Genomic DNA, 114666 nt, shown 5'->3' with positions numbered 1-114666 from the left:
CCGCTGTATGAAGAAAATGGCTATCTGCCGGATTTTGAAAAGATTGATCCAGCCGTGCTGGAAAAAGCGAAGCTTATGTTTTTAAACTACCCGAACAACCCCACTGGAGCTGTGGCTGATGCGGCTTTTTATGCAAGAGCTGCTGCTTTTGCGAAAGAGCATAACATCCATTTGATTCATGATTTTGCATACGGAGCGTTTGAATTCGATCAAAAACCGGCCAGTTTTCTTGAGGCAGAGGATGCCAAAATTGTCGGAGCAGAGCTTTATTCATTTTCAAAAACATTTAACATGGCCGGCTGGAGAATGGCGTTTGCGGTTGGGAACGAAAAGATCATTCAGGCCGTCAATGAATTTCAGGATCATGTATTTGTCGGCATGTTCGGCGGGCTGCAGCAGGCAGCGAGTGCGGCGCTTTCTGGAGATCCGGAGCATACGGAATCGTTGAAACGAATTTATAAGGAACGAATTGACTTTTTTACGGCGCTTTGCGAAAAGGAATTGGGCTGGAAGATGGAAAAGCCAAAAGGAACCTTTTACGTATGGGCTGAAATTCCGAATACGTTTGAGACATCTCACCAATTTTCCGATTACTTGCTGGAGCATGCCCATGTCGTAGTCACACCGGGCGAAATTTTTGGAAGCAACGGAAAAAGGCATGTCAGAATCTCAATGGTGTCGAAGCAGGAGGATCTGAGGGAATTTGTCATGCGGATTCAAAAGCTGAACCTGCCGTTCGGGTCATTACAAGAAACATCCCGCTAAAAAGCGGGATGTTTTTATATGCTTTGCATGCTGCCGCCATCAGCGGAAATTTGCTGTCCCGTGATGTAGGAGGCTTCCTCAGAGGCAAGAAACGCGGCGAGCGCTGCGGTTTCTTCGGCTGATCCGACCCGTTTCATCGGAATCCCGGAAGCAATCTGTTCCTCTGCTTTCTGTTTGGATATGCTGTTCTTTTTCATCACATTTTCCACAAATTGATGATAACGGTCTGTAGCGATAAAACCAGGATTCAGACAGTTGACAGTAATGTTGTGAGGAGCAAGCTGGATGGAAATATTTTTACTGGCGTTAATTAAAGCGGCATTCATCATACTGTTTGTGAACATGTTGGCGCCGGGTTCTTTCCACAGATTTCCGACAATGTTGATGATTCTGCCAAACTCGTTTTGTTTCATCAGTGAGGAAGCACGCTTGATAGCGTCAATATAGGCAACGGTCTTTTGAGTGAACGTGGCCGTCATATCGTCTATATTGCAGTTATCAAATGTATCAGGCGCGCCACCCGGGATATTATTAATCAGAACATCAAGCCGTCCGCATTGAGATTCGATTTCCTGAAAAATGCCCGCTCTCGTATGCCGGTCAGACATATCCCCCGCAAGGACAATGACGCTCGCCTCAGGATGCTTGGCCAAAATGTCTTCTTTGACAGATTCAATATTATCCCAATTTCGTGAATTAATGACGAGGGAAAAATGCTGGTCTGCTAATTTCAGAGCGATTGCTTTCCCGATCCCTTGACTGGCTCCCATAACAAATGCGGTTCGTTTTGACAAATCACTGCACCCCTTTGAAAAAATTGGATTATTATCTACATCGTAAGAAAAAACGAAGAAAATAGCAAATTTTATTTAAATTCTGATAAAGGAGGATTGAAAAACTCCCGCCGGATAGGGCGGGAGGGGGATATTATACATATAGGAATTGAGGAAGTGTATCAAGCGAAAGGTGATTGCCGACAAAGAATGAACCAAATTCGCCATAGCGAGCGCTGACTTCGTCAAAACGCATTTCATACACTAACTTCTTGAATTGAAGGACATCATCGCTGAATAATGTAACGCCCCACTCGTAATCGTCAAAGCCGACAGAGCCGGTGATGATCTGTTTGACTTTGCCCGCATAGCTGCGGCCGATTAAACCGTGGCTTCTCATCAAGTTTCTGCGTTCTTCCATTGAAAGCATATACCAGTTGTCGTTGCCGGATCTTCTTTTATCCATTGGATAGAAGCATACATATTTTGATTCCGGCAGTTCAGGGTAAAGGCGAGCGCGCACATGCGGATTTTCATAAGGATCGCCGTCACCGCTTGCCAAGTAGTTGCTCAGCTCTACCACTGATACGTAGGAGTATGCCGGAATGGTGAACTCAGCAAGTCTTGATTTGTTGAATTCAAGCTCAATTTGATTTAATTCTTCCATTGTAGGACGAAGGATCATCAGCATAAAATCAGCTTTTTGGCCGACGATGCTGTAAAGAGTTTGCGATCCTTTTCCTTCTTTTTGGGCTACGCCCCATTTTTCAAGCAACCCAGTGAATTCATGTATGATAGATTGGCGCTCATCACTGGACAGAAGCTTCCAGGAAGCCCAATCCATTGTGCGGAAATCATGAAGCGCATACCAGCCGTCAAGCGTTTTTGCAGCTTCATTCGTCATTTGCTGTTCACTCATTTATCTTCACTCCCATTATCTTTTCATGATTGCCTTCACTATACCATAGTTTATCCGATTCTACTGTGGAGAAACCTTGAACATCCCTTCCGTATAACTCCATCAAAATAGAAGAACCTATAAGGGAAGATTGAGTCACTTAAATTAGTTAGAAAAATAAGATTTTTTTATGAAAGCGCTATAATGGAAGTTGGCTGTTTGAATTTGATTGGAAGAAGAGTATGCTAGTAAAAGAAAGCGTTTTTGTAACTTTTTGAGGAGGTTTTATTGTGGCAGATTTATTTTCAACAGTGCAAGAAAAAGTAGCTGGAAAAGACGTTAAAATTGTATTTCCTGAAGGCTTAGACGAGCGTATTTTAGAAGCGGTCAGCAAGCTTGCAGGAAACAAAGTGCTGAATCCGATTGTGATCGGCAATGAAAATGAGATCCAAGCAAAAGCAAAAGAATTGAACCTTACGCTGGACGGCGTTAAGATTTATGATCCTCATACATATGAAGGCATGGAAGACCTTGTACAAGCATTCGTAGAACGCCGCAAAGGCAAAGCGACAGAAGAACAGGCTCGCAAAGCGTTATTAGACGAGAACTACTTCGGTACAATGCTGGTGTATAAAGGCCTTGCAGACGGACTCGTAAGCGGAGCTGCTCACTCGACAGCTGACACTGTCCGCCCGGCTCTTCAAATCATCAAAACAAAAGAAGGCGTGAAAAAGACTTCAGGCGTGTTCATCATGGCTCGCGGAGAAGAGCAATACGTATTCGCAGATTGCGCGATCAACATTGCGCCTGACAGCCAAGACCTTGCCGAGATTGCGATCGAAAGTGCCAATACGGCAAAAATGTTCGACATTGAGCCTCGCGTGGCAATGCTCAGCTTTTCTACAAAAGGCTCAGCAAAATCTGATGAAACAGAAAAAGTAGCGGATGCAGTGAAAATCGCGAAAGAAAAAGCGCCTGAACTGACACTTGACGGCGAATTCCAATTTGATGCTGCATTTGTTCCATCTGTAGCTGAGAAAAAAGCGCCGGATTCCGAGATCAAAGGGGACGCTAACGTATTCGTATTCCCAAGCCTTGAAGCAGGGAACATCGGCTATAAAATCGCTCAGCGTTTGGGCAACTTTGAAGCGGTAGGACCAATCCTGCAAGGTTTAAATATGCCTGTAAACGACCTTTCAAGAGGATGTAACGCTGAAGATGTTTACAATCTCGCATTAATTACAGCGGCGCAAGCACTGTAATAAAAATGAAGACGATGGCAGCTCTCGACCGAGGGCTGCCTTTTTTGCGCTTCCGTATAGCCTTCTTTACCAAGACGGATGATATGAGTACAATAAAGAAAACTAATCATAACCATATATTTCATTAATGACAGGGGTGGGGTTTTTGTATTACGACGTGCTGAAAACGTTTATAGCGGTGGTAGAAGAAAAAAACTTCACAAAAGCGGCAGAAAAGCTGATGATCTCCCAGCCCAGCGTCAGTCTGCATATCAAAAATCTTGAGAAAGAATTTCAAACCGCTCTTCTGAACAGGTCGCCAAAACACTTTACGACAACGCCGACAGGAGACATTTTATATCAAAGAGCAAAGCAAATGGTGTTTCTCTACGAACAAGCCAAGGCTGAAATCTATGCGCATCATCACTATGTGAAGGGTGAATTGAAAATAGCTGCAAGCTTTACAATCGGTGAGTATATTCTTCCGCCGCTATTGGCCCAGCTGCAAAAGCTGTATCCAGAGCTGAATCTAGATGTCATGATTGGCAATACAGAGGAGGTCAGCGAGCGTGTGCGGATGCTTCAGGCTGATATCGGGCTGATTGAAGGACATACAAACGAGAATGAGCTGGAAATTGAACCGTTCATGGAAGATGAAATGTGCATTGCCGCTCCAAATCAGCATCCGCTCGCCGGGCGGAAAGAGATTTCGATCAGCGATTTGCAGAACGAAGCGTGGGTGACAAGAGAGAAAGGCTCCGGGACGAGAGAATATCTTGATCATGTACTCAGTTCAAATGGACTTCGGCCGAAATCAATGTTTACCATCAGCAGCAATCAAGGTGTAAAGGAAGCGGTGATTAACGGCATGGGACTTTCGGTTCTATCCAGAAGCGTGCTGCATAAGGATTTGATCCACCGCGAAATTTCAATTCTGCATATTAATAATTTCTCGTTAAAGCGCAAGCTGTCTTACATTCATTCTCCTCTCATGGAGAATACAAAAAATAAAGAAATTTTTATTACGATGCTGAAAAGCAATTATCAATCACAGCTGCTGAAATGATATAATAGTTTTCGTTCAATAAGCCTAACATGAAAGGGTTTTACATAGATGGCAAACCAACCGATTGATTTACTGATGCAGCCGAAATGGAGAGTCATTGACCAATCCAGTCTCGGCCCTTTATTTGATGCGAAGCAATCCTTCGCAATGGATGATACGCTGTGCATGTCCGTCGGAAAAGGCGTGTCGCCGGCGACAGCGCGCTCATGGGTGCACCACGATACAATTGTCCTTGGAATACAGGATACACGCCTCCCGTTTTTGCAGGATGGCATCTCCTTGCTGGAGAGCGAAGGATACCGTGTGATCGTACGCAATTCCGGCGGTCTTGCCGTCGTATTGGATGACGGTGTTTTAAATATCTCTCTCATATTCGAGGACGAAAAGAAAGGCATCGATATAGACAAAGGATATGAAGCGATGGTCGAGCTGATGAGACGAATGCTGAGACCGTATAACGCAAAGATCGAAGCCTATGAAATTGAAGGGTCTTATTGTCCCGGCAGCTATGACCTCAGTATAAATGGCAAAAAGTTCGCCGGCATCTCTCAGAGACGCGTTCGCGGCGGAGTCGCTGTTCAAATTTATCTCTGTGCAGATAAAAGCGGCAGTGAAAGGGCCGACTTGATCAGACGATTCTATCAAGCGGCGCTGAAAGACAAACAAAACGATAAAAAAGGCGTCTATCCGGAAATACGTCCGGAAACGATGGCGTCCTTAAGTGAGCTTCTGCAAAAAGACATCTCCGTACAAGACTTAATGTTCGCTTTATTGACGGAATTAAAAGCGTTAAGCACTCATCTTTACTCTGCCGGACTGTCCATTGATGAGGAAATGGAATTTGAGAAAAACCTCGTCCGGATGGCTGAGCGGAATGCAAAGGTATTTGGGTGAACGTTCTTCGCATGCCGGCTGTATATGCCGGCATGCATTTTTTATCACAAGCGGCATTTTACCCCAATAATCTTATTTTCTGATAAATCCTTCTTACATACAGATAACCACAGCAAAAAGAAAAACGATAAAATGACATCAGCATCCATATTAAAGGGGAGAGGCAGATGAAAGGGAATATTTACAGCCTTTTTGTATTGATTGCGGCTTTTTTCTGGGGGACCACGGGAACCGTTCAGGCATTGGCTCCAGAAAGCGCCACACCGCTGGTATTTGGGACGTTCAGGTTATTAATAGGAGGGAGCGCCATGCTGCTTGCGGTTTGGATCAGCCGAGAGCTTCACGTGAAAAATTGGTCATGGCCGCTCGTATTTTTAGCCGCTGTTTGTATGGCGTGTTACCAGCCGCTGTTTTTCACAGCGGTTAAAGAAACGGGAATTGCAGTGGGAACTGTGATTGCCATCGGCAGTGCGCCTATCATTGCCGGGACCCTCGAATGGGCTGTATTGAAGAAACGCCCGCGAAACTCCTGGTGGATTGCGACTGTGCTGGCTTTAGCGGGTTGCTGGCTTCTGTTTTCCGACAGTTCCAATGTTCGGATTGATGTGGCTGGTGTTCTTATGGCGCTTGGAGCGGGTGCTTCTTTTGCAGGCTATACGCTCATCAGTAAAGCGATGATGAAAACCCAGCCTCCGCGAGCGACCTCCGCCGTTGTATTTATGATCAGCGCCATCTTGCTGACGCCGCTATTATGGCAGTCAGATATCTCGTGGATATTGACCCCTAGAGGACTGGGAACAAGCCTTTACATCGGGTTAATTGCAACATGTGCCGCATACTTTTTGTTTGCGAAAGGGCTTACCGGGGTTCCGGCCTCGGCGGCGGTCACGCTGTCTTTAGCGGAACCGCTGACGGCTTCATTGCTTGGCGTGTTTTTCATAGGGGAAATGCTTTCGCCTTCCTCGTGGCTGGGCATTGCGCTTATGATGCTGGGGCTTTTGGTCATTTCTGCTGCGCCTCGGAAACAAAAAACGGCCGAGGCAGCTCACATGTCTTAATAGATTCACATAAGCTTGGCCTCATTTTACAAGAATAGCTGATCCGGCTGCAAAATGAGGAAATTCTCTTTTCTCAATAGAAAAGGGGATTTTGCACATGGCGAAAATCCCAAAACAGCTGCCCGTTTTGGGATTTTTCTATGTCATTCCGCTAATTTTTCTAAATTGCCGTTCCGGTCCATTTTGAAGGACGGAGAGGCATGTTCATCTTCTTCAAATAAAACTAGCTTTCTGGCTCTGTTCATAATTTTCACCAAGGTTTCATAATCTTCTTGGATCGTTTTTTGGTCTTTTTCAAGCTTTTGAACTTCTGCCTCTAGCTGCTCTGTTTTGTTTTGCAATTCCTGATTTTCTTTCTTTAAACGCTCATTTTCCATTTTTAATGCTGATGATTGCTCGTTATTGCCTTCGTAATTCTGCAGGAAGCGGATCACATCATTCATCGTCATCTCAGGTGCAGCTGCAGGCGTTTGAGGAGACAATAAGTGTGATAGACTAGCTAACTCTTCCTTAAAGCTTTCATCAACAAAAGGCATGTGTTCGCCAGACATTAAAGGTTGCTCATTTTCGACAGATGGTGTTTCCGTTTTAACCGGCTCTTCTGCAGCGGTTTCTTGAATGATTTCAGGATCAACGGCAGGAGGCTGATATAATAATCTTTTTTTCGCGGGCTGCCCGTTTCCGAGCGCTCTCATCCGCTGTTTTCGTTGTTTCTTCGCAAGCTGAAGCGCTTTTTCATATTGATGGCGGACCACTGCGTTCCATCTGAATCCGCAGGCTGCGGATGTCCGGTTTAATTTATCGCCGACTTCTTCAAAGGCGTTCAGCTGAGTGCTGCCCTCCCTCACATGCCGAAGCACTGTTTCGGCTAAAAGCAGATCGTTTTCCTCTGACCAAGCGTCTTGTCGCTGTTTTGTCATTTATCTCAACTCCCATTTTTCTTTTCATGGTATTAGAATGTCCAGGTTGGAAAATATTTATACAAATTGGCTGAAAGAATAGGAGATACGAAGGATGGAGCGGCTTGCAGGAACAGTCGAATCCTTGTAAAATGAAGAGTGATGTGATTTTTTTTGAAACGTGATTTTAGGTTATTCACATAGATGAACATAGAAATGAAGGGAAGCGTACGTCATGGCTAATGAATTTCGAGTGTGTGATGATTGCCAAGCCACTAATATCAAAACATTGCTGCCGCGTTTGAAAGAAGTGGACCCGGACGCAAAGGTTGAGGTAGGATGCCAATCTTATTGCGGGCCCGGACGGAAAAAATCATTTGCTTTTGTGAACAATCGCCCGCTGTCAGCTCCGACAGAGGATGAGCTGATTGACAAAGTAAAAAAGAAAATAAAAAAGTAAAAACATATTTTTTCTTAGCCTCGGCCCTTAGGTCAGGCTTTTTTGCTTCACAAGATGTGTTTTTCATGAAGATGGAACAAATCGCCGGGCAAATTCAAGGATGTTTTCAAAGAATAGAGTCGATATAATAGAAACACGGCTAAAAAAAAGAGGGAATGACGATGGCGTATCCAAATGGAAAATTATCAGAAGAAAAAGTGTTTAAAGATCCGGTGCACCGCTATGTTCATGTTCGGGACAAGCTGATATGGGATTTAATCGGAACCCGTGAATTTCAGCGTCTCCGCAGAATTAAGCAGCTCGGCACGACCTATTTGACGTTCCATGGGGCTGAGCACAGCCGGTTCAACCATTCTCTCGGTGTCTATGAAATTGTCAGAAGAATGGTTGATGACGTCTTTAAAGGCCGCCCTGAATGGGATGACAGTGAGCGCGAACTCTGTTTGGCCGCGGCGCTGCTTCATGACCTCGGGCACGGGCCGTTCTCGCATTCATTTGAAAAGGTCTTTCACCTTGACCACGAGGATTTTACAAGAGGTATCATTTTGGGAGACACGGAGGTTAATCAGGTGCTCAGAAAGGTGAGCCCGGGTTTCCCTCAGGATGTTGCTGAAGTCATTGCCAAAACATATAAAAACAAGCAAGTGGTCAGCCTGATTTCGAGTCAGATTGACGCAGACCGCATGGATTACCTCCAGCGCGACGCATATTATACGGGCGTCAGCTACGGCCATTTTGATATGGAGCGGATTCTTCGGGTGATGCGGCCGCGCGAGGATCAGATCGTCATTAAAGAAAGCGGAATGCACGCTGTCGAAGACTATATCATGAGCCGTTACCAAATGTACTGGCAGGTCTACTTCCATCCTGTGACCAGAAGTGCAGAGGTCATTTTAACGAAGATTCTTCACAGGGCGAAGCAGCTGCACGATGAAGGCTATGTCTTCACTCACGCTCCGGTTCATTTCTATTCTATTTTTGAAGGGAAATTGACACTGGAGGATTATGTAAAGCTGGATGAATCTATTATTTTGTATTACTTCCAGGCCTGGGAGGATGAAGAAGACGCGATTTTATCCGACTTGTGCCGCAGATTCATTAACCGCCAGCTTTTCCAATACGTTGAATTCAATCCGAATGAAGAAATGTCGGCTTATTTTGAGCTGACTTCATTGTTCAAAGAGGCGGGGATCGATCCGAGCTATTATTTGGTCGTTGATTCTTCATCAGATCTGCCATACGATTTTTACCGACCAGGAGAGGAAGAGGAGCGTCTGCCGATCCATCTCTTGACGCAAAACGGCCAAATTAAAGAGCTGTCCAGGCAGTCGGCTATTGTGGAATCCATCTCAGGTAAACGGCGGACGGACCACAAGCTGTACTATCCAAAGGACTTGATTTGTGACGGCTCTAAACATCCGGAAGCGAAAATGAAAATCCGGCAGCTGCTGGGACTGACATAGAAATTGGAAAGAAGGAAAAAGGAGATGTCGGGAATTTGTTGAAAGAACATGCAAAACTGATGAAGGTGTTCTCGGATTCTGGAGAAATCATCGGGCGAAAGAAGCTGCAGAAAATGATTTATATCGCCAAGAAAATGCAGTTTCCTTTCTATGAGAAATATGATTTTCACTTTTACGGACCATATTCAGAGGAACTGACGCTCCAGATTGAAGAGCTGTGCAACCTTGGATTTCTGCATGAGGTGAAGGAAAAAAAGGGCGGCTACTTTCAATACCGGTATTCGCTGACTGAGACAGGCTCCGCATTTTTAGACCATGCTGATCTGGACATGCCGGATATGAAAGGCTATATCGACAGTGTAAACAGCCGTTCATCACGGTTTTTAGAGCTGGTTTCCACGATCCTTTACTTTGACGGGCTTGAGGATGAGGAAAAGAAAGAAAAAGTCTTTACCATCAAAAGCAAGCAAAAATATACAAATGAAGAATATGACGAAGCGCTTCAATACATAGAGGAACTGAAGCAGATTTGTTAACCATACCAAGCAAAAGAAATGAATCGTTTCTTTTGCTTTTTTTATTGACAAAAGCTGCTAAGAGATTCATTATGGATAATAGTTATCCATAATTAATCAGGAGTGAATAGGATGAAAATGAAATCAGGAATGGAGCAGGCGGTTTCTGTGCTGCTGTTACTGTCACGGCTGCCTGTACAGGCTTCTTTGACGTCAGAGGCTATAAGCCAGCGATTGCGCGTGTCTCCGTCTTACTTGAAGAAGCTGATGAGAACATTAGTTCAAGCCGGTTTGGCAGAATCCTTACCAGGGACGAAGGGCGGTTTTACCCTGACGAAGCCTTTGGCGGACATTACGCTTTATGATGTTTATCAAGCGGTCGAAGGCAGAGGTTCGATGTATCAGGGGAAAGGCCTGCTGCAATCTGTATTTGAGGGTGAAAGTCACTGTGTGCTGGAGACAGTCATGGGGGAAATCGAGGATAAATGGTCCAATCTCATGAAAGAAGAATCCTTGCAGCATGTCATGGACAGGGTCGGGGAATTGTATGATCTTGAAAAAATAGATGATTGGGTAATCAAGCAAGTGAAAGGGCAATTGTAATGAAAAATAGCGGGTCTATACAAGAATCAACATCATCAACAGGCATATCCGTGCTGATCGTGCTCGCACTTGGTTTCCTCATGGCAACTCTTGATGTGACCGTTGTGAATGTGGCGATGGCTGATATGAAAAACACTCTTTCAATGTCACTTTCAGGTGTAACGTGGGTTGTGGACGGGTACATTCTTACTTTTGCGTCGCTTCTGCTGGCGGGCGGAGCCTTGGCCGACCGTTTCGGCTCGAAGACGATCTATATCCTGGGTTTAGCTGTTTTTGTTCTCGCCTCTTGTCTATGCGCTGCATCCTTTAATGGGCAGATGCTGATTGTCGGACGCCTTATACAGGGAATTGGCGCAGCTTTGTTTATGCCAAGCTCACTCAGCCTTTTGGCTGCCTCTTACCCTGATGAGCGGGCGCGGGCGAGAATGTTTGGACTGTGGGCCGCGCTTGTTTCCGCCGCTTCAGCCCTTGGGCCTTTTATCGGGGGCGTGCTGGTACAGTTGGCGGGCTGGCAGAGTATTTTTCTGATCAATGTGCCAATAGGGGCTGCTGCGCTCATTTCAGCTTACCGAATCCTCAGCCGCGTACCGGGAAAATCCGGCCGCGTGAACATCACCGGGCATCTGCTTGGCATGATGGCTCTCGGGTTTCTTTCCTATGCTTTGATACAGGGGCCTTCAGCGGGCTGGCGCTCGCCAGTGATTCTTGTAGCATTTACTGCAGCGATTTTGGCATTTGTGCTGTTTTTGCTGCGGGAAATTTCTGCAAAAGCACCCATCCTGCCGGCGTCCTTATACAAAAACGGCCGCTTCTCAGCTGCCCAATTTATCGGGTTTTTGCTGAATTTCGCCCTTTTTGGCGGCATGTTTATGCTCAGCCTTTTTTTGCAGGAAGCAGGAGGGGCAAGTTCCTTTATGGCTGGAGTGGAGCTGCTCCCGATGATGGCGGTCTTCGTGATCGGCAATCTGCTGTTTGCCCGTCTGGCGAATCGGTTTGAAGCCGGTCAGCTTATGTTTGTATCAATGGCGGTCAGCTGTATCATTGCATTGCTGTTGTTTGTGCTGATTTCTCCGGATTTTCCTTATTGGCAGCTGGCGGTGTTGATGTCTGTTATGAACCTCTGTACCGGTATTACAGTTCCTGCCATGACAACTGTGATCATGCAGGCTGCCGGGCAAAGACATGCGAATATCGCCGGTGCGGCGTTAAATGCAAACCGGCAAATCGGAGCCTTGGTCGGCGTAGCGATAACCGGGGTGATCATTCATCTGTCCGCCACTTGGTATGCTGGTGCCGGGTTTACGTTTTTGATGATGGGAGCGTCATACAGCCTCGCTGCATTGCTTGTATGGCTGTTTCTGGCTGCCCATAACGGGACTGCCGCGTCAGAAAAAATGTAAATCACTGATTGCACTTTGTGGGAATATATAGTAAGATATAAAAAATTATTGAAACAACAGGCACTGATAAGGACACGAGATGCTTTTTACGGTTTCCAGAGAGGGAAGGACAGCTGAGATCTTCCTAACGCAGGGAAAGCAGCTTACCGCCTTTGAGCCGTATCGGGGAAAACAAGTATCTGATACCGTCATGCTGCGTTACAGCATCTTTAAGCCGATCACCATGTGTAATTGATCGGGAATTTGGGTGGAACCACGGATGATCAACACATTCGTCCCTTTTAGAGGGATGGGTGTGTTTTTTTATATGAACTACATAAATGCGTTGAAAAGGACACGAATGATAGTTACGGTTTTCAGAGAGGGAAGGAAAGGTGAGAGCTTCCCAGCTTAGGAATATCATTTACCGCCTTGGAGCAGCATTGGGGAACTGAAGTATCCAATGCCGTCTATGCTGCGTTACAGCACCGAGCCGACAACATAGTATTTGTCGGGAACTTGGGTGGAACCACGGGTTAATCACACACTCGTCCCTATCTGTGGGACGGGTGTGTTTTTTTATGAATTGAATACATGCGATGAAAAGGACATGAATGATAGTTACGGTTTTCAGAGAGGGAAGGAAAGGTGAGAGCTTCCCAGCTTAGGAATATCATTTACCGCCTTGGAGCAGCATTGGGGAACTGAAGTAACCAATGCCGTCTATGCTGCGTTATAGCACCGAGCCGACAACATAGTATTTGTCGGGAACTTGGGTGGAACCACGGGTTAATCACACACTCGTCCCTATCTGCGGGACGGGTGTGTTTTTTTATATACAACAATGAATAAGGAGTGTTTTAAAATGAGTAAACATGTACACATTCAGCTTCCGGACGGACAGATCAAGGAATATCCGAAAGGCATCACAATCAAAGAAGCGGCTGGTTCTATCAGTTCCAGTCTGCAAAAGAAGGCGGCTGCAGGTCAGGTCAATGGCAAGCTTGTTGATCTCAGTTTCAAGCTGGAGGAGGATGCTGAGCTTTCGATTGTTACACTCGATTCACAAGAAGGCTTGCAGGTGCTTCGCCACACATCAGCGCATGTGCTGGCCCAAGCAGTAAAACGGCTGTACGGCGAAGTGTCATTGGGGGTAGGGCCTGTGATTGAAGACGGCTTCTACTATGACATGAAGCTGGGGAAAAGCTTGGCATCAGGAGACTTAGAGGCCATCGAAAAAGAAATGAAAAACATAATAAATGAGAACCTTGAAATCAAACGTATAGAGGTTTCTTACGAAGAAGCTGAAGAGCTGTTTGCACAAAAAGACGAGCGGCTCAAGCTTGAGATTTTAAAGGATATTCCGCGCGGGGAGGATATCACACTGTACCAGCAAGGGGAATTCGTTGACCTGTGCCGCGGGCCGCATCTTCCTTCTACAGGGATGATCAAGGCGTTCAAACTGACAAGAGTATCAGGCGCTTATTGGCGTGGAGACAGCAAAAATGAAGTCCTGCAGCGGGTGTACGGGGTTGCGTTTCAAAAGAAAAAAGATTTGGATGCGCACCTGCATATGCTGGAAGAAGCGGCAAAACGAGACCATCGCAAGCTCGGCAAACAGTTAGGGCTGTTTATGTTTTCTGAAGAAGCGCCGGGGATGCCGTTTTATTTGCCGAAAGGGCAGATTGTCCGCAATGAGCTGGAACGCTTCTCGCGTGAACTGCAAACAAATGCCGGCTACGATGAGGTGCGTACGCCGTTTATGATGAATCAGCGGTTATGGGAGCAGTCAGGCCATTGGGACCATTATCGCGACAATATGTACTTTTCAGAAGTGGATGATACAAGATTCGCAATGAAGCCGATGAATTGCCCCGGCCACATGCTCATCTTTAAAAACAGCCTGTATTCTTATCGGGATCTGCCGATTCGCATGGCGGAATTCGGACAGGTGCACCGCCATGAATACAGCGGCGCTTTAAACGGAATGCTTCGCGTTCGGACGTTCTGTCAGGATGACGCCCATATTTTCGTTCGGGAGGATCAGATTGAGAGTGAGATCAAAGAAGCGATTCGGCTGATTGATGAGGTATATCGGACATTTGGTTTCGAGTATTCAGTTGAGCTTTCGACTCGCCCGGAGGATTCATTAGGCAATGACAGCCTTTGGGAAGCGTCGGAACGTGCCTTAGCACGCGTCCTTGAGGAGCTTGGCCTCTCTTATGAGATCAATGAAGGCGATGGGGCGTTTTACGGGCCGAAAATTGATTTCCACATAAAAGATGCCCTGAAACGGAGCCACCAATGCGCGACTATTCAGCTTGATTTTCAAATGCCGGAAAAATTTGATTTAACATATATCAACGAACACAATGAAAAGGTTCGTCCCGTTGTCATCCACAGAGCGGTTTTCGGCTCAATCGACCGTTTCTTCGGCATTTTGATCGAGCATTACGGCGGGGCTTTTCCAGTCTGGCTCGCACCGCTCCAGGTTCAAATCATACCGGTTTCTCACGTTCACTTAGACTATTGCAGAAAGGTACAGGCGGAGCTGAAGCAGGCGGGGATAAGAGCCGGCATTGATGAGCGCAATGAGAAGCTGGGCTATAAAATCAGAGAATCGCAGGTGCAGAAAATCCCGTACGTGCTGGTGCTTGGAGATCATGAGGAGCAGGAGAATGCGGTAAACGTCCGCCGATTCGGACATCAGCAGAGTGAACACGTTCCTTTCCAAACTTTTAAAGATAAACTTGTCAAACAGGTGGAAAATCGAGGCATGTAGGATAAAAGCTGTGAATTCACATTTTGCTTTTTTGACTTTCCCTATTCGGAATCAGTAAAATAATAAGTAAATCATATCGTTCGTATGTTATGAATGCATCTCGAAATGGGGAAATTTACATGGACCATGACAAACTGGAAGCAAATTTGCTGGATCACGCACTTACAAAATATTTGAAAAGCACGAAGCAATTAGATGAAGCCACCGTTCCGAAACACGTGAATAATGTAAGAGGATTTATTCTGCGGATCATATACAGACATGGGAGCTGCACCATAAAGGATATTTTGAAGGAGGTCACACTGTCTCCCTCTGCCACGACCACAGCTCTGAATCATTTAGAGCAGGAAGGGTTTATTGAGAGATCCAGAAATAACAATGACCGCCGCACTGTATGGATTACGCTTTCTGAATCGGGCCGGGGAGCGGCTGAACAAATGATCGAAAACCGCCAGCAGCTGATTGATGGCATGTTTGAACGTTTAACAGCCGAAGAGAAAAAGACGTTCTTGGCGATTATTGCGAAGCTGGCTCAATAGGGATAATAAAAGCCGGTGCGCGAAGCGCCGGCTTTATAGAGATTATTCCATATCGCTCAGGCGTTTGCCTGCGACGGCATAATGGTCTTTTCTCATTTCTTCTATAAAGACAACAATTTTTTCTTCAGAAGCGCCAGTTGTTTCCTTTACGGCTTCTGTTACTTTCTCGACAAGATTGCGTTTTTGCTCGTCTGTACGGCCTTCGAGCATTTTGACAGTTACGTATGGCATGGGTGCTGAATCCTCCTTTATCTCGTTTCCTCTCTTTAGAAAAAGAGGCTTCTTATAGTATACTGAATAAAGTAAATTCTTGCATTTTGAGAAAGAGGGATATCTCACTTGGACCGCTTTTTATATTATCCGTTATCTTTAATGCCATACCTCGTCATCACGCTAATTGTGTCGTTTACGATGCACGAGCTTGCCCACGCTTATGTCGCATACAAATTCGGTGACGATACGGCGAAAAAACAAGGAAGACTGACGCTGAATCCCATTAAACACCTTGATCCGTTCGGAACCATTTTGATTCTGGTGGCCGGATTCGGGTGGGCGCGCCCCATTCCCGTGAATCGCCGCTTCTTTAAGAAACCCCGGCTTGCCGGTGTGCTCGTATCTATAGCCGGGCCCGTCAGTAACCTGATTCTTGCGTTTATTGGTTTCTTTTTGTTAGTGTTGATGCATGCGTACGGAATGGAAATGCTTGCGGCGTTCAGCACGGGGCTGGATCAGTTTTTTTCTATTTGGATACAGCTGAATCTTGTCTTGTTTTTATTTAATCTGCTGCCGCTTCCTCCGCTCGATGGCTATCGAATTATAGAAGATCTCGTTCCGCCGGGCGTGCGTGCCAAAATGACGCAGGCGGAGAGCTACGGCTTTATCGTATTTTTGGTGCTGTTTGTGACACCGCTCGGATCTTACGTGCTGTGGCCGATGCTCAATGCAGGAAGAGATTCGATTTTAAAGCTGTTTTCAGCGATATTTCAACCGCTTTTGTAGGAGGTAGAACTTCATGGAAGAAAAAAAGAAAAAATCAATCGGGTTTAATATTATCAAAAGTGATCCGACAGACGGACACGGCGGTTTTGGCGTAGGGGCACTCAGCCTTGATAACATTTCTCCCGTATTCGTTGATGTAGAGGAAAAAGAAGCGTTCGTAGACATCGGCGCTATGCATGCCCGCAGCACCGTTGAAAAAGGAATTAAATTTCTCCCGAATAAAGAAGAAGTGCCGAACGGAAAACCATACTGGCTTGTGTGGGTAACGATTGACAGAAAAGAAGAGGGGCCTTATTACGCTGGTGTGACAGCCTGTGAAATGACGGTCGACAGAAGCATCAGAAGAGGCTACAAGTCGCTGCCTGAGCATGTGAATTTGATGGATAAATCCATGAAACGGAAAATCATCGTTGATAAAATGGACGACAGCTCGAAGCGTGTACTAGGCGAATTTCTGAAAAAGCATGATCAGGGCCTATGGGACCGTTCATCAGATGAATTAAAAACAAGCCTGCTTCCGGAAGATAATTAATTTGTGAATTTTCTGTGAACTTTTAAAGTATTTGAGATATTTTTTGTGAACATTGAGTAAACTGTTGATACAGAAATAGGACATGGAAAATCCCGAGCCGAAACAAGACTCGGGGTTTTTCATTTTTAGGGGAATATGAGTCGGCGACTGGGAGATGAAAGCTGGCGTCGAAGAAATGAGAATTTCACCACTTTATCCCAAAACTGATTGTTCAGCTCGATTGTTTAACATTCTTCCATCGATTATGAAGGAACCATACGAATAACCCGGCCTCCGAGGAGCCGGGTTATTTTCAATGATGTCGCCCCAGCCATTTGTCCCACCACTTTTTCTCGGAAGCGGGCTTTTCTTTGGATGGAAGCCGGTCTTTTGTTTGTTTTGCGGGTTCTGCCCCGTAGCACATGTTTGCTGGTTCTGTGCCTTTCACAAAATATGTGTAATGCTTAGCGGCACAGCCGGGACCTGATGAGTAGCCTGTTTCCGGATCAATGTACACACCGGTTACGCCTTTTGGCGGCTTGAACGCGGTTTCTGGTTCGCCTTTGAGCGCGTCCTCCATGAAGTCCGCCCAAATGGTTTTAGCATAGCTTTTTTCTTCGACCGAGTCGATGGTGCTGTTTTTGTCATAGCCGGTCCAAACACCTGCGGCCAGCTTCGGATTGAAGCCGATCATCCAGCTGTCTGCGCTGGTGGTTCCTGATTTTCCGGCATACGTTCTTGTCAGGCGGTTGGCTATCGTTCGCCCCGTTACCGACGTATATCCATTTAAATCGGTATCAAACATGCCTGTCATCATACTCGCTGTGACAAAAGCGGCTTTTTCATCAAGCACTTGTTTATGCTGATTCGGGTTTTCGTACAGCACGTGGCCGGCTGCGTCCGTTACCCTTGAAATAAAAGTCGGTTCGATTTTCTTTCCGCCATTTGCGAGCATGGCATAGGCGTTGACCATCTCAATCGGACGTACGGGTTCGGTGCCGAGTGCCAGGGACGGCAGTGCTTGAAGATGGGCGGTAATGCCGAATTCCTTTGCCGTCTTTACAAGTTTGTTCGTGCCGAGAAAAAGATGCGTTTTCACAGCGTAAATATTGTCGGAAAGCGCCAGCGCCTGCAGAAGCGTAATCGGCTTGTTGGCATAGTATCCGTTATAGTTGCTTGGAGAATAGGTTTCTCCCTTTGCATCAATTTGAAACTCGGTTTCTTCGCTTTTCATCAAAGTGACTGGCGTAAATCCGCTCTGAATCGCTTTATAGTACAGCAACGGCTTGATCGTCGAAGCAGGCTGGCGCTTCGCCTGTGTCGTCCGGTCAAACGGGCTTTTTTGATAATCCCTGCCGCCGACAAGGGCGAGAACGTTTCCGGTGCGGGGATCAATGGCTGAAAACCCGACTTGAATGTCAGATCCCGCGTTAACCGTTTCGGTAATGGTCTCCTCGGCGATGCGCTGCATCCGTTTATCTACCGTTGTATAGACGTTTAACCCGCTCGTTTCAATTTGCTCCCGTGTCATGCCGAGCTTTTTTTCCAGCTCTCTCATCGCATTGTCGTAGAAATAAGGAGCCTTTCTCTTGGAAACTTGTTTATTCAAAGGCTGATAGGAAAGAGGTTCCTTGATCAATTCATCCGCTTTCTTTTGGCTGATCATCTGCTGCTTTTCCATCATCCGCACAATCGTTTTCTGGCGTTCCTTGGCCTTCGTCTCATTGACATACGGTGAATAGCCGGAAGGGCCTTTCGGGATTCCTGCCAAAAGCGCCGCCTCCGCATCCGTCAGGTTTTTGGCATGCTTGCCGAAATACAGGCGGGAAGCTGCTTCAATGCCGTAGGCGCCGTGGCCGTAGTAAATCGTATTTAAATAGCCTTCTAATATCTCGTCCTTAGAATAGTTTTGTTCCAGACGGATCGTGTAGAACGCCTCATTCCATTTCCGTTTCCACGTTTTGTCGTGTTCAAGGTATAAATTTCTGGCATATTGCTGGGTGATGGTGCTTGCACCCTGAACCTTGGCAAATGCTTTCAGGTCAGCAAGCGCCGCGCCGGCCATGCGTTTATAATCAAAGCCGTGATGATCGTAGAAATTCTGGTCTTCAATCGCCACTGTCGCTTTTACGATCGTCGGATTCATGTCCTTTAAGGGGACCCAATAGCGCTTTTCGCCGTAGTTCGTTTCCCCGAGCTTTGAGCCGTCACTCGCATACAAAATCGTGGATTGCGGCACTTGCACCGAGGGAGCGCCCTGGTATTTGGCTATCAAAATGACAGTCATAAACACGGCAGCTGCCGCCAAGGCCGCAAAAGCCCCTAAAAAGATAAAGGCGCGAACGGTTTTCAGCGTCAGTCTCAGCCGTTTATTTGTCATTGCATCCACAACGGGTTTCCCCCTTTTTTTATGTTTCTACTATTATGAGAAAAAAAGATCGTTTTTAAACATCCCAGAATAGGACGCATCTTTACTTTTTCCCCGCCATCCTCTATACTTTTTCCTTAGGTGAAAATGAGATTTCAACCGAGAATAAAAGCTGATAAGACGCTTACAATAAATGAATACAGCCTCGAAAGGGAGATGACAATTGAGCGAACTTTGGTACACAGAGAAGCAGACGAAAAACTTTGGCATTACGATGAAGGTTAACAAAACGTTACATACAGAACAAACGGAGTTTCAGCATTTAGAAATGGTGGAAACAGAAGAGTTCGGCAACATGCTGTTTTTGGACGGCATGGTGATGACATCTGAAAAAGACGAATTCGTTTATCACGAAATGGTGGCGCATGTGCCATTATTTACGCACCCAAATCCGGAGCACGTTCTCGTAGTCGGCGGCGGTGACGGCGGCGTTATCAGAGAAATCCTGAAGCACCCAAGCGTGAAAAAAGCGACACTTGTAGATATTGACGGCAAGGTGATCGAATACTCTAAAAAGTTCCTTCCTTCTATCGCAGGCAAACTGGATGATCCGCGCGTTGACGTGCAGGTAGATGACGGATTTATGCACATTGCAAAATCTGAAAATCAATATGACGTCATCATGGTAGATTCGACTGAACCAGTCGGACCGGCTGTAAACCTGTTTACAAAAGGATTCTACGCAGGAATCGCTAAAGCGCTGAAAGAAGACGGCATTTTTGTCGCACAGACGGACAACCCATGGTTTACACCGGAATTAATCACAAATGTACAGCGCGACGTGAAGGAAATCTTCCCGATTACGAAGCTGTATACGGCGAACATTCCGACATATCCGAGCGGTTTGTGGACATTTACAATTGGCTCGAAAAAATATGATCCGCTTGCAGTGGAAGACAGCCGTTTCTTCGATATTGAGACGAAATATTACACAAAAGATATTCATAAAGCGGCATTTGTTCTGCCGAAATTTGTGAGTGACCTGATTAAATAATGAAGGTATGGCGCAGGAGCGAATCTTGCGCTTTTTTACAGGAAAGCGAGGGTATTATCGATGAGATTTGATGAAGCTTATTCAGGAAAAGTATTTATCGCGAGCCGTCCCGAGTGGGAAGAGGCGGATGCCATTCTTTACGGCATGCCGATGGACTGGACAGTCAGCTATCGCCCGGGCTCACGCTTTGGTCCAAGCAGAATCCGTGAGGTGTCAATCGGCCTTGAGGAATACAGCCCATATTTAGACCGCGATCTGGCTGACTTGAACTTCTTTGACGCCGGCGACATTCCGCTGCCGTTCGGAAATCCGCAGCGAAGCCTGGATATGATTGAAGAGTACGTGGACAGCATTTTAGAAAAAGGGAAGTTCCCAATGGGTATGGGCGGGGAGCACCTCGTGTCATGGCCTGTCATTAAAGCGATGTACAAGAAATACCCAGACCTTGCGATTATCCATTTTGACGCACATACAGATCTTCGTGTTGATTATGAGGGAGAACCGCTTTCTCACTCCACGCCGATCCGTAAGGCGGCAGAATTGATCGGACCGCACAATGTGTATTCATTCGGAATCCGTTCCGGCATGAAAGAAGAGTTTGAATGGGCAAAGGAAAACGGCATGCACATCTCAAAATTTGAGGTGCTTGAACCACTGAAAGAGGTGCTTCCGAAGCTGGCGGGCCGTCCGGTTTATGTCACAATTGACATTGACGTATTAGACCCTGCACACGCACCGGGTACAGGAACGGTTGACGCCGGCGGCATCACGTCTAAAGAACTGCTTGCATCCGTCCATGAAATTGCGCGTTCAGAGGTAAACGTAAAGGGCGCTGATTTAGTGGAAGTCGCGCCGGTATACGACCACTCAGAGCAAACGGCAAACACAGCCAGCAAAATCATCCGTGAAATGCTGCTTGGGTTTGTGAAATAAGTAAACATCCAGACGATGTCTGGATGTTTTTTTATTCCCAGTCTTTACAAACATCAATCCATGCTTTTGAGAAAGAAAATTTCGGATAATTCTCCTCGATAGCTGAGTTTCTGCTGCCGCATGCGGGGAAAACAGTCTCAAACCGTTTCAGTGATACATCAAGATAAACCTCAGGATCATAAGCCAAACCAAAGGGGCAAACTCCTCCAATTTCATGGCCTGTCTGCTCCAGTACCTCATTAGGAGAGAGCATTCTTGCTTTAAAGCCAAATGTTTGCCTAAACGTTTTGTTGTCGATCTTGGCATCGCCGGCTGCCACAATCAGAATCGCCTGATATCCTTCCCCTCTGAAGGACAGGGACTTGGCGATTCTAGCCGGGTTTACGCCGATCGTCTCAGCTGCCTGTTCAACTGTCGCACTCGACGTTTCGAACTCCGTCACATCATTTTCTCGATTCCACTGTGTAAAGTGGGTTCTCACACTTTACAGAGACATGCTGCATTTCCACTCTCTTCAAGATTATTGAAAAAAATCATAGCATGAATTGGGAGATTGGGTAAAGAGGGGACAAAAAAAACCGCCGATGGACGGCGGTTAAATCATTCCTCGTTGTGCAACTTCAATTTGGTGTGTAGGTGCATTTGCAATAGTTGTTGCCACGAACACAGTGCTTAGAGCCAGACAAGAGAGTAATAGTTTAGACTTCAATTTCATACAAACTCACTCCTCCTTGAATAAGTTGCCTTACTTGTTCCACCTTCAAAAAATAAGCAGAAGCTTTTTGAAAATTTTTACGTTCATGATAATATTTTGCCACATCAATAGCGAAATCTTCAAGATCAGCATACAACATTTTACTTTCGAGAAAATCAAAAAATCCTTGAATTGCTTCTTCATCCGGGCCTGATAAGTATAAAGATTTCAAAAATTCAAACTCTGATAAATATATTACATCTCCGGCCTTTTGTGAATAAGCCATTCCCTTACTATGATATTCATGAGCTTTATCCATTTTTCCTAATTTATAATGGATCTGTGTAATTAAAAAATACGCTTGAGGTAAGGAAGGAAGAATATTTGATTCTTCAAAAACAGCTATTGCTCTTTTGAAATATGTTATGGCATCCTCATATTGGCTTTGGCTGTTTTTACAAAGCCCGATATTGTACAAAGTTCTTCCCATTAATTGGGGCTGCTTTTCAGCTTCTGCCATAGAATAAGCTTTTTGAAAATGTGAGACGGCATCCTCATACTGTTTTAAATCTAAAAAATTGGTGGCAAATAAAGAATGACACTGCAGCAATCTTATATTATAAGCTTCATTTTCTTTGTATATTTCATATGCTTGCCGTGCATAGTCCATTGAAAAATACGTTTGTTTCATATAGTAATAAGATTCAGACATCTTAAAGAAAAACTCAGCTTTCTCTATCCGATCCTTAACGAATATCAGCTTGCTTTCGGCCTTTTTGAAAAATTTAATAGCCGACAGATATTCCCGCTGATCCAGCTCATACATGCCTCTGAAGAAATTAAAATAGTACTCAAGCAGACCAGTTAAACGAGCCTGTTTTTTATCAATCTCAAGCAGCAGATCAGACAGTCTCGGCTGTTCCTCAATCCTCATTTTTTCTAACGGTTCAAGGTACTCAAGCATTAGGTTGTGCCGAAACTCCATCAGTGAATAGTACAAATGAAGGTCTTGATCTTCTTCCATTTGATCCAGCTCTTGCTTGATTTCTCGTCGCAAATATTCTGCATCGGGTATGCTGAATCGGCGTATGTACATATACCATTCGTTAATCTTTTCTCCGATGGAAGAAGAAGATATGACACCTGTCACGTTTGCAAATCCCTCCCTTCATAATTCTATATATGTCATATTTTATCATCAACATTCTTGTGAGAAGCGCAAAAAAACCGCAATTTTTTCTTTCGTTACACCGCATGTTTGGAGATATATTTTCAAAAAGAAGCGTTTACCCTCAGCAATTTGTACAAGCAAACACGTTAACCTTCCATATTCTGTTATATCTGCGTGAGCAGTGTATGTCTGAAAAGGAAGTGAAGGAATGAGAAAAAACAAGCTTTCCTTTAAAGAAAAAGCAGGAGCAGAACAAGAAGAATGCTTATGTTTTTGTGAGGGAGAAGCAAGCCGAGAAGCCATGTTTCAAGCGCCGATTGAATTACCTGAAGGGTTTGTCGTTGATCCGGCTGAAGCTGTTGCAAACGTGACGTGGAATGCAGACAGCCTTTCTTGTGTCAGTGACCGTTGCTTAATTCAAACGGGGCCAGAGCCTGATGAGGTCGGTGTTCAATTTGCAGTGCGCCTGCAGGGAACCGTTACGCTACTCGTCAGTGTCTCACCTGTGCGAAATCAATATGGACAAGGGGACGGGGCTGTTTCCGTCATTCACAATGCAGAAATCGATCAAGTCGTCTATTATTCCGATGAACCGGATGATTGCCCGGATATCAGTGACATCACGATTGAGAACCTTGTTGTTGTTCCGCCGTTTTACGGCAGTCCTTTATCGGTGACGGGGACGATTGTGCTTGTACCGGAGCCGGAACCCGTCTACGCGTTTACAGCGAATCCAAATGATCAATCAGTTTCTGTGATTGATACAAACACCCATACTGTTGTGACAACGATTGCTCTTCCGTACAATCCGGCAGGTATTGAAATTACGCCAGATAAAAGCGCTGTGTTTGTCTTACATCCCAACAATAATGTGATTTCTGTCATCGATTATGACACATTAACAGTGACAGCAACTATATTGCTGGATCAGCCGCCTCGATTGATTAGATTTATCCCTAATCATGAGTTTGCTTATGTTTTCACCGGTACTGCCATTTATGTGATTGGAATTGATACGTTGACTGTTGAGAGGTCTATTCCTGTAGAAGGTTTTGATATTGCAATTGACCCCAATGGGTTGTTCGCCTATGTTCTTAATTTTGGGTTAGTGCAAAAAGTGGACTTATCTACCGGTGAAGTCTTAGGAACGATTGAACGAGAGCTTATCGTATCATCCATAGAAACAGATTCTACGGAGCGGTATGCGTATGTATTAGAACAAGAATTCTTATTCAATTATTTGACGGTTATTGATTTAAATACGTTTACGATCAGGGATACCCAAGAGCTGGAGCCTGACGGGCTATATGTAATGTTTACGAGTGGATCAGAGGTGTATTTACATGACAGCTTCACTGGCAATTTATATTCTGTCAGTCCGAATGGAGCAGGTGTAATTGGAAATCTTCCGCAATCAGCAACAGACTATGCGTTTACCCCGAATGGCGATTTTCTGTATGCAACTCGTTTTATAGAGCAGAGCATCATTGTTTACAACACAGATGATTATTCTGAGGAAACTGTGATATCTCTTGGGGTTTCACCGGGTGCCATTACGATTTAACCGCTGCATGTTGTGCATTTCTAAAAGGACGTGAAATCATGAAAAAGAATGATCTTTCTGCTTTACAGGAAAATTGTTTCTGTTTTTGTGATGAGGAAATTAGCCGGGAAGCGCCGTTTCAAGTGCCGATAGATTTCCCTGAGGGCTTCAAGGTTGATACGGCCGAAGCGTCAGCGGCTGTTACATGGAGTACAGACAATTTGTCCTGTATCAGTGAGCCTTGCTTAATCCAGACTGGGCCGGAACCAGAAGATATCGGTGTTCGATATGCTGTGAGAGTACAAGGGACCATTACGCTTCTTGTCAGTGTGTCGCCTGTGCGAAATCAATATGGACAAGGCAATGGGGCGGTTTCTGTGATTCATACTGAAGAGATTGATCAAGTTGTTTATTATGCAGCACAGTCTGACCGCTGTCCTGATTTTAGTCAAATGACAGTGGAAGATCTGCTCATTGTACCTACGGCAGTCCGCTTACGGTGACCGGGACACTTGTTTTACCGCCATCACCAGACCCTCAATCGTATGTGTTTACTGCCAATACTGGAGACAGCACGGTTTCGGTTATTGATGCAGATTTAAACACTGTTGTAAAAACAATCCCTTTTTCTGACGTGCCAACTAATCTAGGCGTTACTTTCGATAAAGCATTCACGTATGTCCTCCATGGAAATACCAACCTTGTCTCAGTGATTGATAATAAAACATTAACCATCATAAATACCATTACTGTTGGAGGAGGGCCGAGAAAGATCGAATTTGATCCAACAGATGAGTTCGCATACGTGATGGCCGCCGGATCTATATATGTGATTAACACGGCCTCTCAATCGGTCATTGATGTCATTCCGATACCCGGCTCTTTAGACTTTGCTCTTGATCCGAATGGACAGTATGTCTATACCGCTAATGGAAGCAGTTGGTCGGTTGATAAATATGATGTAAATACTGGGCAGTTGGTAGAAAGTATCATAGATTCATTTGAATTTCCCAGTTTAATTGCAACTCCTTACGCTGGAAATTTTGCGTACGTGTTGAATGGTGAGTTGTGGCCGAAAGGTGTAACGGAGATTAGTTTGTCTCCATTAAGCAGGGGAGGGGACTTCAGCCGTTTATTTGAAACGCTGATGACGATTGTATTTTCTCTCGATAGTACTAGAGCTTATTTTCTAGAGCCATATAGTGAACCGTTTCTCATTAATAACTTATATGTAGTTAATACGGCCAGACAGAGGATCATTGCAAACGTGTCTCTCCCCGGCGCCTTTGACCTCGCCGTAACGCCGGACAAACAGTATATTTATGCGGCACAGCCCAACGACAATGCTGTGACCGTGTACCGCACAAGTGATTATACAGCCGTGACGGTGATTCCGGTTGGCGCGGGTCCGTCTGCGATTGCGATGTAGCTATTTTATAGATCAAGAGAAGCGGTGCTGCGATAAGAGAATCGTTTATAAATAAATGATCCGATTTGTTGGATGGCAGCCAGGATAATCAGAAACAGAAGTTCACTTATAGAGAAACTGAGCATCCACCAAATCCCGGCTGCTGCCAGCACTCCCGCAAACACTTTTCTGAACAGGCTGCCGTGCCGGAAAAGCTGCCGCAAATACGTTCGCATGCAAAACAATAAATATAGGATCAGTAGCATCGCAGGTCCTATTGAAAGGGCAGGGGGCGTGTGAAGGCGGAAAGGGACGGCTTTAACGATTTCGAACATGCAGCCGAATATGATGACTTGGCACAACACGGCAGCCATCACGTATGTTTGGCGGACGTGTTTATAGCTGTCACGCAGCGATTTGACGTCTTCTGCATATCGGCTGCACAAGTTGTGTTGCTGAAAGTCACAGCAGCTTTGATGAGACTGTGTGAGTTTCTGAAAAGCTGCTGTCATGTTTTTCACAGATTGGGTGACATAGTGAAGATAGAGAAAAGCAGGCAGCATCAAGAGGGCAGCGGTACAAGCCAGCAGTCCGAGACGCACAGCATCATTGTTGATCATCTGTACATATTGGGCGGCGGCTTCGGCAAAGGCCTGAACCCAGCCGAAGGAATAAGCCGCCATACCTATAAGCAGCAATAAAAGGGTAAAGACAGTGTTTTTTTTCATTGTCTGATCGCCTCTTTCTGAGAAATGTGAATGATCGCTTTGTTAGAAGATGCCATTGCATCAATGAGAGACAAGAAAACCTGCGCATCCATATCTTGAATGATGTGGTACATGTCAAGAAACGAGCAATCGCACCTGTCACACTCGGCTGCCCACTCGAAGCATTTACGCACATAATCGCTGTCATAAATGATCGCGTCTGTCAAAGAGTCCTTGCCGTATTGAAGCCAGGCGGCAACCTGTTCTTTCTTCTGTGTGACATAGTATGAAGCCACATCGATATAAGCTGAAGAATGGGTCCCTTGACTGTGAAGGATCAAGAAACCGCCATCCTCATAGATATAAGTCTCGGCTGACAAACGATCGATTTCTAGGCGGTACGTTTGCTGAATCTCTTGAAAAAACGGTGAATCTAATTGAAATAGAATACGAGCCGCGATATCCCAATAAAGCTTTATCGCCAACAGATCGTTTTGCCCGGGAAGTGCGCCGATCTGTAATCCGATCCATGTATCTTCCATCCGCTCCTCATCACCCAGCACCATTTTTTGTGAGAGGGCTGGAGGGCATGCCGGGATGATTTTTCTTTCAGCATGATAATCCGGACGCTTTTCCAGCTGGAGGTGAGGAGGCAAAAGCGTTTCTGTATTTTCTGAGCCCCCAATCAAAAACAGCGTCATCCGATGGGCTTGGTAGGCAGCCTTATAGGCTTTTTGTAAATCACTGATGTCCAGCGCCTCAATATCTTCGATTCTGCCTGCGGGGAAAACGGCAGCTGGTGAGGAGGGAGAAAGCATGCTGATCAGCTGATAATGATATGAGAGCTGATGGTTAAGGTGTGCTGTTTGAATTTCGCTTGTAATCACAGCTTTTTCCTGAGCGACAATCTTCTTGTCAAATGAGTGGTTCCATAAAGCATCAAGCAGGATGGGGATCGTTTGTCTGAGCCGATCCGGTAATGAGGTAAACATGAAATTGGTATCGGTGTAGGTAGTGAATGCGTTTAAAAGCGCGCCATGCGCAAAAAAATCACTGTACAGATTGCGGCCGTTATGCCAGAAGAGAAGATGCTCTAAAAAATGCGCTGTGCCATACGGAAGCAGTGTATCACCGGATTCTGCCCGTATACATACATCCCGGCTTCCAAAATCGATTTTTACATTGCACAGCCGCAGGTGGGCGCGGGGGAATTTCAATCTGAATATTTTTAGTCCGCTGTCTGTGTATCTGATATCGGTTCGTTCATCCAGTTGTTGAAAAAAGGCTTTCTTTTCCATCTCTTCATCCCCTTACTACATGAGCTCCGATATAATTGATGGTCGCTATGAATTGCAATACATCACGGCATGTAACCGCTGAGATGCCATCCAACAAGGCTTCTTTCGTGCAGGAGAAGCGGCGCAGGATCCCCATATAGGCCAATAGACCTTCGGGAGAATCGAATTGCAGCAGCAATTCATTGCGTAAAAACTGCTTTGCCTGTTCTAGTTCCCGCTCATCTGTATGAAAAGCTGAGACAGCTTCCAAAACGCGCGGGGGAATGTCTATCTCATGAAGCTGATCTGTACATATTGAAACAAGCAGCAAATTGTTCATGACATCGTAACGGGTGATAACGTGATAGACTGCCAGATCCTTCTCTCTGAAGTGCTTGAATAAAGCGGAATGGCCGTACTTTCCCAGTAATCCGTCTATTAGCTGTATTTTGATATAATCGCTGGCATCTTTCATCTCTCCGCAGTCAAATCCGAGTGTCAAGACGGAAGGACCTGCAGCGCTGCGTGTCTCTGTTTCAAAAACATGCCGGTTTACGGGTATTCTTTCGGACGTTACAGCGGACGTTTGCGGGGCATGTCCCCGAACATCACATGCTTGTACTTGTCCCAATATGTTCAGCTGTTTTTGCTGGGACACTAAATCAACGATAAAGTCCGTTGCGTCGAGAAACCGTTTAGGATGAATCGCCTTTATCCTGTCTTTCCGGCCAAACATGCCTGTGCCGTACATCGGGTTTCCGAAGACCTCCTCAGCCAAGCGCGCCGCCGAGTAGGAGAAAGGATCAGTGAATTTCTTTTCGATTCTCAGCAGCAGCTCATTCCTGGCCTTTTCAACTGCTTCGAATGAAAGAGAAGAAGGGAAAGACAAGTCTGCAAAAGTTTTCAGCAGGGCGTCAACATGAAGATTCCCGTTATATAATGGGTGAATCAAACGGGTCCCGCAGGTTTTCAGCTGCTGATCAAAAAAGAGATTCGCTGAGTATATGAAACGGCTGCCGGCAGCACAACCGAAAGCGTCAATAATTTGCTCCTTCAGGTATGCGGCGGCGCCGTAAAAATAAATTGTTTCTTCCTCAGGTTCCGCCGCGCTTTCGATTGGTTTCAGAAAGCTCGCGGCGATTGAAATAGTTGAAAATTGATGAGTCTTCAGCAGGTTAACTTCCAAGCCGTTCTCTTTTGCTTGTATCAAAGAAACCACCATCCTGTTTTTGCAGGTAATAGACTATGACCAGACCGGCTATCGGAATGACCGCCAAGGATACAGCGGTGCCGGCTAATGTGGCTAAGAATAGGGGAAGACAAAACAGATAAGACCGATATTTTGAGAAACCGCTCCATAGCTGCTGCTCCGTCTGCCAGCTGAAGGAGGGCCTTTTTTCATCCGCAGTTAACCTGATAAAAGCTCCCGCCAGCAGCAACTCAATGCACTGCAAAAAAGTGAGAACTGAAATCGGACGGCCGCTGATGAAACCCACAATCATCACGACAAGGAGAAATCCGCCTGCCAATAGGCCTGAATAAAAGCGATATTTCGCCCAAAACATCGTTTTCCGCTTGATCGGAAGCGTGATGAGCAGCATCCGGTCATTTTTTTCAATCGAGTACAAAAGGGCGATTGGCGAGCAGATGAGCAAAAGCGCGGAAATCACGATATAAATCACTTGCTGATTGAAGATGCCGGTATTCATCATCTGGAACGAAAAGAAGCCGCTGAACGCCGCCATTACCGCGTAATTTAACAGCATCGCTTTAGAAGAGATAAATCGGTTCCATTCTCTTTTGTAAAACGAAAATTCAGATCGCCGCATAAATGAATGCATCTTGCCCTGCTGCGGAGGCGCCTGCAGAAAGACAGGAAAGTCAATGATCACCGCCCACAGCATATGCACCGCGCAAAGCGGAAGCGTGGCGGCCGGCATCAAAGCGGCGCTGATACATACACAGGCGAATATCGCTGCATGCAGTAGAAACATCCAGTTCTTCTTTTTGACGAAGTGGTTGCTTAGCACAACTCCGAAAATAATGGAGTAAACGGTAAAAAACGAAAACCTGCCGAGCCAAAACAATGTTTGCGCCCCTGACAGCGTTCCGTTTCCAAATAAGAACAGCGGTAAAATAAAAAAGAATAAAGTTCTTCTCAAACAGGTATCGACAAACAAAACGACACTCTGGGCGAGCCAAAAGCTCCGTGAAGAAATCGGCAGCAGGCAGCTCAGTTTCATATAAGATTCCTTCCATTGAGATGTCACAGAAAGAAACACCATATATGCGTTCATTAAGAGAAGCGCGAGTATGATATACGTTTTGCGCAACACCGATTCATCAATGCCGGCCTGGCGGATCAGCCCGATTTCAAACACGGCCAGAATGACTAGGCCTGCGGCAATGCGGATGGCGTCCTTTTTCCCTTGCCGGCTGTAAAGCTGTTTGAACAGCAAAGACATAATGGGGATTATGTTATTCATGGCCGATCACCTCGAAAAATTCCCGCCGCAGATCGGTCTCCTCTCCAATCGGAATGACCTTTTGGATCTGTTTGTTGTGAAGAATAGCCGCATAATCACAAAATCTTTGCACGACATCGAGCAGATGAGAAGAAAACAAAATGGTCCCGCCTGCTTCACAGTACTCGCGCATTTTCTGATAAAAAACCTCTATCGATTCCACATCCAAACCGACGAGCGGCTCATCCAAAATAAACAGGGGAGCGCGCAGCAATAAGCCTGTCATCAATACAACCTTTTGCCTGTTCCCCAAGGACAGCTCCGAAATTCTCCTGTTGGTGTATTTCGAAAAATGAAAGGCCTCGGCCAAACTGGCAAACTGCTGCTCTGAAAAATCCTTTTGATAAAGCGAATGGACGAAAGACACATAGTCCTTCGCCGTAATTTCTGTAAATAGCAGCGGATAATCGGCGGCGAAGTAACGGTGAGTCTTCAGCTGATCTGATGTTTTCTGCGGCATGCCGGTCTCCGCTTCAATTCCGCACAGTGTAAAGCGCCCGCTGAAATTGCGGTTCACGCCTGTCAGCGTATTAATCAGTGTCGTTTTTCCGGCGCCGTTTACCCCAAGCAACCCGTAAACGGCGCCTTTTTCTAAATGTAAATCCACTTGTTCTAAGATGACGTTGTCCCGTTCATACCAAACGGATACATCGTGTATATCCAAAATGCTCATCGCGAGTCAGCCTTCCGCGCGCGCATCCCGAACAGAATGGCAATGGCAATGAAAATCAGCGTAAACAGATAATCGCTTTTGACAAAATAGACGACTGCGCCGATGACAAAGATAAATGAAAGGATATACAGTAAAATTCTTCTTTGTGCTGGTGACAAATCGTTTCCCTCCTAAATAAGCTGGACCACGTCTTCTAATTGTTCATTTTTCGCCCAAGAGCAAATGTTTTTTCGGTGATATTTGTTAGAGTTCAGCCCTTTTAAGTAACAGCCTCCGCAATAGCCGCTGAACGGGCATTTGTCTTTCATGCAATGTTCGCTGAACCGCGGCGCTTGCGCTTGCCACAGTTTATGGACGAGAGGGGAGTTAAAGATGCTTTCATAGGAATCATGAAAAATATTTCCCAATGAAAATTCCTTTGGAAAGAGGGCGCAAGGACGTACTTCGCCGAACGGGCTGATCACAATGGACTTCCAGCCAGCGCCGCAATTTGCCGCGCGTTTTCTCTCATAGGGAATAATCGGAATCAGATCTTTAAACTCATCAATCACATTTTGCTCGTATTCCATAAACTTGCGGTGCTGCTCGGCGTCTTTCGTTGGATGGACAATATCTCTGCCTCTTCCGAAATCATCAACCCAATTGTAAGAAAACGCCTTCGCCCCGAGATCCCGAACCTTTTGGGCCATATCGTGGATTTCCCACATGTTTTTTTCGAAGACAGACATAGCGACTCTGACAAATATACCGTGGTCACTCAACAATTTTATCGTTTTACAAGTTTGGGCAAAAGAGCCTTTTCTCCCTCTAAAGGAGTCATGGACCTCGGAATTGACACTATCAAGAGAAATGCCGACGATGATTTTTTGCTTGTAAGCCTTCAAAAGCTCCAAACTCTCTTTTCGCATGAGTGTTCCGTTTGTTAAGACAGCGACTTTTTTGAACTTTTTACACACATAGTCAAGAATCTCATTGGCGTTTGGATGGACAAAAATTTCCCCACCCGTGATTTCGCATGTCAATACACCGTTATCAAACAGCATATCAGCCGTTTTTTTGAATTGCTCAATCGACACGGTGCCGAGCGCTTCAGGTGAGCTTTCCAAATAACAGTGGGCGCATTTCAAATTACAGCGGTGCGTCAGTTCAAAGGTGGCGTGCAGGGGCATCGGAAATTCATTGCTTCCGCTCGTGGTGATTGTACGGCGGCTGGCCCGGTTTCCAAGCTGGATCACCTGCTTGTTCTGGAGCATGTTGAGCATGTCGTAATACCAATCTTTATGGTCTTCCGGTGATTCATCATACACTGCACATTGCTCAGCTAAAATCTGCTCAGCTGTTTTTTGGCCATCCATGCGCATGCAGAGCTCGTAAGCCGTTTTGTTGAGATCCAAATACTCAAAGTCAGAAATGGAGACATTATCGCGCAAGTAGTCGATTTCTAACACGCCGCCCTCAGGAAGCTGGTGAACTCTTACACTTTCATTAATAAATGGAAACATCTGCTCTATAAACAAAATACCATCCCCTATACATATGATTCAAATGAAAAACGGTTGTGTATGTATATCCAAGAGGTAGATTTTAGTTAAAAATTGTAATTTACTTAAAAAGGGCATAGTAGAATGACTATGCCCTTTTGGGAGATCCTTACCCCCATAGACCGAATAGACCTGTTGCACCGGCAATTTCAAAATCAGGGATAGGACCGTCCACTAGACAAGCGGCTCCGATCGAGCATGTTGCACAACCTTTGTTTTCTACAATGACAGCTTTTTTCATAATTGAATCCTCCCTTTTTTTGTTTTTCTAGCAGATCTATGTTGTACTTTTATCTTAAAACTATCAAATTACTAATTCAATACATATATTTTGAAAAAAATGTGAAAAGGAAATGATAGATTTCGGAAAAATGTAATATTTCCTAAAGGTAATTAGTGATATGATTTTCTCTTCTATATAAGGAAATGCTTTTTATGAGGTTTATCTTCAAATCTGATGAGCAATGATGGTAAGATAGAAGCAGTTGAAGTTTACAAACCGAATGATTATACTATTCAAGTCAAAGTGGAATGATGAAAAGGACGTGTCAGAATGAAGCAAGAGACACCGATAACACTCCATGTGAAGTCTGTGATCGAGGATGACGGAAACCAAGAAGTCATCGAATTCCGCACCACCGGATTTTACTATGTAAAACAAAATAAAGTGTATCTATCTTATTATGAAGAACACGACTTAGGCAAAGTCAAAACGATTGTGAAAGTAAGCGAAGGCGAAGTCCTGGTCATGAGGTCAGGCGCTGTCAAAATGAATCAGCGTTTCGTAACGGGAGCTTCCACAATTGCTAAATATAAAATGTCATTTGGTGAGCTTGAGCTGAAAACAAGCACAAAATCGATTCAATCTGATCTCGATGAAGAAAAAGGCCGTATCAGCATCGCATATGACATGCATGTCGGAGACGAGCAGGAGCATTTACATAATATGACGATCACGTATGAGGGAGGAACTCACGCATGAACATTGCGGAACAAATGAAGGACGTGCTGAAAGAAGAAATCAAAGCGGCCGTTCTGAAAGCGGGACTGGCTGAAGAAAGCCAGATTCCCAATGTTGTTTTAGAAACACCGAAAGATAAAACACACGGCGACTACTCAACGAATATGGCGATGCAGCTGGCAAGAGTGGCAAAAAAAGCGCCGCGTCAAATCGCTGAAGAGATTGTCGCTCATTTTGATAAAGGAAAGGCTTCGATTGAAAAACTGGATATCGCCGGCCCGGGTTTTATCAATTTCTATATGAACAATCAATATTTAACAAAGCTGATTCCGTCTGTACTGGAAGCAGGGGAAGCATACGGGGAAACGAACATCGGAAACGGTGAACGAGTTCAGGTAGAATTCGTATCAGCGAATCCGACGGGAGACCTTCACCTCGGGCATGCGCGCGGGGCGGCTGTCGGCGATTCCTTGTGCAACGTGCTTTCAAAAGCGGGTTACGATGTAAGCCGCGAATACTACATTAACGATGCGGGAAACCAAATCAACAATCTGGCGCTTTCTGTTGAAGTCCGTTACTTTGAAGCGCTCGGATTGGAAAAACCGATGCCGGAGGATGGCTACCGCGGCGAGGATATCATTGCGATCGGAAAGCGTCTCGCTGAGGAATACGGTGACCGTTTCGTTAACGAAGAGGAAAGTGAACGCCTCGCGTTTTTCCGTGAATACGGCCTGAAATACGAGCTGGACAAGCTTCGCAAGGACTTGGAAAACTTCCGTGTGCCGTTTGATGTGTGGTATTCCGAAACTTCACTGTACCAAAATGGAAAAATCGACACGGCGCTTGAAGCGCTCCGCGAAAAAGGCCATGTCTATGAAGAAGACGGCGCGACTTGGTTCCGTTCCACGACGTTCGGCGATGATAAAGACCGCGTATTGATCAAGAAGGACGGCACGTACACGTACCTGCTTCCTGATATCGCGTATCATAAGGACAAGCTTGACCGCGGCTTTGATAAGCTGATCAACGTTTGGGGCGCCGATCACCACGGCTACATCCCGCGTATGAAAGCGGCAATTGAAGCGCTGGGCTATGAAAAAGGAACGCTTGAAGTAGAAATCATTCAGCTCGTTCACCTTTACAAAAACGGCGAGAAAATGAAAATGAGCAAACGGACCGGTAAAGCCGTAACGATGCGTGACCTGATAGAAGAAGTCGGCTTGGATGCCGTTCGTTACTTCTTTGCGATGCGAAGTGCGGACACCCATATGGATTTTGACTTAGATCTTGCTGTATCAACATCTAACGAAAACCCTGTGTATTATGCACAATACGCGCATGCCCGTATTTGCAGCATGCTTCGCCAAGGGGAAGAGCAGGGACTTAAACCGGCGGCAGATCTTGATTTCAGCCATATTCAATCAGAAAAAGAATACGATCTGCTGAAAACGATCGGCGGCTTCCCAGAGGCAGTGGCGGAAGCAGCGGAAAAACGAATTCCGCACCGTGTCACAAACTATATTTATGATCTGGCTTCTGCTCTGCACAGCTTCTACAACGCAGAGAAAGTCATCGACCCTGAAAATGAAGAGAAAAGCCGCGCGCGCCTGGCTTTAATGAAGGCAACGCAAATTACGCTGAACAATGCGCTTCAGCTGATCGGCGTATCGGCTCCGGAAAAAATGTAATTACGATCAAAAGGACAAAGTCTTCGGGCTTTGTCCTTTTTTTATGAGAAAAACGTGTGATGTAATTCACAATCCTGTTTGCCGAGTTTTTGTATGATAAGACTGATTATTGAATCATTGAAAGGGGCAAGCCAAATGATCAACCGTCAACACATTCAATTATCGTTACAGTCATTAAGCTTGGTGGCAGGGTTTATGGTTTGGGTGCTGATTTCATCACTCATTTCCCAAATCACATTAGATATTCATTTAAGCAAGGGTGAGATTTCTTTGGTGACGGCAATTCCTGTGATCCTCGGGTCGCTTCTCCGCATTCCTTTAGGGTATTTAACGAACAGGTTTGGCGCGCGGCTCATGTTTATGGTCAGCTTCATCTTGCTTTTATTTCCTGTATTTTGGATCAGTATCGCGGATTCTCTGTTTGATTTAATCGCAGGCGGCTTTTTCTTAGGGATCGGGGGAGCGGTGTTTTCCATTGGGGTGACCTCCCTCCCGAAATATTATCCGAAAGAAAAGCACGGTGTCGTCAATGGGATTTACGGTGCAGGAAATATCGGGACAGCCGTTACGACATTTGCAGCGCCGGTTATCGCTCAAGCCGTCGGGTGGAAATCAACCGTGCAAATGTATCTGATTTTGCTGGCTGTCTTTGCCTTACTGCACGTATTGTTTGGCGACAGGCATGAGAAGAAGGTCAAAGTTTCTGTTAAGACTCAAATCAAAGCTGTTTACCGAAATCATGTGCTATGGTTTCTGAGCCTGTTTTATTTTATTACGTTCGGTGCCTTTGTCGCCTTCACTATCTATCTGCCGAACTTTCTGGTGGAGCATTTTGGGCTGAATCCTGCAGATGCCGGCTTGCGGACGGCTGGCTTTATTGCGGTTTCTACGCTGCTCAGGCCTGCGGGCGGATTCCTGGCTGATAAAATGAGCCCGCTCCGCATCTTGATGTTTGTTTTTGCCGGGCTTACATTATCAGGCATTATCCTATCGTTCTCGCCGACAATCGGCCTTTATACGTTTGGATCATTAACCGTGGCCGTCTGCTCAGGCATAGGAAACGGAACTGTTTTTAAACTGGTGCCTTTCTATTTTTCGAAGCAAGCGGGGATTGCCAATGGGATTGTGTCTGCCATGGGCGGTTTAGGCGGCTTTTTTCCTCCGCTCATATTGGCGAGTGTATTTCAGGCAACAGGCCAGTACGCGATCGGGTTTATGGCGCTTTCAGAGGTGGCGTTAGCCAGTTTTGTCCTTGTCATATGGATGTATTGGCAGGAAAGAATGAAAACACACACGGAGAGAAACAGCCAGAGCATCAACTAACACTGGGGCATTCACAAGATTGTTAGTTTTTTCTCGATGGGTACAAATCAATTCACGTTACAATAAACACACAACGTGACTTTCTTCGAGGTGAGCTCATGAATTTTCTCTCTGTTCGACCATCTGATAGTGATCTTATATCCAGCGATCTGCATGAATTGCTGGAATCGATCAGCACGAAAAGAAAAATGGAAAAACACACGTATTTGTTTCGAGAAGGAATGGATGCAGAAGAGCTTTATCTGATTCAATCAGGACTCATTGAAATCGGCAAGCTGACATCTGACGGAAAAGACCTGACTCTTAGAATCTGCCAAAAGCATGATATCGTCGGAGAATTAACACTTTTCACTGAAGAACCAAGGTATATGCTCAGTGCAAAAGTGTTAGAGGATGGCGAGGTGCTCGTCATTAATAAAAATAAGCTGGAAAAAGAATTAATCCAAAATGGCGCTTTGACATTTGAGTTCATGAAATGGATGAGCACGCACCTCCGGAAGATTCAGTCGAAAATCAGGGATCTGCTTCTTCATGGCAAAAAGGGGGCGCTCTATTCTACCCTTATCCGCTTATCAAACAGCTACGGAGTGGAGCGAAGCGACGGCATTCTGATTAACATTGTCCTGACAAATCAGGATTTGGCAAAGTTTTGCGCGGCTGCACGGGAAAGCATCAACCGTATGCTGGGAGATCTCCGTAAAAAAGGGGTTATTTCGATAGATGAATCCGGAAAAATTATTTTGCACAAGCGGGACTATTTACGATGTGAGATTGAGTGTGAAAATTGCCCGCTGGAGATTTGCAATATTGACTGAAAAAACAAGGACAGTGGTGTCCTTGTTTTTTTACCTTGTCATAAAGAGGCACATGACGGCAAAAAAGAAGCAGGCATTCACGATTTCCAGAATGCCAATCGTTTTCACGGGCCAATCCCTTCCATGAAAAAACCATGCCCGCAAGCTGCTCGGGATAAAAGCGAGAAACGCCCATCCTGCTCCGAAAAGAGCGGATAAAAAGGGGAGCAGCAGGTGATACCCCCATGACCAGTATGCAAATGCCCTGTTTTTTCTTTCACGAATAACCGATTTCACATAAAAGGAACTCCCGATAAAAAATAAAGCAGACTGCAAGAAAATAAACCAAGCCCAGCCGTCAAGGGTTCCCATCCCCAGCCAGCAGCTCGCAAACCCGCCCGAACAAAAGAACAAGACACCTGCAACATCATTCAATAAGGCTCGTTCGTTTTTTCTGCGGGCAAAATACATATGTATGAGAAATAGCGGCAGTAAAGAAACGCCCACCCAGATGAGAGGCGGCTTATGAAAGACCGAGATCATCAAAAAGCAGCAGGCGGGAAAACCGTAATAACACATCCACTTTTGATATGGTTTTCTTTGTTTCTTTTTTAAGGCAAGCGTAACGGGATAAACCGCTAAGTATAGGAAAAGCCAGCCTAGGAAGAGCGGAATATGCCAAATAACGGGGCCTCCCTTGACCATGCCGAGTAAAAATGGGATCAGCAGCATCGCCCACGCGCCGTGCTGCTTCGGAATCAGCGCCTTCATCGAAATCCTCCTTTTTTCTTTCATTATAAATGCAGTCACCCTCCTGATAAGTGACATTCATCATACAGGCTGTGAAATACATCACTGCTGTACAGGCTCAGTCGAGCTACACTAAAGCTATCCTTAGCACAGGAGGTTTTCCTATGAATCAGTGTGACTATTTATTATTTCTGAAACAACTTCCTATGTTTAATGAAGTGCCTCTATCCATTGTCGAAACCTTGCTGAAAAACGGCACGTTTATCCGCGGCTCATGTGATCAGTCTCCATCTTTTCTTCATTCTCAATCTGTTTATATTGTATTAAAAGGCAGTGTCCGTTTTATGGACACAAGGCTCCCTGAAGGGTCGAAAACCGTTGCGCTGTGGGAAAAAGGCGATGTGTTTCCGATTGATGAAAAAGGCGGGCTTTATTTATCGCCCTTTATCTCAGTCAATGCCACTTCAGACATTCTGATTCTCAACATCCCATATTACATATTTAAGAAAATGATGTCTTATCATCCGCAGCTGCAAATGAACTTTTTGGCTATGCTTCAGCAAAATGTTTTTTGTTCCTATCAATTATTTTTGCGGTATCTGCATACATCACAGGATGAAAACGCTGAGCCCGGTTCTTAAATAGAGCCGGTTTTTTTTGATCTTTGAATGAAAGGCGGCTAATGACCCAAGCGTCCTGCCTGAACGCAGCCTTCCTCACATCTTGTGAAAATCCTTCCTTCTCCTTTGTGTGAACATTTTGTGAAAAAAGCAGAGTGTGTGACATAGTTCACAAGAAAACACGCTGTCTCTGTTTATAGTGAACTTAGCATCACCTGACTCGGAAGGAGTGAACTCTCATGAAGAAAAAGAAAATGAGTCCGTTGTTTAGGAGATTGAATTATTTCTCTCCTATCGAACACCATTCAAATAAACATAGCCAAACTACCCGCGAGGATCGCGATTGGGAGAATGTATACAGAAACAGATGGCAGTACGACAAAGTCGTTCGCTCCACCCACGGCGTCAACTGTACAGGGTCTTGCAGCTGGAATATTTATGTGAAAAACGGAATTGTCACGTGGGAAGGGCAAAATTTGAATTATCCATCAACAGGCTCGGATATGCCTGATTTTGAACCGAGAGGCTGCCCGCGGGGGGCCAGTTTTTCATGGTATATCTACAGCCCGCTCCGTGTGAAATATCCATACGTGCGCGGTGTGCTGATCAATTTGTGGCGGGAGGCATTGCAGACGCATCAAAATCCATTGGAAGCCTGGAAATCGATCGTCGAAAACCCTGAAAAAGCGAAGTCCTATAAACAGGCGAGAGGGAAAGGCGGTTTTGTGCGCGCTGAATGGCCGGAGGTGCTGAAGCTGATTTCAGCCTCTCTGCTGTATACAGTGATGAAATACGGGCCTGACCGAAACGTCGGTTTTTCTCCGATTCCGGCCATGTCCATGATCAGCCACGCATCAGGCTCCCGGTTTATGTCGTTAATCGGAGGCCCTATGCTCAGTTTTTATGACTGGTATGCGGATCTTCCTCCAGCATCCCCGCAAATTTGGGGTGACCAGACGGACGTTCCGGAAAGCAGTGATTGGTACAATTCCGGCTATATTATCACATGGGGCTCCAACGTTCCGTTAACGAGAACGCCTGACGCGCATTTTTTGGCGGAGGCCCGCTATAAAGGCGCTAAGGTCATTTCGATCAGTCCAGATTTTGCGGAATCCTCAAAGTTCGCGGATGACTGGCTGAGTATTCGCCAAGGGACTGACGGGGCGCTTGCGATGGCGATGGGTCACGTTATTCTGCAGGAATTTTACGTGAACCAAGAAACTGAACGTTTTATTGAGTACGCGAAGCAATACACTGATTTTCCATTTCTCGTCACTCTGTCAAAAGAAAATGGCGTATACACAGCGGGACGGTTTCTGCATGCGAAGGACATCGGGCGGAAGACAAAGCATGATCAGTGGAAGCCTGCAGTTTGGGATGAACAGACAAGTTCATTTGCCATACCCCAAGGGACAATGGGCTCGCGCTGGGACGGGCAGCAGAAATGGAACCTGCACATGATTGATGAAGAAACCGGGGAACCGATTGAACCCCGTCTCTCTGTGCTGGGAATAGAGGACGAAATCGGCACGGTGCGCATCCCGTATTTTTCAAATGACGGAAACAAAGTGCTCGAGCGGGATCTTCCTATTAAAAAAATGAACCTGAACGGTGAAGAAACGTACATCACGACCGTGTTTGACTTGATACTGGCTAACTACGGCGTGAACCGGGGCATCGGCGAACGATCGGCTGTCTCCTATGATGATCCTGAGCCGTTTACGCCTGCCTGGCAGGAACAAATGACAGGAATCAAAAAAGAAGCTGTCGTTAAGATTGCCAGAGAGTTTGCCCAAAATGCGATCGATACAGACGGCCGGTCCATGATTATCGTAGGGGCCGGCATTAACCACTGGTTCAACTCCGACACGATCTACCGAGCGGTGTTAAATCTTGTTTTACTTGTAGGCGCCCAAGGCGTAAACGGCGGAGGCTGGGCCCATTACGTGGGGCAGGAAAAGCTCCGACCTGCTGAAGGGTGGCAGACGATTGCAACTGCAAAAGACTGGGAAGGCGTGCCTAAGCTGCAAAACGGCACCTCATTTTTCTACTTTGCGACAGATCAGTGGCGTTATGAGGACCAGCCGATCAGTGATTTGGCATCACCGATTGCTGCGTCATCCCGCTACAAGCACCACGCTGATTACAATGTGCTGGCGGCGCGGCTGGGGTGGCTTCCGTCTTACCCGACTTTCAATCAAAATGGCATCGATCTGTATAAAGAAGCTGAAAAAGCAGGGGCAGCAACACCCGAAGACGTAGGTGCGTACGTGGCCTCACAGCTTCAAGAGAAAAAACTGAAATTCGCGATTGAAGATCCTGATAATGAAGTGAATTTTCCAAGAAATCTCTTCGTATGGCGGGCAAATCTGATCTCAAGCTCAGGAAAAGGGCATGAATATTTTCTCAAGCATTTGCTGGGGACGACGAATGGCTTGATGAATGACGATAGCGACAGCATCCGCCCTGAAGAAATCAAATGGCGGGAGCAGGCGCCGGAAGGAAAGCTCGACTTGTTAATCAATCTTGACTTCCGAATGGCCGGTACGGCGCTGTATTCCGATATCGTGCTGCCGGCGGCGACATGGTATGAAAAACACGATCTCAGCAGCACAGATATGCACCCGTTCATTCATCCTTTTGCTCCTGCGATCTCGGCTCCGTGGGAATCGAAGTCAGACTGGGATATTTTCAAGGCGCTGTCAAAAGCCATTTCCGATCTGGCAGAAGAAGTCGATATGGAGCCCGTGAAAGAAGTGGTTGCGACGCCGCTCCTCCACGACACCATGCAGGAATTGGCCCAGCCATTCGGCAAAATCAATGACTGGAGCAAAGGCGAATGTGAAGCCATTCCGGGAAAAACGATGCCGAACATCCAAGTCGTTGAACGGGATTACAAACACATTTTTCATAAAATGACCGCACTCGGTCCTAACGCTGCTTTAAAGCCGAGCGGAACAAAAGGGATGAGCTGGTCAATAGCCGATGAATATGAATCACTCAAAAAGAGACTGGGAGAAATCACCTCAGACAGCGTGGCAAAGGGATGTCCAAATATAAGTGAAGCAAAGCAGGCGGCAGAAGCGGTTTTAACCCTATCATCCACTTCGAATGGAAAGGTCGCCGTAAAAGCATGGGAATCACTTGAAAACATCACAAACCTGAAGCTGAAAGACCTGGCGGAAGAGCGCGAGGAAGAATGCTTTACGTTCGAACAAATTACAGCCCAGCCGAAAACGGTTATCACGTCTCCGGCATTTACCGGCTCTGAAAAAGGAGGCCGCAGGTATTCGCCGTTTACGACGAATGTTGAAAAATTAATCCCGTGGCGGACACTGACAGGCAGACAATCCTATTATGTCGATCATGAACTGATGATGGAATTCGGTGAAACGATGGCGACATTTAAACCGATCCTCCAGCACCGCCCGTTTCTAAGCAAGCGGCCTGATCAAGAGGGAAAAGAAATCGTCCTTAATTATTTGACGCCGCATAACAAATGGTCCGTCCACAGCATGTATTTTGATTCCCTGCCGATGCTGACGCTGTTCCGCGGCGGGCCGACCGTATGGATGAATAAAGATGATGCAGAGGATACGGATATCAAAGACAACGATTGGATTGAATGCTTCAACCGAAATGGCGTAGTCGTCGCGAGAGCCGTTTTGTCTCATCGGATTCCTAAAGGAATAGCGTTTATGCACCATGCCCAGGACCGCCACATCAACGTGCCCGGCACGAAACTGACAAATAACCGCGGAGGCACCCATAACAGCCCGACAAGGATTCACGTCAAGCCGACACAGATGATCGGGGGCTACGCCCAGCTCAGCTACGGCTTTAACTATTACGGCCCAACGGGGAATCAGCGCGACCTGAATGTCGTCATCCGCAAGCTGAAGGAGGTCGATTGGCTTGAAGATTAAAGCGCAAATCGGTATGGTCATGAACTTGGATAAATGCATCGGCTGCCACACGTGCAGCGTCACTTGCAAAAACACGTGGACAAACCGTTCCGGTGCGGAATATATGTACTTCAATAATGTAGAAACAAAGCCGGGCATCGGCTACCCGAAGCAATGGGAGGACCAGGACAAATATAAAGGCGGCTGGACATTGAAAAAAGGAAAGCTCGAGCTGAAATCGGGCTCGAAAACCAATCGGCTTGCAGGCCTTTTCTATAATCCGAATCAGCCGTCAATTGATGATTACTATGAACCTTGGAACTATGATTATGAAACATTAACGAACAGCCCGCAGAAAAAACACCAGCCGGTAGCACGCCCGAAATCGTCCTTGACGGGGGATTTCATGAATATCGAATGGGGACCGAACTGGGAGGACGATCTCGCAGGCGGCCACATTACGGGACTTGAAGATCCCAACGTACAAAAGATGGAGGAATCGATCAAAACAGAATTCGATGACGTCTTTATGATGTATTTGCCCCGTATTTGCGAGCACTGCATCAACCCGGCATGCGTCTCATCCTGTCCATCCGGCGCCATGTACAAACGCGAGGAGGACGGCATTGTGCTTGTGGATCAAAACGCATGCCGTTCATGGAGATATTGCGTCTCATCCTGTCCTTATAAAAAAGTCTATTTTAACTGGCAAACGAACAAAGCGGAAAAATGCACACTCTGCTTTCCGCGTTTGGAGGCGGGACTGCCAACCATCTGCTCTGAGACGTGTGTTGGCAGAATCCGCTACCTCGGCGTCATGCTGTATGACGCGGACAAAGTGGAGGAAGCGGCATCTGTTGAAAATGAAAAGGATCTCTACCATTCACAATTGGACGTTTTTCTTGACCCAAATGATCCTGAGGTTGCCAAGCTGGCAAAAGAACAAGGCATTCCGGCTGAATGGATAGAGGCTGCGCAGCAATCGCCGATCTATAAAATGATCATTGACTGGAAGATTGCGCTGCCGCTTCACCCAGAGTACCGCACGCTGCCAATGGTGTGGTACATTCCGCCGCTCAGTCCGATTATGAATCTCTTTGAAGGAAAAGGCAGCCGGCAATCCGCAGAAGATATTTTTCCGGCTATCGACCAAATGAGAATCCCGATTGATTATTTGGCGCAGCTGTTAACAGCCGGTGATACGGATCATATTCGGTCAACGTTAAAGAAAATGTCTGTCATGCGCCAGTATATGAGAGCGAACCAGACGAATAAATCAATCGACCCGGAACTGATCTCCAGTGTCGGCTTAACAGAACAGCAAATTGAAGATATGTATCGGCTGCTTGCGATTGCCAAATATGATGACCGCTTTGTGATACCGAGCAGTCATCGAGAAGAAGTTTCAGATTTATATGCTGAACAAGGGAGCTGCGGCTTATCATTTTCAGGCGGCCCCGGCTCCTGTTTCTAACTTTTGATAAATGAGGTGTAACAAGATGAACACCACAGACCGGCAAATGACGTTCTCCGCTCTTTCCTCTCTTCTCTCTTATCCGGATGAAGAGTGGAGAGCCGAGATTCCCGATTGGAAGGCTCTTATCCATGAAATCAGCAACCGGCAAATCCGGGAGAAGCTGCTGCACTTTTTCGAGGCGTCAGCCAGCTTTTCACCGGAAGCGCTGATTGAACACTATGTCTATACGTTCGACTTTGGGAAAAAAACAAATATGTATGTCACCTACTTTAACTCGGGCGAGCAAAGGGAACGCGGCATTGAATTGCTGCATTTAAAAAACACATACGAGCAATCCGGTTTCCTGCCGACAGAGAAAGAGCTGCCTGATTATCTGCCGCTGATGCTGGAATTTGCTGCGGCTGCAGAAATTGAAGCAGCGAGAAGCGTGTTTGAGAAATATCTGTCCAATGTGAGGGAGCTGGCATCCCGTCTCGAAAAAAATGACAGTATATACGCTGAACTGCTGCACGTGCTGCTGGCCGCGCTTGAAAACATCGGCGTACGTGAAAGCGTTGAAGGGGCTGTTCAGGCATGAGCGGGCAGATCCTCTGGGGTATTATGCCATACATTGTATTGACGATCTTTATCGGCGGCCATATTTACCGCTACCAGCATGACCAATTTGGCTGGACGGCGAAATCAAGCGAGCTGTTAGAAAAGAAAAAACTTGCGGCGGGCAGCACACTTTTTCACTGGGGACTGCTGTGCGTTGTCGGCGGGCATGTCATGGGGATTCTGATCCCGGAAGGCGTGTATGCTTCCCTTGGCATTTCAGAGCATATGTATCACAAAATGGCGATTGGCGCTGGATTGCCGGCGGGCATTGCGGCATGTACCGGACTTGTCATCCTGACGTACAGAAGGCTGTTTGACAAAAGAATCCGCAAAACGAGCTCGCCATCCGATATCCTCACGCTCCTCCTGCTGCTGTTCATGATGCTGTCAGGCGTTGCGGCCACGTTTCTCAACATTGATTCGAAAGGATTTGATTACCGGACCACAGTCGGGCCCTGGTTCAGGGAAATCGTTTTGTTCAGGCCTGACGCCTCTTTGATGGAGAGTGTCCCGCTATGGTTTAAGTTTCATATTGTGATAGGATACGTCGTTTTTATCCTGTGGCCGTTTACGAGATTGGTTCATGTGTTCAGTCTGCCGCTCAAGTATCTGACCCGCAGCTACGTTGTATATCGGAAACGCTCGTGAAAATCCCCCTTGAAAGAGGGGGATTTTTCTGCCAAGGTAATGGCTGGGCGGCCGGGAATCCTGTTGTGTTTGTATTTGGAAATAACATCAAGAATAAAACGGATTTTACTCATTTTAAACCGGCGGAACAGCAGATTATGACTCAGCCTGACTAACTCCTTATACCTTTGTGATCAATATCCCGTTTTATATATTTTCTCTCATCAGAATGGGCATCAAATTTACTCTATCCACCGTATTTGCAGTCACAGCGCCGCCTTCTTTTCGGCGCTTGCCGGAGTGCTCAGCGGGTTCAGCCTGCCGCTCATGTTGTCACTCGGCGTTGCCAATAGTCTTGCTTTATTTCTGCAGAAACGATGCGGATGAATTCCGTGACAGTTAGTTTTCTCTAAACCTCTCCTCCTTTGGCGGAGAGGTTTTTTACTTACAAGGTTTATCGATTAGAAAAAAGAGGTAATACAGAGGTAATTGAATCAGATTGGAGAGAATCAGGATGCTGAAAAGGAGACTGGAATTTTTCTTTTTATATATGATGCTCATCGGGGCATATGTCATTTGGTTTTTTCCGGTTTCCAGACTTGAGTTTTACGGAGGATTGCTTTGCTATATAAGCATTATTTTGTTCAGCATCTATTCATTAATTCTTGAAAACCGCACCTCGCAACACACGCTGCTATGGATCCATATTCTTGTCTTTTTTCCAATCGCCGGCTACGTGTTTTATCTGTTTTCGGGACAGCTTTATGTAAAGGGAAAGCTGTTTAAGACAAAACGAATGTACAACAGGGAAAAGCTCAGGAAGCTGTTTGACAAGGAGGAAACGCCCGAAGTGACAGGGCTGAAGGACAATCAAGAGAGGTTCTTTACATATTCCATCAGGGCTGCCCATATGAATATCAATACGAAAAGCAACATCAAAGTGCTGAAAAACGGCGAAGAAACCTTCCCGGACATTTTCAAAGCAATGAGAAAAGCGGAATCTTACATACATATTGAATACTATATGTTTAAATCTGACATGCTCGGACGCGGCATGATGGATATTATGATGGAGAAAGCGCGCCAGGGTGTCGAGGTGAGGTTTTTATACGACGCGGCAGGAAGCATGAAGCTGGCAAGAAGAGATATTATGAGAATGAAACAAGCGGGGGTGGACATCGTCCCGTTTTCTCCGCTGAAATACGGGTTTTTCAACCAGAAGCTGAATTTCAGAAATCACCGGAAAATCGTGATCATCGATGGGAAAACCGGTTTTGTGGGCGGATTAAATGTTGGGAAGGAATATATCAGCAGAGATCCGTACATCGGATTTTGGAGAGATACACACCTGCGGCTTGAGGGGGAAATTGTGCAAACGCTCCACGCTATCTTTATGCTGGATTGGGAATATGTCTCCAATGAAGTGCTAATTGATCAAGAGGAGTACAATACCCCGGTTCCCGTGGAAGGAGGAGGCATTTATCAAATTGTCGCGACAGGCCCTGACATGAAGGAAAGCATGAGCGACCTTTATTATGAAATGATTTCTTCAGCGCAGAAATCAATATGGATCGCCACGCCCTATTTTGTCCCCAATGAATCCATTCGCACGGCGCTAAAAGCAGCGGCGACAAAGGGGGTAGAGGTAAGGGTTATGGTGCCGGAGAAGAACGACAGCTTTTTGACCCAATACGCGTCGAGGTCCTATTTCCCGGAGCTGCTCCTTGAGGGCATTGAAGTGTACTCCTACCAAAAAGGCTTCATGCATCAAAAAGTCATGATCATTGATGGCGATCTCGCCTCCGTCGGTACCGCGAATATGGACATGCGCAGCTTTCAGCTCAACTTTGAAGTGAATGTGTTCTTCACGGATGCCGAAGCGATCCGAACTCTTGAGGCCCATTTTGAAGAGGATATGCAGGAAAGTGAAAAGCTCAGCCCTGTCGGCTTTTATAAGAGAGGCGTGGCTGACCGGACAAAAGAGTCGTTTGCCCGCCTGTTTTCAGGTGTTCTGTAAGAAAAAAGAAATCTGATCTTTCAAAACAGCCCGTGTATAGTATAATTGAGAAATATTATCAGTTATTTATACATTGGGGGAAGATAGGGTGCTGCGGCAATTTTTTTCATATTATAAACCATATAAAACGTTGTTCTTTCTCGACTTTTTCTCAGCGATCGCGGGAGGTTTAATGGAGCTGAGTTTTCCTTTGATCGTCAATTATTTTATTGATACCTTGCTGCCGGGCAGGGACTGGGGACTGATCATCGCGACCTCAATCGGGTTATTTGCGGTGTACGCGCTCAGCTCGGCTCTTCAGTATATCGTGACCTACTGGGGACACATGCTTGGTATCAATATTGAGACTGATATGAGAAAGTCGCTTTTTGACCATTTGCAAAAGCTCTCGTTCAAATTTTACGACAACAACAAGACGGGAACGCTGATGTCGAAGCTTACGAACGATTTAATGTATATCGGTGAAGTCGCCCATCACGGTCCGGAAGACTTATTCATTGCGGTCATGACCATTCTCGGGGCGTTCGGAGTGATGCTGTTTATTAACTGGCAGCTTGCTTTATTAACGTTTATCATTATGCCGATCGTCATTTGGCTAGCGCTTTATTTCAACAAAAAAATGACCAAAGCATTTACCACGCTGAACAAGGATATCGGAGACTTCAGCGCGCGTGTAGAAAATAACATCGGCGGCATCCGGCTTGTGCAGGCGTTCGGAAATGAAGCGTTTGAAAAAGAACGCTTCGCCGTCAACAACCAGCGTTTTCGTGTCACAAAGCTTTCTTCCTACAAAATCATGGCGAAAAACGGGTCAATCAGCTATATGCTGACCCGGTTTGTCACGCTGTTTGTCCTTTTGTGCGGGACGTGGTTTGTCATTCGCGGCTCCTTATCGTACGGGGAATTTGTGGCGTTTGTGCTCCTGACAAATGTGCTGTTCAGGCCTATTGACAAAATTAATGCCATTATCGAAATGTATCCGAGGGGGATCGCGGGTTTCAAAAGCTATATGGAGCTCATGGAGACAGAGCCGGACATTCAGGATTCACCTGATGCGAGAGATGTTTCCGGCCTGAAGGGCAATATCCGCTATAAACATGTTTCGTTTGGCTATGATGACCATCACAATGTCCTCAATGACATCAACCTATCCATTCAAGCGGGGGAAACGGTGGCGTTCGTCGGTCCGTCAGGTGCTGGGAAATCAACGCTTTGCAGTCTGCTTCCGCGTTTTTATGAAGCATCGGAGGGCGACATTACGATTGACGGCATCAGTATAAAAGACATGACGCTTTCTTCGTTGCGCGGGCAGATTGGCGTCGTGCAGCAGGACGTTTTCTTATTCTCGGGCACGCTTAGAGAAAATATCGCCTACGGCCGACTAGGCGCATCAGAAGAAGACATTTGGCAAGCTGTGAAGCAGGCGCATCTGGAAGAGCTCGTCCATAACATGCCCGATGGGTTGGATACTATGATTGGCGAACGCGGCGTGAAGCTTTCCGGCGGGCAAAAACAGCGTCTGTCAATTGCAAGGATGTTCTTGAAAAATCCGTCGATCTTGATTCTCGACGAAGCCACCTCAGCCCTTGATACAGAGACGGAAGCGGCGATCCAAAAGGCGCTTCAAGAGTTGTCTGAGGGGCGCACGACGCTTGTCATCGCCCACAGGCTGGCAACAATCAAAGACGCGGACAGAATTGTAGTCGTCACAAACAACGGTATTGAAGAACAAGGCCGTCATCAAGACCTGATCGAAGCCGGAGGCCTATACAGCAGGCTGCATCAAGCGCAATTCGGGCAAATGGTGCATCGATAGGAGGAGAACATGGAAAGAAAAACTGTGCTGTACATTGCTGTTTCATTGGACGGGATGATCGCAAAAGAAGATGGAAGCATCGATTGGCTGGATGAATTTGAAGGTGAAGGTGACAACGGCTACAGTGATTTTTATCAGACTGTTGATACAGTCATTTTAGGGCGGAGCACATATGAGCACGTTAAAGTGCTAACACCGGTTTTCCCGTATCAGGATAAAACCTGCTATGTTTTTACAGGATCGCCCGACAGTTATCAAGATGAACATGTGACGTTTATCAATGAGGGAGCCAGAGCCTTCACTGCCCGTTTGAAACAGGAAAAAGGCTCAAACATCTGGATAGCTGGCGGGGCAGAGCTTGTGAATGACTTTATGAAAGAAGATGCCATCGACGAATTCATCATCACTGTTATTCCCGTCGTTTTAGGAAGCGGCATCCCGCTGTTTCACGAACTAACAAATGAAACAAAACTGCGGTTAAAAGGGACAAAACAATTTGGACAAGCGGTTCAGCTCCATTATGTAAGAGCATAAGAAAAAGGATAGACAGATGTCTATCCTTTTTTGTATGTAAGTTAGAGCGCTTCTCTCTCAGCAGGCTCGATGAGATTTTGGAATTTTTCAATGAGCTGTGATGCTTTTGTTCCTTCAACTACGATCAGATATTCCTTTTCATTATGAGCCATGCGGAACGTTTCAAGCTCAATTAAGCTTTTGATTTTGCACATCGTTTTCTTTGAATAAATATAAACCTCGTGGCTTCCGGAATGGCACATTTTATAAAGATGAATCAAATTTCTTAAAGTAAAGGCCTGTGCGGCTACTTTCAGAGACTTGATATTTTTCATGATCTTTCTCCTCCATCGATTGTTGTCTTATATAGCCTAAGTTCCCAAAGCTGACAAGTCGTAAACCTATTTTTGCACATTTATGACTTCCATTGCAGCGCACCGCCCCCGATGCGTTTGACACCGCGGATGGAGCTTAATTCATCCATCAAGCGGAGAAGCGCCTTGTCTTTCTGCTTTGCTTCAATCATGAAATCAATATTCGTTCCCCATTGCCTAAAGCGTTCCAACAGTGGCAGCAAAAAGTTGGCGTCAACATAATCGGCGTGGCTGCGTATCGCTTGCTCCGATTTTGGGGAAGACAAGTGAACCTTTGGCTGAAGGCCGATCCGCTCCCACGTTTTGATCATGCGGGGCAGTGCTACATTCAGGTCGGCGTGATCGTCTGGATTGGCGTAAAAATGATGAATGTCAAAGACAAACGGAACATCCTCCTGCTCACAGACCTGAAGCGTTTCTTCCGTTGTATATGTTTTATCATCATTTTCAAGTGTCATCCGCTCTTTGATCTCCTGCGGCAGCTGTTTTATATTTTGATGAAATTGTGCAGTGGCGGTGTCTTTATTTCCGTAAGCGCCGCCAATATGAATGTTGATAACGGAGCGATCAGCAATGCCCATGGCCTCAAGCATGCGGTAGTGATACGCCATATCTGTTACCGCATTTTTTGTGACGGATTCCTTCGGGCTCGTAAACAGAGTGAATTGATTTGGATGAAAGCTTGTTCGCAGTTGATGGGTTTTAACAAGCTCTCCAATCTCCCGAAACTCTTTTTGAAACGGTGTTACAAAATCCCACATCACGTCGGGATGCGTAGCCAGCGGCACAATCGAACTGGAAAAACGGTACAAAGGAATGCCGTGGCCGATGATATAGTGAAGGGTTCTCATCGTATTGCGCAAATTGGCTTTTGTCACAGTCAGAAGCGCTTCTTTTCTTTCAGTCTTTGAAAGCTTTGAATAACGCGCGAATGTCAATGTTTTAGCGGGAGACGCATCCCAAAGGCTCATCGCATTTGAAACGAACCCGAATCTGAAAATCATAGGAACTCTCCTTTATAAGAAATAAGATAATGCCCTGCCGAGCCATTCCGCCGGGCGCTGCCTGAATGTGCGCTTGCTGAAATCCTCCATCGTCAGCAGCTCCGACTTTTTCATATCCTCCTCAATCGTGGCATAGACTTCACTTGTAAACGCTTCGTCATCAATTTCAACATTCACCTCTTCATTTAAGAACAGGCTTCGTTTATCGAAGTTGGCTGTTCCGATAATGCTGAGATGGTCGTCTATGATGAGGGCTTTTACATGATAAAACCCTTGATAATAACGATAAATAAGGCAGCCGGCATCCAAGAGCTCCGAATAATACGTAAAAGCTGCTTCTCGTACCAGCGGATGGTCTGATTTCATCGGTACAATGATTCTCACGGATACGCCGTTTTTTCTTGCGTTAATAAGGGCCTCTTGAAGCGGTTTTGATGGAATGTAATAAGGCGTGCAAACCGTAAGGCGATTCTTCGCTTGGGCAATGTTGGCCAAGTATATGTTTTCAAGGGAATAACCGTCGGTCGCATATATCTTGTGAGAAATAGTCCCTTGCTGAAGCTTTGGCCAAACATCCGAACCCAGTTCGATTCCGGTATTTCGTTTTAGATCAGAAGCAAAAAGCGTTTGAAGATCATGTACGCCTTCTCCGATCATGCGCAGATGATAATCCTCCCAATTGCCGAACTTCGCCTTCTTTCCAAGATATTCTTCGGCGATATTAAACCCGCCGATATAACCGATTTTTCCGTCTATCACCGTAATCTTCCGGTGATTCCGTTTTTGCATGTGAAAAAAGAAAAAAGGAAAACGGGGACGATTCATCACATGGACATGGACGCCGGCATTTTTCATCGTCTGCAGCGCCGTTTTTTTAATTGCCCGGCAGCCCGCCCAATCCAGAAGCAAATAAACGGAGACGCCAGCTTGGGCTTTTGTTTTCAGCAAGGTATACATATTGTGGCTGACCTCATCATTTTTCATAATAAAAAACATCATGTGAACAGAAGAGGCGGCCTGGCGAATATCATTCATCATCCGCTCAACGAGATCAGCGCCGCAGTGGATCAATTCGATGTCACTCTTCTTTTTTGAAAAAACAGGCTCGTACGCCTTTTTTCTGTATCCGGTACGGCCCATGAAGATATCAAGCAGAATCAAGGCAAAGAAAATAACGACAATGATCATAATCACGATAAATACCTTCATACCGGCACTCCTTTCCGTAGTAAAGGTAGTGTGCCCGAACAGCAGGAATTTAATTATTGACTGAACACTCATTCATTATTTATCATAAAGATAATCTTATACAGATTCGGGGGTAGGGGATCGCGGTCTTTATCAGTAAAAAGGGGGAATTGGAATGAGCGGCTTTCTCATCGCAAATGCATTATTATTTCTGATTGTAACCGCTTACGCTGTCTATTTGTTTGTGTACTTGGTCAAAACGAGACTGGCCTACATCAAGCTCGGCCAGAAAGAACAATTTGATCAGCGGTTTAAGGAACGGCTTCACGCCATATGGGTGAATGTATTCGGACAGAAAAAACTGCTCAAGGACAAGAAAAGCGGAATCATTCACGTCATGTTTTTCTACGGATTTATATTGGTTCAGTTCGGAGCAATTGACTTTATCATCAAAGGACTGGCTCCCGGCCGGAATCTGCCGCTTGGCCCGGTCTATCCCGCCTTCACCTTTTTTCAGGAAATTGTTACGTTTCTCATTTTAATTGCTGTTGGGTGGGCATTCTACAGACGTTATATCGAAAAGCTCGTGAGGCTGAAACGCGGTTTCAAAGCCGGACTCGTTCTTATTTTTATCGGAGGGTTAATGCTGACCGTTCTGCTTGGGAACGGGATGAATCTGATTTGGCATGAGCATGGGCTTTCTTGGAGCGAGCCAATTGCCTCAGGTATTGCGTTTATGCTTAGCGGTGTCGGGAAAACAGGCGCGGCGGTGATTTTCTATATCGCATGGTGGATCCATCTCCTATTCTTGCTTAGCTTTTTAGTGTACGTGCCTCAGTCAAAGCATGCCCATTTAATCGCCGGCCCGGCAAACGTCTTTTTCAATCGAATGGAATCTGCCGGAAAACTTGAAAAAATTGATTTTACCGACGAAACGAAAGAAAGCTACGGAGCGGGAAAAATTGAGGATTTCAGACAGTCTCAGCTGCTTGATCTGTACGCGTGTGTCGAGTGCGGCCGCTGTACAAATATGTGTCCTGCAACAGGCACCGGAAAAATGCTTTCTCCGATGGACTTGATTTTGCGTCTCAGAGACCATCTCACGGAAAAAGGCGCTGCCGTCACCTCGCGCTCCCCATGGGTGCCCGCAGCAGCGTTTCGGCATACGAGAGGCAATCAGCTGGCTGCGGCGTCAGCGGGCAACGGATCGCAGGAAGCCGCAGCGGCGCTTGATTACAATCCAAGCTTGATCGGCGACGTCATCACAGAGGAAGAAATTTGGGCATGCACCACTTGCCGAAACTGTGAGGATCAATGCCCGGTCATGAATGAGCACGTGGATAAAATCATCGATCTCCGCCGCTACCTCGTACTGACAGAAGGAAAAATGGACAGTGACGCCCAGCGCGCAATGACAAGTATTGAGCGGCAGGGGAATCCGTGGGGACTCAACCGCAAGGAACGTGAAAATTGGCGTGACGAGGCGCCGGATGCTGAGATTCCGACTGTAAAAGAAATGAAAAAAGAAGGAAAAGAATTTGAGTACCTTTTCTGGGTAGGCTCCATGGGGTCTTACGACAACAGAAGCCAGAAAATCGCAATTTCCTTTGCCAAGCTGCTCAATCACGCGGGCGTGTCCTTCGCGATCCTCGGCAATAAAGAAAAAAATTCAGGAGACACGCCGCGCCGCCTCGGAAATGAATTTTTGTTCCAAGAGCTGGCTGAGAAGAATATTTCTGAATTTGAAAAAAATGATGTCAAAAAAATCGTTACGATCGATCCCCATGCATACAATTTATTTAAAAACGAATATCCGGATTTCGGATTTGAAGGCGAGGTTTATCATCATACAGAAGTGCTGGCCGAGCTTGTGAAAAACGGGAAATTAAAGCCGCAGCACCCGCTTCATGAGACGATTACCTTCCATGATTCGTGCTATTTGGGCCGGTACAATGAAGTCTATGATCCGCCGAGAGAGATTTTGAAAGCCATTCCGGGCGTGCGGCTTATTGAAATGGAGAGAAACCGGGAAACCGGCATGTGTTGCGGAGCTGGCGGGGGATTAATGTGGATGGAGGAAGAAACAGGAAACAGGATTAACGTCGCCAGGACAGAGCAAGCGCTCGCAGTCAACCCATCGGTGATCAGTTCCGGCTGTCCGTACTGTCTCACAATGCTTGGGGACGGCACAAAGGCGAAGGAAGCCGAAGACCAAGTCAAAACGTACGACGTCGTCGAGCTTCTGGCTCAATCCGTTTTAGGCGCTGATCTGAAAATGGGGGAGAAGCAATGAATTTTTCATTATCAGAAGAACATGAGATGATACGAAAATTGGTGCGCGATTTTGCGAAGCATGAGGTGGCCCCGACAGCGGCAGAACGGGACGAACAAGAACGCTTCAATCGCGAGCTGTTTCGGGAAATGGCAAATCTGGGGCTGACGGGAATTCCGTGGCCTGAAGATTACGGCGGAATCGGAAGTGACTATTTAGCCTATGTCATCGCGGTGGAGGAGCTGTCAAAAGTGTGCGCCTCCACCGGAGTGACGCTTTCCGCCCATATCTCTCTTTGCAGCTGGCCGCTGTTTGCCTTTGGGACGGAGGAACAGAAGACAGAGTACTTAACACAGCTGGCCCTCGGAGAGAAAATCGGCGCATTCGCTTTGACCGAAGCACGGTCTGGCTCTGACGCCGGCAGCATGAAAACAACAGCTGAACGAATCGGCGATGACTATGTGTTGAATGGTTCCAAAGTGTTTATCACAAACGGCGGCGTTGCTGATATTTACATTGTTTTTGCTGTCACCGATCCCGAGAAAAAGAAAAAAGGCATTACCGCTTTTATAGTAGAAAAGGATTTTGAAGGATTTTTTACAGGCAAGAAAGAAAAGAAGCTGGGCATCCGTTCTTCACCGACAACGGAAATCATGTTCGAAGATTGTGTAGTGCCCGTATCAAAGCGTCTCGGAGAAGAAGGAGAAGGCTTCAAAATCGCGATGAAGACGCTTGACGGAGGCAGAAACGGCATAGCTGCACAAGCCGTAGGCATCGCCCAAGGAGCGCTTGATGCGGCGCTTCAATATGCAAAAGAGCGAAAGCAATTCGGAAAATCGATCGGCGAGCAGCAGGGCATCGCTTTTAAACTCGCGGATATGGCGACAATGATAGAAGCTTCAAGGCTATTGACCTATCAGGCTGCATGGTTAGAATCATCGGGCCTTCCATATGGAAAAGCTTCCGCCATGTCCAAACTGATGGCTGGGGATACGGCGATGAAGGTAACGACCGAAGCCGTGCAGATTTTCGGCGGCTACGGCTATACAAAAGATTATCCGGTAGAACGCTATATGCGTGATGCAAAAATCACGCAAATCTATGAAGGCACTCAAGAAATTCAAAGACTGGTCATCTCCAGAATGCTCGCGGATTAACGGAAAACATCTCTCAGTCGGATCACTCTTGTAAAATTATTTAAATTAACGCTGTTAAGGGTAGCATATTCTGTTTTATTTTGTTTATAATGAGAGGTATGGTTTGTATAAGAACGATACAAAATCGCTTTCATTATTGATAAAACAGATACATATAAGTAATAGAAAGGGAGTGTCCGACCTTGGGTATCAAACAATATTCACAGGAAGAGCTAAAGGAAATGGCTTTAGTTGAAATCGCTCACGAATTATTTGAAGAACATAAAAAACCAGTTCCTTTTCAGGAGCTTTTAAATGAAATCGCATCTTTGCTCGGCGTGAAAAAAGAAGAGCTTGGAGACCGCATCGCTCAATTTTATACAGATTTAAACATTGACGGCCGCTTCCTGGCGCTATCTGACCAGACGTGGGGGCTTCGCAGCTGGTATCCGTATGATCAGCTTGATGAAGAAACTCAGCCGACAGTCAAGGCGAAAAAGAAAAAAGCGAAGAAAGCAGTCGAAGAAGATCTTGATCTTGACGAGTTTGAAGAGATCGACGAAGACGACCTTGATTTGGATGAAGTTGAGGAAGAACTCGATCTTGAAGCCGACGATTTTGACGATGAAGATCTTGACGAAGACGACGACGATCTTGAGATCGAAGAAGATATTGTTGATGAAGATGATGAAGACTATGATGATGAAGAAGAGGAAATTAAATAGTATCAGATTTCATCTTCAAAACGATCTTGACTTTCATAGTCGAACTATGTAGTATGTATTTTGGGCTCTTCAAAAACGAAGAGAGAACATAGTACGTTATGCTCCCTTTCAAGAAATTGAAAGGGAGCTTTCTTATTTTCACCCCTCATTTTTCTTATAAATCATTTAAAAGGCTAAATGATTTTTTATAAAATAGTACATTTTAAAAATGTAGCTAAGAGCGAAGAGAGGAGCAAACGAAATGACGAAATATATTTTTGTAACCGGGGGAGTTGTATCCTCACTTGGAAAGGGTATTGTAGCAGCTTCATTAGGGCGTTTGCTGAAAAACCGCGGACTGAACGTGACGATTCAAAAATTCGATCCATACATCAACGTTGACCCGGGAACAATGAGCCCGTACCAGCACGGTGAAGTATTCGTAACGGATGACGGCGCTGAAACAGACTTGGACCTTGGTCACTATGAGCGTTTTATCGACATTAACCTGAATAAATTCAGCAACGTGACAACAGGTAAAATCTATTCAACAGTTCTTAAAAAAGAACGCCGCGGAGATTACCTTGGCGGAACCGTACAGGTCATTCCGCACATCACAAACGAATTGAAAGACCGTGTTTACCGCGCAGGGAAAGAGACAAACGCAGATGTTGTCATTACAGAAATCGGCGGTACTGTCGGAGACATCGAATCACTGCCATTCCTTGAAGCGATCCGCCAAATGAAGAGCGATATCGGCCGTGAAAACGTAATGTACATCCACTGTACGCTCGTACCTTACATTAAAGCTGCTGGCGAATTAAAAACAAAACCGACACAGCACAGCGTAAAAGAATTGCGCAGCTTGGGCATTCAGCCAAACATCATCGTCGTTCGTACAGAAATGCCGATTTCTCAAGATATGAAAGATAAAATCGCGCTTTTCTGCGACATCGATACAAAAGCGGTTATCGAATGTGAAGATGCGGACAACCTTTACTCCATTCCGCTGGAGCTTCAAAAACAAGGGCTTGATAAGCTTGTTTGCGAGCACATGAAATTGGCATGCAAAGAAGCGGAAATGTCCGAGTGGAAAGAGCTTGTTAACAAAGTCAGCAATCTGTCTCAAACGATTACAATCGGCCTTGTCGGCAAATACGTTGAGCTTCCTGACGCATACATTTCTGTTGTCGAGTCTCTCCGCCATGCGGGCTATGCGTTTGACACAGATGTAAAAGTGAAGTGGATCAACGCGGAAGAAGTGACAGAAAACAATATCGCAGAACTCACAAGCGGAACAGACGGCATCATTGTGCCGGGCGGATTCGGAGACCGCGGTGTTGAAGGCAAAATCGTCGCGACAAAATACGCGCGCGAAAACAACATTCCGTTCTTGGGCATTTGCTTGGGCATGCAGGTGGCGTCTATTGAATACGCACGAAACGTATTGGGCTTAAAAGGCGCTCACTCAGCGGAAATTGATCCGTCAACTCAATACCCGATCATTGATCTTCTTCCTGAACAAAAGGATGTTGAGGATCTTGGGGGAACGCTTCGTCTCGGCCTTTACCCTTGTAAGCTTGAAGAAGGCACGAAAGCCTTTGAAGTGTATCAGGATGAAGTGGTGTACGAGCGCCACCGCCACCGCTATGAGTTTAACAATGAATTCAGACAGCAAATGGAAGAGCAAGGCTTCGTATTCTCAGGCACAAGCCCTGATGGACGCCTTGTTGAAATCATCGAGCTGAAAGACCACCCTTGGTTCGTGGCTTCTCAGTTCCACCCAGAGTTCAAGTCAAGACCGACAAGACCTCAGCCTCTATTCAAAGGCTTTATCGGAGCGTCTGTCGAAGCTGCAAATCAGAAGTAATAAAAAAGACTTGCCGTTTGTCAAAAGCGGGCAAGTCTTTTTTATTTGTTTCCGGCAAGTTCCAGCATGTACAATAAGATATTATGCATACTCTTGCAGAATTTCTTTTAGTGTAAACGATAAAGCGTGATAGACATACAGTGCAGTCATTAAAGAGGGAAACCCGTAACGGGTGCCTTCTTCATCAGGAACAAGCGGCATTTTTAATTTAGAATCAATATGCACATCACAATACTGTTCTATTCCCGCACTGTCTTTGGCTGCGGGCGATACGCATACGACTCCCGCACCTTTTTCATAAAGCTCTTTTGCGAGGGCCTGTTCTTCGGCTGTGCCCGTCCCTGAGCAAAACATCAGCACCCTGTCGCTTTCTGTCACTTCCTCAGCGCTTTCTGGAAAGGCTTTGACAGATGGGAAGGGTTCTTTGCTTTCGGTGGCCTCAAAAAAGACGCCCTGAAGCTCATTCGCTCCGTATAAATAAATGGAATGCCCGCTGATCACCGCTTGAGCAAGCAGCCGCGCCCCATCTTCAATCGCGTCAGATTCCTTATCCTGAATGCGGGAAAAAATACCTGTTAACTGCGTCGTGAATATTTTCAACATAAGTGAATCCTCCTTTATAACGTACAATATCAGTATACAACAAAAGAGAAAATGCTCAGAAAATGTCGTAAAGTAGACTATTATAATTAAAGGAAATAGGAAAATCAAACAGAATACATACAATACTGCTTACTTTTGACGAAAATCATAATATTGGGGTGTAAAATGATGAATGAAAAAATTTTAATCGTTGATGATCAATACGGCATTCGTATTTTGCTAAATGAAGTGTTCAATAAAGAAGGCTACCAGACGTTTCAGGCTGCGAACGGCCTGCAGGCGCTTGACATTGTGACAAAAGAACGGCCCGACCTTGTGCTTTTGGACATGAAAATTCCCGGCATGGACGGAATCGAAATCTTAAAACGGATGAAGGTCATTGACGAAAACATCCGGGTCATTATCATGACGGCATACGGAGAGCTCGACATGATCCAAGAATCGAAGGAATTGGGCGCTCTGACGCACTTTGCCAAGCCGTTTGACATCGACGAAATCAGAGACGCCGTCAAAAAATATCTGCCCCTGAAGTCTAACTGACAAAAAGAAGAAACAAATGAATCATGTCATTATGTTGCCGATTTGTCGAAAAGTTGGTATCCTAGTTATGGAGAAAAAGCGATCTGAGTATTTACATATGACAGCAATATATGGGTCATGCTAGGGTGGAAAGCTTTTTTCGCTAGAAGACAATCAGGCTACATAAGGAGGACATTCGACATGCCTTTAGTTTCTATGACGGAAATGTTGAATACAGCTAAAGAAAAAGGGTACGCTGTAGGACAATTTAACTTAAACAACCTTGAGTTTACTCAAGCGATTTTACAAGCAGCTGAAGAAGAAAAATCTCCAGTGATCCTTGGTGTTTCCGAAGGTGCGGGACGCTACATGGGCGGCTTCAAAACAGTCGTTGCTATGGTAAAAGCACTTATGGAAGAGTACAAAGTGACAGTTCCTGTTGCGATTCACTTAGACCACGGTTCAAGCTTTGAATCTTGTGCGAAAGCGATTCATGCAGGTTTCACATCTGTAATGATCGACGCTTCTCACCATCCATTTGAAGAAAACGTAGCAACGACTGCTAAAGTTGTTGAGCTTGCTCATTTCCACGGAGTATCTGTAGAAGCTGAGCTTGGAACAGTAGGCGGACAAGAAGATGACGTTATCGCTGAAGGCGTAATCTACGCTGATCCTAAAGAGTGCCAAGAGCTTGTTGAGCGCACTGGCATCGACTGCCTTGCACCTGCATTAGGTTCTGTTCACGGCCCTTACAAAGGTGAGCCAAACCTTGGATTCAAAGAAATGGAAGAGATCGGAAAATCAACTGGTCTTCCGCTAGTTCTTCACGGCGGTACTGGAATTCCGACTGCTGACATCAAAAAATCAATTTCACTTGGTACAGCTAAAATCAACGTGAATACTGAAAACCAAATTTCTTCTGCAAAAGCTGTTCGCGAAACATTGGCAGCTAAGCCTGACGAGTACGATCCACGTAAATACCTTGGACCAGCTCGTGAAGCGATCAAAGAAACAGTTATCGGTAAAATGCGTGAATTTGGTTCTTCAAACCAAGCTTAATTCAATTGGAACTTTTTATAGCCGCCTGACAGCTTGACAGGCGGTTTTCCGTCTATCTTTAGAAAGCGCAATCATATTCGCAGTTCAGAAAATTTCTTAATCAGGGAGGCTTTTTGAAAATGTTATTCTTTGTTGATACAGCCAATATCGATGAAATTAGAGAAGCGAATGAATTAGGAATTCTCGCCGGTGTAACGACGAATCCTAGTTTAGTAGCAAAGGAAGCTAACGTATCATTCCACGACCGTCTTCGCGAGATCACAGACGTCGTGAAAGGGTCTGTAAGCGCAGAGGTTATTTCTTTGAAAGCTGAGGAAATGATCGAGGAAGGAAAAGAACTGGCGAAGATCGCTCCGAACATTACGGTGAAAATCCCAATGACGTCTGACGGTTTAAAAGCGGTAAGAGCACTTACTGACTTAGGCATCAAAACAAACGTTACATTGATCTTCAATGCCAACCAGGCGCTTCTTGCTGCCAGAGCGGGGGCAACATATGTATCTCCATTCCTGGGACGTTTAGATGACATCGGCCACAACGGGCTTGACCTGATTTCAGAAGTTAAACAGATTTTTGACATTCACGGCCTTGACACGCAAATCATTGCAGCGTCAATCCGCCATCCGCAGCACGTGACAGAAGCTGCTCTTAGAGGGGCTCATATCGGCACAATGCCGCTGAAAGTCATTCATGCGCTCACTAAACACCCGTTAACAGACAAAGGAATCGAACAATTCCTGGCAGACTGGAACAAATAATGAAAGGGGCGGCAAACAGCTTTATGCCTGTTTGCCGCGGCCTTTGTATTTCACCGACCTGATACAGCGGATCTTCAGATGCTGACGCCGCTTTACAGAGAAGGAATCATTGGGCTGCAGAAGCTGATATCGGAATGAAGGGTATGCGTACTGCTTTTGCCGGATGACGACGATGTCTCTCGAGCCGGCGGGTCTCTGTGCATCTTTTGAAACCTGTACCCCCCAAAGCTTCGCTATTTTCTTCCTGATATTTTACAATGTGTTGTATTCTTTCTCTTCGAATTGGCTAGATTTTGGACATGAGCTTTATTTGCAGAGACAGAATAAAATGACATTTTATTTAGCTCCGCAGCTATCTTCTTATGGAAGGAGACTATCATGGAAAAGTTGAATATTGCCGGCGGTGACTCGTTAAACGGTACAGTACATATCAGCGGCGCTAAAAACAGCGCTGTTGCGTTAATACCTGCAACCATTTTGGCAAATTCCGAGGTGACAATTGAAGGGCTTCCAGAGATTTCAGATATTGAAACGCTGCGTGACCTGTTAAAGGAAATTGGCGGCAACGTGCATTTTGAGAATGGGGAAATGGTTGTTGACCCTACGTCGATGATCAGCATGCCGCTTCCTAACGGGAAAGTAAAAAAGCTTCGCGCGTCATATTATTTAATGGGGGCGATGCTCGGCCGCTTCAAGCAGGCGGTCATTGGATTGCCTGGCGGCTGTCACTTAGGGCCCCGTCCGATTGATCAGCATATCAAAGGCTTTGAAGCACTCGGAGCTGAAGTAACCAATGAACAAGGCGCCATTTATTTGCGAGCTGAAAGGCTGAGAGGCGCACGGATTTATTTAGATGTCGTAAGCGTTGGGGCAACGATTAACATTATGCTCGCCGCTGTTTTGGCAGAAGGGAAAACGATCATCGAAAACGCTGCCAAGGAGCCTGAGATCATTGACGTCGCGACATTGCTTACCAGCATGGGCGCCAAAATCAAAGGTGCGGGCACCAATGTGATTCGAATCGACGGCGTGAAGGAACTGCACGGCTGCAAGCATACGATCATTCCGGACAGAATTGAAGCCGGGACATTTATGATTGCAGGGGCTGCAATGGGCAAGGAAGTCATTATCGATAACGTCATCCCCACTCATCTTGAGTCGTTAACGGCAAAGCTGAGAGAAATGGGCTATCATATCGAAACAAGCGACGATCAGCTCCTCATTGTCGGCGGGCAGAAGAACTTAAAGCCGGTTGACGTCAAAACCCTCGTATACCCGGGGTTTCCGACTGATTTACAGCAGCCGATGACGGCGCTCCTGACAAGGGCGAAAGGGACGAGTGTCGTCACAGACACCATCTACTCGGCAAGATTCAAACACATTGATGAGCTGAGACGAATGGGTGCCAATATGAAAGTAGAAGGCAGATCTGCCATCATCACAGGTCCTGTCGAGCTTCAAGGCGCAAAAGTGAAGGCGAGTGATCTGCGTGCCGGAGCCTGCTTGGTGGTAGCCGGACTGATGGCTGATGGCGTCACGGAAATTACGGGACTGGAGCATATTGACCGCGGATACAGCAGCCTTGAGAAGAAGCTTGAGGGGCTTGGAGCGACAATTTGGCGGGAAAGAATGACTGACGAAGAAATAGAACAGCTTCAAAATTCATAATGGTTTCTTGTGAGAGGAGATCGTGTTGAAATGGAAAGAAGTTTATCAATGGAATTGGTACGTGTGACCGAAGCTGCGGCATTGGCATCAGCAAGATGGATGGGCCGGGGGAAAAAAGATGAGGCTGATGAAGCGGCAACAAGTGCAATGAGAGACGTTTTTGATACAGTGCCGATGAAAGGGACCGTTGTAATCGGTGAAGGGGAAATGGACGAAGCGCCGATGCTGTATATCGGGGAAAAACTCGGAAACGGGTACGGCCCTCGCGTTGATGTCGCAGTTGACCCTCTTGAAGGCACAAACATCTTAGCAAGCGGCGGCTGGAACGCGCTGACGGTGATCGCGGTCGCAGACCACGGCACTCTGCTGAATGCTCCTGACATGTATATGCAAAAAATCGCAGTCGGTCCAGAAGCGGTGGGCTGCATTGACATCGAAGCACCTGTCATTGACAACCTTAAAGCGGTGGCAAAAGCGAAAAACAAGGACGTTGAGGACGTCGTTGCCACAATTTTAAACCGTGAAAGACACGCAAAAATCATTTCCGAGCTTCGTGAGGCCGGCGCCAGAATCAAATTGATCAATGACGGCGATGTCGCAGGCGCCATCAACACGGCTTTCGACCACACGGGCGTTGATATCCTGTTCGGATCAGGCGGCGCTCCTGAGGGTGTGCTTTCCGCTGTTGCGCTAAAAGCACTCGGCGGAGAAATCATTGGTAAACTTCTTCCGCAAAGCGAAGAAGAAATCACTCGCTGTCACAAAATGGGCCTTGATTTAAGCAAAGTCCTTCGCATGGAAGACCTTGTGAAGGGTGATGACGCGATTTTTGCAGCTACAGGGGTTACTGACGGCGAGCTGTTAAAAGGAGTTCAATTCAAAGGCTCTGTCGGTACAACTGAAAGCTTAGTTATCCGTGCAAAATCGGGCACTGTTCGTTTCGTTGACGGCAGACACAGCTTGAAAAAGAAACCAAATCTTGTAATCCGTCCATAACAAACAGAAAAAGCGGGTGTGAGCCCGCTTTAACTTTTGCAGAAAAGCGTCAACTCTATCAATTCCGTGTCAAAACCTTATTTCAGTTGAATAATTTTTTGAAATAAGGTAAAAATAAAGAGTGCTGCGAATTTTTCTGCGTAATACCTTCTTTTAAGCACTAGGAAAGTTTCAATTTCTACCGCATACAGACGATATAAGTATTGATCTTCTCATGTTTTTGTCCTCGCTTCCTTCAAAACTCATTAAGACAATCCTTTTAACAAAAGCGCCGATCATGGGTGGAAGTGTTACCGATAGAAGTTCCTTTATGTTAAAAAAAGAATGTGCTTTGGCGGATGTTGTGCAAAAGCAGCAGATGACATGTTCAGAGTAAGATATTGACTATGAAAAGCGTGGTGTTTTTATGAAAGACGTATCTATTTCCTCTTTGGAAAATATGAAATTGAAAGAGCTTTATGAACTTGCAAGACATTATAAAATCTCCTATTACAGCAAACTGACAAAAAAAGAACTCATTTTCGCCATTCTGAAAGCGAATGCAGAACAGGAAGATCTGCTGTTTATGGAAGGCGTTCTCGAGATCATCCAGTCTGAAGGTTTCGGATTCCTGAGACCGATCAACTACTCTCCAAGCTCAGAAGACATTTACATCTCAGCTTCACAAATCCGCCGTTTCGATTTGCGGAACGGAGACAAAGTATCTGGCAAGGTTCGCCCGCCAAAAGAAAATGAGCGTTACTATGGACTTTTGCACGTTGAAGCAGTAAATGGGGATGATCCCGAATCTGCAAAAGAGCGTGTGCATTTCCCGGCTCTTACGCCACTTTACCCGGATCGTCAAATGGTGCTTGAAACAAAGCCGAACTTCTTGTCTACAAGAATTATGGACATGATGGCGCCGGTTGGATTTGGGCAGCGCGGATTGATTGTTGCGCCGCCGAAAGCCGGAAAAACGATGCTGCTGAAGGAAATTGCCAACAGCATTACAGCGAACCAGCCTGAAGCAGAGCTGATCGTGCTTTTAATTGACGAAAGACCTGAGGAAGTAACCGATATCGAGCGCTCTGTAGCTGGGGATGTCGTCAGCTCAACGTTTGATGAAGTGCCGGAAAACCATATCAAAGTGGCCGAGCTTGTGCTTGAACGTGCAATGCGTCTCGTGGAACACAAAAAAGACGTCATTATCCTGATGGACAGCATCACACGGCTTGCCCGCGCCTACAACTTAGTGATTCCGCCAAGCGGAAGAACGCTTTCCGGGGGGATTGACCCAGCGGCGTTCCACCGTCCGAAACGCTTCTTCGGGGCTGCGAGAAATATCGAAGAGGGCGGCAGCTTAACCATCCTTGCTACGGCTCTGGTCGATACAGGTTCACGTATGGATGATGTCATTTATGAAGAATTCAAGGGAACAGGCAACATGGAGCTCCATCTTGACCGCTCTCTTGCCGAGCGCCGCATCTTCCCTGCCATCGATATCCGCCGTTCAGGAACGCGCAAAGAAGAGCTGCTTGTGCCTAAAGAGCATCTTGATCGTTTATGGTCTATCCGCAAAACGATGTCTGATTCACCTGATTTCGCAGAAAAGTTCATGAGAAAAATGAAAAAAACCAAAACAAACCAGGAATTTTTCGATATTCTCAATCAAGAATGGAAACAGGCAAATCTATCATCTGCAAGAAGGTAAATTGTATTTGCAAAAGAAGTAAATCACTGATATAATTTTCTCATATGCGTTTCGGACAATGATCCGAAATAATAACTCTGTTTCCACACGGGATTCAGGGCGGAAGGAGATGGATACAATGAAAGCAGGAATTCATCCTAATTTCAAAAAAGCAACAGTTAAATGCGCTTGCGGAAATGAATTTGAAACAGGCTCAGTAAAAGAAGAGGTACGCGTTGAGATTTGCTCTGAATGCCACCCATTCTACACTGGCCGTCAAAAATTCGCTTCTGCTGATGGTCGTGTTGATCGCTTTAACAAAAAATACGGTCTTAAGTAATAATAGATTTCTCAACAGGCAAGCAGCAGTCTTGCCTGTTTTTTATATTGTCTAAAACACAGCTGGCAGAGAGAGGGGAGCGAAGCCTATGTACATAATGAAACAAAGCGGGTGGCTTGAGCTGATTTGCGGCAGCATGTTCTCGGGGAAATCTGAAGAGCTGATCAGAAGAGTGAAGAGAGCGACTTACGCCAAGCAGGAAGTCAGGGTATTTAAGCCTGTAATTGATAACCGATACAGCGAAGCTGCTGTTGTCTCCCATAATGGAACATCGATGACGAGCTATGCCATTTCGTCTGCTGCGGACATTTGGGATCACATCAGTGAAAGTACAGATGTGGTTGCGGTTGATGAAGTGCAGTTTTTTGATCAGGAAATTGTTGAGGTTTTATCATCTCTTGCCGATAAAGGCTACCGTGTGATAGCAGCAGGCCTTGATATGGATTTTAGGGGAGAGCCGTTCGGTGTCGTCCCGAATATCATGGCGATTGCGGAAAGTGTGACAAAGCTGCAAGCCGTCTGTTCTGTTTGCGGATCACCGGCGAGCAGAACACAGCGCCTCATTGACGGCAAACCTGCTTCTTACGATGATCCGGTCATTTTGGTTGGTGCATCTGAATCATATGAAGCAAGATGCAGACATCATCACGAAGTCCCAGGTAAATCTAAAAAATAGTCCAAAACATGGGTATAAAGATAGAATGCACCGGCTAAAAACACCGGTGTTTTTTTTATATTCTGATAATATTCAATTAAAAAATTTAAATAAGTATATTAAAAAATTAAGTAATTTTCTTCTCTTGAATTTTGATTTTGACAGGCATACAATAGCTTACGTAATGTAAATAGTTTTGAGACATTGTTCGAATAATTGTCACAAAGTCGCATAAAGATCATGATCGGTCATATTTTAGATGGGTTATTACTTAACTTGGTTAACTATTTCAAGAAAGAAGGAGATTTGCTTGAATAACATAAAAAAAACGAAAGAAGGCCACTTAGAAACACCTCTTAGAGGAAAAGAAGTTTTATCTATTCCTACTTTAAATAAAGGCGTTGCTTTTTCACTAGAAGAAAGACAAGAACTCGGCTTAGAAGGACTTCTGCCGCCAACTGTACTTTCTCTTGATCAACAAGCACAACGCGCGTACGAGCAATTCCAAGCGCAGCCTGACCGCCTTCGTCAAAATGTTTACTTAAGTGATCTTGCAAACCGTAACGAAGTTCTTTTCTATAAATTGCTGAAAAACCATCTTCGCGAAATGCTTCCTGTTGTGTACACGCCAACAGTTGGTGAAGCGATTCAGGAATACAGCCATGAATATAGAAGACCTCAAGGAATCTACTTGTCAATCGATAACATTGACGGTATTGAAAAAGCGTTTGAAAACCTTCATGCGACAGCAGGCGATATTGATCTTATCGTTGCTACTGACTCCGAAAGCATTCTCGGTATCGGTGACTGGGGTGTAGGCGGTATTAATATCGCAATCGGTAAATTGGCTGTTTACACTGCTGCAGCTGGTATTGACCCTAGCCGTGTTATCCCGGTTGTGCTTGATGTCGGTACGAACAACGAAAAACTTCTAAACGATCCTTTATATATTGGTAACAAGCATGAACGTGTTCAAGGTGAACGCTACGAAGCTTTCATTGACGCTTATGTAAAAGCTGCATTGAAATTCTTCCCTAAAGCGCTTCTTCACTGGGAAGACCTTGGCAACAAAAATGCACGCAACATCATGAAAAAATACAATCATGAAATCCTGACATTTAATGATGATATTCAAGGTACTGGCGCGATTACACTTGCAGGTGTGCTTGCTGCTATGAAGAAAACCGGCGCTTCTATTAAAGATCAGCGTGTTGTTATCTTCGGTGCTGGTTCTGCTGGTATCGGTATTGCTGACCAAATCCGTGACACAATGGTGCTAGCCGGATTATCTGAAGAAGAAGCTAACAAACGTTTCTACACACTTGATTACAGAGGCTTGCTGACTGAAGACATCGAAGGCATCCTTGATTTCCAAAAACCTTACCTTCGCAATGCGGATGAAGTGAAAGACTGGAAGCGCGATGAAAAAGGTCAAATTCCATTCGATGAAGTGGTTCGTCAAGCGAAACCAACAATCTTGATTGGTACTTCAGGGGTTTCAGGTGCATTCACAGAGGAAATTGTAAAAGAAATGGCATCTCACGTAGACCGTCCGGTTATCATGCCGATGTCTAACCCGACTCACCTTGCTGAAGCTGTTCCTGAAGATCTGTTCAAATGGACTGACGGAAAAGTGCTTATTGCAACAGGAAGCCCATTTGACAATGTAGAATACAACGGTGTTTCTTATGAAATCGGACAATCTAACAACGCATTCGCGTTCCCTGGTCTTGGACTTGGTTCAATTGTAGCTGAAGCGCGTATCATTACACCTGCTATGTTTGCTGCAACTGCTGATGCGATTGCTGAAATGGTTGATCTTGAAACACCTGGAGCAGGATTGCTTCCAAGCATTGATAAGCTTCAAGAGGTTTCTATCCAAGTTGCGATTGCCGTTGCTGAAGCAGCAATTAAAGACGGCGTGGCAAATCGTCAGCCTGAAGATGTGAAACAAGCGGTACTTGATGCAATGTGGACACCTGAATACAAAAAAGTCATCGCGAAATAATTAGCGAGTAAATTTTTCTGTCCGAGGGAAAGCTTTTTGTAAAGCTAAAGTATACGGACATAGGATTTGGAGGAGAATATTTTGAGCATCTTAGATATCTTAATCCTCCTGGCGCCGATCTTCTTTGTTATCGTGCTGGGTTGGTTTGCAGGACATTTTGGAAGTTATGATGCCAAGTCGGCAAAAGGGGTAAGTACGTTAGTAACGAAATACGCACTTCCAGCTCACTTTATCGCTGGTATTTTGACAACTTCCAGAAGTGAATTTTTATCACAAGTACCTTTAATGATTTCTTTAATTATTGGGATTGTTGGTTTCTATATCATCATTCTTTTGGTTTGCAGATTTATTTTCAAGTATGATTTAACGAACTCATCTGTATTTTCTTTGAACTCTGCACAGCCGACATTCGCATTTATGGGTATCCCGGTATTGGGAAGCTTATTCGGAGCGAATGAAGTTGCGATTCCGATCGCGGTCACAGGTATCGTGGTTAACGCGATCCTTGATCCGCTCGCGATCATTATCGCTACTGTTGGTGAGTCTTCTAAGAAAAACGAAGAGAGTGGCGACAGCTTCTGGAAGATGACAGGAAAATCAATCCTGCATGGTCTTTGTGAGCCGCTTGCAGCTGCTCCGTTAATCAGTATGATTTTAGTGCTGGTTTTCAATTTCACTCTTCCTGAGCTGGGTGTTAAAATGCTTGATCAGCTTGGAAGCACAACATCTGGTGTTGCTCTCTTTGCTGTCGGTGTTACCGTTGGTATTCGTAAAATTAAACTCAGTATGCCGGCTATCGGTATTGCGTTACTAAAAGTTGCGGTTCAGCCTGCGTTAATGTTCCTGATTGCTCTTGCTATCGGACTTCCAGCTGACCAAACAACAAAAGCAATCCTTCTTGTTGCATTCCCTGGTTCTGCCGTTGCAGCCATGATTGCGACTCGTTTCGAGAAACAAGAAGAAGAAACTGCAACTGCGTTTGTGGTCAGTGCGATTCTGTCATTGATTTCACTTCCAATCATTATCGCGCTTACTGCGTAACAAAAAAAGCTCCCTTTAAGGGAGCTTTTTGCTTTAGGTTTGAAATTTGAACAGTGACAGCAGCGGTTTTTTTCTTGTTTTGGTTTTTTCAGAAGCAGCAGCAGTCTCGGGGATCGGCTGAGCGGTGAATTCTTTCATTTGTGAGGTCAGTGATTGCAGATCTGCAAGAATATCATCGATTTCTCTGCGGTGCTGAAGCAGCTGGTAAGATACACCTTCATCGGCTTTTTGTTTCAGCTGGCGTTCCAGTTCCGACATCCTTGCCATCAATTCGCTTTCGTCCTGCCTTTGCTGTAAAAGGGTGTCCAGCTTTTGTTCAAGCTGCTCGATTCTTCGTTCTGTGTCGCTACTTGTTTTTTGGACAAGGAAGCCTGTGCGCTTTTTAGCGCTTTTCGGCAGATGAATATCCTGAATCGCCGTGCCTTCAGAGATTTGTTTTTGAACGGATTTTAGAACCTTCACGTCTTCTGCCGTGAACGAATAGTGTCCGAGCTCATTGCGTTCGGCCGGAAGATTCAGCTGCTTCACCCACCGCTGCACCGTTTTTGCGGAGACGCCGAGTTCACTTGCTACCATATTTGTATTCATGATCCCATACCTCCTTTTAAGCTAGGTATTCGACCATAGAATGCGGTTCCCTTCCCGTTAGACAAAACAAGAAAAGATTCGGCAAAGAAAGTGGGTATCTCCTTTTTTTCTTCAAAAACTGTTATTGTTCATACAGTTCTAATGGAAGCTGGTCAGGATCAAAAAAGAAGGTGAAACGCTTGCCGGTCAGCGGATCTGTTCTGATTGGCTCTGTTTCGATTCCTTTTTCATGAAGCTCCTGAACCGCCTTATCCAAGCTGACGACTGTAAAGGCGAGGTGACGCAGGCCTGCGGCTTCAGGCCGGGTTTGTCGTTCGGGCGGATCGGGAAACGAGAACAGCTCAATGACATACGAGCCGTTAAGCGACAAATCAAGCTTATAGGAGCCGCGCTCTTCGCGGTACGTTTCTTGAATCACCTGAAAACCAAGCTTATGTACGTAGAAAGCTTTCGACTTTTCGTAATCTGAACATATGATTGCAATATGATGTATGGATTTCAGCAACATCATCCCTCCTCGAATTCCAGTATAGCAGAGGGGGCTTTTCCAGCTGGGATTGAAATGCTTTTGACTGGGGTTAATCACTATACTATAATGAGAATGTTACGCACAGGAAAACAGAGGTGAAGACCGTGTTAGACCGTTTAAAATCAATTGAAGAACGATACGAAAAATTAAATGAGCTTTTGAGCGATCCAGAAGTAGTCAACGATCCGAAAAAGCTAAGAGAATATTCAAAAGAGCAATCTGATATACAAGAAACAGTTGACGTATATAGACAATACAGAGATGCGTCAGAACAGCTGGCTGATGCAAAAGCGATGCTTGAAGAGAAGTTGGACGCTGAGATGCGCGATATGGTGAAGGAAGAGATTTCTGAACTTCAGAAGGAAACGGAAACACTGTCAGAACGGCTGAAAGTGCTCTTGATCCCGAAAGATCCTAATGATGATAAAAACGTTATTATGGAGATCCGCGGAGCCGCGGGAGGCGAGGAAGCCGCTTTATTCGCGGGCAATCTGTACAGAATGTATTCCCGTTATGCTGAGCTTCAGGGCTGGAAAACAGAGGTCATGGAAGCGAATGTAACCGGAACGGGCGGCTACAAAGAGATCATCTTTATGATTACAGGAAGCGGCGCGTATTCTAAACTCAAATATGAAAACGGCGCCCACCGCGTACAGCGTGTTCCGGAAACAGAATCAGGCGGACGCATCCATACATCCACTGCAACAGTGGCATGTCTTCCTGAGGCAGAAGAGGTAGAGGTCGACATCCATGAGAAGGATATCCGTGTCGATACATTTGCTTCAAGCGGACCGGGCGGACAAAGCGTTAACACAACAATGTCTGCGGTTCGTCTGACTCACTTGCCGACAGGTGTTGTTGTATCATGCCAGGATGAAAAATCTCAAATTAAGAACAAAGAAAAAGCAATGAAGGTTCTCCGTGCCAGAATCTATGATAAATTTCAGCAGGAAGCCCAGGCTGAATATGATCAAACACGGAAATCAGCAGTCGGATCTGGTGACCGCTCTGAACGTATCCGCACATACAACTTCCCGCAAAACCGTGTGACGGATCACAGAATCGGTTTGACGATTCAAAAGCTTGATCAGATTCTTGAAGGAAAACTTGACGAAGTGGTTGAAGCGCTGATTGTTGAAGATCAGGCAAGCAAGCTTCAGCAGTCGGAAGGTTAAGATGAAGACGATATTCGAAGCCCTGAAATGGGCTTCTTCTTATTTAACCGAAGCGGGAAGAGAAGAAAATGCGGCCGAGCTCCTATTGCTTTATGATACCGGAATGGAGAGAAGCAAGCTGCTCGCAAGCTTACAGGAACCGATTGGTGAAGACGAACTGTATCGCTTTAAGCGTCACGTTGAGATGCATAAAGAGGGCGTGCCGGTTCAATACATTATAGGAAAAGAGTTTTTTTATGGACGGGAATTTATGGTGAATGATGATGTGCTGATCCCGCGGCCGGAAACTGAAGAAGTTGTCTTTCATTTGCTTGAAAAATATCGGAGTGTTTTTTCTGAAGACGGCAAGCTCGAAGTTGTTGACGTTGGTACAGGGAGCGGCGCAATAGCCGTCACGCTTGCGCTTGAAAACCAAAGCTTTTCTGTGTCGGCGGTCGATATTTCGAAAGAGGCGCTGCAAGTCGCCTCTGCCAATGCAGAAAAACTCGGAGCGAATGTGCGCTTTTATCAGGGCGATCTGCTTGAGCCTTTTATTAAGGCAGGAAAAAAAGTGGATATCATTGTCTCAAACCCGCCATATATTTCAGAGGAAGAAATGGCTGATTTATCGGAAATTGTCCGTTTTCATGAGCCGCTGCACGCACTCACCGATGGCGGAGACGGGCTGAAATTTTATAAGCGGTTTATGGAAGACATTCCGCTTGTTATGAAGGATAAAGTATTTGTCGTTTTTGAAATCGGCTGGAAACAGGGAGCGGCGGTCAAAGACCTGATCCTCAAGGCGTTTAAGGGGGCGGAAGTGGAAGTGCTGAAAGATATTAATGGAAAAGACAGAACCATATGCGCTCTGATTCATAAAAATAAATAAGCAGCTTGCTGGCGAGTGAATGGATCAAGCTGTTTAACACCAGCAAAGGGGATGTAAACATGAAAAAGGCCCTGACAGCAGGAATCCTGCTCATTGCGATTGAGAGCATGATTGGCACCATTTTTCCGCAGGCTCTTTCATATGAAGCGATTTTTGGCGTTGCGTCTCTCGTTTTAGTGGGGCTCGCGATCATTACATCGGGTTTGGCTGTAAGCGGAAGCGATCAGCGGGCAAACTACCATTCAGAAACCAAAGAAGGCCGTACATCTCGCATGAAAATGGCGGCCGCTTTCTTTGTTGCGGCGATACCTTCCATTCTATGTTATTTACTGACGATTTTGTTTTAATAAAAAAGGAAGCCTCTTAGGCTTCCTTTTTTTGCAGTAAAACAGAATCCCATATCCAATAGATAAGAGCTGTTAATACAGCGAAAAGATAAAAGGCTGTATTTTGAAACAGAGATTGTCCCGAAGGCTGAAGCACGCCGAAAATGATCGCGTTGGCAATAAAAGCAGCGGCAAGGTAATACAGCAGATACAAAGGGCTGAAACGTTTCGGCTTTTTATTCATCATGATTTGAAGCGGCAGTGCGAAGATCAAATAAGGAAACAGAAAATAAAATGCCATTGTGATGAGAGCGGCAATGATAAATGAATGAATATAAATTACTGAATAAAGAACGGACATCGTGAATGCTGATAACAGCACTGTATAATTGTATTTCATCTTAAACCTCCTAAAACACTATCGTACCATAAATAAGATTAACAGCTTGCTAGATTTTTTTCACCCTGCACGTTTATCCCAGGCTCTCCTTGTCCATAATAGGGCTAGAAACAAAGCACGGAGAGGAACGGTGGGGACCGATGAAAAAAACAGTAATCATTTGTATATATATCTTTCTTTTATTATCCGGAGCGCTCGTAGGGCTGGCAAAAGAAGAGACGGCACAAAAATCGGAAAATCAGCCGGTGGTCATACCTGATCAGGCGATTCGTTTGAGAATACTGGCAAACAGCGATAGTGATCAAGACCAGCAATTAAAACGTCATATAAGAGACGCGGTGAATAAAGAAATCACAACTTGGGTAAAGGATATTACTTCTATTGAAGAAGCGCGTCGCGTGATTCGTTCAAAGCTGCCTGAAATCAAAGCAATTGCAAAGGAAACAATGGAGAAAGAAGGAGCGAATCAGTCGATATCCGTTGATTTTGACAAAATCTCGTTTCCGACAAAGCTTTACGGCAACATGGTATATCCCGCTGGTGAGTATGAAGCGATTTTGATTACGCTTGGAAACGGAGACGGCGCCAACTGGTGGTGTGTGCTGTTCCCGCCCCTCTGCTTTCTTGATTTTTCTAACGGGGAAGCCGTCAAAGAACAAGAAGATAAAGAAGCCTCAAAAAAGCAGACTGAAAAAGTGCTTGAGGACGTAACCGCTAAAGCGGAAAAAGCCAAAAAAGAAGAGAACGAAGAAAAAGAAGACGGCACAGAAGTGAAATTCTTTTTAGTCGAATGGATTTCCGACCTTTTTTCCTAATCATCTGGTCTAAAAATAGATTTGCCTCATAGATTGGAAGAAAGAACGCAAAAACGGGGTGAACGGATGTTTTATCAACTGCGGGTGGCAAGGGAAAAAGACGGAGATGTGCTCGAGGCATTTTTAAAACAGGCGAAAACCAGCTATGAAGGTGTGAAAGAAGGCTTCACTCAATTTCTTATGCTGGAGGACAGTGAGAAAAACATTGCCGGATGCCTCGGTATTGAAAAAATAAGCTGTGACCAGGGGCTGCTGCGATCACTTGTCATATCGGACAAGCTTCACCAAGGCCATATCGTCACGCTTTTTCAAAGCATGGAGGTGCTGTGCGAAAAGCATCAGATCAAAACCGTGTACCTAGTAGCAAATCAGCATTCCTCTGCGGATTTTCTGACGGCCATGGGTTTTGAAAGAGCTGAGAGTGTACCGGAGGAGCTGTTTTCTTCTGATCACTTCTGTGAATCGCGGCAAACAGAAGGAGCCGTTTTGATGAAAAAAGCGTCTGGATAAGTGCAGTTTATACACATACTTATCCACTTCTTTATTAGCGTTGTCCACAATTTGTGGATAACGCTTGTTTTATTACAGGACATCTTTTATACTTTCAAAAGGATTACACGCGTAAAACAATCGTTTTATTGTTGTGAATAAGGAGTTTGGTCAGAAATGAAAACGAAAAGATGGTTTGTGGATGTAACTGACGAGTTATCCACAAATGATCCACAAATTGCACAAGCAGCCGCTTTGCTCCGAGAAAATGAGGTCGTTGCCTTTCCGACAGAAACAGTATATGGCCTAGGCGCAAACGCAAAAAATACGGATGCCGTCAAAAAAATATATGAGGCGAAAGGGCGGCCGAGCGATAATCCCCTGATTGTCCACATTGCGGATATCAGCCAGCTTGAGGATTTAACGGGCCCGGCGCCGGAAAAGGCGAAAACATTGATGAAACGGTTTTGGCCGGGAGCACTTACGCTCATACTGCCTTGCAAACCTGGTGCGCTTTCACCTCGTGTAACGGCAGGTCTTGAAACGGTTGCCATTAGAATGCCGGATCATCCGCTTGCCCTTGCATTGATTCGCGAATCGGGACTGCCGATTGCAGCACCGAGCGCCAATCTATCAGGCAAGCCAAGTCCCACAAAAGCAGAGCATGTGGCACACGACTTGGATGGCCGCATAGCCGGTATTATGGATGGAGGCCCTACCGGAATCGGGGTCGAATCAACCGTGCTTTCATGTGCGGACGACATCCCTGTTCTCCTGCGTCCGGGCGGCATTACGAAGGAACAAATTGAAGCGGTGATCGGGCCGATTCATGTGGATAAAGGGCTCAGCGACCAAAACGAGAAGCCGATTTCTCCAGGGATGAAATATACACATTATGCGCCGACAGCGCCGCTTGCCATTTGCGAAGGCAGCCCAGAGCGCATTCAGCATCTCATTCAAGAATATCAACAGGGCGGAAGACGGGTCGGTGTCCTGACGACAGAAGAAAACGCGGGCGTTTATTCCGCTGATTATGTGAAGAGCTGCGGAAGACGGGCTCAGCTTGAGACTGTTGCGGCAGGGCTGTATGATGCTTTGCGCAGCTTTGATGAGAATAAGGTGGACTTTATTATTGCGGAATCCTTTCCGGACACAGGTGTCGGTCTCGCTATTATGAACAGGCTGATGAAAGCCGCCGGAGGAAGAGTGATTCGCTGAAAGCAGTCAGATGTTCTAACCCTTTTTGGACACGCATAGGCTAAAAAAGCGGGGCGTGTCCAAGGGGGTTATTTATGTATGTCGGATTTGTTTATAGGCGAACTGATTACATTAAGCATCATGGCGTTTGCTTTAGGGATGGATGCTTTTTCTGTCGGCCTTGGAATGGGCATGGTCAAACTTAGAAAGAAGCAGATATTCTATATTGGTTTCATCATCGGCCTCTTTCACGTCATCATGCCTCTCGCAGGGATGGCGGCCGGTAACATGCTGTCAGGGCTCCTCGGCGTGTTAGCGGTTTATATCGGTGGGGCGCTGCTTTTTGTTCTTGGGGTTCAAATGCTTATGGCCTCTTTTAAACAGTCAGAAGAACGATTCATGTCACCGGCAGGGCCGGGCTTATTGCTGTTTGCCATCGGTGTCAGCCTTGACAGCTTTTCCGTCGGCTTGAGCTTGGGGATATACGGCTCGCATCCGCTCCTCACAATTACCCTGTTCGGGCTGTTCAGCATGATGTTGACATGGCTGGGCCTGCTGGTCGGAAAACAAGTGCAGTCATGGCTTGGCACATACAGCGAAGCGCTCGGGGGCATCATATTAATCGTGTTTGGATTAAAGCTGCTTTTGCCAATTTAATATACCAATAAAAGAAACGAAGTCGCCGTTTCTTTTTTCTTCATATATAATAGAGAAAAATAAGGGGTGACTGACATGGATATTATTTTTGTCTGTACTGGAAATACGTGCCGCAGCCCAATGGCTGAGGCGCTTTTTAAATCAATTGCAGAAATGGAAGGGCTGAATGTCAATGTCCGCTCGGCAGGTGTGTTTGCTTCACCTAATGGGAAAGCGACGCCTCATGCAGTCGAAGCGCTGTTTGAAAAACATATTGCCCTTAATCATGTGTCTTCTCCATTAACTGAAGAACATATGGAGTCGGCTGATTTGGTTCTGGCTATGACCCATCAGCACAAGCAGATCATTGCCAGCCAATTTGGACGTTATCGTGATAAAGTGTTTACGTTAAAAGAATATGTCACAGGCAGCCATGGTGATGTCATCGATCCGTTCGGCGGCTCAATTGACATCTATAAACAAACGCGAGATGAGCTTGAAGAGCTTCTTCGGCAGCTGGCAAAACAGCTGAAAAAAGACCGCAGATAAGTTGTCAGAAAATCTGTAAACAGGTCATTTGCAAATCCTGCGTGAAGGAGTAGAATATAGTGAAAAGCACATCATATGGTGTGAATCAAAGAGCGGACAGGCTGCGCGGTCAATAAAGCGGGCGGGCCGCATCACACACGCTGGGAGGAAAAGCAGATGAAAGTAGCCATTGCATCGGATCATGGCGGCGTTCACATTCGAAATGAAATCAAAGAGTTAATGGACGAATTGCAAATTGAATATATTGATATGGGCTGTGACTGCGGCAGCGGCTCTGTCGATTATCCGGATTATGCTTTTCCGGTGGCCGAAAAAGTGGTTAGCGGCGAAGTTGACAGAGGCATTTTAATTTGCGGGACAGGCATCGGCATGAGCATTTCCGCTAATAAAGTAAAAGGGATTCGCTGCGCGCTGGCGCACGATACCTTCAGCGCGAAGGCGACGAGGGAGCATAATAACACAAACATCCTTGCGATGGGTGAACGGGTGATCGGACCTGGTTTGGCTCGGGAAATCGCAAAAATCTGGCTGACTACTGAGTTTACCGGGGGAAGACACCAAACGCGTATTGGAAAAATTTCAGATTATGAAGAGAAAAACCTGTAGGGGTGCTGTTTAATGAATGAGTTGAAACAAACGTGGAAGACGATGCTGTCTGAGTTTCAGGACCAAGCGGAATTGAAACAAGATCAGCTCTTCGTCCTTGGATGCAGCACGAGCGAAGTGGCCGGCAGCCGGATCGGCACATCGGGCAGTGTAGATATCGCTGAAAGCATCTACAGCGGACTTGCTGAGCTCCGGGAAAAAACGGGAATCCATCTGGCGTTTCAATGCTGCGAGCATTTAAACAGAGCGCTTGTCGTCGAAGCAGAAACAGCCAAGCTGTTCAGGCTTCCAACCGTTTCTGCCGTGCCCGTTCCAAAAGCGGGCGGAGCGATGGCGTCTTATGCGTTTAAGCAGATGAAGTCTCCTGTTCTTGTTGAAGCCATTCAGGCTGACGCCGGAATTGATATAGGCGATACGTTTATCGGCATGCATCTGAAGCCGGTGGCTGTCCCTGTGCGTGTCTCTCAAAACAGCCTCGGTTCAGCTCATGTGACATTGGCGCGTACACGGCCGAAACTAATCGGCGGAGTGCGGGCGGTTTATGAGTGCGAATGAAAGGACTGCATAGCCAGTCTTTTCTTTTATTTTAAGACAGTGAAATAAATTCCGAACTTTAAATTAAATTTAAGTTATTAATATTCGTTTTTACCAATAAAAATTTAGATTTTTTAAAAATAATCTTTTACATCGGCCTTAAAAACCATGTACAATAGTGATGGTAAAAACAAAGAACAGGATACGGATAGGAGAGGATCTCGCTGATGAAACATTTACCTGCGCAAGACGAACAAGTGTTTAACGCCATTAAAAATGAGCGTGAACGCCAACAGACTAAGATCGAATTGATTGCTTCTGAGAACTTTGTAAGTGAAGCTGTTATGGAAGCACAAGGATCTGTTTTGACAAATAAATACGCAGAAGGATATCCGGGCAAACGCTACTACGGCGGATGCGAGCACGTCGATGTCGTTGAAGATATCGCCCGTGACCGCGCGAAGGAAATCTTTGGAGCGGAGCATGTAAACGTTCAGCCTCATTCAGGCGCACAAGCAAACATGGCAGTGTACTTCACGATTTTGGAGCAAGGCGATACTGTACTTGGGATGAACCTCTCCCACGGCGGCCATTTAACACACGGAAGCCCAGTCAACTTCAGCGGTGTTCAATATAACTTTGTTGAGTACGGCGTAGATAAAGAAACTCAATATATTGATTACGATGACGTGCGTGAAAAAGCCCTCGCTCATAAACCGAAGCTTATCGTAGCAGGAGCAAGTGCGTATCCTCGTACAATCGACTTTAAGAAATTCCGTGAAATTGCTGATGAAGTCGGCGCTTACTTCATGGTGGATATGGCACATATCGCAGGACTTGTTGCGGCAGGCCTTCATCCAAACCCGGTTCCTTACGCTGATTTCGTTACAACAACAACACATAAAACACTTCGCGGTCCTCGAGGCGGTATGATCCTTTGCCGTGAAGAGTTTGGCAAGAAAATTGATAAATCGATCTTCCCTGGAATTCAAGGCGGCCCGCTGATGCACGTTATTGCCGCAAAAGCTGTTTCATTCGGTGAAGTATTGCAGGACGATTTCAAAACATATGCACAAAACGTCATTTCAAACGCGAAACGTCTGGCTGAAGCCTTAACGAAAGAGGGCATCCAGCTCGTTTCAGGCGGAACTGACAACCACCTTATCCTTGTTGACCTTCGTTCGCTCGGACTGACTGGTAAGGTTGCGGAGCATGTACTTGATGAAATCGGTATTACGTCTAACAAAAACGCGATTCCATATGATCCTGAAAAACCTTTCGTAACAAGCGGCATCCGTCTTGGTACAGCTGCTGTAACCAGCCGCGGTTTTGATGGAGACGCATTAGAAGAAGTCGGTGCTATCATTGCGCTTGCATTGAAAAACCACGAAGACGAAGGAAAACTTGAAGAAGCAAGACAGCGTGTAGCTGCTCTGACTGATAAATTTCCTTTATATAAAGAATTAGATTATTAAGATCCTAAAACCCGCTTGGGCTTATGCCCGGCGGGTTTTTTGACGATGTTCTTGAAACTCAATGTCTTTTTTTGTAGAATCAATAGAAGTGTGTAATTGTTGATGGGACAATAAAAAAGGAGCTGAAACACAGTATGGGAAAGGTTTATGTATTTGATCATCCTTTAATTCAGCACAAGCTGACATATATACGGAATGAAAATACAGGTACGAAGGATTTTAGAGAGTTAGTAGATGAAGTGGCTACACTCATGGCATTTGAAATTACCCGCGATCTTCCTCTGGAAGAAGTGGATATCAATACACCGGTTCAGGCTGCGAAATCGAAAGTCATCTCAGGGAAAAAACTCGGAGTGGTTCCTATCCTCAGAGCAGGATTGGGAATGGTTGACGGCATTTTAAAGCTGATTCCTGCGGCAAAAGTGGGACATGTCGGCCTTTACCGTGATCCAGAAACCTTAAAACCCGTGGAATACTATGTCAAGCTTCCTTCTGATGTGGAAGAACGTGAATTCATCGTGGTTGACCCGATGCTCGCTACAGGCGGTTCCGCAGTTGAAGCCATTCACAGCCTTAAAAAACGCGGTGCGAAAAATATCCGTTTCATGTGTCTTGTAGCAGCGCCGGAGGGTGTGGAAGAATTGCAGAAGCATCATTCGGACGTTGATATTTACATTGCGGCGCTAGATGAAAAATTAAATGAAAAAGGTTATATTGTTCCAGGTCTCGGAGATGCGGGTGACCGCATGTTTGGAACAAAATAAAAAATGAAATCCCCAAAAGGGGGTTTCATTTTTTTATCCAGTTTTTTGCTATTCGGTGAATCTGTATACAATTATAGGTGAAAATGTGAACATTCTGTGGAGACGTAAAGTATAAAAAGTTTTTTAACTTTAAACAGATTGACACATGTTAGGGGCTATTGTATGCTAAACGAGGGTATTATGAGAAGGTTTTCATAGCTTTCATTATAGTCCTCATCCTCAATGTAAATCCTCTCAGCAAACCCGTATTATGAGGATTTATTTAAGCGAATGAAACAGCATCCCTGCAAGGCTTGCGGATGAATGATTTTTTCGAACAGGCCCGTTTTGCCGGTCAAAAAAGGTCTTCTACTAAGGGTTAACCGCTGATTTTTGCCGTATCCAAGCTATACATTATTTTTTCATCAGGAGACAGATAATTGATGGACGATCCCAAGCTTACATTTAGCAGACAACGCAAATATTTATTGTTCATTTTGGCAGTGTATGTACTGGGTTATGGTTTAACAGCGTATAAAACCGTTTTTTTAGGCCTTATTCTGGGAACTGTTTTCAGTTTGTTTAATTTTTTACTGCTCGTCAGAAGAATGAATGCTTTTGACAGAGCTGTTGAGAAAGGAAAGTCCATACGATCTCTCGGGAGCGCAGCGCGGTGGTGCAATGCGATTCTTGCTGTGGCTGTTGCCTATAAAAATCCCGAATACTTTCATATGGCAAGTACAGTTATTGGATTAATGACAATATACCCTGTCATTATGATAGATTCCTTTATCCAGCTTAAACGTTCATCAATGGAAGAGAGGTGAAAACCCTTTGAATCATGGTTACAGAACTATAGAATTTCTAGGTCTTACTTTTAATCTGACAAACATTCTGATGATTACTGTGGCGAGTGTGATTGTTTTATTGATTGCTATATTGACGACAAGAACGCTTTCGATCCGTCCCGGAAAAGCCCAGAACTTTATGGAATGGATTGTTGATTTCGTCCGCAATATTATTGGCAGTACAATGGATTTAAAAACAGGGGCTAACTTCTTGGCACTTGGTGTCACATTGCTGATGTACATATTTGTGTCGAATATGCTGGGGCTGCCGTTCTCTATTACAATCGGACATGAGCTCTGGTGGAAGTCTCCGACAGCCGATCCTGCCATTACATTAACGCTAGCCGTGATGGTTGTTGCTTTAACCCACTACTATGGTGTGAAGATGAAAGGGCTCAAGGAATATTCCAAAGACTATTTAAGACCTGTTCCATTCATGCTCCCGATGAAAATCATCGAAGAGTTTGCGAATACGCTGACTCTAGGTTTGCGGCTGTATGGTAACATCTTCGCCGGTGAGATTCTTCTCGGCCTGCTTGCGGGATTAGCAACAAGCCATTATTCGCAAAGCGTGGCTCTCGGTCTTGTCGGTACAATCGGTGCCATTCTGCCGATGCTGGCATGGCAAGCATTCAGTTTATTTATTGGTGCTATCCAGGCATTTATCTTTACAATGCTGACGATGGTGTACATGTCTCATAAAATCAGTCATGATCATTAAAACATTATATCCAAACGGATAACATTTTAAAGGAGGAACTTTTTCATGAATTTAATAGCAGCTGCGATTGCAATTGGTTTAGGCGCACTTGGTGCAGGTATTGGTAACGGTTTGATTGTTTCACGTACGGTAGAGGGGATTGCCCGTCAGCCGGAAGCAGGTAAAGAACTGAGAACTCTTATGTTCATGGGTATCGCATTAGTTGAAGCCCTTCCTATTATCGCTGTCGTTATCGCATTCTTAGCGTTCTTTGGCTAAGCATAAAAGCCTTATATGAACTAAAAATGGCGAAGATCATTCCAAGAGAACCTTCGCCATTGCTTTATGTCTGATAAGCATCCCGCCTTGCCGGCTGAAAAGAGACAAGTGCGGCTGCTGGATCAGCAAAGAAAAACCTGCAGAAGGGAGTTGCCGTAGTAGATGTCTCAATTACCACTTGAACTAGGATTGTCGTTTAACGGCGGAGATATCCTGTTCCAACTGTTAGCTATGTTAATCTTATTAGCGCTTCTGAAGAAATACGCTTTAGGGCCGCTATTAAACATAATGAAACAGCGTGAAGACCACATCGCTGGAGAAATTACGTCTGCTGAAGAAAAAAATAAAGAAGCGCAGCAGCTGATTGAAGAGCAGCGCGTTCTTTTAAAAGAAGCAAGACAGGAATCCCAAACTCTTATCGAAAACGCAAAGAAACTGGGAGAGAAGCAAAAAGAAGAGATTATTCAGGCTGCACGTGCAGAATCTGAACGTCTGAAAGAAGCAGCAAGAACTGAAATCGTGAAGGAAAAAGAACAGGCGGTTTCTGCTCTCCGTGAGCAAGTAGCGTCTCTTTCTGTCATGATTGCGTCGAAAGTGATCGAAAAAGAACTGGATGAACAAGCGCAAGAGAAATTGATCCAGGACTATCTTAAAGAGGTAGGAGAAAGCCGATGAGTGGATCAGCTGTCTCTAAACGATATGCATCAGCTCTTTTTGATATAGCCAATGAGTCCGCTCAGCTGAATCAAGTAGAAGAAGAGCTAATTGTTGTAAAACAAGTATTTCAAAATGAAAAAGCGCTTAATGATGTGTTGAACCATCCGAAGGTGCCGGCTGCGAAGAAAAAAGAGCTGATTCAAAATGCATTTGGCTCTTTGTCACAGTCCGTACTCAATACGATTTTTCTTTTGATTGACCGCCATCGTGCCGCGATTGTCCCTGAGCTCACAGATGAGTTTATCAAACTCGCAAATGTGGCCCGTCAAACAGAAGACGCAATCGTATATTCAGTGAAACCGCTGACGGATGCAGAAATGTTACCATTATCACAAGTGTTTGCAAAAAAAGCCGGAGTCGCTTCACTGAGAATCAGAAATGAAGTGCAGACGGATTTAATAGGCGGCATTAAAGTCCGCATTGGAAACCGGATTTATGACGGCAGCGTAAGCGGGAAGCTTCAGCGCATCGAACGTCAATTAGCCGGGGAAAATCGATAGAAGGGGTGAAACCTAAGTGAGCATCAAAGCTGAAGAGATTAGCACGCTGATAAAACAGCAAATACAAAATTATCAATCTGATATTGAAGTTCAAGACGTAGGTACAGTCATCCAAGTCGGTGACGGTATTGCACGTGTGCACGGCCTTGACAACTGTATGGCCGGTGAACTTGTCGAATTTTCAAACGGTGTTTTGGGTATGGCTCAAAACCTTGAAGAATCAAACGTAGGTATCGTCATCTTAGGACCTTTCAGTGAGATCCGTGAGGGAGACGAAGTAAAAAGAACAGGCCGCATCATGGAGGTTCCTGTTGGTGAAGAGTTAATCGGCCGTATTGTAAACCCGCTAGGCCAACCGGTAGACGGACTTGGCCCGATCCTTACAAGCAAAACTCGTCCGATTGAAAGCCCTGCACCAGGCGTTATGGACCGTAAATCCGTTCATGAACCGCTTCAAACCGGTATCAAAGCGATCGATGCACTGATTCCAATCGGCCGCGGCCAGCGTGAGCTGATCATCGGTGACCGTCAAACAGGTAAAACATCTGTTGCGATCGATGCGATCCTGAACCAAAAAGACCAAGACATGATCTGCGTATATGTTGCGATCGGCCAAAAAGAATCAACAGTCCGCGGCGTAGTAGAAACATTGCGTAAACACGGCGCGCTTGATTATACAATTGTTGTAACGGCGTCTGCCTCACAGCCGGCACCGCTTCTGTACCTGGCACCGTATGCTGGGGTTACAATGGCAGAAGAATTTATGTACAACGGCAAGCACGTTCTTGTTGTATACGATGATCTTTCTAAACAAGCGGCCGCTTACCGTGAGCTGTCCTTGCTTCTTCGCCGTCCGCCAGGCCGTGAAGCGTTCCCTGGGGATGTATTCTATCTTCATTCCCGTCTGCTTGAGCGTGCAGCAAAGCTTAGCGACGCGAAAGGCGCAGGATCAATTACAGCTCTGCCGTTCGTAGAAACACAAGCCGGAGATATCTCTGCTTATATTCCGACGAACGTCATTTCCATCACCGACGGACAGATCTTCCTGCAATCTGATTTGTTCTTCTCAGGCGTACGTCCAGCGATCAATGCCGGATTGTCTGTATCCCGTGTCGGCGGCTCAGCGCAAATCAAAGCGATGAAAAAAGTATCAGGTACTTTGCGTCTTGACCTTGCGTCATACCGTGAGCTGGAAGCATTCGCTCAATTCGGTTCTGACCTCGACCAAGCGACTCAGGCAAAACTGAACCGCGGTGCGCGTACAGTTGAAGTGCTGAAGCAGGATCTGAACAAGCCGCTTCCGGTTGAAAAGCAAGTAGCTATTCTTTATGCGCTGACAAAAGGATATCTCGATGATATTCCTGTGGCGGATATCAGACGTTTTGAAGAAGAGTACTACATGTACCTTGACCAAAACCATAAAGACCTGCTTGACGGAATTGCGAAAACAGGAAACCTTCCTGCTGATGAAGACTTCAAAGCTGCAATCGAAGGCTTCAAACGCACATTTGCACCAAGCAACTAACTCGAATGCTGATGAGAGAAAAAGGTTCTCTTTTTCTCTCTTTTTACGCAGATGAAGAGAAAAGGTGGTGAAATCTTTGGCCTCATTACGCGATATTAAGTCAAGGATCACGTCAACGAAAAAAACAAGTCAGATTACAAAAGCCATGCAGATGGTATCTGCGGCTAAGCTGAATCGTGCTGAAAACAATGCAAAATCATTTGTGCCATATATGGATAAAATCCAAGAGGTTGTGTCAAACGTCGGAAGAGTTTCCGGCAACGTGAAGCACCCGATGCTTCTCAGCAGAGAAGTGAAAAAAACGGCATACCTTGTCATTACGTCTGACCGCGGTCTTGCCGGCGCTTTTAACAGTTCGGTTTTACGGAGTGCTTATCAGGCCATGCAAGAACGTCATCAGTCTAAGGATGAGTATGCGGTGATTGCCATCGGAAGAGTGGGCCGTGATTTCTTTAAGAAACGGGAGATTCCGATCATTTCCGAGTTAACAGGACTTGGAGATGAAGTAACGTTTACAGAAATTAAAGATCTTGCCCGTCAAACGATTCAAATGTTTATAGACGGTGCGTTTGATGAATTGCACCTTGTTTATAACCATTTTGTCAGCGCCATTACTCAAGAAGTAACGGAGAAAAAACTTCTGCCGTTATCTGATTTGGGCAGCGGCGGCGGAAAAAGAACGGCGTCTTATGAATTTGAACCATCTGAAGAGGAGGTTCTGGAGGTTTTGCTTCCTCAATATGCAGAAAGCTTAATCTTCGGTGCGCTTCTTGACAGTAAAGCAAGTGAGCACGCTGCAAGAATGACGGCGATGAAAAACGCGACAGACAACGCGAAGGAACTTATCGATTCACTTTCGCTTTCTTACAACCGCGCTCGCCAAGCAGCCATCACACAAGAAATTACGGAAATTGTCGGCGGAGCAGCCGCTTTAGAATAGAAAGATTTTGTCAGGAGGGATAGCGATGAAGAAAGGACGCGTTAGCCAGGTATTAGGACCGGTCGTCGACGTGCGTTTTGAAGACGGTCACTTGCCTGAAATTTATAATGCGATTAAAATTTCACAGCCAGCTGCAAGTGAAAACGAAGTAGGTATTGATTTAACGCTTGAGGTCGCTCTTCATTTAGGTGATGATACAGTCCGTACAATCGCAATGGCATCTACGGATGGTGTTCAGCGCGGTATGGAAGCTGTAGATACAGGAGCGCCAATCTCAGTACCGGTTGGTGATGTAACACTTGGACGTGTATTTAACGTTCTCGGAGAAAATATTGATTTGAATGAGCCGGTTCCTGCGGATGCGAAAAAGGATCCGATTCACAGACAGGCGCCTTCATTCGATCAGCTTTCAACAGAAGTTGAAATTCTTGAAACAGGTATTAAAGTTGTTGATTTGCTTGCTCCTTACATTAAGGGCGGTAAAATCGGATTGTTCGGTGGTGCCGGTGTAGGTAAAACCGTATTAATCCAGGAATTAATCAACAACATCGCGCAAGAGCACGGCGGTATCTCTGTATTCGCCGGCGTAGGAGAGCGTACTCGTGAAGGAAACGACCTTTTCTACGAAATGAGTGACTCTGGCGTAATCAACAAAACAGCCATGGTATTCGGACAAATGAACGAGCCGCCGGGCGCACGTATGCGTGTTGCTTTGACAGGCCTTACAATGGCTGAGCACTTCCGTGATGTACAAGGACAGGACGTACTGTTCTTCATCGATAACATTTTCCGTTTCACACAAGCGGGTTCAGAGGTTTCAGCCCTTCTTGGCCGTATGCCTTCAGCGGTTGGTTATCAGCCGACGCTTGCAACTGAGATGGGTCAGCTCCAAGAGCGTATCACGTCTACGAACGTTGGATCAGTTACATCTATCCAGGCGATCTACGTGCCTGCCGATGACTACACTGACCCGGCGCCGGCGACAACGTTCGCTCACTTGGATGCGACAACAAACCTTGAGCGTAAATTAACTGAAATGGGTATTTACCCTGCGGTTGATCCGTTGGCATCTACATCACGCGCCCTTGCTCCTGAAATTGTCGGAGAAGAGCATTATGCGGTTGCGCGTGAAGTACAGTCAACGCTTCAGCGTTACAAAGAGCTCCAAGATATCATTGCGATTCTCGGTATGGATGAATTAGGCGAGGAAGACAAACTTGTCGTTCACCGCGCACGCCGTATCCAGTTCTTCCTTTCTCAGAACTTCCACGTGGCTGAACAGTTCACTGGACAAAAAGGTTCTTACGTGCCTGTAAAAGAGACGGTACAAGGCTTCAAAGAAATCTTAGCCGGTAAATACGACCATCTTCCAGAAGATGCGTTCCGTCTTGTAGGCCGTATCGAAGAAGTTGTTGAGAAAGCAAAAGAAATGGGTGTAGAAGTTTAATCTGGTCCTAGGAGGGTAAAAGCATGAAGACCGTTAAAGTCAATATCGTTACTCCCGACGGCCCAGTATACGATGCGGATATCGAAATGGTGAGTGTGAGAGCCGAAAGCGGCGATCTCGGTATTTTGCCAGGCCATATTCCAACCGTGGCTCCTCTTAAAATCGGCGCTGTCCGTCTGAAAAAAGACGGGCAGACTGAAATGGTTGCCGTCAGCGGCGGATTTGTCGAAGTCCGTCCTGATCAGGTCACCATCCTTGCCCAGGCTGCCGAGACAGCAGAAGGCATCGATAAAGAGCGCGCTGAAGCTGCACGCCAGCGGGCGCAGGAGCGTTTGAATACTCAATCAGATGATACTGACATTCGTCGGGCTGAGCTTGCATTACAGCGGGCTTTGAACAGATTGGATGTAGCAGGGAAATAAGAAAAAATCCTTCTCTTTATGAGAAGGATTTTTTTATGAACGAACAAGAGAATCAAACAGCGACAGCAGCGGGCGATCCTCTTTTTGGCGCAGGTATAAACCATCACAGGCATTCATTGTATGCCACGATTTGCGATGTCTTCTAAAGCCAAGTGTATAAGCGCCGTCTTTATAGGGATAAGGTTTTACAACCCATTCAGCATCTTCATGGCGGGCAATCACACAATCTATAAGATAAACACTGATCATTTTCTCGAATTCTTCAATAGGAAGATTCCAATCAGCAAGCAAAAGTTCTTGTATACTTTGAAAATAGAGGTTTTCAAGCTCTTCAAGGCTTTCTCTCGTATAGGTAAGAGAAATGTTAAAAAACTGACACAATTCATTCAGTTCTTCAATCTGTGACTGTCTATAATCATAATAGAATGCAATTGCTTCCCATTCCTGATCAAAAATTGGCAGGTCCTCACCATATTGCTTTTCAGGCTGAAAAAAAGAATGATTCACATTTGCCAGCTCCTTTCCAATAAAGTATACCATGTAAAAGAATCGCACTTTAAGCGGGGATTAGCCCTAGATTTGGGTGATTATTCCGTTCTGTATAAAATGTATCATCTTTATCTGTGCTTCTTATATAATAAGAAAGGGTATGAACGCAGAGAAAGGAGTGTAATAGATGAGTGTATTGGGACAGCAGGCTGCAATCGGCATTGTCGTTCACCTGTTTTTTATAGCAGTGACTTGGTGGGCGTTGCAAGCCGTCAATATAGATCCGTTAATAAAAAAAGGCAAAGTCGTGCAGGCAAGACTCCTGATGATTTTGCTGACAATCGCCATTGGAACGGCCGTTGCCAATTTCTTTTTAGATTACCTCAATTATTCACAGCAGCTTCCCTATCTATTTTAATAGGTTTTGAACATTATTATCATTAAATGGTTGGGAGAAGCGGGTTGAGGCGAATAGCTCGAGTTTTGACGAAGATTTTTACGTATGGCGCCTCTTGCCTCCGGTAAAACTGGGGATAAGGGGGAGAGATGAACATGAAGAAAAAACAAGTAAGCCACGCTATTATCATTTCCGTCATGTTAAGCTTCGTCATTGCTGTTTTCCATACCATTCATGCGAGTGAATTAACGCCGTTAGCAAAAATGGCAGAGGGGATGGAACGCCAAGATGTGTCAATAGATAAGTGGACATTGCATGCAAAACAAAACATGTCACTGACCGAAAAAGAATTTTATCAAAAAGTGCAACGTTTAAAATCAGAGTATCGTCAATATGATTGGGTGATTGCACGGGAAGATAAAATGATAAAGGCAATTGGCACATATACTGACAAAAAAAATCGTACTTCTTTTAGACTGCAGCTTGTCACAACCCTCAAAAAACACAATCCAACTTCGTATTTATTATATGAGCAAATGAGTCTAGAGACACCGGATAGCTGGAATGATACATATGAACAGTTTGAACGGGAGACACTTGGGATATTCCAAGAAAAAGTAGTTATTTTTACTTGTCTAAATGGTCACTTAGATGATAATATGAATATTGTTTTGCAAAAAAAAGCAAATCAGTTATTAAATGAATTTCAAGCAAGATCAGTAGAACATGTAGTTGAGCCAAATTTCGTTTCTATTTCTGCGTTTACAGATGAGTGGGAAGAGTACATTATGACCTCGAAACATAAAATGAATTTGCAAATTGCACTTAGAAGTGCAGGAATGGGCGGAAAACATACCGTTACGGTTGGCACACCAATCGTTACGACTGAATATTAATATAGAGAATTTAGGGACGCGGAGGGGAATACCTTGGAAAAAATCATCGTCCGCGGCGGTCAGAAGTTAAACGGCACAGTCAAAGTTGAAGGCGCTAAAAATGCCGTTTTACCTGTTATCGCTGCATCTTTATTAGCAAGTGAAGAAAAAAGCGTAATTTGTGATGTACCTACGCTCTCCGATGTATATACAATTAACGAAGTGTTGCGTCATTTAGGAGCAGATGTGCATTTTGAAAATAATGAAGTGACTGTAAATGCTTCATACGCTTTGCAAACTGAAGCACCTTTTGAATATGTTCGTAAAATGCGTGCGTCTGTGCTTGTCATGGGGCCGCTTCTTGCGCGTACAGGTCATGCAAGAGTTGCACTTCCGGGCGGATGCGCAATTGGTTCCAGACCGATTGATCAGCATTTAAAAGGTTTTGAAGCAATGGGCGCAGAAATCAAAGTCGGTAATGGCTTCATTGAAGCTGAAGTAAAAGGCCGACTGCAAGGCGCAAAAATTTATCTGGACTTCCCAAGTGTAGGAGCTACAGAGAACCTGATTATGGCAGCCGCTCTAGCTGAAGGAACAACAACGCTGGAAAACGTGGCAAAAGAACCCGAAATCGTTGATTTAGCAAACTATATCAACGGCATGGGCGGAAAAATCCGCGGAGCTGGCACCGGCACCATCAAAATTGAAGGAGTCGAAAAGCTTCACGGCGTAAAACACCATATTATTCCTGACCGTATTGAAGCGGGCACATTTATGGTTGCTGCTGCAATCACTGAAGGAAACGTATTAGTAAAAGGAGCGGTTCCTGAGCACCTCACCTCTTTAATTGCAAAAATGGAAGAGATGGGTGTAACAATTAAGGATGAAGGTGAAGGTCTGCGTGTCATCGGCCCGAAAGAACTTAAACCGATTGACATCAAAACAATGCCTCACCCGGGCTTCCCGACTGATATGCAGTCACAAATGATGGCGCTTCTGCTTCGTGCAAGCGGCACAAGCATGATTACAGAAACCGTTTTTGAAAACCGTTTTATGCATGCGGAAGAATTCCGCCGTATGAATGGTGATATCAAGATTGAAGGACGTTCTGTCATCATTAACGGTCCTGTACAGCTTCAGGGAGCTGAAGTTGCAGCGACTGATTTGCGTGCAGGTGCAGCGCTGATTCTTGCGGGGTTAGTGGCTGAAGGTCACACACGTGTTACTGAATTGAAGCACTTAGACCGCGGTTACGTTGATTTCCATCAGAAGCTTGCCGCTCTGGGCGCAGACATCGAACGTGTAAATGATGAGTCTGCTTCTGAGCAAGAGAATAAAGAAGTCGTTTCTGACTTAAATGCATAAACTTACTTGAAAATCAGTATGTCACTCTGGCATACTGGTTTTTTATTTTTTGTGTATTATCATCATTATGCGCAAAATAGCAAAAAAGAATACGTAAATGACAAATAAAGTTTCTGTCCAAAACGAGAGTCATATTAGCTTGTCCCTGCCCATAGACTAGACTAGAGTCGAATCCCGAGCAGGAGGCAGCTGAATATGAAACAATTCGCAATCACACTATCCGTACTATGTGCATTGATTCTCTTGGTTCCCACACTCTTGGTTATACCATTCCAGCATAATAAGGAAGCGGGGGCCAGCGTAGAATCAGAAAAGACAGCAGTCAGCACGAAACCAGCATCGAAAGGAGCAGAAACATTGAAAGCTTCACCTGTTTCTATTCCCGTCTATCGAACCGCAAATCAATCCGTAGAAGACATTCCGCTTGAAGAGTATGTGATTGGAGTCGTCGCCTCCGAAATGCCGGCAACCTTTGAATCTGAAGCACTGAAAGCCCAGGCCCTCGCCGCCAGAACATTTATTGTCAGACTGATGGTGTCAAATTCAGCGGTTGAGGCTCCTAAAGGCTCACTGGTGGATGATACACAGATGTTCCAGGTGTATAAAAACAAAGCGGAGCTGAAAAAACAGTGGGGCACAAGCTATGAGACAAAACTGAAGAAAATCACAGCTGCGGTAGCCAGTACGCAAGGCAAAATCTTAACGTACAACAACCAGCCGATTGAAGCCTCCTTTTTCTCCACAAGCAACGGCTACACAGAGAATGCAGAAGCATATTGGACAAGTGCTATCCCATATTTAAAAAGCGTCAAAAGCCCATGGGATAAAAAGTCTCCGAAATATAAGGAAACGAAAACCTTTACAGCGGCAGAATTTCAGCAAAAGCTTGGCGTCAAGCTGGATGGATCTAGCGCAGTAGGGAAGATTACCGGCGAGACACCGGGCCACCAGGTTGCAACTGCCGTCATTAACGGCAAGACGCTGAAAGGAAGAGACATACGTGAAAAGCTGGGTCTCAACTCCGCAGATTTTGAATGGAAGCGAAATGGAGACACAATTACAGTCACGACGAGAGGATTTGGCCACGGTGTGGGGATGAGCCAATACGGAGCGAATTTTATGGCGAAAGAAGGCAAAACGGTTGATGACATTGTAAAGTATTATTACCAAGGCACACAAATTTCTGAGGCAGATTCGTTTTTGAATAAATATATGGCGAAAAAGTAGAAAAAGACGCTCATTGGGCGTCTTTTTCTGTTCCTGAATATCTTTTATCTAAGAGCAGCTGAAACGGTTTAGAGGAGCTTCTGACCGTCTTTAAGGATCAGTCCTTTTTTCCTGATTTCAGGCTTTGAGATTGTGGTAAAGTCATCCACATTTGTCGACAGACTTCGACAGACTCATATAACGAAAGCCGAAAGGCGGACAATCTTCTCTTTTCATAGGGGCGTTAGGTGGAAATCACTAATAAAAACATAGGTTTCTATGCAAAAGTAAACAACAGCAATGGGGAAGCCCGCCCTATTTATTTCTCGGTTTTTGTTGATTACGATAGATTATGTTCAGCGTTGAACATCTGCACGCAGAAACAAATTGGTAAAGGGGTACGAACATGAAGAAAAGATTTTCACTGATCATGATGACAGGATTGCTATTTGGATTAACTTCACCTGCTTTTGCAGCTGAAAAGACAGAAACGGAGGCTAAAGCGCCGGCGAACGTGGCGGTCTTGCTTGATGCCAGCGGAAGTATGGCGAAAAGAATAGACGGTGTATCTAAATTTAATTCAGCCAAAAAAGAAATTTCAAAGTTTGCGAGCTCATTGCCAGAAGGAACTCAGGTGAAAATGAGCGTGTTTGGCTCTGAAGGAAACAATAAAAATTCCGGAAAAGTTCAGTCATGTGAAGCCATTCGCAACGTATACGGCTTCCAAAGCTTTAACGAGCAAAGCTTCCTCAATTCTCTCAATACAATTGGGCCGACTGGCTGGACGCCAATTGCCAAAGCGCTGAACGAAGCGAAATCTTCTTTTGACCAGCTTGATGCAAAAGGGGAAAAAGTGGTGTATCTGTTGACAGACGGTGAGGAAACGTGCGGAGGAAACCCGATTAAAACAGCAAAGGAACTGCAAAAAGACAATATCACTGTTAATGTGATCGGCTTTGATTATAAAGAGGGATACAAAGGCCAGCTGAACGCAATTGCGAAAGTAGGCGGCGGTGAATACTTCCCGGCTTATACCCAAAAAGATGTTGAGAAAATTTTCACTCAGCAATCACTAATGTTATCTAAATAAGAAAAAAGAGGCTGGTGATGGTCAGCCTCTTTTTGTATGTAACAAAAACTTCAAAACTAATTAGCTGTCTGCCTGTAGCATAGTAGCAGATTTCCGTTTTTCTGTCATAATCAAGGCGAAAAAAGAATGAATGATCACACAATCTGTTTATGCTTTCTGGGCGGAAATGGCTAAAAATGAACGGCATTTCAAGCGATTTTGGACAGATCGTGAAAGCAGCACAAAAGGCAGCATGTCCTATATCTTTTTGCATTTTCGTATTCTAGCATAAAGAAGAATCCAACATATAGTTGGAAAATATGAAAAAGAAAGGAAGTAATCATATGAAAAAATTGCTGGCTGCCGGTATCATTGGATTGTTGACTGTTTCCATTGCCTCCCCGTCTTTTGCCGCTGAGAAACAGGCTGATACAAATGTAGCTGTTTTGTTTGACGGAAGCGGAAGCATGGTTCAAAAAACAGGAGGAGAGCGCAAAATAGACATTGCCAAAAAATCAGTAAAATCTTTTGCCGAACTTCTTCCGAAGGATACAAATCTTATGCTTCGCGTTTTCGGGCATGCAGGGAACAATAAACTGTCCGGTAAAGCCCTTTCGTGCAGTACGACGGAAACCATTTACGGCCTTCATCCATATGAAGGGTCTCTGTTTGACAATTCATTGAGTGAGCTCAAGCCGACTGGATGGACACCGATTGCCAAAGCACTTGCAGACACAAGAAAAGAATTTGAAGCATTTGACGCAGACGGGAAAAACGTGGTGTATTTAATCACTGACGGTGAAGAAACGTGCGGCGGAGACCCTGCGGCAGAAATCGAAAAGCTCCGTGCATCAAATGTGGATACGATTGTAAACATCATTGGCTTCAACTTTGATGTCAAGGGTAATGAAGAGATGAAACAAGCAGCTGTCGCTGGCGGTGGAGAATATATTTCAGCGAACAGTGCGGATGAGTTCGAACAGGCTTGGGAAAAAGAAGCACAAAAATTTACTGAGTAAGGAACCTAAAGATCAGGCGCTCCCCCAGGCGCCTTTTTTTATTGGTTTAAAAACAATTTGGGCGGGAATGATACCCTAAAAAGGGGTTGAACATATGAAATTATTCGGAATGATTTTTCTTATAGCCACCGTTGCATTCATATTGCTTGGTGTTCTTCTAAAACTGGCAGCCTTCTTTTTTGTCAGCATTCTCACCTTGATCGCAGCTATTGTGCTGTTTACGGTTCTGAAAAAGAATCAGCATAATCAAACATAGAGTCCTTTATATAGAGGGCTCTCAGCGTGTCGACAAACCCCGCGTTCATTGTCAATGCACATTGGTAAAAGGAACGGCGGCTAAATGCTTAGGCGCCCTGCCTAAACACCGCCGTCATCACATCCTGTGAAAGCCCTTTATATAGAGGGCTCTTTTTGTGTCTCAGAATTCGACAAAATCCGAGGAGTGTGAAAAAATATAAAGGCAGGAACATTGCGGAGGGGAAGAGACATTGAACGATAAAGTAACTGCGGTCAGGGATGTATGGCGCTATGAACAAGGGGAAATAAGCAAAGTAGAAGACCGGATGGTGACGGAATTCCCTTTGACAGTGATACTGAATGGCAGTGAATTTGTGACGCTCGTTTGTACGCCTGAGCATATCGAAGAGCTTGTCATCGGATTTCTCGCATCAGAGGGTGTTATACGATTTCAAAAAGAAATTAAAAGGTTTACAATAGATGAAAGTCTCGGTTTTGTATATGTCGACCTCGTTCACCCTGAGACATTGGATCAAAAGGATTATACGAAACGGGTGATCGGCTCATGCTGCGGAAAGGGCCGTCATTTTTATTTTCAGCAGGATGTCAAAACAGCCAAGACGGCTGTCAGCCAAATCAAGATATCGCCTGAGGCATGTCTGGCGCTTATGAAAGACATGCAGCAAGGGAGCGGGACGTTTCAGGATACGGGAGGCGTCCATAATGCGGCGCTTTGCGACACAGAGAAGCTTCTGTTGATGCGCACCGATATCGGTCGGCACAACGCACTTGATAAACTATACGGACACTGCCTTCTAAACGGGATGTCCGTACGCGACAAACTGATTGTGTTCAGCGGCAGAATCTCATCAGAGGTCCTGTTAAAAGCGGCCAAAATCGGCGTGTCGATTGTCATTTCCAAATCGGCCCCGACGGAGCTTGCGATTCAAATGGCTGAAGAATTGAATATCACAGCGATTGGATTTGTCAGAAACGGATCATTTAATGTATATACACACCCTGAGAGAATCAGGGAGTAGGAAGGGGCTGTAGCTATGATTACAGAGTCGCGTCAGATGTTGGATAAAAGAAACAGACCGCTGAGAGACCTTCGCATTTCTGTTACAGACCGCTGCAACTTCCGATGCACGTACTGTATGCCCGCCGAATTATTCGGCCCGGATTATCCTTTTTTAAAGAAAGAGGAGCTGCTTTCATTTGAGGAGCTGGAACGGCTTGCGACATTGTTTGTCACAAGATTTGGCGTTGAAAAAATCCGCTTGACCGGCGGAGAGCCCCTCATGAGAAAGGATATGCCGGAATTAATCAAAAAACTGGCCCGCATACCGGGTATTCGTGACATCGCGATGACGACAAACGGATCACTGCTGCCTGTTTATGCTAAGAGGCTCAAGGAGGCTGGGCTGAAAAGGGTTACGATCAGCCTTGATTCTTTAGAAGACGAGCGTTTTAAGAAGATAAACGGGCGCGGTGTTTCTGTCAGCAAGGTGCTGGAAGGCATTGAAGCGGCGAAGCAAGCGGGGCTCGGTGTTAAAATCAATATGGTCGTTCAAAAGGGCGTCAATGAAAAAGATATACTGCCTATGGCCCGTTATTTTAAAGAAAAAGGGCATATCCTGAGATTCATTGAATTTATGGACGTAGGCAACACCAACCAATGGGAAAAGAAAGACGTCATGACAAAGGCGGAAATCATAGATTTGATCAATAAACACATGCCGGTTGAGCCGATAGCGCCTAATTATATAGGCGAAGTGGCTTCCAGATTCCGCTACTTGGACGGCTCCGGAGAAATTGGCGTCATATCATCTGTATCTGATGCATTCTGCGGATCTTGCAACAGAGCCCGTCTTTCTGCGAGAGGAGAGCTGTTTACCTGCTTATTCGCTTCAAGCGGATTTGACCTCAGAGCTCCGGTTCGCCAGGAATTAAGTGATGACGAACTATCAGAAATGATCGGGACAGTATGGAAAAATCGGATCGATCAGTATTCAGTCGATCGTACGCTATCAAAAGCATCTGGCAAAAAGAAAGTGGAAATGTCTTATATTGGCGGTTAATTTGAAGCCAAAAGCTTATCGGCACTGTCCGGTAAGCTTTTTTATTAGAATCCGAGTGCAAAAAATACGTAGAAAAACCGAAATATATAAGGATAGGCATAAAGAAGGAATCATTGTAAGAAAATTTAATTCCAAAGCCATACATTATGATAAAATATAACCAATTAGAAAATAGAAAGGGTTGGAGGGGCATGGCCGCGTACGAGATCCCGTCATCTCAAGTAGGAGTGAAAATCAATAAGTGGTATAAGCACATTTTAGCATTTCAAGTGGCTGATGCCGTAAAGCTGAAAGAAGAAATTGATCTAGATATCGAACAGATGGAAGAGGATCAGCTGCTTCTCCTGTATTATCAGCTGATCAGCTACCGGCACCAAATTATGCTGGATTATGTAAAGCCTGACCTGCACGAGGAATCTCAGCTTCAATATCGTGAATTGATCAAAACGCTGGAAAGCAATCAGGACAGCATCTCCGGATTATCTGAGTATTATTTTCACTTGTTTAGAGGAATGTACGAATTTGAACAGAACAATTACATCTCGGCTATATCCTTTTATCGGAAAGCTGAGAAGATGCTTGCGTTTGTAGAAGATGAAATTGAAAGAGCGGAATTTCATTTTAAAGTGGCGGAAGTCTTTTATATTATGAAGCAGACGCACTTTTCCATGAACCATGCCGTACAGGCGCTGGAGACGTATAAGGCTCACGATTTTTACAGAGTCAGAAGAATTCAATGCCATTTCGTCATATCAGGAAACTACATTGACTACAGAAATTATGAAAAAGCGCTTGAACATTTAGATGACGCGTATCGCCTTGCTTTATTGGAAGGACAGCCCCGTTTGATCGGATCAGCCCTTTATAATATTGGTAATTGCTATGATGACAAGGGGGAGCTGGATCAGGCCGCCGAATACTTTGAAAAAGCGCTTCCTGTCTTCGAGGATTATCAGCTGGAACAGCTTCCAAAAGCGCTCTTCAGCCTGACTCGCGTTCTTTTCAAAAAACAAGATAGCGAAGCCGCGATACGGTACTATGAAAAAGGGATTGCCATTGCCCAAAAACGAAACGACTTCTTCAGTCTGGCAAAATATAAATTTCTGCAGGCATTATATGTGGAATCTGTCAATTTGAATATGATTCAAGAAGTATTTGATTATATGGAAGAAAAGGGCCTGTATGTATATATTGAAGAATTTGCTTTAGATGCTGCCTCTTATTTCAGTCATCGCGAACAATATAAAGAAGCGGTGTATTTTTATGAAAAAGCGGTCAGCATGAGAGAGATGATTCAAAGGAACGATTGTTTATATGAAGTATGAGACAAAACCATCTGCTGGCAGATGGTTTTTTTTTATGCAAAAAAAGGGGAGCATCGGAACGTTTATTTCCGGGGAGAACAGGAAAAATCGCTACAGCACTGTTTTTTGAACAAAAGCCGTTTTGGGATGCAGATATGCATGTGAGGGGGAATTCAATGTTTGGTTTTAATGATATGGTGAAGTTTCTGTGGTCTTTCCTCATTGTTCTGCCGCTTGTACAGATTATACATGTTTCAGGGCACAGCTTTATGGCTTTTATTTTTGGCGGAAAGGGATCGTTGGATATAGGCATGGGAAAAACGCTGCTTAAAATTGGACCCATACGGTTCAGAACGATTTATTTTATCGATTCTTTTTGCCGGTACGGGGAGTTGAAAATTGACAATCGATTCTCAAATGCACTCGTGTATGCAGGGGGCTGCTTGTTTAACCTCATCACGATTTTTGCAATCAATCTGCTGATTATACACAGTGTATTAAAGCCGAATGTGTTTTTCTATCAGTTTGTCTATTTTTCTACGTATTATGTGTTTTTTGCCCTGCTGCCGGTCCGATATTCGGAGAAAAAGTCATCAGACGGGCTGGCGATATACAAGGTGCTCCGTTACGGAGAGCGCTACGAAATCGATAAATAACATTAGAATGTTTATTGCCTCTCAGATCGGGAAGTTAACAAGTACACACATAATTGAGAGGGGAGAATTAACATGGGTAACGATAGTGTAAAAGACAAAATGAAGGGCGGCTTCAATAAAGCCAAAGGAGAAGTGAAGGATAAAGTCGGAGATATGGCTGACAGAACGGACATGCAGGCTGAAGGCAAAAAAGATAAGGCAAAAGGCGAAATCCAAAAGGATATCGGGAAAGCCAAGGATAAATTTTCAGATAAAGATTAATCGTACGGAAGAGGCAGGAAACGAAATGTTTCTTGTCTTTTTTTTTTCGCTTTTTCTGATGTGAATAAATATAACAAAAAAAGAAGCTGATTTGGTCAAGGTAACTAAATTTTTTAAATATTCTTTGAATTAATAGGCCTCTTCTATATAATGATGACATAAGTTGTAAACTTTTATAACATCATTTGAAGAAATCAAACAAAGGGGTTTTGATGACGGAATGTACTGCACCGAAGAAAGTGTCGGAAGCCACGGGAGTGCGAGAAAACAGTTGATATCGACACAAGCGGGGATTCAGTGAAGGCCGGAATTCTTCACTCATTAAGAGGAACGGTGGCGATCAGCGAAGTGACCGTCCATGATGCGGAGTTAATGGCAATAGTCGGGTTCTCGGTATTGTGGAGGTCGGCGCCTCAGACTGGCCTCCATGCCATGCTTCCGGTTGCGGAGCAAAACAACGGGCTGCCATCAGGAATGTAACGTCTGGTTATGATCAATCGATGGTTTTGCACAGCGCCCGGGGCAGATTGTCGCTGTATTAGGCCGAAATGGAGTCGGCCATCCACTCCTAGGCCTGCTTCCGGCTAAACAGGGGGGCTATTTATTTTAATCAAACGTTTGTTCAAAGCGAAAAGGCGGCCAACAGCAGCAGCTTGCAATCGCCAGAGCGCTGATGGTAAATCTGAAAAATATTTTACTTAATAAACAATTGGAAGGAATTCAGATTTTAATTGTCGAACTAGTCAGATAAGTTATTATAGAAATTTCCAGAAAAAAAGACATTTGTTATCTTAGTCGAGCGCAGTCTGGAAAACGCGTTAATCTGTGCTGACTATCTTTCTGTAATCGACAGGGGAACGGTTGTTGACCATGGCAAGGCTGATGAAGAAACGGCATGCCGCTTTGAAAGGCATCTTACCGTATGACCCCCAGTCTCGAAGAAAGGGAGGTGATGTCCCGCCTGACTGTTCCGCAAATTCGCAGTAGCCGCATCTGCTTTATATGACAAAAGAAGGAGGACTACAGATGAAACTGACACCGGTTGAACAAGAAAAATTGCTCATTTTTGCAGCGGGGGAATTAGCCAAACAGCGAAAGGCGCGGGGCGTTCTGCTGAACTATCCTGAGGCTGCTGCTTATATCACCTGCTTTATTATGGAAGGCGCACGTGATGGGAAGGGAGTAGCAGAGCTGATGGAAGCCGGCCGCCATGTATTAACGGAAAAAGATGTGATGGAAGGTGTGCCTGAGATGCTGGACAGCATTCAGGTGGAGGCCACATTTCCGGATGGAGTAAAGCTTGTTACGGTACATCAGCCAATTTCTGCGGAGGTGAAGTCATGAAGCCGGGAGCATTTCAAATTGCTGAGGGAACCATTACGATTAATGAAGGGCGTGAGATACGGGAGGTAACGGTAAAAAACACCGGATCACGCTCCATTCAAGTCGGTTCGCATTTTCATTTTGCGGAGGCCAACGGGGCTTTATTATTTGACCGTGAGCTGGCGATCGGCATGCGTCTTGATGTTCCATCAGGCACGTCGGTCCGTTTTGAGCCGGGAGAGCAGAAAACGGTCTCACTAGTGGAAAACAGAGGACGCAAGACAATTAAAGGGCTGAACGGAATGGCCGACACGTTTATCGATGAACGCGGCAAAGAAAAAACGTTGGCCAACTTAAAACAAGCCGGCTGGATGGAGGGTGTAATCCGATGAAAATGTCACGGGAGGAATATGCGGAACTGTTTGGCCCGACAACGGGCGATAAAATCAGATTGGGCGACACGGATTTATGGATCGAAGTCGAAAAGGATTTCACAGTATATGGTGAAGAAATGATCTTTGGCGGCGGAAAAACAATCCGCGACGGCATGGGCCAAAACGGCAGAATCACAGGGAAGGACGGCGCTTTGGATTTAGTTATCACCAACGTCGTGCTATTGGATTACACAGGCATTGTCAAAGCGGATGTCGGTGTGAAAGACGGCCGGATTGTCGGTGTCGGAAAAAGCGGAAATCCTGATATCATGGATGGAGTCGATCCACACATGGTCATCGGAGCGGGGACAGAGGTGATTTCCGGTGAAGGCAAAATTTTAACAGCCGGGGGAGTGGACACGCACATTCATTTTATTTGTCCTCAGCAGATGGAAGTTGCGCTTTCTTCAGGTGTGACGACCCTTTTGGGAGGCGGAACAGGACCCGCTACAGGAAGCAAAGCGACAACATGTACGTCCGGGGCGTGGTATATGGCGAGGATGCTGGAAGCGGCCGAGGAGTTTCCGATCAATGTCGGCTTCTTAGGAAAAGGGAATGCATCCGATAAAGCGCCGCTGATCGAGCAGGTGGAAGCAGGCGCCATCGGCCTTAAGCTCCATGAAGACTGGGGCACGACGCCAAGCGCCATTAAAACGTGTATGGAAGTCGTGGACGAGGCTGATATTCAAGTTGCCATCCATACCGATACGATTAACGAAGCGGGCTTTTTGGAAAACACGCTCGACGCGATCGGGGACCGGGTTATTCATACTTATCACATTGAAGGGGCAGGCGGCGGTCACGCTCCGGATATTATGAAGCTCGCCTCTTACGCGAACATTCTGCCGTCATCTACAACGCCAACCATTCCTTATACCGTTAATACGATGGATGAGCATCTTGACATGATGATGGTCTGCCACCATTTAGATGCGAAAGTGCCTGAAGATGTGGCATTCAGCCATTCCAGAATCAGGGCGGCGACGATTGCCGCGGAGGATATTCTCCATGATATAGGTGCGATCAGCATGACATCATCGGATTCCCAAGCGATGGGGCGGGTCGGTGAAGTGATCATCCGAACATGGCAGGTAGCCGATAAAATGAAAAAACAGCGCGGCGCTCTTGCCGGTGAAAACGGGAATGACAATGTGCGCGCAAAACGGTACATTGCCAAATACACGATTAATCCGGCAATTACGCACGGGCTCAGCCATGAGGTCGGCTCGGTGGAAAAAGGGAAGCTTGCTGATCTCGTTCTGTGGGACCCGGTATTTTTCGGCGTAAAACCGGAACTGGTCTTAAAGGGCGGCATGATTGCACGTGCGCAAATGGGAGATCCGAACGCGTCCATCCCGACTCCTGAACCGGTTTTCATGCGCCAAATGTATGCGTCTTACGGAAAAGCCAACCGTTCAACCTCGATTACATTTATGTCTCAGGCAAGCATAGAGCGTGGTGTGGCGGAAAGCTTAGGGCTGGAAAAAAGGATTTCTCCAGTCAAAAATATCAGAAAGCTGAGCAAGCTGGATATGAAGCTGAATTCGGCTTTGCCGAAGATTGAGATTGATCCAAAAACCTATCAGGTCTTTGCTGACGGGGAGGAATTGTCTTGCCAGCCTGTCGATTATGTCCCACTTGGACAAAGATATTTCTTATTCTGATAAGACGCGGCCGGAGTGCATCCGGCCGTTCTATTGACTAAAAACGGTGCACAAAACCCGTGTATTTAGTGTATATTAGATGTTGACAAACGAATCAAATGTAACTATTATAGTTACAACGGTGGTGAAAAAACATGATTAACAGCCGTCTTGCTGTTGCCATTCATATTTTATCCCTCATCTCGATGGATGAAAAAACATCTTCAGAAATCATTGCAGACAGTGTCAACACGAATCCGGTAGTTGTGCGAAGAATGATCAGCCTGCTGAAAAAAGCTGATATTCTCACATCACGCGCCGGGGTGCCGGGTGCAAGCCTCAAAAAAGATCCTGCTGATATTTCTCTTTTAGAAGTGTACCGGGCTGTCCAAAAGCAAGAAGAACTCTTTGCGGTTCATGAAAACCCGAATCCGAAATGTCCGGTAGGGAAAAAAATTCAGAACGCTCTGGATGAAACGTTTGAAAGTGTGCAAAGAGCGATGGAAAATGAACTGGCAAGCAAGTCATTAAAAGATGTTATGAATCATCTCTTTTAATCAAAAGGGATGACTTCTCACCGCTAACATGTAACTAAAATTGTTACAAATAAGGAGGAAATGAAAAATGAAAATTGGTATTATCGGCGCAAGCGGGAAAGCGGGAAACGAGATTTTGAAAGAAGCGAAAACAAGAGGCCATGAAGTGACAGCCATCGTCAGAAACGCTTCAAAAGTGCAGGGGCAGGACGTAGCGGTTTTGGAAAAAGATGTGTTTGAACTGACTGCGGAAGACATCAAGCCTTTCGACGCAGTCGTAAACGCTTTTGGAGCAGCACCCGGCCAGGAACATCTTCATGTTGAAGCAGGAAGAGCACTCATCAACATCTTAAAGGACGCGAAGCGCACAAGATTGCTTGTTGTTGGAGGAGCGGGAAGCCTGTTTGTTGATGAAGCCAAAACAACCCGTTTAATGGATACGCCGGAATTTCCGAAAGAATATTTGCCAACTGCATCAAATCAAGGCGAGAACCTGAAAGATTTGCAGCAGACAGACTCCATTTCCTGGACGTTCCTCAGTCCTGCGGCATTTTTTGATCCGGCAGGAAAACGGACTGGCTCTTACCAAAAAGGAAAAGACAATGTCATCGTAAATGCAAAAGGCGACAGCTATATCAGCTATGCAGATTATGCCATTGCCGTGTTGGACGAGCTTGAACATCCCGAACACAAAAATGAACGCTTCACAGTGGTAAGCGAAGCGGAATAATAAAAAACCCGGAGCCAGCTCCGGGTTTTTCTCATTAATAAGTGCTGTACGTATCGCTGAAAAGGCCGTCAGCAATCCCAAGCATTAAAAAGATGAAGAAGGCGATAATCGCAAGAATGGATACAGCAATGCTTACGATCAAATAAATCCCTTGCATCTTTACGAATTTCGCGTAATTCTCCAGCATTAAGTCTTCAGACTGTCCGCTATTGTGTTCAGCCATTTGGCCTGCTTCCCTAGCTGACCTCATCAAAAAGATACCGGAAATAATTTGCAGTACGCCTGGCACGGCACCGATTAGAAAAATGAACGCGCCTGAAAGCGCGGTAATTGCGCCCATAATAATAAATAAAATGCCTGTAGCTTTTCCCCATTTCGAAATGCTGATGAGGGTTTTGTTCATTGTTTCAGGATTCATGTATACTGGCTCCCCTTTACAAAAAAATACTCACTTTTCTTTTATACACTATTTGTGAGAAGTTTTGTATATAGAAAATAACATTTTGGGGATTGACCCTAACGTTGCGTGATTGTTTACGATAAAAAAGAGGAGGTGTTATGTATGAAATATCAAGTTAAACAAGTGGCGGAGATATCAGGCGTTAGCATTCGGACGCTTCATCACTATGACAATATTGGGCTTCTGAATCCTTCAGCGCTTACTGATGCTGGGTATCGTTTGTACAGTGACGCAGACCTGGAAAGACTGCAGCAGATTTTATTTTTCAAGGAAATCGGGTTTCGTTTGGATGAAATTAAAGAGATGCTGGATCATCCGAATTTTGACCGGAAAGCGGCACTTCAGTCGCAAAAGGAGATATTGATGAAGAAAAAACAAAGAATGGATGAGATGATTCAAACAATTGACAGGACGCTTTTGTCCGTTGATGGAGGGGAAACGATGAATAAGAGAGATTTATTTGCCGGATTAAGCATGAAAGACATTGAAGAGCACCAGCAGACATACGCTGATGAAGTCAGAAAGCTGTATGGAAAGGAAATCGCAGAAGAAACAGAGAAAAGGACATCTGCATACTCGGCAGATGATTGGCGCTCGATCATGGCTGAATTTGATTCGATTTACAGACGAATTGCGGCGCAAATGAAGCATGGGCCCTATGATGCAGAGGTTCAGGCCGCAGTGGGGGCATTTCGCGATCATATTTGCCAATATCATTACGATTGCACACTCGACATTTTCAGAGGACTCGGGGAAGTGTATATCACTGACGAGCGATTTACCGATTCAATCAATCAATATGGAGAAGGTCTTGCCGCTTTTTTGCGGGAGGCGATCATCATTTACTGTGACCATCAGGAAAACCCCCGGCCGTAAAGGCTGGGGGTTTTCGCATCTTATAAGATCGGCGACAACAGCCGCGAGACGGATTCTTTTATTCGAATCCACAACGGGCGCTGCAGATACTCCTCATAGGTGAATTTTCTGGATACTAGCAAATCTTCTTTAAAAGTTGAAACCAGTTTTTTAGCAATGGTGATATCGTAAATAAATGCATTAACCTCAAAATTCAGCCTGAAGCTTCGGACATCAATGTTCGCTGTGCCGACTGAAGCGATTTCGTCATCCACCACGATGGTTTTCGCGTGAATAAAGCCGTTATCGTAAATATAGACAGTGGCTCCGGCTTTCAGCAGATCGCCGATATACGAAAGTGTCGCCCAGTATACAAAGGCGTGATCGGGCTTGTTCGGAATCATAATGTTAACGTCAATGCCCGAAAGGCAAGCGATCCTTAAAGCATCCAGCAGGCTTGCATCTGGGATAAAATAAGGTGTTTGTATCAAAATGGAACGCTTGGCGTTCGAAATCATTTTGATGTAGCCATTTTTAATTTGTTCCCATTCCGAATCAGGGCCGCTTGTGACAATCTGCATCCCGACGTTGCCTTTTGGGCCGTAATCAGGAAAGTGATTTGGAATATATGTCAGCGTATGGTGATGAGAAGCTTGGTTCCAGTCAAGGATGAACCGTGTTTGGATGGCGTGTACGGCCGTTCCTTGCAGCCGGATATGCGTATCCCGCCAATAACCGAATTTCGGATTAAGCCCTAGATACTCATCTCCGACGTTAAAGCCTCCGACATAACCGGTCATACCGTCTATGATCACAAGCTTTCGATGGTTCCGGTAATTCAGCCGCAGGTTAATCGGCCTGAGCTTTGACGGGAAAAAGACCTCCACATGCCCGCCAGCCTCGCGAAGCTCTTTAAAAAACTTTTTTCTCAGCGTTCTGGACCCGAGTTCATCATAAAGCACTCTGACCTGAACACCTTCTTTCGCCTTTTGGATGAGAGCGTCCCGCAATTTTTTGCCTAATTCATCGCCTTTATAAATATAATACTGTAAATGGATATGATCCTTAGCCTTTGAAATGTCACTCAGCAGCCGCTGAAATTTATCCCGTCCATCTGTAATGACGTCAACTGAATTATCCTCTGTAAACACAGCATGGTTATTCATAATCAGCATATAAATTAAATCTTTGTTATCAAAGGTTGCCCGGTTGTTAAACTGAAATTGCTTGGTTTCTAAATCTTCAAGCTGATGCTTCAGCAGCCTTTCAATTCCAATCTTTTTCCGGTCTTCCCATTGAAACAAATGCTTGCGTCTGAGATTATGGCCGAATAATAAGTATAAAATAAAGCCTAAAACGGGAATAAAGAAAAGAACAAGCAGCCACGCCCAAGATGCACTGGCATCGCGCCGTTCTTTGAAGATGACAATGATGGCCAAAAGAATATTTAAAATGAAAAAAAGTGATAAAAGGATGGAAGAAATACTCACTTTGTAACCCCGCTCATTCATATTTATCAAGAAGATTGCCATTAGTATTCCATGAATAACAGTGATCTGATTCCCATTACAAATTATAACACTCACATTTTAAAAGAATAAAGAGCGGCGATCCAGATTCTTCGTGAAAAATACGGGCAGATTTCTTTAAAACCAGCTTGCACCTGCGTTAAAATAAACACATATGTAACGTTCGTGAAGCTTGAAACATCAAATAAAGGGGGAGGATTATATGAACTTTTACAGAGTCGAACAAATGCCGGGGTTCATCAAAACAGAAATGCAAAAAATTCAAAAGGCCGTACAGCCTTTCATGAAAAAAACCGTCATTTACCGTTTTCTTGCTATTCCGCTTGCTGCATTCTCTCTCTTTAATTTAGCTGCTTTTCTATTTCATGCTTCAGCTGACAGGGAGTCCCTGATCAGCGCAGGCATATTCGCTATTTTGGCGGCGCTCGGGCTCGCATTTTTAAAAGAGGCAGGCTATCAGCATAAACAAATCCAAAAAACGGTTCACATCTATATGCTGAACAGGATCAAAAAGAGCGAAATCCTTTCAGAAGAGCGGAAAAGCTCCTACGCACGACAAATAAAGGAAGAGCCTTTTGCGATGCGGAGTTTTGTTGAATTTTTGACTGAGGAAGACAGACGCAAAAAAATGTATTAAAGAAGAGATGCACCCGGATTTCTGGGATTTTCCAGACGATCCGGGTGTGTTTTTTTGCATGCAGACACCCGAAATAAAAAGTGCGGTTTCGGATTGATTCCGACTTCATCCGTTTTTTTGATATTCATTTCTGGGTAACAGCGTTGCTTTGTTGATTTCCACTACTAGAGATGTCTATTGTATACTTGCTTCAGGATTTGGTGTTTACGCCGGCCTGCTTTGAATAGTCAAATAAAATAGGCATGGTTCCGTTTATATGGAACGCATGCCCTGTCCTGTCTCATCATTATTCAAACACCGGATCATCCTCATAATAATAGGAATCCGGATCTTCATACGAAGGCGTGTTCTCAAAAGCAGCAATGCCGATTACCACCAGCACGAAAATGGCTACAATGATCCCGATCAGGACAGTAACGATACTGGATGCTGCATAAAACAGCTGCATTTTTATAAATGTCCCGTAATTTTCAAGCATGCTTTCGCCAGCGCTGCCGGCTAGATTTCCTTCGGCTTCCGCGGCTGCTTTTGCTGAGCGCATCAAAAATACGCCTGATATAATGAGCAGCACGCCCGGGATGGCGCCAATCACTGTCATCAAAACAGACAGAGTGACAAGCGATCCCATAATGATTAACAAGATGCCAGAAATTTTGCCCCACTTGGCAATGTCGGATAGCGACTTGACAGCAGAGGCGCTCAGCTGGCGGGTCTCCTGTTCAACAGGTGCAGTCTCCTGTTCAGCGAGGCTATTTTCTTCATTATGATGTTCAATTTCGTTTTCATCTTTATCCAGACTAATCATGAAAGCTCTCTCCCTAAAATTTTTAAATCGTATCTTTTCCCGTCCATTTCGGCGATGCCGGGGAATAGTCCCCATTCTGCAAACCCGTGCTTTTCAAACAGCTTCAGGCTTGGTTTATTATGCCCGAAAATGAAGGCCATAAGTGAGCGGATGCCAAGATTCGGGGCAATGCGGAGCGCTTCTTGAAGCAAATATGATCCAACACCTTTGCCGCGGCATGCTTCGTCAATGTATATGCTGACTTCCGCTGTTTTATTATAGGCTGGCCTTCCATAAAATGTTTCAAAGCTGATCCAGGCAGCGACGTTTCCGTTTTCATCCTCGGCCACATAGAGCGGACGTGACTCTGTATGTCCCGAAAACCATTCCATCCGGTCTTCAGGAGTTACCGGTTCGGTATCGGCTGTTACCATTCGAGAAGCAATCGTTGAATTATAAATCGCCACAACAGCCTCCAAGTCTTTATGTTCAGCAAGACGCAATGTCATGTTCATACGTTTTTGGCACTCCTCTCAAAAAAATACATATTTTCGTTCAGTCTGTGCAAACTACATCTAAAAAAGTTTTTTTGGATAGGTTGTATATATTTTCAGAAAAGTGTTCAGAATGTTGCTGAGGTGATGAAACAATGAGAGAGGAAGAAAAGAAAACTTCTCAAGTCAAAAAACTTCAGCAGTTTTTTCGTAAACGCTGGGTGTTCCCTGCAATTTACTTAGTCAGTGCGGCCGTCATTTTAACAGCTGTCCTTTGGTATCAATCAGTATCAAATGATGAGGTAAAGGATCAGTTGGCTGATAACGGCGGAAACTCCGCATATGACAACAACGACGATGCAGTTGAAGTAGGAAAGTCAATGGAAAATGTCGCAATGCCAGTTGTTGATTCTGAAAACGTTTCTGTTGTGAAAAAGTTCTATGAAACCGATGCCGCAAAAGAAGAGAAAGAAGCAGCACTCGTTACCTATAATAACACGTACAGCCTAAGCAAAGGAATTGACTTAGCTGAGAAAGACGGAAAAGATTTCGATGTCTCTGCTTCTCTGAGCGGTACGGTTGTTAAAGCTGAAAAAGATCCAGTGCTGGGATATGTTGTGGAAGTAGAACATGCCGACGGTTTATCGACTGTGTATCAATCTCTTTCCGAAGTAAGCGTTGAGCAAGGTGACAAAGTAAAACAAAATCAAGTGATCGGAAAATCTGGCAAGAACCTTTACAGTGAAGACAGCGGAAACCACGTGCACTTTGAAATCCGTAAAGATGGGGTCGCAATGAATCCGTTAAACTTTATGGACAAACCAGTTTCTTCTATTGAAAAAGCAGCAGCAGCTGAAGAAAAAGCTACCACCCAAGAAACAGAGGAATCCATTCAGCAATCTTCCGAGAAAAAGGACGGATCAACTGAAAAAGGAACAGAAGAAAAATCCGGTGAGAAAAAGGATGATTCAACTGACAAATCTGGTTCCAAAGAAAGCAGCACAACAGAAGACACTGAACAGTCTTAATGAAGAAAACGTCTATCCTTGTGATGGGCGTTTTTTTCTGTTACTTTTTGCATAATGTCATCGTCTATGTAGTTACACATAGGCACGTTTGCTATAAAGGAGGTTATGCTGTGAATCGTCTATTGCTTGCGGGATGGACCCTGTTTATTCTGCTCTCTGTCTGTACGGAAAGCTTCAGCGGCATGGTCGTGTCACAAACGGTGGCTTTTCACTTTCAGCCGCACCCTGATATGTCTCGTTTTTTAGACATGGATTTTACAGAGCTTGCTATACCTGAAGCGCTTATTCAAAAAATCGGGCACGCGTTTTCCTTCTTTGTGCTGACCTATTTGCTGTGGAAACAGCGGGGCAGCATAAGATCAGCTGCAGCCGGCTCGTTCGCGTTTGCTTTTTTCACAGAAGTTCTTCAGCTCTTCTTCAGCAGGAATGGTTGTATCCGGGATGTGCTCATCGATGCTGTTGGAATTGGATTGTTTTATGGTTTATATGTGTTGGCGAAGCGAAGAAAACAAGAGATGTATGAGAAATATTAAAGCCGGCTGTCTTGATTTCAGACGCCGGCTTTTGTCTTTCTTAGAAATTTTGATCGGTTGGTTTTTTCGTCAGTTTATTGATAATGGCTTCATAGATCCTCACGACCAAATCGACGAACGGGCGAAGCAGATCTGAAAATCTAAAGAAAAGGAACCCGATAATGATGGCGACAACGAGGCTGCCCAATACATCTACCGGATAGTGATGTCCCACCCAAATTCTCGAAAAGCCTGTCAAAAGCCCAAAAATGACAAGCGGCCAGCCGATTTTGCGGTTTCTGAAAAGCATCGCAATAGAAATCGCTAATGCACCTGTCGTGTGGTCACTTGGAAATGAAGCATCCGCAGCATGCGGAATCAGTGTATGCACTGTATGCGCAACGAACGGGCGCGGTTCGAAATAAACAAGCGTAATCAAATAGTTGATCACAAGGCCTGCAATTCCTGTGATGCCTGCGTATAGCACATGTTTTCTGCTTTGTGTGTTCCCAAACAGCCAGATTGCCAATAGGATAAGGGCATAGGCGACAATGGCATATTCCGTGATGAAGACCATAATGGAATCGAGAACTGAATTGTGATGAGATAGTCCATGGATTGCTTTAAAAATTTCGTAGTTCAAATAATCACCTTTTACATTTTTATATTTAGTAGACTAATCTTACTCATGAAAAGTTTCAAATAAAAATAGAGATTGTCTGAAATAACGGCGCTTGAAGAGAATTCGAAGAGGAATCGCGGTTTCTGGGGGGATTCTGTGCACAAAAAAAGAGATCCGGAGTGTCCGAATCTCGTACCGATATTAAAGTGCTTCAGGTCCTTCTTCGCCTGTGCGGATGTTGATCGTATTGCTGATTTCATAGACAAATATTTTACCGTCACCCGGTGATCCCGTTTTCAGCACCCTTTTAGCGGTCTCAGTCACTTGATCAACAGGAACCTTGCTGACCACAATTTCTATTTTTAAACGCTCGTATACATTGCTTTCTATTTTTACCCCTCGATAGAGCTCCGTATGTGCTTTTTGAAGGCCGCAGCCGTGTACATTGGAGAAAGTCAGAGAGGTCACTCCGATTTTTCCGAGTTCCTGCTTCAGCTTTTCAAAATTTGCCGGACGCGTTACAATTTCTACCTTGAACATTTGACCGCTCATAGCGTCACTCCTCACATAGAATCTTGATATGCTTTTTCCCCGTGCATCGTTAAGTCAAGCCCAAGTGACTCTTCTTCTTCAGTTGCGCGAAGGGGAAGGAAGAGGCTTACAAATTTAATAATAACGAAAGTGACAATAAATACAAAAACATAAGTGGCGGCGATGGCGACGATTTGTTTCCAGATTAAGCTTGCATCACCGTAAAATAACCCATCTGCGCCCGCTGAGTTAACAGAGGTTGTTGCGAATAATCCTGTTGCGATTCCGCCCCATGTGCCGCCGATCCCGTGCAGGCCAAAGGCGTCAAGCGCGTCGTCGTATCCGAATTTCTTTTTAAGCGAGAATACTCCCCAGAAACAAACAGCTCCGCCGATGATGCCGATAATAATGGAAGCGAACGGTGTGACAAATCCGGCAGCCGGCGTAATGGCGACAAGCCCGGCGATTGCGCCAGATACCGCTCCGAGCATTGTCGGTTTTTTGTTAATGATCCATTCTACTAAGATCCAGCCGGCGATCCCGGCTGCAGCTGCGGTGTTTGTGTTGATGAACGCGTACATGGCTACACCATCTAAAGTCAAAGCGCTGCCGACGTTAAAGCCGAACCAGCCGAACCAAATCAAAGCTCCTCCTAAGAAGGTGTAAATGAGGTTATGCGGAGAAGACGCTGTGCCGTCTTTCCGTTTGCCGAGCACAATGGCAAGAACAAGTCCTGCCACACCGGAGGAAATATGAACAACATTGCCGCCAGCGAAATCGAGCGCTCCAAGCTGGCCGATCCAGCCGCCGCCCCATACCCAGTGCGCTACGGGTGTGTAAACCAAAGAGGCCCATAAAACCGAGAATAAAAGAAAAGCGCCGAATCGCATCCGCTCTGCGAAGGCCCCGGAAATAATCGCTGTAGTCAGAACGGCGAACGTCATTTGGAACATCATAAATAACGAGTGGGGGATGGTATCGCTGTAATCTCCTGGATCAAATCCGACCCCTTTGAGGCCTGCCCACTCCAGCCCGCCGATGATTGAATTGCCTGGTGCGAAGGCAAGTGTATATCCGAACAGCACCCAAACGATGGAAACGATGGCAATGGAAGAGAAACTGTGCATGGCAGTGCTCAGCACATTTTTGCTCTTTACCATTCCTCCATAAAATAACGCTAATCCCGGGGTCATCAGCCACACGAGTAAAGCGCAAAAGAACATAAAAACTGTATCGCCCATTTGCATGTCTCATTCCTCCGTATCTTTCAGAATAAAAAGCAATTATTATATTTCTTCATTATAGAGAAAAAAGAATGATAAAACATTTTCATGTAAGATTTCCTGACATAGTTTTTAAGGAATGTTATCGAGGGACGGAAAGGAAGGAGAATGGCATTTTTTGCGATATAAGACTTTGTATCTATAAAAGAAGCTATTCATATGAGCTGAAAAGGGAATTGACAATAATTGGAATACTCTATACTGTATTAAGTGTACTACATCAAATAATACACTGAGGGGGATGTATGATGAATAAAGGCGGCAGGCTGAGGAGAGCGGTACGCAAGTCGATTCCCGCGACGTTCCGATTGTTTTTAGCCTTTAATTTTTTCGTGTACGGTCTGGCGAAAGTGGTAATTGGCCAGTTTGGCGAGGTGACGCCTGAAATCGAGGCGGCTGCCGGGAAGGGGTTTACGATCGCGTGGACATTTTTCGGTTATTCTCATGTCTATGAACTGTTTATAGGTTTTTGTGAAATCCTGGCAGCTGTTTTATTACTGATTCCGCGAACGGCTGCATTAGGGGCGGTAATTTTTATGCCCATTATTGTGAACATCGTCTTGATTAACTATTGTTTTGATATTGGCGTGCAGGATCTTAGCACGATATTAATGGTTATGTGTCTCATCCTGCTTTGGGTGGACCGCCGCAAATTCATAGGCATTTTCAGGCAGGAACCGATAGACAGCAGGCAGGTGATGAAGCGATGACGCCCCTTATGATTACAGTGCTTGCCGGTTTGTTCGTATGCACAACCTGTTACTACTACATAAAAGAAAAATCATGAGACAACGCTCCTTCTGAGAATTTCACAAGCATCATAAAAGAACTTAGGCAGTGTGAAGAGTAAAATATGCAATGTGAGAAACACTAACAGTATCAGGAGGAGACGTATGATGAATACACTCAACATTGATTTTCAAAAAACAGCATTGGTTATCATTGATTTACAAAAGGGGATTGTGCCGATTGATCAAAGCGGCCAGGTTGTCCCGAACGCGAAAAAGCTCGTAGATGAATTTCGGAAACATAACGGGTTCATCAGCTTTGTAAATGTAGCCTTTCATGATGGAGCGGACGCCCTGAAGCCGCAAACGGATGAGCCTGCGCAGGGAGGTTCAGGGGAAATGCCGGCGGACTGGGCCGAATTTGTTCCGGAAATCGGTGTGCAGGATGGCGATTATACTGTGACAAAACGGCAATGGGGTGCTTTTTTTGGCACAGATTTAGACTTGCAGCTGAGACGTCGCGGCATTGATACGATTGTATTGTGCGGCATCGCAACGAATATCGGGGTGGAAAGCACAGCACGGGAGGCATTTCAGCTTGGCTATCAGCAGATTTTTATTACAGATGCCATGTCCACATTTAGCGATGAAGAGCATGAAGCCACACTGCGCTTTATTTTCCCGAGAATCGGTAAATCGCGGACAACGGAAGAGTTTCTGGAACAAGTGAAATGATGTTATCGAAAAAAAGCCGGGCTGTTTTTTTAACAGCGGTGGCTTCGGGAACAATGCTGAATCCGCTGAACTCGTCTATGATCTCTCTTGCGCTCCATAGCATCCAGCATGAGTTTCACCTCTCGTTTACAACGGTTTCCTGGCTGATTTCCTCGTTTTACTTGGCGAGTGCCGTAGCGCAGCCGGTTACGGGAAAGCTCGGTGATTTGATTGGGCGGAAACGCTTGTTTTTATTCGGGCTTATTCTTGTTGCGGTTTCTGCCATCGGGGCGCCGTTTGCGCCGACGTTTATGACATTATTGGTCATGCGGCTGTTTCAATCGGTGGGGAGCAGCGCGATTTATCCGTCAGGTGTCGGCTTGATTCGGAATCATATTCATGAGCGCCAAGCTTCAGCCTTGGCTGTACTCTCTATTTTTGCGTCCGCCATGACGGCGCTGGGGCCGACAGTCGGCGGTTTTTTGATTGTATGGGGAGGCTGGCCGGCGATCTTTATCGTTAATTTGCCGTTTATTATCCTCAGCTTCTTATTGGGCCTGTATATGTTCCCGAAAGATCAGAAAAAAGGGGCAGGAATCAAAACCATTATTCAGCAGCTCGACATTCTTGGAATTGTTTTATTTGCCGGGGGAATCATTTTCCTTCTATCCTTTTTGCTGTCGTTCAGCACGTCGCCGCATGCGGTTGAAGGTGTGCTTGGCTTGCTTCTGCTCTGTGCGTTTGTCTGGCGCGAGCTGAAAACGGATAAGCCGTTTATTGATGTCCGTCTGTTTAAAACACAGCGAAACCTGTCAGCCGTGTATGTTCAGTTTATTTTATTGAATGTTTTCTTCTATTGTTTATT

At 45.3% G+C, this 114666-nt stretch carries 125 protein-coding genes, 4 pseudogenes and 3 other annotated features (2 of these 132 cut by a window edge); of the genes and pseudogenes, 95 read left to right on the top strand and 34 right to left on the bottom strand.

Annotated features, from left to right (window positions below):
- On the top strand, positions 1-765 hold the 3' portion of the coding sequence (gene bacF, locus NST79_RS19680) for a transaminase BacF (protein ID WP_095010538.1). 435 nt of this gene lie to the left of the window's left edge; 765 of the gene's 1200 nt are visible here — the last part of the coding sequence; its start codon lies off the left edge, out of view; it ends in the stop codon at positions 763-765.
- Positions 766-779: 14 nt separating this feature from the next.
- Here the strand turns inward: bacF and bacG are convergent, their stop codons facing one another.
- Positions 780-1559, bottom strand: a complete 780-nt coding sequence (gene bacG, locus NST79_RS19675) for an NADPH-dependent reductase BacG (protein WP_015250974.1) — start codon at positions 1557-1559, stop codon at positions 780-782.
- 133 nt (positions 1560-1692) lie between these two features.
- Complete coding sequence (gene hemQ / locus NST79_RS19670) at positions 1693-2457, bottom strand: hydrogen peroxide-dependent heme synthase (protein WP_003242896.1); 765 nt, start codon at positions 2455-2457, stop codon at positions 1693-1695.
- A gap of 269 nt (positions 2458-2726) precedes the next feature.
- Here hemQ and pta point away from each other — a divergent pair, with 269 nt between their 5' ends.
- The 4 genes from pta (at position 2727) to NST79_RS19650 (ending at position 6695) form a co-directional block, all read left to right on the top strand.
- Entirely contained in the window at positions 2727-3698 is a 972-nt protein-coding gene (pta, locus tag NST79_RS19665; protein WP_003235941.1) for a phosphate acetyltransferase, read from the top strand.
- A 145-nt stretch (positions 3699-3843) separates the two neighbouring features.
- Complete coding sequence (gene cysL, locus NST79_RS19660; protein ID WP_029318684.1) at positions 3844-4743, top strand: cysJI operon transcriptional regulator CysL; 900 nt, start codon at positions 3844-3846, stop codon at positions 4741-4743.
- Between the two features lie 48 nt (positions 4744-4791).
- Positions 4792-5637 carry an octanoyl-[GcvH]:protein N-octanoyltransferase gene (gene ywfL / locus NST79_RS19655; RefSeq protein ID WP_003227511.1) on the top strand — a complete coding sequence of 282 codons (846 nt, stop codon included), beginning with the start codon at positions 4792-4794 and terminating at the stop codon, positions 5635-5637.
- A 167-nt stretch (positions 5638-5804) separates the two neighbouring features.
- Positions 5805-6695, top strand: coding sequence for a carboxylate/amino acid/amine transporter (locus NST79_RS19650; RefSeq protein WP_128993519.1), 891 nt, complete (start codon positions 5805-5807; stop codon positions 6693-6695).
- Between the two features lie 143 nt (positions 6696-6838).
- Here the strand turns inward: NST79_RS19650 and rsfA are convergent, their stop codons facing one another.
- Positions 6839-7615: a prespore-specific transcription regulator RsfA gene (rsfA, locus tag NST79_RS19645; RefSeq protein ID WP_003227516.1), complete on the bottom strand. Its 777-nt coding sequence runs from the start codon at positions 7613-7615 to the stop codon at positions 6839-6841.
- Between the two features lie 214 nt (positions 7616-7829).
- Here rsfA and NST79_RS19640 point away from each other — a divergent pair, with 214 nt between their 5' ends.
- The 7 genes from NST79_RS19640 to NST79_RS19610 all read left to right on the top strand — a co-directional run bounded on the left by NST79_RS19640 (position 7830) and on the right by NST79_RS19610 (position 15335).
- Entirely contained in the window at positions 7830-8054 is a 225-nt protein-coding gene (locus NST79_RS19640; protein ID WP_003222050.1) for a DUF1450 domain-containing protein, read from the top strand.
- A gap of 161 nt (positions 8055-8215) precedes the next feature.
- Positions 8216-9517 carry an HD domain-containing protein gene (locus NST79_RS19635; RefSeq protein ID WP_015250978.1) on the top strand — a complete coding sequence of 434 codons (1302 nt, stop codon included), beginning with the start codon at positions 8216-8218 and terminating at the stop codon, positions 9515-9517.
- 35 nt (positions 9518-9552) lie between these two features.
- Positions 9553-10053, top strand: coding sequence for a YwgA family protein (locus NST79_RS19630; protein ID WP_003227524.1), 501 nt, complete (start codon positions 9553-9555; stop codon positions 10051-10053).
- Between the two features lie 111 nt (positions 10054-10164).
- The gene (locus tag NST79_RS19625) at positions 10165-10635 is read left to right on the top strand and encodes an Rrf2 family transcriptional regulator (RefSeq protein WP_072175776.1); all 471 of its coding nucleotides are present in this window, start codon (positions 10165-10167) and stop codon (positions 10633-10635) included.
- Positions 10635-12035, top strand: coding sequence for an MFS transporter (locus NST79_RS19620; protein WP_033883396.1), 1401 nt, complete (start codon positions 10635-10637; stop codon positions 12033-12035). The genes NST79_RS19625 and NST79_RS19620 overlap by 1 nt, the downstream gene beginning before the upstream one ends.
- A gap of 54 nt (positions 12036-12089) precedes the next feature.
- Positions 12090-12318 (top strand) — a binding site (T-box leader).
- 33 nt (positions 12319-12351) lie between these two features.
- Positions 12352-12573 (top strand) — a binding site (T-box leader).
- A gap of 31 nt (positions 12574-12604) precedes the next feature.
- Positions 12605-12826 (top strand) — a binding site (T-box leader).
- A 53-nt stretch (positions 12827-12879) separates the two neighbouring features.
- Positions 12880-14796 carry a threonine--tRNA ligase gene (gene thrS / locus NST79_RS19615; protein WP_212060271.1) on the top strand — a complete coding sequence of 639 codons (1917 nt, stop codon included), beginning with the start codon at positions 12880-12882 and terminating at the stop codon, positions 14794-14796.
- Positions 14797-14915: 119 nt separating this feature from the next.
- A complete protein-coding gene (locus tag NST79_RS19610; protein WP_003242889.1) occupies positions 14916-15335 on the top strand; it encodes a MarR family transcriptional regulator in 420 nt (139 codons plus the stop codon).
- A gap of 42 nt (positions 15336-15377) precedes the next feature.
- On the opposite strand, the gene NST79_RS19605 is transcribed toward NST79_RS19610, so the two are convergent.
- Positions 15378-15566, bottom strand: coding sequence for a 2-hydroxymuconate tautomerase (locus tag NST79_RS19605; protein ID WP_003222038.1), 189 nt, complete (start codon positions 15564-15566; stop codon positions 15378-15380).
- A 108-nt stretch (positions 15567-15674) separates the two neighbouring features.
- Between NST79_RS19605 and NST79_RS19600 the strand changes: the two genes are divergently transcribed.
- On the top strand, positions 15675-16334 hold the full coding sequence (locus NST79_RS19600; RefSeq protein ID WP_003243167.1) for a site-2 protease family protein: 660 nt from the start codon (positions 15675-15677) through the stop codon (positions 16332-16334).
- A gap of 13 nt (positions 16335-16347) precedes the next feature.
- Positions 16348-16866: a YwhD family protein gene (locus tag NST79_RS19595; RefSeq protein ID WP_015250981.1), complete on the top strand. Its 519-nt coding sequence runs from the start codon at positions 16348-16350 to the stop codon at positions 16864-16866.
- 292 nt (positions 16867-17158) lie between these two features.
- Here NST79_RS19595 and NST79_RS19590 read toward each other — a convergent pair whose 3' ends face one another.
- Entirely contained in the window at positions 17159-19234 is a 2076-nt protein-coding gene (locus NST79_RS19590) for a transglycosylase domain-containing protein (RefSeq protein WP_033883392.1), read from the bottom strand.
- Between the two features lie 202 nt (positions 19235-19436).
- Here NST79_RS19590 and speE point away from each other — a divergent pair, with 202 nt between their 5' ends.
- Together speE and speB are read left to right on the top strand one after the other, a co-directional pair.
- Entirely contained in the window at positions 19437-20267 is an 831-nt protein-coding gene (gene speE, locus NST79_RS19585) for a spermidine synthase (protein WP_003227543.1), read from the top strand.
- Positions 20268-20327: 60 nt separating this feature from the next.
- Positions 20328-21200 carry an agmatinase gene (speB, locus tag NST79_RS19580; protein WP_003227545.1) on the top strand — a complete coding sequence of 291 codons (873 nt, stop codon included), beginning with the start codon at positions 20328-20330 and terminating at the stop codon, positions 21198-21200.
- 31 nt (positions 21201-21231) lie between these two features.
- On the opposite strand, the gene NST79_RS19575 is transcribed toward speB, so the two are convergent.
- From NST79_RS19575 to rapF, 3 genes are all read right to left on the bottom strand, one after another.
- On the bottom strand, positions 21232-21681 hold the full coding sequence (locus tag NST79_RS19575; protein WP_339225783.1) for a YbaK/EbsC family protein: 450 nt from the start codon (positions 21679-21681) through the stop codon (positions 21232-21234).
- Between the two features lie 114 nt (positions 21682-21795).
- Positions 21796-21915: a phosphatase RapF inhibitor PhrF gene (gene phrF, locus NST79_RS19570; RefSeq protein WP_009968329.1), complete on the bottom strand. Its 120-nt coding sequence runs from the start codon at positions 21913-21915 to the stop codon at positions 21796-21798.
- Positions 21899-23044, bottom strand: a complete 1146-nt coding sequence (rapF, locus tag NST79_RS19565; protein WP_029318693.1) for a response regulator aspartate phosphatase RapF — start codon at positions 23042-23044, stop codon at positions 21899-21901. Before rapF ends, phrF begins: the two co-directional genes overlap by 17 nt.
- A gap of 2 nt (positions 23045-23046) precedes the next feature.
- Between rapF and NST79_RS19560 the strand changes: the two genes are divergently transcribed.
- The 3 genes and pseudogenes from NST79_RS19560 (at position 23047) to NST79_RS19550 (ending at position 26037) form a co-directional block, all read left to right on the top strand.
- Positions 23047-23277, top strand: coding sequence for a hypothetical protein (locus NST79_RS19560; protein WP_069703618.1), 231 nt, complete (start codon positions 23047-23049; stop codon positions 23275-23277).
- The gene (locus tag NST79_RS19555; RefSeq protein WP_015250986.1) at positions 23274-24629 is read left to right on the top strand and encodes a YncE family protein; all 1356 of its coding nucleotides are present in this window, start codon (positions 23274-23276) and stop codon (positions 24627-24629) included. Before NST79_RS19560 ends, NST79_RS19555 begins: the two co-directional genes overlap by 4 nt.
- A 38-nt stretch (positions 24630-24667) precedes the next feature.
- Positions 24668-26037, top strand: a pseudogene (locus NST79_RS19550) (YncE family protein).
- A gap of 5 nt (positions 26038-26042) precedes the next feature.
- Here NST79_RS19550 and albG read toward each other — a convergent pair.
- Genes albG through sboA form a run of 9 tightly spaced genes read right to left on the bottom strand, consistent with a single transcriptional unit; the run spans position 26043 to position 32980 of the window.
- On the bottom strand, positions 26043-26744 hold the full coding sequence (albG, locus tag NST79_RS19545; protein ID WP_212060273.1) for an antilisterial bacteriocin subtilosin biosynthesis protein AlbG: 702 nt from the start codon (positions 26742-26744) through the stop codon (positions 26043-26045).
- On the bottom strand, positions 26741-28021 hold the full coding sequence (locus NST79_RS19540) for a pitrilysin family protein (protein WP_212060275.1): 1281 nt from the start codon (positions 28019-28021) through the stop codon (positions 26741-26743). Before NST79_RS19540 ends, albG begins: the two co-directional genes overlap by 4 nt.
- Before the next feature lie 4 nt (positions 28022-28025).
- Positions 28026-29186, bottom strand: a complete 1161-nt coding sequence (gene albE / locus NST79_RS19535) for a pitrilysin family protein (protein ID WP_212060309.1) — start codon at positions 29184-29186, stop codon at positions 28026-28028.
- The gene (gene albD, locus NST79_RS19530; RefSeq protein ID WP_129138004.1) at positions 29176-30486 is read right to left on the bottom strand and encodes an antilisterial bacteriocin subtilosin biosynthesis protein AlbD; all 1311 of its coding nucleotides are present in this window, start codon (positions 30484-30486) and stop codon (positions 29176-29178) included. The genes albE and albD overlap by 11 nt, the downstream gene beginning before the upstream one ends.
- Positions 30479-31198, bottom strand: a complete 720-nt coding sequence (locus NST79_RS19525; RefSeq protein WP_041850414.1) for an ABC transporter ATP-binding protein — start codon at positions 31196-31198, stop codon at positions 30479-30481. Before NST79_RS19525 ends, albD begins: the two co-directional genes overlap by 8 nt.
- On the bottom strand, positions 31195-31356 hold the full coding sequence (gene albB / locus NST79_RS19520; RefSeq protein WP_003222006.1) for an antilisterial bacteriocin subtilosin biosynthesis protein AlbB: 162 nt from the start codon (positions 31354-31356) through the stop codon (positions 31195-31197). The genes NST79_RS19525 and albB overlap by 4 nt, the downstream gene beginning before the upstream one ends.
- 12 nt (positions 31357-31368) lie before the next feature.
- Positions 31369-32715 (bottom strand): subtilosin maturase AlbA, encoded by a 1347-nt coding sequence (gene albA / locus NST79_RS19515; RefSeq protein WP_212060277.1) that lies wholly within the window; start codon positions 32713-32715, stop codon positions 31369-31371.
- 24 nt (positions 32716-32739) lie between these two features.
- On the bottom strand, positions 32740-32892 hold the full coding sequence (sboX, locus tag NST79_RS19510) for a bacteriocin-like protein SboX (RefSeq protein WP_010886632.1): 153 nt from the start codon (positions 32890-32892) through the stop codon (positions 32740-32742).
- Positions 32849-32980 (bottom strand): subtilosin A, encoded by a 132-nt coding sequence (sboA, locus tag NST79_RS19505; protein ID WP_003222002.1) that lies wholly within the window; start codon positions 32978-32980, stop codon positions 32849-32851. Before sboA ends, sboX begins: the two co-directional genes overlap by 44 nt.
- A gap of 312 nt (positions 32981-33292) precedes the next feature.
- Between sboA and NST79_RS19500 the strand changes: the two genes are divergently transcribed.
- The 4 genes from NST79_RS19500 to fnr all read left to right on the top strand — a co-directional run bounded on the left by NST79_RS19500 (position 33293) and on the right by fnr (position 37526).
- The gene (locus tag NST79_RS19500) at positions 33293-33721 is read left to right on the top strand and encodes a DUF1934 domain-containing protein (protein WP_003243604.1); all 429 of its coding nucleotides are present in this window, start codon (positions 33293-33295) and stop codon (positions 33719-33721) included.
- Entirely contained in the window at positions 33718-35388 is a 1671-nt protein-coding gene (gene argS, locus NST79_RS19495; RefSeq protein WP_015250994.1) for an arginine--tRNA ligase, read from the top strand. The genes NST79_RS19500 and argS overlap by 4 nt, the downstream gene beginning before the upstream one ends.
- A gap of 135 nt (positions 35389-35523) precedes the next feature.
- On the top strand, positions 35524-36711 hold the full coding sequence (gene narK / locus NST79_RS19490) for a nitrate transporter NarK (protein ID WP_010886631.1): 1188 nt from the start codon (positions 35524-35526) through the stop codon (positions 36709-36711).
- A 98-nt stretch (positions 36712-36809) separates the two neighbouring features.
- Positions 36810-37526: a fumarate/nitrate reduction transcriptional regulator Fnr gene (fnr, locus tag NST79_RS19485; protein ID WP_014481215.1), complete on the top strand. Its 717-nt coding sequence runs from the start codon at positions 36810-36812 to the stop codon at positions 37524-37526.
- Positions 37527-37556: 30 nt separating this feature from the next.
- On the opposite strand, the gene NST79_RS19480 is transcribed toward fnr, so the two are convergent.
- The gene (locus NST79_RS19480; protein ID WP_119899888.1) at positions 37557-38276 is read right to left on the bottom strand and encodes a YwiC-like family protein; all 720 of its coding nucleotides are present in this window, start codon (positions 38274-38276) and stop codon (positions 37557-37559) included.
- Positions 38277-38419: 143 nt separating this feature from the next.
- On the opposite strand from NST79_RS19480, the gene arfM reads away from it, so the two are divergent.
- The 9 genes and pseudogenes from arfM (at position 38420) to NST79_RS19435 (ending at position 49848) form a co-directional block, all read left to right on the top strand.
- The gene (arfM, locus tag NST79_RS19475) at positions 38420-38896 is read left to right on the top strand and encodes a Crp/Fnr family transcriptional regulator ArfM (RefSeq protein WP_003243032.1); all 477 of its coding nucleotides are present in this window, start codon (positions 38420-38422) and stop codon (positions 38894-38896) included.
- A gap of 218 nt (positions 38897-39114) precedes the next feature.
- A complete protein-coding gene (locus tag NST79_RS19470) occupies positions 39115-42801 on the top strand; it encodes a nitrate reductase subunit alpha (RefSeq protein WP_212060279.1) in 3687 nt (1228 codons plus the stop codon).
- Positions 42791-44254, top strand: coding sequence for a nitrate reductase subunit beta (gene narH / locus NST79_RS19465; protein ID WP_029318703.1), 1464 nt, complete (start codon positions 42791-42793; stop codon positions 44252-44254). Before NST79_RS19470 ends, narH begins: the two co-directional genes overlap by 11 nt.
- A gap of 25 nt (positions 44255-44279) precedes the next feature.
- Positions 44280-44834, top strand: a complete 555-nt coding sequence (gene narJ, locus NST79_RS19460; protein ID WP_128993509.1) for a nitrate reductase molybdenum cofactor assembly chaperone — start codon at positions 44280-44282, stop codon at positions 44832-44834.
- The gene (gene narI / locus NST79_RS19455) at positions 44831-45502 is read left to right on the top strand and encodes a respiratory nitrate reductase subunit gamma (RefSeq protein WP_003242665.1); all 672 of its coding nucleotides are present in this window, start codon (positions 44831-44833) and stop codon (positions 45500-45502) included. Before narJ ends, narI begins: the two co-directional genes overlap by 4 nt.
- A gap of 166 nt (positions 45503-45668) precedes the next feature.
- A pseudogene (locus tag NST79_RS19450) lies at positions 45669-45865 on the top strand (YitT family protein); the annotation flags it as partial.
- 130 nt (positions 45866-45995) lie between these two features.
- Complete coding sequence (gene cls, locus NST79_RS19445; protein ID WP_131228197.1) at positions 45996-47498, top strand: cardiolipin synthase; 1503 nt, start codon at positions 45996-45998, stop codon at positions 47496-47498.
- An 88-nt stretch (positions 47499-47586) separates the two neighbouring features.
- A complete protein-coding gene (locus NST79_RS19440) occupies positions 47587-49314 on the top strand; it encodes an ABC transporter ATP-binding protein (RefSeq protein ID WP_003227593.1) in 1728 nt (575 codons plus the stop codon).
- A gap of 9 nt (positions 49315-49323) precedes the next feature.
- Positions 49324-49848: a dihydrofolate reductase family protein gene (locus tag NST79_RS19435; RefSeq protein WP_003227595.1), complete on the top strand. Its 525-nt coding sequence runs from the start codon at positions 49324-49326 to the stop codon at positions 49846-49848.
- A 41-nt stretch (positions 49849-49889) separates the two neighbouring features.
- Here the strand turns inward: NST79_RS19435 and NST79_RS19430 are convergent, their stop codons facing one another.
- The 3 genes from NST79_RS19430 to cls (NST79_RS19420) form a co-directional block, all read right to left on the bottom strand.
- Entirely contained in the window at positions 49890-50162 is a 273-nt protein-coding gene (locus NST79_RS19430; protein WP_003227597.1) for a hypothetical protein, read from the bottom strand.
- A gap of 80 nt (positions 50163-50242) precedes the next feature.
- Positions 50243-51205 (bottom strand): UV DNA damage repair endonuclease UvsE, encoded by a 963-nt coding sequence (uvsE, locus tag NST79_RS19425; protein ID WP_212060281.1) that lies wholly within the window; start codon positions 51203-51205, stop codon positions 50243-50245.
- 12 nt (positions 51206-51217) lie between these two features.
- Positions 51218-52414, bottom strand: coding sequence for a cardiolipin synthase (cls, locus tag NST79_RS19420; protein ID WP_212060283.1), 1197 nt, complete (start codon positions 52412-52414; stop codon positions 51218-51220).
- 154 nt (positions 52415-52568) lie between these two features.
- Between cls (NST79_RS19420) and NST79_RS19415 the strand changes: the two genes are divergently transcribed.
- The 4 genes from NST79_RS19415 to pyrG all read left to right on the top strand — a co-directional run bounded on the left by NST79_RS19415 (position 52569) and on the right by pyrG (position 58375).
- Positions 52569-54686: a heterodisulfide reductase-related iron-sulfur binding cluster gene (locus tag NST79_RS19415; protein WP_212060285.1), complete on the top strand. Its 2118-nt coding sequence runs from the start codon at positions 52569-52571 to the stop codon at positions 54684-54686.
- Complete coding sequence (gene acdA / locus NST79_RS19410) at positions 54683-55822, top strand: acyl-CoA dehydrogenase (RefSeq protein ID WP_212060287.1); 1140 nt, start codon at positions 54683-54685, stop codon at positions 55820-55822. The genes NST79_RS19415 and acdA overlap by 4 nt, the downstream gene beginning before the upstream one ends.
- A 182-nt stretch (positions 55823-56004) precedes the next feature.
- Entirely contained in the window at positions 56005-56526 is a 522-nt protein-coding gene (gene rpoE, locus NST79_RS19405; protein ID WP_014665742.1) for a DNA-directed RNA polymerase subunit delta, read from the top strand.
- Positions 56527-56767: 241 nt separating this feature from the next.
- Positions 56768-58375: a CTP synthase (glutamine hydrolyzing) gene (gene pyrG / locus NST79_RS19400; RefSeq protein ID WP_003227612.1), complete on the top strand. Its 1608-nt coding sequence runs from the start codon at positions 56768-56770 to the stop codon at positions 58373-58375.
- An 81-nt stretch (positions 58376-58456) separates the two neighbouring features.
- Here the strand turns inward: pyrG and NST79_RS19395 are convergent, their stop codons facing one another.
- Positions 58457-58978, bottom strand: coding sequence for a DUF2529 domain-containing protein (locus NST79_RS19395; RefSeq protein WP_181217509.1), 522 nt, complete (start codon positions 58976-58978; stop codon positions 58457-58459).
- A 165-nt stretch (positions 58979-59143) separates the two neighbouring features.
- Between NST79_RS19395 and spo0F the strand changes: the two genes are divergently transcribed.
- The 11 genes from spo0F to NST79_RS19340 all read left to right on the top strand — a co-directional run bounded on the left by spo0F (position 59144) and on the right by NST79_RS19340 (position 69691).
- Complete coding sequence (spo0F, locus tag NST79_RS19390; protein ID WP_003227621.1) at positions 59144-59518, top strand: sporulation initiation phosphotransferase Spo0F; 375 nt, start codon at positions 59144-59146, stop codon at positions 59516-59518.
- 180 nt (positions 59519-59698) lie between these two features.
- Complete coding sequence (locus NST79_RS19385; protein WP_003243339.1) at positions 59699-60556, top strand: class II fructose-bisphosphate aldolase; 858 nt, start codon at positions 59699-59701, stop codon at positions 60554-60556.
- Between the two features lie 119 nt (positions 60557-60675).
- Positions 60676-61314 (top strand): fructose-6-phosphate aldolase, encoded by a 639-nt coding sequence (gene fsa, locus NST79_RS19380; RefSeq protein WP_003227626.1) that lies wholly within the window; start codon positions 60676-60678, stop codon positions 61312-61314.
- A gap of 378 nt (positions 61315-61692) precedes the next feature.
- Positions 61693-62982: a UDP-N-acetylglucosamine 1-carboxyvinyltransferase gene (locus tag NST79_RS19375; protein ID WP_003227628.1), complete on the top strand. Its 1290-nt coding sequence runs from the start codon at positions 61693-61695 to the stop codon at positions 62980-62982.
- Positions 62983-63012: 30 nt separating this feature from the next.
- Positions 63013-63978 carry a class II fructose-bisphosphatase gene (gene glpX, locus NST79_RS19370; protein WP_003242962.1) on the top strand — a complete coding sequence of 322 codons (966 nt, stop codon included), beginning with the start codon at positions 63013-63015 and terminating at the stop codon, positions 63976-63978.
- Between the two features lie 214 nt (positions 63979-64192).
- The gene (locus NST79_RS19365; RefSeq protein WP_003227632.1) at positions 64193-64354 is read left to right on the top strand and encodes a hypothetical protein; all 162 of its coding nucleotides are present in this window, start codon (positions 64193-64195) and stop codon (positions 64352-64354) included.
- 30 nt (positions 64355-64384) lie between these two features.
- The gene (gene rho, locus NST79_RS19360) at positions 64385-65668 is read left to right on the top strand and encodes a transcription termination factor Rho (protein ID WP_003221939.1); all 1284 of its coding nucleotides are present in this window, start codon (positions 64385-64387) and stop codon (positions 65666-65668) included.
- A 118-nt stretch (positions 65669-65786) separates the two neighbouring features.
- On the top strand, positions 65787-65987 hold the full coding sequence (gene rpmE, locus NST79_RS19355; RefSeq protein WP_003151132.1) for a 50S ribosomal protein L31: 201 nt from the start codon (positions 65787-65789) through the stop codon (positions 65985-65987).
- 88 nt (positions 65988-66075) lie between these two features.
- Positions 66076-66663 carry a thymidine kinase gene (locus NST79_RS19350; RefSeq protein ID WP_024572668.1) on the top strand — a complete coding sequence of 196 codons (588 nt, stop codon included), beginning with the start codon at positions 66076-66078 and terminating at the stop codon, positions 66661-66663.
- Positions 66664-66952: 289 nt separating this feature from the next.
- On the top strand, positions 66953-68650 hold the full coding sequence (gene malS, locus NST79_RS19345; RefSeq protein ID WP_212060289.1) for an oxaloacetate-decarboxylating malate dehydrogenase: 1698 nt from the start codon (positions 66953-66955) through the stop codon (positions 68648-68650).
- 81 nt (positions 68651-68731) lie between these two features.
- A complete protein-coding gene (locus NST79_RS19340) occupies positions 68732-69691 on the top strand; it encodes an AEC family transporter (protein WP_003242497.1) in 960 nt (319 codons plus the stop codon).
- 33 nt (positions 69692-69724) lie between these two features.
- Here the strand turns inward: NST79_RS19340 and racA are convergent, their stop codons facing one another.
- On the bottom strand, positions 69725-70279 hold the full coding sequence (gene racA, locus NST79_RS19335; protein WP_015251007.1) for a chromosome-anchoring protein RacA: 555 nt from the start codon (positions 70277-70279) through the stop codon (positions 69725-69727).
- A 121-nt stretch (positions 70280-70400) separates the two neighbouring features.
- On the bottom strand, positions 70401-70787 hold the full coding sequence (locus NST79_RS19330) for a VOC family protein (protein ID WP_015251008.1): 387 nt from the start codon (positions 70785-70787) through the stop codon (positions 70401-70403).
- 125 nt (positions 70788-70912) lie between these two features.
- Between NST79_RS19330 and prfA the strand changes: the two genes are divergently transcribed.
- From prfA to NST79_RS19315, 3 genes are read left to right on the top strand one after another with little or no spacing between them, the layout of a single operon-like run.
- A complete protein-coding gene (gene prfA, locus NST79_RS19325; protein ID WP_003227645.1) occupies positions 70913-71983 on the top strand; it encodes a peptide chain release factor 1 in 1071 nt (356 codons plus the stop codon).
- 1 nt (position 71984) lies between these two features.
- Complete coding sequence (gene prmC / locus NST79_RS19320; RefSeq protein WP_212060290.1) at positions 71985-72851, top strand: peptide chain release factor N(5)-glutamine methyltransferase; 867 nt, start codon at positions 71985-71987, stop codon at positions 72849-72851.
- A 59-nt stretch (positions 72852-72910) separates the two neighbouring features.
- Positions 72911-73198 (top strand): DUF5316 family protein, encoded by a 288-nt coding sequence (locus NST79_RS19315; protein WP_003244050.1) that lies wholly within the window; start codon positions 72911-72913, stop codon positions 73196-73198.
- A gap of 16 nt (positions 73199-73214) precedes the next feature.
- Here the strand turns inward: NST79_RS19315 and NST79_RS19310 are convergent, their stop codons facing one another.
- Positions 73215-73577 (bottom strand): UPF0715 family protein, encoded by a 363-nt coding sequence (locus NST79_RS19310; protein ID WP_014478265.1) that lies wholly within the window; start codon positions 73575-73577, stop codon positions 73215-73217.
- Positions 73578-73717: 140 nt separating this feature from the next.
- On the opposite strand from NST79_RS19310, the gene spoIIR reads away from it, so the two are divergent.
- The 18 genes from spoIIR to NST79_RS19220 all read left to right on the top strand — a co-directional run bounded on the left by spoIIR (position 73718) and on the right by NST79_RS19220 (position 87999).
- The gene (spoIIR, locus tag NST79_RS19305) at positions 73718-74392 is read left to right on the top strand and encodes a stage II sporulation protein R (RefSeq protein WP_003227654.1); all 675 of its coding nucleotides are present in this window, start codon (positions 73718-73720) and stop codon (positions 74390-74392) included.
- Positions 74393-74458: 66 nt separating this feature from the next.
- A complete protein-coding gene (locus NST79_RS19300) occupies positions 74459-74902 on the top strand; it encodes a hypothetical protein (RefSeq protein ID WP_003244265.1) in 444 nt (147 codons plus the stop codon).
- A gap of 156 nt (positions 74903-75058) precedes the next feature.
- Complete coding sequence (locus tag NST79_RS19295) at positions 75059-76099, top strand: L-threonylcarbamoyladenylate synthase (RefSeq protein WP_015251011.1); 1041 nt, start codon at positions 75059-75061, stop codon at positions 76097-76099.
- Between the two features lie 78 nt (positions 76100-76177).
- Complete coding sequence (locus NST79_RS19290; RefSeq protein WP_003227661.1) at positions 76178-76735, top strand: manganese efflux pump MntP family protein; 558 nt, start codon at positions 76178-76180, stop codon at positions 76733-76735.
- 75 nt (positions 76736-76810) lie between these two features.
- Positions 76811-77263: a protein arginine phosphatase PrpB gene (prpB, locus tag NST79_RS19285; protein ID WP_015384897.1), complete on the top strand. Its 453-nt coding sequence runs from the start codon at positions 76811-76813 to the stop codon at positions 77261-77263.
- A gap of 156 nt (positions 77264-77419) precedes the next feature.
- Positions 77420-77869, top strand: coding sequence for a ribose 5-phosphate isomerase B (gene rpiB, locus NST79_RS19280; RefSeq protein ID WP_029318712.1), 450 nt, complete (start codon positions 77420-77422; stop codon positions 77867-77869).
- Positions 77870-77881: 12 nt separating this feature from the next.
- A complete protein-coding gene (locus tag NST79_RS19275) occupies positions 77882-78424 on the top strand; it encodes a TIGR01440 family protein (protein ID WP_029318713.1) in 543 nt (180 codons plus the stop codon).
- A gap of 206 nt (positions 78425-78630) precedes the next feature.
- Positions 78631-79878, top strand: a complete 1248-nt coding sequence (glyA, locus tag NST79_RS19270) for a serine hydroxymethyltransferase (RefSeq protein ID WP_003227669.1) — start codon at positions 78631-78633, stop codon at positions 79876-79878.
- Between the two features lie 134 nt (positions 79879-80012).
- Entirely contained in the window at positions 80013-80642 is a 630-nt protein-coding gene (gene upp / locus NST79_RS19265; RefSeq protein WP_003227670.1) for a uracil phosphoribosyltransferase, read from the top strand.
- Positions 80643-81064: 422 nt separating this feature from the next.
- Positions 81065-81448, top strand: coding sequence for an ATP synthase subunit I (gene atpI, locus NST79_RS19260; RefSeq protein WP_003243159.1), 384 nt, complete (start codon positions 81065-81067; stop codon positions 81446-81448).
- A 7-nt stretch (positions 81449-81455) separates the two neighbouring features.
- The gene (atpB, locus tag NST79_RS19255) at positions 81456-82190 is read left to right on the top strand and encodes a F0F1 ATP synthase subunit A (protein ID WP_003242621.1); all 735 of its coding nucleotides are present in this window, start codon (positions 81456-81458) and stop codon (positions 82188-82190) included.
- 45 nt (positions 82191-82235) lie between these two features.
- Positions 82236-82448 (top strand): F0F1 ATP synthase subunit C, encoded by a 213-nt coding sequence (gene atpE, locus NST79_RS19250; protein ID WP_003151167.1) that lies wholly within the window; start codon positions 82236-82238, stop codon positions 82446-82448.
- A 162-nt stretch (positions 82449-82610) separates the two neighbouring features.
- Positions 82611-83123 (top strand): F0F1 ATP synthase subunit B, encoded by a 513-nt coding sequence (atpF, locus tag NST79_RS19245; protein ID WP_003244051.1) that lies wholly within the window; start codon positions 82611-82613, stop codon positions 83121-83123.
- The gene (locus NST79_RS19240; RefSeq protein ID WP_003243176.1) at positions 83120-83665 is read left to right on the top strand and encodes a F0F1 ATP synthase subunit delta; all 546 of its coding nucleotides are present in this window, start codon (positions 83120-83122) and stop codon (positions 83663-83665) included. Before atpF ends, NST79_RS19240 begins: the two co-directional genes overlap by 4 nt.
- Positions 83666-83681: 16 nt before the next feature.
- Positions 83682-85190, top strand: coding sequence for a F0F1 ATP synthase subunit alpha (gene atpA, locus NST79_RS19235; RefSeq protein WP_003243657.1), 1509 nt, complete (start codon positions 83682-83684; stop codon positions 85188-85190).
- Positions 85191-85266: 76 nt separating this feature from the next.
- A complete protein-coding gene (gene atpG / locus NST79_RS19230) occupies positions 85267-86130 on the top strand; it encodes an ATP synthase F1 subunit gamma (protein ID WP_003244388.1) in 864 nt (287 codons plus the stop codon).
- Positions 86131-86155: 25 nt separating this feature from the next.
- Positions 86156-87577 carry a F0F1 ATP synthase subunit beta gene (gene atpD / locus NST79_RS19225; protein ID WP_003227686.1) on the top strand — a complete coding sequence of 474 codons (1422 nt, stop codon included), beginning with the start codon at positions 86156-86158 and terminating at the stop codon, positions 87575-87577.
- 23 nt (positions 87578-87600) lie between these two features.
- Entirely contained in the window at positions 87601-87999 is a 399-nt protein-coding gene (locus tag NST79_RS19220) for a F0F1 ATP synthase subunit epsilon (RefSeq protein ID WP_021480810.1), read from the top strand.
- A gap of 33 nt (positions 88000-88032) precedes the next feature.
- Here the strand turns inward: NST79_RS19220 and NST79_RS19215 are convergent, their stop codons facing one another.
- Complete coding sequence (locus tag NST79_RS19215; RefSeq protein WP_043940215.1) at positions 88033-88506, bottom strand: hypothetical protein; 474 nt, start codon at positions 88504-88506, stop codon at positions 88033-88035.
- A 169-nt stretch (positions 88507-88675) separates the two neighbouring features.
- Between NST79_RS19215 and NST79_RS19210 the strand changes: the two genes are divergently transcribed.
- The 20 genes and pseudogenes from NST79_RS19210 to NST79_RS19115 all read left to right on the top strand — a co-directional run bounded on the left by NST79_RS19210 (position 88676) and on the right by NST79_RS19115 (position 103624).
- The gene (locus NST79_RS19210) at positions 88676-88906 is read left to right on the top strand and encodes a DUF1146 family protein (RefSeq protein ID WP_033883366.1); all 231 of its coding nucleotides are present in this window, start codon (positions 88676-88678) and stop codon (positions 88904-88906) included.
- Positions 88907-89040: 134 nt separating this feature from the next.
- Positions 89041-89781, top strand: coding sequence for a YwmB family TATA-box binding protein (locus NST79_RS19205; protein WP_032727046.1), 741 nt, complete (start codon positions 89041-89043; stop codon positions 89779-89781).
- Positions 89782-89814: 33 nt separating this feature from the next.
- Positions 89815-91125 carry a UDP-N-acetylglucosamine 1-carboxyvinyltransferase gene (gene murA, locus NST79_RS19200; RefSeq protein ID WP_003227695.1) on the top strand — a complete coding sequence of 437 codons (1311 nt, stop codon included), beginning with the start codon at positions 89815-89817 and terminating at the stop codon, positions 91123-91125.
- Between the two features lie 195 nt (positions 91126-91320).
- A complete protein-coding gene (gene spoIID / locus NST79_RS19195; RefSeq protein WP_015251018.1) occupies positions 91321-92352 on the top strand; it encodes a stage II sporulation protein D in 1032 nt (343 codons plus the stop codon).
- Between the two features lie 385 nt (positions 92353-92737).
- On the top strand, positions 92738-93421 hold the full coding sequence (locus NST79_RS19190) for a VWA domain-containing protein (protein WP_003227700.1): 684 nt from the start codon (positions 92738-92740) through the stop codon (positions 93419-93421).
- 130 nt (positions 93422-93551) lie between these two features.
- Positions 93552-93692 carry a hypothetical protein gene (locus NST79_RS19185; protein ID WP_014478246.1) on the top strand — a complete coding sequence of 47 codons (141 nt, stop codon included), beginning with the start codon at positions 93552-93554 and terminating at the stop codon, positions 93690-93692.
- 52 nt (positions 93693-93744) lie between these two features.
- A complete protein-coding gene (locus tag NST79_RS19180) occupies positions 93745-94419 on the top strand; it encodes a VWA domain-containing protein (protein ID WP_003243553.1) in 675 nt (224 codons plus the stop codon).
- Between the two features lie 94 nt (positions 94420-94513).
- Positions 94514-94675, top strand: a complete 162-nt coding sequence (locus NST79_RS19175) for a hypothetical protein (protein ID WP_003227706.1) — start codon at positions 94514-94516, stop codon at positions 94673-94675.
- 232 nt (positions 94676-94907) lie between these two features.
- Positions 94908-95696 carry a formate dehydrogenase accessory sulfurtransferase FdhD gene (gene fdhD, locus NST79_RS19170; protein ID WP_003227709.1) on the top strand — a complete coding sequence of 263 codons (789 nt, stop codon included), beginning with the start codon at positions 94908-94910 and terminating at the stop codon, positions 95694-95696.
- 15 nt (positions 95697-95711) lie between these two features.
- On the top strand, positions 95712-96737 hold the full coding sequence (moaA, locus tag NST79_RS19165) for a GTP 3',8-cyclase MoaA (RefSeq protein WP_003243488.1): 1026 nt from the start codon (positions 95712-95714) through the stop codon (positions 96735-96737).
- A gap of 191 nt (positions 96738-96928) precedes the next feature.
- On the top strand, positions 96929-98062 hold the full coding sequence (gene rapB, locus NST79_RS19160; RefSeq protein WP_003227715.1) for a response regulator aspartate phosphatase RapB: 1134 nt from the start codon (positions 96929-96931) through the stop codon (positions 98060-98062).
- Positions 98063-98217: 155 nt separating this feature from the next.
- Entirely contained in the window at positions 98218-98697 is a 480-nt protein-coding gene (locus NST79_RS19155) for a hypothetical protein (RefSeq protein WP_003244390.1), read from the top strand.
- Positions 98698-98769: 72 nt separating this feature from the next.
- The gene (gene csbD, locus NST79_RS19150) at positions 98770-98958 is read left to right on the top strand and encodes a stress response protein CsbD (protein WP_003227718.1); all 189 of its coding nucleotides are present in this window, start codon (positions 98770-98772) and stop codon (positions 98956-98958) included.
- Between the two features lie 212 nt (positions 98959-99170).
- Positions 99171-99339 (top strand): annotated as a pseudogene (locus tag NST79_RS19145) (urea ABC transporter substrate-binding protein); the annotation flags it as partial.
- Positions 99340-99631: 292 nt separating this feature from the next.
- Positions 99632-99790 (top strand): annotated as a pseudogene (locus tag NST79_RS19140) (hypothetical protein).
- 194 nt (positions 99791-99984) lie between these two features.
- Positions 99985-100302, top strand: coding sequence for an urease subunit gamma (gene ureA / locus NST79_RS19135; protein ID WP_003227724.1), 318 nt, complete (start codon positions 99985-99987; stop codon positions 100300-100302).
- Entirely contained in the window at positions 100299-100673 is a 375-nt protein-coding gene (gene ureB / locus NST79_RS19130) for an urease subunit beta (RefSeq protein WP_144482901.1), read from the top strand. The genes ureA and ureB overlap by 4 nt, the downstream gene beginning before the upstream one ends.
- Positions 100670-102379: an urease subunit alpha gene (ureC, locus tag NST79_RS19125; protein ID WP_003243090.1), complete on the top strand. Its 1710-nt coding sequence runs from the start codon at positions 100670-100672 to the stop codon at positions 102377-102379. The genes ureB and ureC overlap by 4 nt, the downstream gene beginning before the upstream one ends.
- A gap of 134 nt (positions 102380-102513) precedes the next feature.
- Positions 102514-102915, top strand: coding sequence for an Rrf2 family transcriptional regulator (locus NST79_RS19120; protein WP_003227734.1), 402 nt, complete (start codon positions 102514-102516; stop codon positions 102913-102915).
- Positions 102916-102982: 67 nt separating this feature from the next.
- On the top strand, positions 102983-103624 hold the full coding sequence (locus NST79_RS19115; protein ID WP_029318720.1) for an NAD(P)-dependent oxidoreductase: 642 nt from the start codon (positions 102983-102985) through the stop codon (positions 103622-103624).
- A 34-nt stretch (positions 103625-103658) separates the two neighbouring features.
- On the opposite strand, the gene NST79_RS19110 is transcribed toward NST79_RS19115, so the two are convergent.
- On the bottom strand, positions 103659-104042 hold the full coding sequence (locus NST79_RS19110) for a DUF5362 family protein (protein ID WP_014478231.1): 384 nt from the start codon (positions 104040-104042) through the stop codon (positions 103659-103661).
- Between the two features lie 144 nt (positions 104043-104186).
- Here NST79_RS19110 and mta point away from each other — a divergent pair, with 144 nt between their 5' ends.
- The gene (gene mta, locus NST79_RS19105) at positions 104187-104960 is read left to right on the top strand and encodes a MerR family transcriptional regulator (protein ID WP_212060292.1); all 774 of its coding nucleotides are present in this window, start codon (positions 104187-104189) and stop codon (positions 104958-104960) included.
- A 20-nt stretch (positions 104961-104980) separates the two neighbouring features.
- On the opposite strand, the gene cls (NST79_RS19100) is transcribed toward mta, so the two are convergent.
- On the bottom strand, positions 104981-106429 hold the full coding sequence (gene cls, locus NST79_RS19100) for a cardiolipin synthase (protein ID WP_003243311.1): 1449 nt from the start codon (positions 106427-106429) through the stop codon (positions 104981-104983).
- A 241-nt stretch (positions 106430-106670) separates the two neighbouring features.
- On the opposite strand from cls (NST79_RS19100), the gene NST79_RS19095 reads away from it, so the two are divergent.
- Positions 106671-107105 (top strand): YwnF family protein, encoded by a 435-nt coding sequence (locus NST79_RS19095; protein ID WP_144482900.1) that lies wholly within the window; start codon positions 106671-106673, stop codon positions 107103-107105.
- Here the strand turns inward: NST79_RS19095 and NST79_RS19090 are convergent.
- The 3 genes from NST79_RS19090 to NST79_RS19080 form a co-directional block, all read right to left on the bottom strand.
- Positions 107102-107233, bottom strand: coding sequence for a hypothetical protein (locus NST79_RS19090; protein WP_032678712.1), 132 nt, complete (start codon positions 107231-107233; stop codon positions 107102-107104). The two genes, NST79_RS19095 and NST79_RS19090, sit on opposite strands and share 4 nt — an antisense overlap.
- 158 nt (positions 107234-107391) lie before the next feature.
- Entirely contained in the window at positions 107392-107910 is a 519-nt protein-coding gene (locus tag NST79_RS19085; RefSeq protein WP_015251027.1) for a DUF5362 family protein, read from the bottom strand.
- On the bottom strand, positions 107907-108398 hold the full coding sequence (locus NST79_RS19080; protein ID WP_212060311.1) for a GNAT family N-acetyltransferase: 492 nt from the start codon (positions 108396-108398) through the stop codon (positions 107907-107909). Before NST79_RS19080 ends, NST79_RS19085 begins: the two co-directional genes overlap by 4 nt.
- A 140-nt stretch (positions 108399-108538) precedes the next feature.
- On the opposite strand from NST79_RS19080, the gene spoIIQ reads away from it, so the two are divergent.
- Together spoIIQ and NST79_RS19070 are read left to right on the top strand one after the other, a co-directional pair.
- Positions 108539-109411 carry a stage II sporulation protein spoIIQ gene (spoIIQ, locus tag NST79_RS19075; RefSeq protein WP_046381387.1) on the top strand — a complete coding sequence of 291 codons (873 nt, stop codon included), beginning with the start codon at positions 108539-108541 and terminating at the stop codon, positions 109409-109411.
- Positions 109412-109521: 110 nt separating this feature from the next.
- Entirely contained in the window at positions 109522-109944 is a 423-nt protein-coding gene (locus NST79_RS19070; protein WP_197196279.1) for a VanZ family protein, read from the top strand.
- 40 nt (positions 109945-109984) lie between these two features.
- Here NST79_RS19070 and bcrC read toward each other — a convergent pair whose 3' ends face one another.
- From bcrC to amtB, 3 genes are all read right to left on the bottom strand, one after another.
- On the bottom strand, positions 109985-110566 hold the full coding sequence (gene bcrC, locus NST79_RS19065) for an undecaprenyl-diphosphate phosphatase BcrC (protein WP_003243362.1): 582 nt from the start codon (positions 110564-110566) through the stop codon (positions 109985-109987).
- 180 nt (positions 110567-110746) lie between these two features.
- Positions 110747-111097, bottom strand: a complete 351-nt coding sequence (locus NST79_RS19060; protein ID WP_003221829.1) for a P-II family nitrogen regulator — start codon at positions 111095-111097, stop codon at positions 110747-110749.
- Between the two features lie 11 nt (positions 111098-111108).
- Positions 111109-112323: an ammonium transporter AmtB gene (gene amtB, locus NST79_RS19055; protein ID WP_015251031.1), complete on the bottom strand. Its 1215-nt coding sequence runs from the start codon at positions 112321-112323 to the stop codon at positions 111109-111111.
- Between the two features lie 281 nt (positions 112324-112604).
- Between amtB and NST79_RS19050 the strand changes: the two genes are divergently transcribed.
- The 3 genes from NST79_RS19050 to NST79_RS19040 form a co-directional block, all read left to right on the top strand.
- Complete coding sequence (locus tag NST79_RS19050) at positions 112605-113069, top strand: hypothetical protein (protein WP_212060293.1); 465 nt, start codon at positions 112605-112607, stop codon at positions 113067-113069.
- A gap of 183 nt (positions 113070-113252) precedes the next feature.
- Positions 113253-113822, top strand: a complete 570-nt coding sequence (locus tag NST79_RS19045; protein WP_003227761.1) for a hydrolase — start codon at positions 113253-113255, stop codon at positions 113820-113822.
- A protein-coding gene (locus NST79_RS19040; protein ID WP_212060313.1) for an MFS transporter crosses the window boundary here: on the top strand, positions 113822-114666 show its 5' portion. 514 nt of this gene lie beyond the right edge of the window; only the first 845 of its 1359 coding nucleotides appear in the window; its start codon is at positions 113822-113824; the stop codon falls past the right edge of the window. The genes NST79_RS19045 and NST79_RS19040 overlap by 1 nt, the downstream gene beginning before the upstream one ends.

Source organism: Bacillus sp. PS196 (assembly GCF_037963555.1).
GTDB classification, from domain to species: domain Bacteria; phylum Bacillota; class Bacilli; order Bacillales; family Bacillaceae; genus Bacillus; species Bacillus subtilis.
This window is presented reverse-complemented; position numbering and strand designations above follow the sequence as displayed.

Excerpts from the sequence above, each read along its gene's own strand:
- hemQ (WP_003242896.1), bottom strand. The coding sequence starts at position 2,457 with ATGAGTGAACAGCAAATGACGAATGAAGCTGCAAAAACGCTTGACGGC.
- ywfL (WP_003227511.1), top strand. The coding sequence starts at position 4,792 with ATGGCAAACCAACCGATTGATTTACTGATGCAGCCGAAATGGAGAGTC.
- NST79_RS19650 (WP_128993519.1), top strand. The coding sequence starts at position 5,805 with ATGAAAGGGAATATTTACAGCCTTTTTGTATTGATTGCGGCTTTTTTC.
- rsfA (WP_003227516.1), bottom strand. The coding sequence starts at position 7,615 with ATGACAAAACAGCGACAAGACGCTTGGTCAGAGGAAAACGATCTGCTT.
- NST79_RS19640 (WP_003222050.1), top strand. The coding sequence starts at position 7,830 with ATGGCTAATGAATTTCGAGTGTGTGATGATTGCCAAGCCACTAATATC.
- NST79_RS19635 (WP_015250978.1), top strand. The coding sequence starts at position 8,216 with ATGGCGTATCCAAATGGAAAATTATCAGAAGAAAAAGTGTTTAAAGAT.
- NST79_RS19625 (WP_072175776.1), top strand. The coding sequence starts at position 10,165 with ATGAAAATGAAATCAGGAATGGAGCAGGCGGTTTCTGTGCTGCTGTTA.
- NST79_RS19620 (WP_033883396.1), top strand. The coding sequence starts at position 10,635 with ATGAAAAATAGCGGGTCTATACAAGAATCAACATCATCAACAGGCATA.
- thrS (WP_212060271.1), top strand. The coding sequence starts at position 12,880 with ATGAGTAAACATGTACACATTCAGCTTCCGGACGGACAGATCAAGGAA.
- NST79_RS19610 (WP_003242889.1), top strand. The coding sequence starts at position 14,916 with ATGGACCATGACAAACTGGAAGCAAATTTGCTGGATCACGCACTTACA.
- NST79_RS19605 (WP_003222038.1), bottom strand. The coding sequence starts at position 15,566 with ATGCCATACGTAACTGTCAAAATGCTCGAAGGCCGTACAGACGAGCAA.
- NST79_RS19595 (WP_015250981.1), top strand. The coding sequence starts at position 16,348 with ATGGAAGAAAAAAAGAAAAAATCAATCGGGTTTAATATTATCAAAAGT.
- speB (WP_003227545.1), top strand. The coding sequence starts at position 20,328 with ATGAGATTTGATGAAGCTTATTCAGGAAAAGTATTTATCGCGAGCCGT.
- phrF (WP_009968329.1), bottom strand. The coding sequence starts at position 21,915 with ATGAAATTGAAGTCTAAACTATTACTCTCTTGTCTGGCTCTAAGCACT.
- NST79_RS19555 (WP_015250986.1), top strand. The coding sequence starts at position 23,274 with ATGAGAAAAAACAAGCTTTCCTTTAAAGAAAAAGCAGGAGCAGAACAA.
- albG (WP_212060273.1), bottom strand. The coding sequence starts at position 26,744 with ATGAAAAAAAACACTGTCTTTACCCTTTTATTGCTGCTTATAGGTATG.
- NST79_RS19540 (WP_212060275.1), bottom strand. The coding sequence starts at position 28,021 with ATGGAAAAGAAAGCCTTTTTTCAACAACTGGATGAACGAACCGATATC.
- albD (WP_129138004.1), bottom strand. The coding sequence starts at position 30,486 with ATGAATAACATAATCCCCATTATGTCTTTGCTGTTCAAACAGCTTTAC.
- NST79_RS19525 (WP_041850414.1), bottom strand. The coding sequence starts at position 31,198 with ATGAGCATTTTGGATATACACGATGTATCCGTTTGGTATGAACGGGAC.
- sboA (WP_003222002.1), bottom strand. The coding sequence starts at position 32,980 with ATGAAAAAAGCTGTCATTGTAGAAAACAAAGGTTGTGCAACATGCTCG.
- NST79_RS19500 (WP_003243604.1), top strand. The coding sequence starts at position 33,293 with ATGAAGCAAGAGACACCGATAACACTCCATGTGAAGTCTGTGATCGAG.
- argS (WP_015250994.1), top strand. The coding sequence starts at position 33,718 with ATGAACATTGCGGAACAAATGAAGGACGTGCTGAAAGAAGAAATCAAA.
- narK (WP_010886631.1), top strand. The coding sequence starts at position 35,524 with ATGATCAACCGTCAACACATTCAATTATCGTTACAGTCATTAAGCTTG.
- fnr (WP_014481215.1), top strand. The coding sequence starts at position 36,810 with ATGAATTTTCTCTCTGTTCGACCATCTGATAGTGATCTTATATCCAGC.
- NST79_RS19480 (WP_119899888.1), bottom strand. The coding sequence starts at position 38,276 with ATGAAGGCGCTGATTCCGAAGCAGCACGGCGCGTGGGCGATGCTGCTG.
- arfM (WP_003243032.1), top strand. The coding sequence starts at position 38,420 with ATGAATCAGTGTGACTATTTATTATTTCTGAAACAACTTCCTATGTTT.
- NST79_RS19470 (WP_212060279.1), top strand. The coding sequence starts at position 39,115 with ATGAAGAAAAAGAAAATGAGTCCGTTGTTTAGGAGATTGAATTATTTC.
- narJ (WP_128993509.1), top strand. The coding sequence starts at position 44,280 with ATGAACACCACAGACCGGCAAATGACGTTCTCCGCTCTTTCCTCTCTT.
- narI (WP_003242665.1), top strand. The coding sequence starts at position 44,831 with ATGAGCGGGCAGATCCTCTGGGGTATTATGCCATACATTGTATTGACG.
- cls (WP_131228197.1), top strand. The coding sequence starts at position 45,996 with ATGCTGAAAAGGAGACTGGAATTTTTCTTTTTATATATGATGCTCATC.
- NST79_RS19435 (WP_003227595.1), top strand. The coding sequence starts at position 49,324 with ATGGAAAGAAAAACTGTGCTGTACATTGCTGTTTCATTGGACGGGATG.
- NST79_RS19430 (WP_003227597.1), bottom strand. The coding sequence starts at position 50,162 with ATGAAAAATATCAAGTCTCTGAAAGTAGCCGCACAGGCCTTTACTTTA.
- uvsE (WP_212060281.1), bottom strand. The coding sequence starts at position 51,205 with ATGATTTTCAGATTCGGGTTCGTTTCAAATGCGATGAGCCTTTGGGAT.
- cls (WP_212060283.1), bottom strand. The coding sequence starts at position 52,414 with ATGAAGGTATTTATCGTGATTATGATCATTGTCGTTATTTTCTTTGCC.
- NST79_RS19415 (WP_212060285.1), top strand. The coding sequence starts at position 52,569 with ATGAGCGGCTTTCTCATCGCAAATGCATTATTATTTCTGATTGTAACC.
- acdA (WP_212060287.1), top strand. The coding sequence starts at position 54,683 with ATGAATTTTTCATTATCAGAAGAACATGAGATGATACGAAAATTGGTG.
- pyrG (WP_003227612.1), top strand. The coding sequence starts at position 56,768 with ATGACGAAATATATTTTTGTAACCGGGGGAGTTGTATCCTCACTTGGA.
- NST79_RS19395 (WP_181217509.1), bottom strand. The coding sequence starts at position 58,978 with ATGTTGAAAATATTCACGACGCAGTTAACAGGTATTTTTTCCCGCATT.
- spo0F (WP_003227621.1), top strand. The coding sequence starts at position 59,144 with ATGATGAATGAAAAAATTTTAATCGTTGATGATCAATACGGCATTCGT.
- NST79_RS19385 (WP_003243339.1), top strand. The coding sequence starts at position 59,699 with ATGCCTTTAGTTTCTATGACGGAAATGTTGAATACAGCTAAAGAAAAA.
- fsa (WP_003227626.1), top strand. The coding sequence starts at position 60,676 with ATGTTATTCTTTGTTGATACAGCCAATATCGATGAAATTAGAGAAGCG.
- NST79_RS19375 (WP_003227628.1), top strand. The coding sequence starts at position 61,693 with ATGGAAAAGTTGAATATTGCCGGCGGTGACTCGTTAAACGGTACAGTA.
- glpX (WP_003242962.1), top strand. The coding sequence starts at position 63,013 with ATGGAAAGAAGTTTATCAATGGAATTGGTACGTGTGACCGAAGCTGCG.
- NST79_RS19365 (WP_003227632.1), top strand. The coding sequence starts at position 64,193 with ATGTTTTTGTCCTCGCTTCCTTCAAAACTCATTAAGACAATCCTTTTA.
- rho (WP_003221939.1), top strand. The coding sequence starts at position 64,385 with ATGAAAGACGTATCTATTTCCTCTTTGGAAAATATGAAATTGAAAGAG.
- rpmE (WP_003151132.1), top strand. The coding sequence starts at position 65,787 with ATGAAAGCAGGAATTCATCCTAATTTCAAAAAAGCAACAGTTAAATGC.
- NST79_RS19350 (WP_024572668.1), top strand. The coding sequence starts at position 66,076 with ATGTACATAATGAAACAAAGCGGGTGGCTTGAGCTGATTTGCGGCAGC.
- racA (WP_015251007.1), bottom strand. The coding sequence starts at position 70,279 with ATGAATACAAATATGGTAGCAAGTGAACTCGGCGTCTCCGCAAAAACG.
- NST79_RS19330 (WP_015251008.1), bottom strand. The coding sequence starts at position 70,787 with ATGTTGCTGAAATCCATACATCATATTGCAATCATATGTTCAGATTAC.
- prmC (WP_212060290.1), top strand. The coding sequence starts at position 71,985 with ATGAAGACGATATTCGAAGCCCTGAAATGGGCTTCTTCTTATTTAACC.
- NST79_RS19315 (WP_003244050.1), top strand. The coding sequence starts at position 72,911 with ATGAAAAAGGCCCTGACAGCAGGAATCCTGCTCATTGCGATTGAGAGC.
- NST79_RS19310 (WP_014478265.1), bottom strand. The coding sequence starts at position 73,577 with ATGAAATACAATTATACAGTGCTGTTATCAGCATTCACGATGTCCGTT.
- spoIIR (WP_003227654.1), top strand. The coding sequence starts at position 73,718 with ATGAAAAAAACAGTAATCATTTGTATATATATCTTTCTTTTATTATCC.
- NST79_RS19300 (WP_003244265.1), top strand. The coding sequence starts at position 74,459 with ATGTTTTATCAACTGCGGGTGGCAAGGGAAAAAGACGGAGATGTGCTC.
- NST79_RS19295 (WP_015251011.1), top strand. The coding sequence starts at position 75,059 with ATGAAAACGAAAAGATGGTTTGTGGATGTAACTGACGAGTTATCCACA.
- NST79_RS19290 (WP_003227661.1), top strand. The coding sequence starts at position 76,178 with ATGTCGGATTTGTTTATAGGCGAACTGATTACATTAAGCATCATGGCG.
- prpB (WP_015384897.1), top strand. The coding sequence starts at position 76,811 with ATGGATATTATTTTTGTCTGTACTGGAAATACGTGCCGCAGCCCAATG.
- rpiB (WP_029318712.1), top strand. The coding sequence starts at position 77,420 with ATGAAAGTAGCCATTGCATCGGATCATGGCGGCGTTCACATTCGAAAT.
- NST79_RS19275 (WP_029318713.1), top strand. The coding sequence starts at position 77,882 with ATGAATGAGTTGAAACAAACGTGGAAGACGATGCTGTCTGAGTTTCAG.
- glyA (WP_003227669.1), top strand. The coding sequence starts at position 78,631 with ATGAAACATTTACCTGCGCAAGACGAACAAGTGTTTAACGCCATTAAA.
- upp (WP_003227670.1), top strand. The coding sequence starts at position 80,013 with ATGGGAAAGGTTTATGTATTTGATCATCCTTTAATTCAGCACAAGCTG.
- atpI (WP_003243159.1), top strand. The coding sequence starts at position 81,065 with ATGGACGATCCCAAGCTTACATTTAGCAGACAACGCAAATATTTATTG.
- atpE (WP_003151167.1), top strand. The coding sequence starts at position 82,236 with ATGAATTTAATAGCAGCTGCGATTGCAATTGGTTTAGGCGCACTTGGT.
- atpF (WP_003244051.1), top strand. The coding sequence starts at position 82,611 with ATGTCTCAATTACCACTTGAACTAGGATTGTCGTTTAACGGCGGAGAT.
- NST79_RS19240 (WP_003243176.1), top strand. The coding sequence starts at position 83,120 with ATGAGTGGATCAGCTGTCTCTAAACGATATGCATCAGCTCTTTTTGAT.
- atpD (WP_003227686.1), top strand. The coding sequence starts at position 86,156 with ATGAAGAAAGGACGCGTTAGCCAGGTATTAGGACCGGTCGTCGACGTG.
- NST79_RS19220 (WP_021480810.1), top strand. The coding sequence starts at position 87,601 with ATGAAGACCGTTAAAGTCAATATCGTTACTCCCGACGGCCCAGTATAC.
- NST79_RS19210 (WP_033883366.1), top strand. The coding sequence starts at position 88,676 with ATGAGTGTATTGGGACAGCAGGCTGCAATCGGCATTGTCGTTCACCTG.
- NST79_RS19205 (WP_032727046.1), top strand. The coding sequence starts at position 89,041 with ATGAAGAAAAAACAAGTAAGCCACGCTATTATCATTTCCGTCATGTTA.
- spoIID (WP_015251018.1), top strand. The coding sequence starts at position 91,321 with ATGAAACAATTCGCAATCACACTATCCGTACTATGTGCATTGATTCTC.
- NST79_RS19190 (WP_003227700.1), top strand. The coding sequence starts at position 92,738 with ATGAAGAAAAGATTTTCACTGATCATGATGACAGGATTGCTATTTGGA.
- NST79_RS19185 (WP_014478246.1), top strand. The coding sequence starts at position 93,552 with ATGATCACACAATCTGTTTATGCTTTCTGGGCGGAAATGGCTAAAAAT.
- NST79_RS19180 (WP_003243553.1), top strand. The coding sequence starts at position 93,745 with ATGAAAAAATTGCTGGCTGCCGGTATCATTGGATTGTTGACTGTTTCC.
- NST79_RS19175 (WP_003227706.1), top strand. The coding sequence starts at position 94,514 with ATGAAATTATTCGGAATGATTTTTCTTATAGCCACCGTTGCATTCATA.
- moaA (WP_003243488.1), top strand. The coding sequence starts at position 95,712 with ATGATTACAGAGTCGCGTCAGATGTTGGATAAAAGAAACAGACCGCTG.
- rapB (WP_003227715.1), top strand. The coding sequence starts at position 96,929 with ATGGCCGCGTACGAGATCCCGTCATCTCAAGTAGGAGTGAAAATCAAT.
- NST79_RS19155 (WP_003244390.1), top strand. The coding sequence starts at position 98,218 with ATGTTTGGTTTTAATGATATGGTGAAGTTTCTGTGGTCTTTCCTCATT.
- csbD (WP_003227718.1), top strand. The coding sequence starts at position 98,770 with ATGGGTAACGATAGTGTAAAAGACAAAATGAAGGGCGGCTTCAATAAA.
- ureA (WP_003227724.1), top strand. The coding sequence starts at position 99,985 with ATGAAACTGACACCGGTTGAACAAGAAAAATTGCTCATTTTTGCAGCG.
- ureB (WP_144482901.1), top strand. The coding sequence starts at position 100,299 with ATGAAGCCGGGAGCATTTCAAATTGCTGAGGGAACCATTACGATTAAT.
- ureC (WP_003243090.1), top strand. The coding sequence starts at position 100,670 with ATGAAAATGTCACGGGAGGAATATGCGGAACTGTTTGGCCCGACAACG.
- NST79_RS19120 (WP_003227734.1), top strand. The coding sequence starts at position 102,514 with ATGATTAACAGCCGTCTTGCTGTTGCCATTCATATTTTATCCCTCATC.
- NST79_RS19115 (WP_029318720.1), top strand. The coding sequence starts at position 102,983 with ATGAAAATTGGTATTATCGGCGCAAGCGGGAAAGCGGGAAACGAGATT.
- NST79_RS19110 (WP_014478231.1), bottom strand. The coding sequence starts at position 104,042 with ATGAATCCTGAAACAATGAACAAAACCCTCATCAGCATTTCGAAATGG.
- mta (WP_212060292.1), top strand. The coding sequence starts at position 104,187 with ATGAAATATCAAGTTAAACAAGTGGCGGAGATATCAGGCGTTAGCATT.
- NST79_RS19095 (WP_144482900.1), top strand. The coding sequence starts at position 106,671 with ATGAACTTTTACAGAGTCGAACAAATGCCGGGGTTCATCAAAACAGAA.
- NST79_RS19090 (WP_032678712.1), bottom strand. The coding sequence starts at position 107,233 with ATGAATATCAAAAAAACGGATGAAGTCGGAATCAATCCGAAACCGCAC.
- NST79_RS19085 (WP_015251027.1), bottom strand. The coding sequence starts at position 107,910 with ATGATTAGTCTGGATAAAGATGAAAACGAAATTGAACATCATAATGAA.
- NST79_RS19080 (WP_212060311.1), bottom strand. The coding sequence starts at position 108,398 with ATGACATTGCGTCTTGCTGAACATAAAGACTTGGAGGCTGTTGTGGCG.
- spoIIQ (WP_046381387.1), top strand. The coding sequence starts at position 108,539 with ATGAGAGAGGAAGAAAAGAAAACTTCTCAAGTCAAAAAACTTCAGCAG.
- NST79_RS19060 (WP_003221829.1), bottom strand. The coding sequence starts at position 111,097 with ATGAGCGGTCAAATGTTCAAGGTAGAAATTGTAACGCGTCCGGCAAAT.
- amtB (WP_015251031.1), bottom strand. The coding sequence starts at position 112,323 with ATGCAAATGGGCGATACAGTTTTTATGTTCTTTTGCGCTTTACTCGTG.
- NST79_RS19050 (WP_212060293.1), top strand. The coding sequence starts at position 112,605 with ATGATGAATAAAGGCGGCAGGCTGAGGAGAGCGGTACGCAAGTCGATT.
- NST79_RS19045 (WP_003227761.1), top strand. The coding sequence starts at position 113,253 with ATGATGAATACACTCAACATTGATTTTCAAAAAACAGCATTGGTTATC.